This window comes from Ruegeria sp. AD2(2025), from assembly GCF_056542385.1.
This window is the reverse complement of sequence record NZ_JBQFZS010000003.1, coordinates 113,914-227,603: the sequence shown is the minus strand read 5'-3', so window position 1 is coordinate 227,603 and position 113,690 is coordinate 113,914. Positions and strand designations below refer to the sequence as shown.

The following is a 113,690-nucleotide window of genomic DNA, read 5'->3' as shown; positions in this document are numbered from 1 at the left end:
GTGACGCGCTGACCCAAACGCAGGGTGATGTCGTTCTCGGCATAAAAGCTTTCGGGCCGCAGGAACAGGCGGTCCAGCTCCATCTCGCCCAGCAGATAGGCCTTGGACAGCGGCGGGCGCTGATAGGGCAGATGCGGCTCGGCCCCGATCAGGGTGATGTCACCCGCGAACCCGTCCTTGCGCAGCCGCGCCACCAGCGAGGCCCCGGCCTGTCCGGCCCCGATCACGACAATATGGCTCATGTTTCACCCGCTCTGCAGAATTCACGTGGTCACTTTGTTTCGACCACCTATATTGCGGCCAAGCCCCAATCTGCAAATCCAATCGACAGGAGCATAAAAATGATTTCAACAGGTGACACTCTGCCCGACGCCACGCTGATCCAGATGGGTGCAGAAGGCCCCGAGGAGGTTCGGGTTTCGGACAAGACCAAAGGGCGCAAGGTGGTGATCTTTGCTGTACCCGGTGCGTTTACCGGAACCTGCACAACCGCTCATGTTCCAAGCTTCATGCGCACCAAGGACCAGTTCGATGCCAAGGGTGTAGAGGAGATCATCTGTATCTCGGTCAATGATCCGTTCGTAATGGGAGCGTGGGGGGAAAGCACCGGTGCAACAGCCGCCGGGTTGACCATGCTGGCCGATGCCGCGTCTGAATTCACCAAGGCCGTCGGCATGGATTTCGACGCCCCGCCCGTAGGGCTGATCGCGCGGTCCAAACGCTATGCGATGCTGGTCGAGGACGGCAAGGTCGTGGCGCTCAACCTCGAAGACAACCCCGGCGCCTGCGAGATTTCGGCGGGCGAAGGGCTGCTGGACGTGATCTGAGCCGCCTTGGCGGACAACCCGAGGCGCATTTAACTTGATGCCCTGCCCCGATGGGCCAATACTTGGCCCGTCCAACCCCGGGAGGTCACCGATGCGCCTGACACTGCTTACCTTGCTACTTGGCAGCGCGGGGGCGCTAGCCGCCTGCGGCCCTGCCCCCACCCCGCAGCAGCAGGCCGCGCGCCAGCACGAGATCGCCTGCCTCAGCGGCACATTGGGCGGGGCGCTGATCGGCGGGGCCATCGGCAACCAGTTCGGCGGCGGATCGGGCAAGACCATCCTGACCGCAGCGGGCGCGGCGGCCGGCGGTGTCTCGGGCCAGCGCTACGCGTGCTGAGGAGGGGGTAAGATGAAGACAGCATGTATCGCAATCGCAGCCGTCGCCTTTGCCGGGATCGCCTGTGCCGAAAGTGTCTCGGAACTGCACGAGGCCGAGTTGAAGAATATCGACAGCAACAATGACGGGTTCCTGTCGAAAGACGAGTTCAATGCCTTCTCGGATTACGCCTTTCAGGCGATGGATGAGGACAAGAACGGCACTCTGGGCCTGAACGAGGCCAAGCCGTTTTTGGACATCAGGCAGTTTCAGGCGGTTGACCGGAACGGCGACAGCCTTATTTCAAAGGCAGAATATGCCGCCCAGATGCAGAAAGATTTTGAAGCGGCAGATCAGGATGGCAATGGCCGGTTAGATTAGCACCCGGCCCGAACATGCAGGAGGCATCATGCGGATTTGGATCGGTTTGGGGGCGTTGGCGGTACTGGCGGCCTGTGATGTGCCGCAATCACCGGTGGTGACGGGCCCCGACGGGCAGGCACGCATTCAGATCAACACCAGCGGGCTGACCTGTTACGAGACGCGCTGTCTGGACATCAACCCGGCCAGGCGCAGCGTCCGGTCCATCGGCAACCGCACGATCCGCATCCCGGGCAATATCGACGTCAGCAGCGGCACCGTCACGGTGGCCGAGTTCAAACAGCTTGGGACTGCGGCCCTGCTGGCCGGTGGCGTGGGATCACAAAGCGACCGGGGCTAGATCAGACTGTCCATCTTTCGCGCCAGCTTCGCGTCCAGCGCCGACAGGCCGCCCACGTCATGGGTCGACAGCGTCACTTGAACCGTGCGGTAGACGTTGGACCATTCCGGGTGGTGGTTCCATTTCTCGGCAAAGATCGCCACCTGGGTCATCCAGCCGAAGGCCTGTACGAAATCCTCGAAGATGAAGGTCTTGGTGATCGCGTCGCGGTCCTCGACCATGGTCCAGCCATTTCTGAACAGCGGGTCCAGCAGCGGGCCGCGGGTCTCGGTCGACAGAAGTTCGGTCATTGCTGTTCCTCCGGGTTCGATTTCCTGAACGGGCCGTAATCCGTCAGGATTTCAATCTCTTCTCCCACCGCGTGGGCCTCGGCGTCCAGAAATTTCTGGACCGCGTCAGCAAAACCCGGATCACCGACCCAATGCAAGCTATGCGTGCGCGTCGGCAGATAGCCGCGCGCCAGCTTGTGTTCGCCCTGCGCCCCGGCCTCGACCCGGGCCAGCCCTTCGGCAATGGCAAAATCGATCGCCCGATAATAGCACAGTTCGAAATGCAGGCAGGGATGGTGTTCGACGCAGCCCCAATAACGACCATAGAGCGCCTCGCGCCCGATGAAGTTCAGCGCCCCGGCAATGGCATATCCGTTGCGCTCGGCCAGTACCAATGCCATGTCGTCGGCCATAGTTTCCTGAGCGATATCAAAGAATTGCCGCGTCAGGTACGGCGCCCCCCATTTGCGAGCGCCGGTGTCTTGATAGAAGCGCCAGAACGCATCCCAGTGCTCGGGGCGCAGATCGTCGCCGGTGATGGTGCGAATCTGGCCGCCGAAATCGCAGGCCTGCGCGCGTTCCTTGCGGATATTCTTGCGTTTGCGCGAGGACAGAGCGGCCAGAAACCCGTCAAAATCCGCATAACCGTCGTTAAGCCAGTGGAATTGCTGTGAATGCCGCACCATCAGGCCCATCTGCTCGCCGGCCAGCGCCTCGGCCTCGGTGCAGAAGGTGGCGTGCAGGGACGAGATGCGGTTTTCAGCGGCCAGTTGCACCGCCCCCTGCACCAGCGCCGACAGGCCCGTCACGTCGTACCCGGGCCGGACCAGAAACCGCCGCCCCGTCGCCGGCGTAAACGGCACGGCGATCTGCAGCTTTGGGTAATATCGCCCGCCCGCGTTCTCATAGGCATGGGCCCAGCTGTGATCGAAGATGTATTCGCCCTGCGAATGCGATTTCGCATACATCGGGGCCGCGGCAATCAGCATCCCGTCCAGATAGGCGGTCAGATATTGCGGCTGCCAGCCGGTGCCGCGCCCGACCGAGCCGCTTTCCTCCAGCGCCCACAGGAACCGATGCGTGGTGAAGGGATCCAGCGGCCGCCCGCCATCCGCGGCCTCGGGGCAGGCGCAGCTGTCCCAGTCGCTCGCCGGGATTTGCGAGAGCGATGTCAGAACCCGAACCTCGATCTGTGACTGATCCATGTGCCCTCCGCGCCTGACCTTTATCTGTGATCAGGCGCGCCGGGATCAAGCGGGATGTGCGGCCATGTAGCCTTCGAAGGTCACATTGTCGGCAACCTTGCGCGCCTGCGCCTCTTGTTCGGGCGAACGGATGGTCCAGCACAGGATCGGTGCGCCCTGCGCCTTGATCTCGGACACACGGGGGCGGGTCAGATCGGCGGCCTCATGGCTGATGAAACTGGCCTTGGCGCGGTCGAAATCGGGGATGGTGCGCAGGTGATCGCAAATCTCGGTGGGCAGCAGTTCCACCTTTGGATCATAAGAACAGGTGACAAGCCCGCGCGGCAGGTCCGGCGCGATCCGCGCCAGTTCAACCACCGAGTTGGGATTGAACGACATCAGCGCCACCGGACCGTCATAGCCCTGCAAGGCACGCACAGTATCCGCTTCGAGTACGCCGACATTGAGACCCATCGCGCCGTCCTGATCCTTGAGTTCGATCAGCAGGGGCACGCGGCCGGCGACAAGGTCCAGCACCTCGTCCAGAGTCGGGATGCCTTCGCCGTCGGATTGCAGCAAAGTCAGCGCCTGCGCCTGTGCGGCGGTGATCTGCTGGATCGGGCCGGGCTGGTCGGTCAGACGTCGCAGGTCATAGTCGTGAAACACCATCGCACGACCGTCCGAGGTGAGCTGCAGGTCGATCTCGATCCCGTAACCGGCGTCGATGGCGGCGCGAATGGCGGCCCGGCTGTTCTCGGGTCGCTGATCGGTAATATCGTGCAGCGCCCGATGGGCTATCGGGCGCTGCAGGAATTCAGAAGGCAGGGGCGGCGTCATTGAACCTCGAAGATACCTTCGATTTCGACCGCAACACCCAGAGGCAGCGAGGCCGCGCTGACGGCGGAACGCGAATGACGACCGGCGTCGCCCAGTGCTTCGACAAGGAAATCGGATGCGCCGTTGATCACCTGCGGCTGCGCGGTGAAATCGGCGGTCGAGTTCACGAATCCGGTCAACTTGATCACGCGCACCAGCTTATCGATATCGCCGCCACAGGCCGCTTTGACCTGCGCCAGCAAGTTGATGGCGCAGACCTTGGCCGCCGCAGCGCCAGCCTCCACATCCATGTCATCGCCCAGCTTGCCGGTGATCAGTTCACCGGCCATGGAAATCTGACCCGAGACATAGACGATGTTGCCGATCCGCACGAAGGGCACGTAGTTCGCCGCAGGGGCGGGCGCGTCCGGCAGGGTGATGCCGAGGCTGTCGAGTTTTGCTGCAAAGCTCATGAATAAGGTCTCCCACTTTTTGACTTTGCGCGGACGCTAACCGGGAACGGCGGGTTCGGAAAGCAGGAAAGCGGTATTTTTCCGATTGCCCGCGATCTGGGCACCTCTCCTCTTATTCAGGATGTGTTGATATCGTGTCACTTTACCCGGCCCTATCGGCTGGGGTAGATGCGAGTTGTTGTTTCAAATCGCGCGCGAACGGTCTATGTCGGACCAATTGCAGCGCAAAGACCGCAAAGGCCCGTATTGATTGAAGGCCCGGCCCCACCACCGGGTAGTTTTTTGGAGTACCGAAGACCGTGCCACGCCCCATTCGCCTGACGCATCTGATTATTCTGGCCGCCATGACGGTCCTGTCCGCCTGCGCCTCGCAGCCGCAGGACGCCGCCGCGCGGGGTGAGATTTTCGACCCCTACGAGAATGCCAACCGCGGTGTTCACAAGTTCAATCTGGGCGTCGACCGGTTCCTGTTCCGCCCGGCCTCGAAAGGCTATGTGAAGATCGTGCCCGATCCGATGGTCACCAGCTTCAGCACCTTTGCCGAGAATATTTCCCTGCCCGGTCAGGCCGTTGACTATCTGCTGCAGGGCAATCCCAAGCAGATGGGCAACGCGCTGCTGCGTTTTGTCGTCAACATGACCGTGGGCGGTTTTGGCCTGTCGGCCCCGGCGGATGAGCTGAACCTGCCGCCCGTCGATACCGATTTCGGCGAAACCCTGCATGTCTGGGGTTTTGGCGAAGGAGCCTATGTCGAACTGCCCTTCTATGGCCCCTCGACCACTCGCGATGCGGTCGGCGTGATCGTGAATCTGTTCTCGAACCCGATCAATTTCAGCCCCACCCGGCCTGCGGACAATCTGGGTGTTTATGCCGAGGTGGTGCGACGCATGGGCGACCGGGGTCGGTTCTCGGATACGGTCGACTCGATTCTCTATGAAAGCGCAGACAGTTACGCTCAGGCGCGCACGATCTACCTGCAAAACCGCCGCTTTGAACTGGCACGGGACGATGAGGATGCTTATCTGGGACTGTATGACGACCCCTATGCCAATACCGGGACCGACCCTGTCAGGGACCCTTTCCTAGACCCCTACGAGGACCCCTATGCCGAGTAATCTGATGCACCGCCGCCAGTTTGTCACCGCCGCCCTGACCGGGCTGACCGCAGCGGCCCTGCCCCTGCCCGCCTTTGCGCTGACCGAAGCGGGGGCGACGCAGCTGGTCAATTCCGTGGTGTCGGATATCACCCGGGTGATCGAATCCGGCAAATCCGAAAAGGCCATGCTGCGCGATTTTCAAAAGATCTTTGTGCAATATGGCGACGTGCCGATCATGGCGCGCTATGCGCTGGGTGTCGAAGCCCGCAGCGCATCACCCGCCCAGATGCGCCAGTTCACCAAGGCCTTCGAGGGCTATATCTCGCGCAAATACGGCCGCCGCTTCCGCGAGTTCATCGGCGGCGAGGTCACGGTACGCACCGCCCGCAAGATCAAGGCAGGCTACGAGGTGCGCACCTCGGTCAAACTGCGCGGCTCGTCGCCCTTCGAGGTGACGTTCCTGGTGTCGGACAAATCCGGCAAGGGCAAGTTCTTCAATATGTTCATCGAGGGCGTGAACCTGCTGCTGACCGAACGCACCGAGATCGGCGCAATGCTGGACGCCCGCGGCGGCGATCTGAACCGTCTGATCAAGGATCTGGACAAGGTCGGCTAAAGCAGCCACCATCCCGCCTATGCGCCGCCGCCCGACCCGTTCGTGCGGCGGTGTTTCGTCTGGCCGCCGGGCTTGCGCGCAATCTGGCTGACATAGGACATATAGCCAAAAAACCTGCTGGCTGCGACGCGCGCCCGGGCTTCGGCTTTCAATGCCTCAGCCGTTTCACGTTGCAAAAGCCCGGTTTCAGCCATGTGATCTGCACCCCGGTCGATGACGGTGCGAAAATACGCCGCTTCACCCTCCGCGACATAGCCATGCCCTCGACGGCGACCCAACTGAAATCCGGAGTGCGACAACATTCCGCCAATCTGACGCATGATCCAAAGGTTGGTTACATTCTGATTGATCATGAAACGGACAAGCTGATCCAGCGGGTCAAAATCCGCGATCTGCGTGGTCGCCGTATCATAATCCCCGTCACAGATCGCCAGCACTCCGCCCGGTTTCAATATGCGATACGCCTCGCCCACAACATCTTCGGGGCCCGGAACATGGCACAACAGGGTATGGGCCAGAACAAGGTCGACCGAATTGTCTGCAAGCCCGGTAGACTTGGCATCGCCGGTTTCAAAAGCAAGTCGACTGTCGCTGGCAAAGCTGTTCTTGGCGCGCTCTACCATGACCGGTGAAGGTTCCAGCCCGAGGGCACGTTCTGCACCCGCCAGCGTGAGCAACTCGTTTGTGACATGGCCGGTTCCTGATCCTAGCTCAACGGCAAAAGCACCATCTGGCAGGTTCAGATCGCCCAGATAACTGGCCCTGATTTCCACCTGTGCCGGTTCCAGACAGCGCGCTTCCATCGCATCTGCGATCCGCTCTTGAACAGCGACATCCTGAGCGGCCAGATCAGAGTATGGATCGGACATAGCGTGCCTCCCTCGCCTGTCACAAGCTAGCACACTCTTGCTTTTTCGGCCAGATTCGAGGGGTCACCGACGTGGCCCGCAGCACGTGATTTGGGGTGCGGGCCTGCCGGGTTTCAATTCAACCGCTCGCCCGTTTCCTTGGCGAAATACGACACCTTGCTCATGTCGAACGCCAGATTCAGCATCTGACCCGCCTGGGCGCTGGTTTCGGCGTGCAGACGCGCGGTGACCTGTTTGCCGCCCAGTTCCGAGACCACATAGGTATCCGCCCCGGCGGGTTCGACCATATCGACCATGCAGGCGGCCTCTTGCACGCCTGCGCCGGCGCGAAAGCCGGCCTCGGCGATATCTTCGGGGCGCAGGCCGAGGATGACGTCCTGCGGCAAGCTGGGCGCGCGGGTGTCGGTCAGCACGATGGTGTCACCGGTTTCGCGCGCGATCGAGATTTGCGTGCTTGACCCGTTGCTGGACGCCGTGGCCGGGATCAGGTTCATCGCCGGCGAGCCCATGAAATCGGCCACGAACAGGTTGGCTGGATTGTTGTAGATCTCGGCCGGGCTGCCGATCTGCTGCACGATCCCGCCTTTCAGCACGACGATCTTGGTGGCCAGCGTCATCGCCTCGATCTGGTCGTGGGTGACATAGACGATCGAGGCATCCAGCGTCTGATGCAGCTTCTTGATCTCGGTCCGCATCTCGACCCGCAGCTTGGCGTCGAGGTTCGACAGCGGCTCGTCAAACAGGAACAGCTTGGGGTCGCGCACCAGCGCCCGGCCCATCGCCACCCGCTGACGCTGACCGCCCGACAACTGGCTGGGGCGACGGTTCAGCAACTGTTCGATCTGCAGCAGCGAGGCGACCTCGTTCAGCTTGGCCTCTTGCGTGGCGGGATCGACGCCGCGCACTTTCATGCCGAAGGTGATGTTCTTGGCCACCGACATGGTCGGGTACAGGGCGTAGGACTGGAACACCATGGCGATGTCGCGATCCTTGGGGCTGATATGGGTCATGTCCTTGCCGCCGATGGCCAGCGTGCCGCCGGTGATCGGCTCCAGCCCCGCGATACAGTTCAGCAGGGTGGATTTACCGCAGCCCGAAGGGCCGACCAGAACCAGAAAGTCGCCCGGCTCGATCGAGATGTTGATGTCCTTCAGAATTTCGACATTGCCGTAATTCTTGTAAAGGTTGTTGATGTCGAGAATAGGAGCCATGGGTCTTATCCCTTCACTGAACCGGCGGTCAGGCCGCGGATGAAATACTTACCGGCGACGACATAGACGAGCAGCGTCGGCAGGCCCGCGATGATCGCGGCGGCCATGTCGACGTTGTATTCTTTGACGCCGGTGGTTGAGTTTACGATGTTGTTGAGCGCCACGGTCACGGGCTGCGTTCCGGCCTCGCTGAAGGACACGCCGAACAGGAAGTCGTTCCAGATCTGCGTGAACTGCCAGATCACGGTCACCACGATGATGGGCAGCGACAGCGGCAGGAAGATCGACCAGAAAATCCGCATGAACCCGGCCCCGTCGACGCGGGCGGCTTTGACCAGCTCGACCGGGATGGTCACGTAATAGTTGCGGAAAAACAGCGTGGTGAAGCCAAGGCCATAGACCACATGCACGAAGATCAGGCCCGGGATGGTGCCTGCAATCTCCATCAGGCCCAGCACGCGGGCCATGGGCAGCAGGACGACCTGAAACGGAATGAAGCAGCCAAACAGCATCAGCGAAAAGATGATGTTGGCCCCTTTGAACCGCCACTGAGCCACCACATAGCCGTTCAGCGCGCCCAGCAGGGTCGAGATGGCCACCGCAGGCACCGCGATCAGGACCGAGTTCCAGAAATAGGGCCGCAGACCCTCGCACTGGATACCGGTGCAAGCGCTGGACCATGCGGTTTTCCAGGCCTCGAAACTGACCTCTCGCGGCAGCGACATCAGCGATCCGGTGCGGATCTCTTCGAGGCTTTTGAGCGAGGTCGTGAGCATCACGAACAGCGGCATGAGGTAATACAGAGCAAACAGGCCCAGCATCACGTAAAGCAGCCAGCGCAGAGCGATTTTGCTTGTGGCGCTTTGGGTGCGGGTTTCGCTTTGGGGCATCGACAGATCAGTCATTTTTCGCCCTCAATTCTGAGTAGAGATAAGGAACCACGATGGCAAAGACGACCAGCATCATGATCATCGCGGACGAGGCCGCCTGACCGATATCGCCGCGCGAAAACGCCATGGCGTACATATACGTGGCAGGCAGATCGGTCGCGTAACCCGGACCGCCGCCTGTCAGGGCGATGACCAGATCGAAGCTTTTGATCGCCAGATGCGCCAGAACGATGAAGGCCGACAGGAAGATCGGGGCCATCGAGGGGATGATGATCGCCGTATAGATGCGCCATGTGGGGATCCCATCGACCTGGGCGGCCTTGATGATTTCTCCGTCCACCGACCGCAGACCGGCCAGAAACAGCGCCATCACGAAGCCCGAGCTTTGCCAGATCGCGGCAATCACGATGGTGTAGATCGCGTAGTCCGGGTTCACCAGCCAGTCGAATTCGAAATTCGGGAAGCCCCAGCCCTGCACCATGGCCTCGATCCCCAGACCGGGGTTCAGAATCCACTTCCACGCAGTACCGGTCACGATCATCGACAGCGCCATCGGATACAGGTAGATCGTGCGGATCGCCCCTTCGACGCGGATTTTCTGATCCAGCAGGATGGCCAGCAGCAAACCCAGCAGCATCGCGATCACGATGAACAGCGCGCCAAACAGGTACAGGTTGTTGATCGCCGTATCCCAGCGGGGCGAGTCAAACAGGCGTTCATATTGGATGAAGCCCTTGATCTCGTATTTCGGCAATAGTTTCGATCGGGTCAGCGACACCCATGCAGTCCATCCGATAAATCCGTAGACAAAGATCAATACGGCGATGAACGACGGCGCCAGCACCACCTTGGGCAGGTGGTTTTCCAGCCATTCAGACATTTCAGCCTCCGGGGAAAGATGCTCTGCCCCTTTTGCGGGGCAGAGCAGGTTGGATCAGTAGCTGTTGGCCACTGCGTCCGCCAGTTGCTGAACTGCGTCAGCCGAGGACATATCCGAGTTGAAATGCGCGGTCACAACATCGGTGATCGCACCGGCCTGCGCACCGCGCAGGGCCATGCCGTGGGCATAGGACGGCAGCAGCGAACCGGCCGCCGAGGTGGTTCCCATGTCTTCTGCCGAGACCTGCGCGCAGATGTCGAACTTGTCCAGTGCGACATCGGTCCGTGCCGGGATCGAGCCTTTGTTGAGGTTGAACACCTCTTGGAAGTTCGGGCCGACGATCAGCTTGGCCAGCAGTTCTTGACCGGCGCGGTTGTCGTCGCCTTCCACTTCGAACATGGCAAAGCTGTCGACGTTATAAAGATAGCCGTCACCGGGGGTCGAGGCGCACAGGAAGTCCTCGCCCGGCTTCTTGCCAGCAGCCAGGAACTCACCCTTGGCCCAGTCACCCATGATCTGGAACGCGGCTTCGCCGTTCATCACCATGGCGGTGGCAAGGTTCCAGTCACGGCCCGAGAAGTTTTCGTCCACATGACCCCGCAGGACCCGCATCTGGTCAAAGACCTGCACCATCGTGTCCGAGGTCAGCGCTTCGGGGTCGAGATCGACAAACGCCTTCTGATAGAACTCAGGTCCACCCAGACCCAGGGCAACTGCTTCGAACACGGTCGCGTCCTGCCACGCCTGACCGCCATGGGCCAGCGGGATCACACCGGCGGCCTGCAGCTTCTCGGCAGCGGCGTTGAACTCGTCCCATGTGGTTGGCATTTCGATGTCATTGGCGGCCAGAATGTCGGCATTGGCCCAGATCCAGTCAATGCGGTGGACGTTGACCGGGGCTGCGCACCATGTGCCTTCACATTTCATGTGACCGGCGATCGAAGCGGGAAGAACATCCGCCCAGCCTTCAGCCTCGGCCACGCCGGAGATATCTGCCAGAACGCCTTCTTCGTACCATTCCTGAATCGCAGGGCCTTTCAGCTGAACTGCGGTGGGTGCATTACCGGCCAGAACACGGGCGCGCAAAGCGGTCATCGCGGCATCACCGCCACCACCAGCAACCGGCATATCGGTCCATGTGCCACCGTTCGAGGCGAACTCTTCCTGCAGAACGCCAACCGCCTTGGCCTCGCCGCCGGATGTCCACCAGTGCAGAACCTCGGCCTGCGGCTCGGCCACAACGGACGACCCCGCCGCGACGGCCAGTGTCGAAACGGTGGCAAATGCAAAACGCTTCATAATCAGTCTCCTCCCTGAGAACTCAGATGCCGCCTTCGGGCAGCGATGCGGGTTATTCTGCGGCTCGAACGCCCGCTGGCAACGCGAAATCAGGGGCAAGGCGCGCACGGGGCGGAAATTTTCAACAGTTTTGTTACCGCGTGTTACGTTGGCCTTGAATCCGTTTCCATTCGTTACAAACGAGGACAACGGAGAGGGATGAGGAGGACAGGCAGAGTGGGCATTCCCCGGCTTCTGGTGGTGGACGACGATTCGGAGATGCGGTCGATGATGACCCAGTTCTTTCAACAGAACGGGTGCATCGCCTTGCCTGCCAGTTCGGAACACGAGATACGTTCTCACCTGACCTCGGGCCGGATCGACCTGATCCTGCTGGATGTGATGCTGGGGGATGAGAACGGCGTCGAAATCTGCGCCCGGCTGCGGCGGGAACAGGATGTGCCGATCATCTTGGTTTCGGCCCTGTCGGCGGATCACCAGCGCATGGCGGGCTATGAGGTCGGCGCGGATGATTACATCGCCAAGCCCTTCAACCCGCAGCTTCTGCTGGCCCGCGTCCGGGCGGTGATGCAGCGGGCACAGCGCACGCCCTCTCTGGCCTATCGCCGCCGCACCCGGACCTTTCGGTTCAACGGCTGGCTCTATGACGGCAAACGCGACGAGGTGCATTCGCCCGAGGGGTTTCAGGTGGCGCTGTCGCAACGGGAATCCGCGCTGTTGAAGGTGTTGCTGGCCAACCCCCATATCCCGCTGACCCGGGATGAGATCGCTGCCGCGCTGGACGTCACCGGCGCGACCGACAAACCCGAGGCGCAGGGCCGCGCCATCGACATGCTGGTCGGGCGGCTGCGGTCCAAGATCGAGGCCAACCCCAAAGACCCGCAGATGCTGCGCACCGAACGCGGGGTCGGCTATGTCTTTACCGCCGACGTCACGGTGGACGAAAACGAATGACCCTGCGCCTGCGTAGCCTTGGCTGGCTCTGGACCCTGTCCGCCTTTGCCGCCGGTCTGCTGTCTTCCGGGATGTGGTTTGCCTCGGCCGAAGCCTGGAACCGGTATCTGACGCAGTCTTTCGTGGCCGGGTTCGCGGTTTACGAAGAGTTGCGCACCGGCATGGCCCCGCCGCCCGGCCTTGTGATCACACCGCTGGACGCCGAGGCCGCCGCGCTGGCGGATACGGGCGCGTTTCAGCAGATGCCGGGCTTTGCGGGCCGCCGCTTTGTCACCAACCTGTCGATCCTGACCGATAGCTCCGCGCCGCTCGGCGGGCGCGAACTGACGCTGGCGGTGCTGTCGGATCGTCTGGTCTATCCGGTGTCGGACATCGTCTCGGGCAGCGATCAGACGGACCCCGAGAAGATGGGCAATCTGACCCGCCTGCTGGCCACCTATTGCAGCGAGCCGATCCTGATCGCGCGGTTCGGACGCGGTGCGTGGCAACAGGTCGACGGGACGCAGATCTGGGGCTGCGGCGCCGCACCGACCGACCTGCGGCTGCCGGCCATCCTGATGGGGATCGTGGCGCTGGCGGTGCTGCTAACCTCGGTCGGCAATGTCTCGGACAGTTTCACGCGGTTTGCCCACGCCCTGCGCGATCGCAAACGCCGGGGCGGGCCGCAAAGCTATGACGCGGACGGCCCGGAAGAGTTGCGCGATATCGTGTCTGCGGTGAACGACCACCTTGAGGCCGAGCGGGCGCAACTGGAAAAGCGCGCCATCGTTCTGTCGGGGGTCAGCCACGATCTGGGCACACCCGCCACCCGCGTCCGCCTGCGCGCGGCGCTGATCCCCGATGCCGAGCTGCGCGAAAAGCTTGAGGCCGACGTGGATCAGATGACCGGCATGATCGAAAGCGTGCTGACCTATACCCGATCCGAGCTGAGCGTCGAGGACCCGCGCCAGATTTCCCTGACCTCGTTGGTTGAATCGCTGGTGGCCGACTATCAGGATATGGACCGCCCGGTGACGCTGAAAGCCGTCGATCCGGTGGCGGTCGAGGGCGCGCCATCGCTGTTCATGTCGCGCCGGGGCCATGGTTCCCTGCCCGAGACGCGGCGCATTCTGGTGATGGGACGCCCGATCTCGCTGAGGCGGGCGCTGACCAACCTGGTCGACAACGCCCTGAAATACGGACGCCGCGCCGAGCTTGCTTTGGAAACCGATGCGCAAACCGCCACGATCATTGTCGAGGACAAAGGCACCGACCTGTCCGTCGCCGATATCGAGGCGCTGCTGGCCCCGTTTCAGCGCGGTTCGAACACCGGCTCATCAGACGGGTTCGGGCTGGGGCTGACCATCGCCAGCACCGTCGCCGAACAACATGGCGGCACGCTCAGCTTCGAGGCCGGGGATCAGGGTCTGCGCGCGCGGTTGCAGATCACCCGGCACTAACGTCAAGGCACATAGCTGCGCACCAGCGCGCTGGCAATCAGCGCCCAGCCATCCGCGATGACGAAGAAGGCCAGCTTGAACGGCAGCGACACCGTGGCGGGGGGTACCATCATCATCCCCATCGACATCAACACCGCCGCGACCACCAGATCGATGATCAGGAAGGGCAGGAAAATCAGAAACCCGATCTGAAACGCCCGCGCGATTTCCGACAACATGAACGAGGGCATCAGCACCGACAAAGGGGCCTCGGGTGACAATTGCATCCCTGCCCCGTCGGGGCGCAGCGCCGCCATGGCTTGAAACGTCTCGGCATCCAGACGGGCGGCCATGAAGCTGCGAAACGGCTCTAACGCACGCTCCAGCGCCGGTTCTACGTCCAGGGTTTCATTCACCATGGGCTGGATGCCGACCTCCCACGCTTGGGTAAAGACCGGTTCCATGATGAAATAGGTGAGAAACAGCGCCAGGCTGACGATCAGCATGTTGGGCGGCGATTGCTGTAACCCGATCCCTTGCCGCAGAATCGCCAGCACCGTGATCAGGAATGGAAAACAGGTGATCATGATCGCCAGCCCCGGCGCGAGGCTGAGCACGGTGATCAGCAGGATCAGTTGAATGGTCCGGGCCGAGATCGACCCGTCATCGCCCAGAGACAGCGACAAGTCCTGTGCCCCCGCGGCCGAGGGCAGCAGCAGGATCATCAGCCAAAGCGCCAGGCGCATCAGCCAATCCCGTTCTGCAGGTCCGAGATTTCGGTCAGCCGCACGGCCAGTTGCCCGGCCTGATCGCCCTCCATCTCTTCCAGCAGGCCGCGGGCGACCAGCTGGTCGCCGACATAAAGGTCCACCGGATCCTCGATCCGTTTATCCAGCGTCAGAACCGCGTTTTCACCCATGTTCAGCAAGTCCCGGATCAGGGGACGTGCGCGCCCGACCGAGACGGTTACTTCGATCGGAACAGCCTCGAACGGGTTGGATTTTTCGGGTTTGGGTTGGGAATCACTCATTTGACAAAGCCTCTCTTGCTTCAAACAGATATGCGTCGAAGGCCCCGGCGATGGCCGTCAGCAAAGCGGCGCAATCCACTTCGCGCCGGGAAATGCCGACCTGCAGCCGGGCCTGACCGGGGTTCAGCGCGGGATCTTCAATGACCTGCGGCGCCGGCGACAGGTCCCGCGGCAACAGCGCCTCGATCTGTTGCGCCGATCCGGCGGGCACCAGCAGTTGCATCGGCTGCCCGATCTGTTCGCGCGCCATTTCCGACAGCTGTTCGGTCAGCCGGGCGGCAAAGCTGCGTTCGACAACTTCGGGCAAAACGACATTGATCAGGCTCTGAAACAGGGGTTCCAGCGACAGGGTCATCCGGCCCAGCGCCTCTTGATAGGTAAACGATAGGTCGGACAGGGTGGCCGCCAGATCGGCACCCAGCTGGTCGCGCCCCTGTTCCTGCGCCTGAACCGCATCGTCCCAACCCGCGCCATAGCCCTTTTCGAACGCGGCCAGACGTTGTTCTTCCAATGCGTCCTCATCCAGCAGATGCACCGCGCCGCCGCCGGTATGGATGGCGAAATCTTCAAGGAGATGGGCAATCGACATCACACCTTCTCCTCGCTTTCTTCAAGCCAGCTGCGCAGGATCTCGACCGTTTCCTCCTGCTTGTCGCCAATCATGGCGCGCAGCCGGTCGACGGCCTCTTCCCCCGGCGCGCTGGCGATTGCCGGAACCGAGCCCTGCGATGGGTTGGCAAGCGGGGCAAAGTCAGGGGACTCCGCCGTCGCAATCTCGCCGGTCAGATAGGCCCCTTCCGCCTCGGGCGTGGCCGCAACAGGCAGCAGGGCCGGGGCGGTTGCCGCATTGGTCAGGATCGGTCGGATGACAAACAGGCCCAGCACCAGCGAGACCAGCGCCAGCACCGCCATCTGGATCAGCGACATCGCGTCCAGATGGATCTTCGACCAGATCGAGGCCGCCGCGGCCGTGCCCTGCGGCTCAACCACCGGCAAATCCAGCGATTTCAACGTGATCACATCCCCCCGGTCGGCATCAAACCCCACCGCCGAGGCCACCAGCTCCCCCAGCGCGTCCAGCTCGGGCTGCGGCATCGGCACAAATGTTTCGGTGCCATCCGCGCCAACCTCGCGCGCGCCATTAACCAGAACCGCAACGGTCAGGCGTTTGATCGCACCGGGCGCGCGGTGCACCTCCAACTCGGTCTCGGAGACCTCGTAGTTCACGCGCTCACGGGTCTGGGTCGCGTTCGAATTCGATTCGTCCCCGCCCGCGCCATCGCCATCGGGCAGGTTCGAGGCCACCGTCACATCCGCAGACTGATTGCGGGCACTGTCCGAGCGCTCCTCGATATCCGTACTGATCGCAACCCGGCCTTTTGGATCAAAGCGACGTTCGCGGATCGATTCGGTTTCGGTCACCGTATCCACACTGACCTCGACCACCGCATTGCCCGCGCCGACGCGCGCCTCGACCAGCCGCAGGACCCGGTCGCGCAGTTGGCGGGCCTTGTCATCGGCGGTATCGGCGGCTACGGCCGTTTCCTGCGCCCCGATCACGGTTCCGTTCGAATCGATCACCACGACATTTTCGGGTGCCAGCCCGCTGATCGCCGAGGCCACCAGAAACCGGATCGCCTTGGCCTGATCGCCGGTGATCTGCGCCCCTGACGGCACCAGATAAACCGAGGCCGTCGGCTCGACGCTGCGCTGAAACGGGTTGGACGCGCCGTTGGCGATATGCACCCGCGCCTGGCTGACATGCGGACTGCCGACGATGGTGCGGGCCAGTTCGCCCTCTTTCGCGCGCCAATAGGCGGCGTCGAACATCTGCGAGGTGGTGCCAAAGCCGCTGAGCGAATCCAGCAGCTCATAACCACGATTGCCGTTCGCGGGCAGCCCTTCGCTGGCCAGTGTCATGCGCAGCTCGTCCCGCTGCGCGCCGGGCACATAGATCGAGCCGCCGCGGATCTCATAGGCCACGCCGCGCTGATCCAGCGCCCGCACGATATCCCCCGCCGCGCCGCTTTCGAGCCCGGCATAGAGCAAGGTCATCGACGGTGCGGTCACAATCCGCGACATCGCAAGCACACCCAGAAACACCAGCGCCACGGCACCAGCCACGATGATTTGTTTACGCCTGTCCAAACTTCCCCAGACAGTTCCGATCTGCTGCACGCTCACCTCCGACTCACCGACATTCTGTTCGGCTCAGCCCCTGTTTGGACGATTGCCCTTAACAATCGGTTAGTCCCTGCGGGGTTATGACAGATGCAGAACGGATGGATGAGGACGTCATGACCGACGCAACTGCAGATGAAGCCGAAGTCCCTAAGAAATCAGGGAAAAAGGGCCTGATACTTGGGCTGATTCTGGCCACCGTCGGGGGCGCAGGCGGGTATTTCACAACCGCGTCCGGCCTGCTGCCCATCGGCGGGGGCGAGACGGTGAAAGAGCCAGAAGAGAAGGGCGATATGACCTCTGCCGGGGCATTGCCCGATGTCACCTTCGTCGATCTTCCGCCGGTGATCATCTCGGTCAATGCGGGCGATTCGCGGCATCTGAAATTCCACGCTCAGCTTGAGGTGAACGCAGGCTACGCTGCCGATGTCGAGAAGATGCAGCCGCGAATCATGGACGTGCTGAACAGTTATCTGCGGGCGGTCGAGCTGTCTGATCTTGAGGATTCACTGGCGCTGATGCGCATTCGCGGCCACCTGCTGCGGCGCATCGGGATCGTCACCGGCGAAGGCCGTGTGCGCGATGTTCTCGTGATGGAATTCGTACTGAACTAGGAGGCGAAGTTGGAGCTGATTGCCGATATTCTGCTGGTCGCCGGCGCGCTTGGGGCGGGGCTTTATTGCTTTGTCCTTGCCCGCAGGCTGAAGCGCTTTACCGATCTGGAAAAGGGCGTGGGCGGGGCCGTTTCGGTTCTGTCGGCGCAGGCGGATGAGTTGAAGAAATCCCTGGATACCGCGCGCGCGGCATCGGACGAGTCGGGCACGGCCCTGCAGAGCCTGACCGAACGGGCCGAGACGGTGGCCCAGCGGCTGGAGCTGATGATGGCCTCGATGCATGATGTCGTGCCGGAACCGCCGGTCGAACCCGAAGCCGCGGCCAAGGATTCTGAGGCCCTTGAGGCAGAGGTCAAAGATCAAAAGCCCAAGGACAAGGAACCGGTCGACAAAGACGAAACTCCGACCGCCGAGGCCCCAGCCGCGGCATCCGAGGCACCGGCCCCTAAACCCGAAGGGTTGATGTTCTTCCGCCATGCCCGCGCGTCGGGTGGAGCGGCATCATGAAGCGCGCACCGGTCAAAACCGGGGACGCGCGGGCGCGCAGCGGCGTACTGACCGTGATCTCTTTGCTGATGATCGGCTCTGCCGTCATTCGCATCGGGTTCGAGGCCGGGCCCGCGCTCGCGCGCGGCGCTGAACCTGCCGCCCCGCAGGACAAACCCGCCGAGACCGGCCCCCAAGCTGCAGATCTGCAGCTGGTGTTGAACGAATTATTGCGCCGCGAGGACGACCTGAACCGGCGCGAGGCCGCGATCGTGGACCGTGAACATGCCCTGAGAATCGCCGATCAGGCCATCGAGACCCGTCTGACCCTGCTGCAAGAGGCCGAGGAGTCGCTGCGCGAAACCGTAACGATTGCAGAGAAAGCCGCTGAAAACGATCTGACGCAGCTGACCGATGTCTACCAAAGCATGAAGCCCAAGGATGCCGCCGCCCTGTTCGAGACGATGGATGCGGTCTTTGCCGCTGGCTTCCTGTCGCGGATGCCGCCCGAGGCGGCAGCCAACGTGATGGCCGGGCTCAGCCCGGAGGCGGCCTATACCATCAGCGTCGTCATGGCCGGGCGCAACGCCCGCGCCCCGCAGGAGTAGCCATCATGCGCCCCACCCTTCACAACCTCGGAGATCGCTCATGATCGGGATCATTGGAATTGCTGTTATCTTTGTCATGGTGTTCGGCGGCTATCTGGCCGCGGGCGGAAAGATGGCGATCATCCTGAAATCGCTACCGTTCGAGATGATGATGATCGGCGGGGCCGCCGTCGGGGCTTTCCTGATCAGCAACGATATGGGGGGCGTCAAGCACACCGCCAAGGACATGGCCAAGGTGTTCAAGGGGCCGAAATGGAAGCCCGAGGACTATCGCGACCTGCTGTGCCTGCTGTTTTCTCTGATCCGGATCGCGCGCGCCAACCCGGTCGAGGTCGAGCAGCATATCGAAGAGCCCCAGAGCTCATCCCTGTTCTCTGCCTATCCCCGGATTCAGGCCGATAAAGAGGCGGTGGACCTGATCTGCGACACCATGCGGTCGGCGGCGATGAATTATGACGACCCGCATCAGGTCGAAGAGGTTCTGGAAAAGCGGATGGAGGCGAATTTCCATCATGCCATGCATTCCAGCCACGCCTTGCAAACCGTTGCGGATGGCCTGCCCGCGCTGGGGATCGTCGCGGCGGTTCTGGGGGTGATCAAGACCATGGGCTCGATCGATCAGCCGCCCGAGGTGCTGGGCAAGCTGATCGGCGGCGCTCTGGTCGGCACGTTTCTGGGCGTGTTCCTGGCCTATGGTCTGGTGGGCCCGTTCGCGGGCAAGCTGAAAGCGGTGGTCGAGGAAGACAACCATTTCTATCAGCTGATCAAAGAGGTGCTGGTCGCCAATCTGCACAACCACAACGCCGCCATGTGCATTGAGGTCGGGCGTCAGAACACGCCAACGCATAACCGCCCCGGGTTTTCCGAGCTGGAGGATGCGCTGAAACAGATCAAACAGGCGGCGGCATGATCCGGAGTCTGACAGCAGTTCTGCTTGTACTGGGCGCATCTGCCTCGGCGGAAACGCTGCGAGTGCGGTCGGGGGAACATGACGGGTATACGCGCCTAGTGGTGCAGGTCCCGCCGGGGACCGGCTGGACATTGGACCAGCGTCAGGGCGGCGCGCGGCTGAACGTTGCGCTGGATGATGTCACCTTTGATACCCGTTCGGTCTTTGACCGGTTGTCCGGCGACCGGTTGGCAGCGCTGGCGCAGCCCGCACCGGGGGCTCCGCTGGATCTGACATTCGGATGTGAATGCACCGCCACCGCTTTTCTGCACCGTCAGACGATGGTGGTTGTGGACATCGCGCCGGGCACATTCGTCCATCCTGACCGCCTCGCCGAAGACCTGCTGCCTACGCCCGTCCTGCCGGCGATCCCGGTCCCGGCCGATCTCCCTGCAACCGCGTTCGCGCTGCCGCTGCTGGAGTTGGACCGTCAGGGCTTCGAAGATCAGCTTCTCGCGCGCATCCTGCAGGGGGCGGACCGAGCGGTGATTGATCTTGAACTGGCCGGAGCGGGGCACAGGCCATCGGCGGGTTACGGGCCCCTGCGGATACCGCCGGACGGGGCGTCGAACCTGCGCTTGTCCTCGGTTCTCGACGATGTTCGAGGCCTGGACCAGCTTGCGTTGCCGCAGCTTGAAACCCGGCCCGCCTGTATCACAGATAGCGAGCTTGGGTTCGAAACATGGTCCGGGCCCGCGCCCATTTCCGCTCAGGTGGCGGACCTGCGAGCTGGGCTGTTTCAGGAATTCGACCGGATTGACCAACACCGAGCCCTGCGATTGGCGCGGCTTTATGCGTATCACGGGTTTGGGGCCGAAGCGCGTCAGGTTCTGGCGCTCTTGCCCCAACGCCCGGCCGAGGTGGACCGGCTTGCAGCCATCGCCTTTGCCACGGACGGGCTGCCCAACCCCGCATCCAACCCGTTCGAGGGGCAGCAGCGCTGCGACACAGCTGCCGCATTCTGGGCCGTTCTGACCGAGGGTGTGTTGCATGCCGATGCGCGGCTTGATGCGATTGAGCAGGGATTCACGCGGCTGCCTCGACATCTGAGGCGTCAGTTGGGGCCGGCTCTGTCCGATCTGCTGGTCGCGGCCAACCGGCTCGAGGCCTCTCGGCGTGTCTTGCGGGCCACCGAACGGGCACTGGACACACCGCCTGCGGACGTTACTTTGGCCAAGGCGGTCGTCGCGGCCGCAGCAGGTGATCCCGCAGCCGCCGAGGTCCTGCTGAACGAGGTTGCCGCAGACCCCGCCGCCACGATCGAAGCCCCGCTGGCACTGGCCCGTCTGGTCGAGAAACGCTGGGCAGATCGCGGTGCAATATCCCCGCGCAATCTCGACCTGGCCGCGGGTTATGCGCGAGAATTCCGTCGCTCTGAGCTGGGCCCGATGATGGCACAGACCCATGTGCTGGCGCTGGCTCTGTCGCAGGATTTCGAAGGCGCGCTGGACCGCATCGAAACGGCTGAGAGTTCCGCCGACTGGCTCAGGGCGCAGGATCAGGTTCTGCAGCTTCTGGCCGAACGGGCCAGTGACATAACTTTTTTGCGGCATGTCCTCGGTCTGCCGGGTGAGGTGCGTGACGCCGTAGCGGTCGACGCTGCAATCAAGATTGCAGACCGTCTGGCTGATCTGGGCTTTGCGGGCCATGCTCACGCGCTGGCGAACCGACTGCAGGATCAGACTCACCGTCGCGACCGGGCAAGGTTGCGCGCGCGCGCAGCGCTATTGGACCAACGCCCGAACCAGGCCTTGTTAGAGATCGCCGGGGACACGTCGCCATCGGCTCAGGATCTTCGAGCACAGGCTATGATGCGCCTATCGGATTTTGATGCGACCGCCCAGCTCTTACAGGCCATCGGCCAGACAGAGGCTGCAGATCGCCATTTCTGGCTGGCCGGGGCGAATGAGGGTGCGGCAGAGCCGGTGGGCGATTTTGGCCATCTGATCCGGATCACGGCTTCACTCGCAGGGCCGGTTGCGCGGCAGCCGGACAAACCGCTGGCAGACGCCGCCGCGTTGCTGCAGGACAGCGCGATTGCGCGGGACCAGATCGTCGACATGCTGGATATCGTCGGCGAGCCATAGCTTGGTCGGCCGCTGTAACGCTCGACTGGCAGCCCAATGTGGAGACTCACCCTGACAAGTCATCAGATTGTGACAGTTTGCGCCCGATGATGTGCCGGAGAACGCCAGACCGGCGCGGCCACTATCCGGCGGGCGGATCATATATCAGGGTGGCAAGAGTCCGGAAGCGCGTACCGGGGGTCTCCAATCCAAGGGTCGCATCGGCGATCCGGCTTGCGCGATCGGGACCCAGAACGGGGGTCGCAAAATCGATGAACTTGTCGATCACCTCTTGTCGGCTGAGCGGCAGGTCGGGACCGCCACGCGCGTTGAGGTCGCCGGAATGACAGCGCCATCCGTCCTGCGTCTCGATCTCGACATCGGCCCAGCGTCCTTCGGGAAACCGGGCCGAGTGGCGCGGGTCTTCCGAAACCTCGACCCGGGTCAAAACATCGGCGACGATAGGGTCGGCCAGGCCGGTCCCCGAGATATGTTCGACCCCGATCCGGCCATGGACGGCCTGTATCGCCACCGCAAAAGGCAGCGAATACTGCGCCTGCGAGGTCGTCTGGGGCAGGCCGGGGAAAAGACACGCCGCCTCGCGGAAGCTTTGGATGCGGATCGCTGTGATCTGGTGGTGCGACAGGTCGTGCCGCTGCATCAGCAACCGAACCCCGTCGATCGCCGCATGGGCCCAGCGGCAGATCGGGTAGGGTTTGATATATTGCTGTCCGGTCTGCCAGATATGGCCGAGGTCTGCCCAGAACTGCTGCGCCTCGGGGGCCTCGATGGTGATGGCGGGGGCTCCGGTGAAGCCGCGCTCGGCCAGAATGGCGGCCGAGAGTCCGACCAGAGCGCCCCAGCCCGACCCGTCATGCAACATTGTGGGGTTGGCGATTTCGCGCATCATCTGACTGCGCGGGCCGTGATATTCGGCAATCCCCAGCGCCTGCCTGAGCTGCGCGGGCGCATGATCCCGCAGGCGGCCAGCCATGGCCGCCACGCCGAGTGCGTTCCACGCGCCCGAGGTATGATAATCGCTGACCGTCGCATGCAGGGCGAGGCCCGCGCGGCCCGCGATCTCATACCCCGTGATCAGAGCGGCAAGGGCCTGAGGGCCGCTCAGATCCGGGAGCTGTTCGGCCAGCGCGGCTAGTGCGGGAACCACCGCGACGCCGATATGGCCCTTGACCGGGTTGAACCCGTCATGGGCATCAAGATTGTCGGTCTGCGTGGCCGTCGCATAGGCCGCCCCCGCAAGGCTGACGCGACGGCCATCGAATAACATGCGGGCGCTATATTCAGACTCTGAACTGGCATAAAGCAGCGCAGCGGTATCACAGGCGATCCGCCCGGCCTGCATCGGACCAGCAGCGATCAGAACGCCAAGCGTGTCCAGCAACAGCAGGGCAGCGGCGGAGTGTATGGCCCGGGGCATGTCCTCGGACCCGCGGTCCAGCGTGAAGGCGGCAACACGGTCGAATGTATCGGTCATCTGGCCGTCGAGGGGGACGTGCCGCGCAGGCGGATACCGGCTGGATCGAAAGGCGGCGCGGTTAGAATGCGGGCCTTGTGGGGGCGGCCCAGAATGAAGATATCGACCACGTCGCCGGGACCCGCGACATCGGGATCGGCAAAGCCCAGCGCCAGCGATTTGTCCACGGAATAGCCATAAGCGCCCGAGGTGACGCGACCGACGGGGCGGCCATCGGGGGCGAAGATCGGCTCGCCCCCGGCGGCGTCGGCGGTGTCGGCGTCGACCTCGAAGATCGACAGGACCTCTCGGGCGGGGCGGTTCTTGACCGCCAGATAGGCCTCTTTGTGCAGAAAATCCTTGTCGAGCTTGATCAGACGGTCCAGCCCCACCTCTTGCGGCCAGTATTCCTGCGAATACTCGCGCCCCCATGAGCCATAACCCTTTTCGATGCGCAGCGATCCCAGCGCGCGGCTGCCGACTGGGCCGCCATCAAACTGCTCGACAGCCCGAATTAGAGCCTGATATAAGGCGACCTGATCCCGTTCGTGACAGTAAACCTCCCATCCCAGATCGCCGGTATACGACACCCGTAGCGCAGCGCATTGTACGCCTGCGATCTCAAGCGGTTTGGCGTGCATGAACCGGGAATCTTCTGCCGCCAGCGAGGTATTGGTCAGCGATTGCAGGGCTTCACGGGATCGCGGGCCTGCGATGTTAAAGCCGCAGGTTGCGTTGGTGCGGCTTTCGAAAGTGGTGCCATCCGGCAGGGGGACCATACCGAAGAAGCGTTTGTGAAAGCGCTCTGCCATGCCCGAGCCGATGACCCAGAATTCATCGGGACCCATTCGGGTGACCGTAAAGTCCCCCGCGATGCCGCCGCGTTTGCTGATCATCGGGGTCAGGCAGGCCCGCCCGACCGCGGCTGGCATGGTGTTCGCAAACACGCGGTTCAACCAGTCCGCGGCGCCGGGGCCGCGGCAGACATATTTGGCGAAGTTCGAGATGTCGATCACGCCGACGGTTTCCCGCAGCATCCGCGCCTCGCGCCCCACCGGGTCCCACCAGTTCTGACGGGTGAAACCGGTGGTCTCAACCGCGCCGGGTTCATCGGCAAACCAGAGCGGATGCTCCCAGCCGCAGTTCAGGCCAAAGACCGCGCCCATGTCCTTTTGCATCTGATATGCGGGTCTAACACGGGCCGGACGGCCCGCGCTGCGTTCTTCGTTGGGGAAATGAATGGCAAAGCGGTGGGCATATTGATCCTGCACCCGCGCCTTGGTGAAGGCCTTGTCGGCCCAGTCGTCAAACCGCGCCAGATCCCAGGCGAACATATCGTATTGCGGCTCGCCCTCGATCATCCATTGGGCCGAGAGCAGACCAAGGCCGCCCGATTGCGAAAAGCCCGGAATGATGCCGGTGCAGCAGAAATAGTTCCGCAGTTCCGGCACCGGCCCCCAGAGCGCATTGGAATCCGGCGACCAGATCATCGGACCGTTGATCACCCGTTTGACACCCGCCGTCGCTGCAACCGGCACCCGTTCGGTGGCGCGGATGACGTTTTCCATGATCCGGTCCAGATCGTCGGGAAACAGGTCATGGGCGAAATCCAGCGGCGTGCCGTTTTCAGCCCAGAACCGCATGTCTTTCTCGTAGGCACCGATCAGCAGCCCGTTGCCTTCCTGCCGGAAGTAATACTCGCCATCGCGGTCAGCGATCGAGGGCAGACGACGGCCAAGGGCGGCAACCTCGTCGATGGCTTCGGTGACGAAATACTGATGCTCGGTCGGTTGCAGCGGCAGTTCGATCCCGGCCATCGCCGCGACTTCGCGCGCCCAGAGGCCGCCCGCGTTGACCACCCATTGCGTGTGAATATCGCCCTTTTCGGTGCGGACGACCCATGACCCGTCGGATTGCTGTTCAGTCCCTAATACAGGGCAAAACCGCTCAATCGTGGCCCCTAAGGCGCGGGCCCCTGCGGCATAGGCATGGGTCACGCCGGACGGGTCGACATTGCCGCCATCGGGTTCAAACATGATGCAGCGGATGTCGTCGAACTGCGCCAGCGGGTGCAGCGCCTTGGCCTCATCGCGGCTGATTTCATGGAAGTTCAAGCCGTAGAATCGGGCCTTGGCCTCTTGCAGGCGCAGCTGATGTTCGCGGTCCTCGGTCTGCGCCAGATAGAGCGAGCCGGGCTGGAATACGCCGCAGCCCTGCCCGGTCTCTTTCTCCAGCTCTTTGTACAGGTTCATGGTATAGTGCTGGATGCGGGTGATGTTGTTGTTGTCATGCAGCCCGTGGATGTTGGCCGCCGCGTGCCAGGTCGAGCCGCTGGTCAGCTCATCACGTTCCAGCAGAATCACATCGGTCCAGCCGAGCCGGGCCAGATGATAAAGGATCGAACAGCCGACCACGCCGCCTCCGATCACCACGGCTTGTGCATGGGTTTTCATGGCTTCGCTCTCCTCACGCAGATCATCGCCCTTTGGCAAAGTCAGCCACAGGACCGGAGCGGGGGATGCTCTGTTCCCGACGCGAAATGTCGGTAACGCACGTCAGAGCGGCGGAAATATACGCCGCGTCGGCGGATGATCGCCGCCCGGGACCCTGCGCGCGATGTCGTGAGCATCTGTGTATTGAATTGAGACCCACCGATTCTTTCATTGAGTCCAAGGCCCCAAAAACGGGTCAAACAGGTCGAAAAGCGACGGGACAGGCTGATCTGAAACGCGGAGCAATCCGCCCCGATCAGCGGAAATCTTGAAAAAGTTCCTAAAATGTTCTATATTTGTTCTGCAGAGAGTCTGACGCGGAACGGAGGTATTCGAGCCATGACCCACGCTGCCCGTCAAAGCTGGTATGACGCACCCAGCAACGATTATCACATGCTGCCTGTCACCGACCGGCAAATGCGCTATGCCCGCGCGATCGCCGAGAAATCCGCGCTGGAAATCCCGGTCGAGGCGCAGCGCGACCGCCGGTCCTTGTCGAACTGGATTTCGGCCAACAAACCGGATGATCCGTCGCCCTTTGCCAATTATCCCACCGGCAAGCAGGTGGCCTTTGCCGAGCGCATCTCGCGCAGCAAGCGCCGTCCGATCCCGGCGGAATGTTTCCGTGACAAGCAGATGATGTCGCGCTGGATTGATCAGAACAAATAGGGCGGCATCATTTGCTGTGGTTGCGCGCATAAAGCGCGACCGCGGCGGCGACGAACAGGCCCAACAGGATATAACCCGTGACCGCCTCGGCCACCGCCAGCGCGCGGCAAAGGCCGGCTGGGGACATATCGCCGTAGCCGACGGTGGTGAAGGTCACATACGAGAAATACAGGATGTCGGCCGGCCCTTTGGCCCCGATGACGCAATGATCGTTATATCCGAACGCGCCGTAGACCGCGGCGAACAGAAACGGCACCACCTGAATGAAGGACACCCCCATCAGGAACAGCAACCGGCGCGGGGATTTCACCTGGGTCATGTAGTACCATGCCTGCGACACGATCCAGATCAGCAGACCAACCGAAGCCATCGTGCCGATCGTGTCGCCCGCCGTCGCCTCGCTGAGACGCGACAGGCCGTACCACGCAAGAAAGCTGGCCAGAACAAGGCCCAGCGCGGCCAGCAGGGTCGATTTCCATTCGTCCAGCGTTCGGGGTTCGTGGGTCATGGGCGCTCCGTCAGGCTGACCTGTGCGTGATCATCCGAATTCCGGTGCGGCCTGCAAGCGGAATTCAGTCGGACCCCAGATGCGCCCCGCCCCGGGCGCGGGCCAGCTGGATCTGTTTCTGACGTTCACGAAAGCGGCGCTTATCCGCGTCAGAGGTCTGATCAATGCACTGATGGCAGGACACGCCATGTTCGTATTCCGGGCGTTTCATATCCTCGGGCAGGATCGGGCGGCGGCACCCATGGCAGAGCTTGTGCGGCCCCTCGACCAGCCCGTGCCCGACCGAGACGCGGTTGTCGAACACGAAACACTCACCCTGCCACGTGCTGTCTTCGGGCGGCATGTCTTCCAGATAGCGCAGGATGCCACCTTTCAGGTGATAGACATCCTCAACCCCCTGCCCCAGCAGGTAGTTGGTGGATTTCTCGCACCGGATGCCACCGGTACAGAACATGGCGACGCGTTTGTTGTGAAACCGGCCCTTGTTCTGTTCCCACCAGGCGGGGAAATCGCGGAAACTGGCCGTATCAGGGTCTATGGCGCCTTCGAACGTGCCGATTGCCACCTCGTAATCGTTGCGGGTGTCGATCACCACCACGTCGTCCGAGCGGATCAGGTCGTTCCAGTCCTCGGGCTCGACATAATGGCCGACGCTGGCGCGCGGATCGACATCGGGCTGGCCCATGGTGACGATCTCTTTCTTCAGCCGTACCTTCATCTTGCCAAAGGGTGGGTGATCCGACGTCGCCTCTTTCCAGTCCAGATCGGCGCAGCCCGGCAGCGCGCGGATATCGGCCAGCACCGCATCGATCCCGGCGCGGGGGCCGGCGATGGTGCCGTTGATCCCCTCGCCCGCCAGCAGCAGCGTGCCCTTGACGGACTGGGCCCGGCACAGGTCCAGCAAGGCGGGGCGCAGCGCGTCGGGGTCGGCAAAGCGCGTGAAATGATAGAGGGCAGCGATCGTATACATGGGCGCGATCTAATGCGACGGGCCGGAACTGGCAAGAGATCGCATTGACGGCCCCCGCCCCACGCCATACCGATAGGGCAACTGAAGGAGGCCCCATGTCCCACGCCCTGCTTGTCATCGATGTCCAGAACGATTTCTGCCCCGGCGGCGCGCTGGCCGTGCCCGGAGGGGACGAGATTGTGGCCCCGATCAACGCGCTGATGCAGGATTTCGACGCGGTGATCCTGACGCAAGACTGGCACCCGGCGGGGCATTCCTCGTTTGCCAGCGCCCATCCGGGCAAGGCCCCTTTCGAGATGACGCAGATGCCCTATGGCCCGCAGGTTCTGTGGCCCGATCATTGTGTTCAGGGCAGTCAGGGTGCCGCGTTCCATCCCGATCTGCGCACCGATGGCGATTTGATCATCCGCAAGGGCTTTCGCCCTGCCATCGACAGCTATTCGGCGTTTTTTGAGAATGATCAGACCACCCCGACCGGCCTGAAAGGCTATCTTCAGACGCGCGGAATCGAGCGACTGACGCTGGTCGGGCTGGCCACGGATTTCTGTGTGCATTTCTCGGCGGTGGATGCGGCGCGGCTGGGCTTTGATGTCAGCGTACGCACCGATCTGTGTCGCGCCATCGACATGGACGGATCGCTGGATGCCGCCAACGCGGCGATGCGCGCCGCTGGCGTTACGTTGGTTTAGGGCGCTGCCCCTCTTTCGGCCAGATATTTCAGGATCACGAACACGATCACCGCCAGACCCAGCGCAAACCCGATGCGCCCCGGGACCGAGCGGCGTTCGGGCGGCGCAGGTGCCGGACGCGGCGGCGGTGATGGCCGCGGCTGTTCCCGACGCAGCGCCGGCCCCGGTTTTGCCGACCGGACATGATTCAGGAACTGGTGGAAATCGAACTCACCGGCATATTCGCCCTGGACCCCCATGTTGCGGATGTTTGAAAACAGCCGTCTCAGGATCATGTTGCGATCCACCAGATCGTCCGGGGAAAAGACCCCCGGTCCGGCACTGGCGCGACCAGCGTCCAGGCTGAACCCGGATTCCAGAAAAATCCTGCGTATCTTCGGCGAGGCCGCCCGCAGCGCATCCGCGGTCTTCACATCCCGGAACAGCGCCCGCACCGGACGCCGCCCCGTCACCGCTGAATGGCCATGTTCCGGATCATGCTGATCCGGCGCAACCGCCACTATGTCAAAATCGTACTCGAGACCCATTCACTAAACTCAACCTTTACTTCCATCCCCACCCCCTCACTAAAACGTGAGGGATACTCATAATATGCCCGCAATGTGACTTGTCATGGGCATTGTTACCAATTCCGCGACTCTTGCCAATCAGCGCGTCGATTGATCTAACAACGGAAATCGCAGGAGGTCCCCATGGTCGACATCGCGACGCGGGTCTACAATCATAAATGGAAAATTGACCCGATTATCCGGTCACTTATCGATACAGACTTCTACAAACTGCTGATGTGTCAGTCAGTGTTTCGCAATAAGCCCCAAACAGACGTGGTTTTTTCGCTGATCAACCGGTCGAATCACGTGCCGTTGGCGAAATTGATCGACGAAGGCGAGCTGCGCGAGCAGTTGGATCACATCCGCTCACTCAGCCTCAGCCGGGGGGAAAGCACGTGGCTCAGGGGCAATACGTTCTATGGCAAACGGCAGATGTTCCGCCCCGATTTCATGGAATGGTTCGAGGATCTGCGCCTGCCGCCCTATCATCTGGAACGTAAGGGCGACCAGTATGAGCTAACCTTTGAAGGCAAGTGGCACGAGGTCATGCTGTGGGAAATTCCTGCGCTGGCCGTGCTGATGGAGCTGCGGTCACGTGCGGTTCTGAATGACATGCGCCGGTTCGAGCTGCAGGTGCTCTATGCCCGCGCGATGACCCGGGTGTGGGAGAAGATTGCTCAGCTGCGTTCAATCGACGGGCTGGGAATTGCGGATTTCGGCACAAGGCGGCGGCATTCATTCCTGTGGCAAGACTGGTGCGTGCAAGCGATGATCGAGGGGCTGGGCCTCGCCTTTACTGGTACCTCCAACTGCCTGATCGCCATGCGGCGCGAGGTTGAGGCCATCGGAACCAACGCGCATGAACTGCCCATGGTCTATTCCGCGCTGGCCGAAGACGACGACACGCTGGCGCAGGCCCCGTATGATGTTCTCAGCGACTGGCATGACGAACATGACGGCAATCTGCGCATCATCCTGCCTGACACATACGGCACGCAAGGTTTCCTGGACCGCGCGCCGGATTGGCTTGCGGGTTGGACCGGTATTCGCATCGACAGCGGCGATCCCGCCGCAGGGGCTGAGGTGGCGATTGACTGGTGGAACTCGCGCGGCGAGGACCCTGGGCAGAAGCGTATCATTTTCTCGGATGGGCTGGACGTCGACAAAATTCGCGAGTTGCACGCCCAGTTTGCGGGACGGGTCAATGTCTCGTTCGGTTGGGGCACGCTGCTGACCAATGACTTCCGCGGGTTGGTGCCGGATGAGGCGCTGGCCCCGTTTTCGCTGGTGTGCAAGGCGGTCTCGGCCAATGGGCGCCCGACGGTGAAGCTGTCGGACAACCCGGAAAAGGCGATGGGGCCGGCGGACCAGATCGCGCGTTACAAACGGGTGTTTGGCGTGGGCGCACAAGAGGCGATCGAAGTGATCGTCTAGCCGTGATAGGCGGCCACCGTTTTCAGTTGCGAAAAGCCATACAGCGCCTCGAAGCCTTTCTCGCGGCCATGGCCGGATTTGCCGACGCCGCCAAAGGGCAACTCAACTCCACCCCCCGCGCCATAGTTGTTGATGAACACCTGCCCCGCGTGCAACGCCTTGGCCAGCCGCATCTGCCGCGCGCCATCGCGGGTCCAGACGCTGGCCACAAGGCCATATTCGGTCGAATTGGCGATGGTTAGAGCCTGTTCTTCGATGTCAAACGGAATCAGGACCTGCACCGGGCCAAAAATCTCATCCCGCGCGAGGACGTGATCTGGCGGAACATCGGCAAACAAGGTGGGTTGCACATAGGCTCCGCTTTCGGGCGCATCTTCAACGATCTGTCCCTGCGCAGCGATGGTCAGGTCGCGGCCTTTGTCCAGAAAACCGCTGACGATCTGCCGCTGCCGATCCGAGATCAGCGGCCCCACGCGCAGATCCTGTATCGCCGGTCCAACGGTCAGTTGAGCATAGGCCTCGGCCATGCGGGATTTGACCTGCTCATAGACACCACGCTGCACCAGAATCCGGGATGAGGCTGAGCAGGTCTGGCCGGCATTCTGAATGCCCGCATTCACCAGAAACGGCAGCGCCGCGTCCAGATCGGCATCGTCAAACACCAGTTGCGGGGATTTCCCGCCCAGCTCCAGCGTCACCGGCACCACATTGCGCCCCGCCGCCTGCTGCACCAAAGCGCCCGTGGCGACCGAACCGGTGAAAGAGATATGGTTCACGCCCGGATGCCCCGATAGCGCCGCACCCGCCTCGGCCCCCAGACCGGGCACCACGTTCAGTGCACCCGCCGACAAACCGGCCTCGACCGCCAGATGGGCAAAGGCCAGCGCGGTCAGGCAGGCCTCTTCGGCGGGTTTCAGTACGCAAGCATTGCCCATCGCTAACGCGGCCCCGACTGAACGACCGATGATCTGCATCGGGTAATTCCATGGCACGATATGGCCCGTCACCCCATGCGGTTCGCGCAGGGTATAGACGGTGTAGCCCTCCAAATATGGGATCGTCTGCCCCATCACCTTGTCCGCCGCGCCGCCGTAAAACTCGCAATACCGCGCCAGTGCGACGGCATCGGCCCGCGCCTGCGTGAGCGGCTTGCCCACATCCATCGCCTCGAGCCGGGCCAGATCGTCAATCCGATCCGCCACCAGCTGCCCCAGCCGGGTCAGGATGCGCCCGCGTTCGGTCGCGGTCATGCGGCCCCAGGCTCCATCGCGGGCGGCCCGGGCGGCCTGAACGGCGGCGTCGATATCGGGGGATGTGCCGCGGGCGATGCGGCAAATTTCGGTTCCGTCCGAAGGGTCCGTCAGCGGCAAGGTCTCGCCCGAAACCGGTGCGGACCATGTGCCGCCGATCAGACATAGGCCGGGGTCAAACCAGATTTCGTCTCTCATGCGGGCTCCTGTTTAGGGTCTAATTCCGGGATTTATGCCGCTCCGATCCGGGGCAGGACCGGGGCGGCGGCGATCAGGTTTTGGGTATAGGGGTGCTGCGGGTCGGCAAAAACGGCCTCGGTCGCGCCCTGTTCGACGACCCGCCCGGCGCGCATCACCATGACGCGGTCGGTGATGGTGCGCACGACGCTCAGATCATGGCTGATGAACAGATAGGTCAGATCATAGGTGGCGCATAGCTCGGCCAGCAGGTCGAGGATCTGCGCCCGGACCGAGACATCCAGCGCCGAGACCGCCTCGTCAAACAGGATCAGTTCGGGGCGGATGATCAGAGCGCGGGCGATGGCGATGCGCTGCCGCTGCCCGCCCGAAAACTCGTGGATGTACTTGTCCGCATCATCGGGGCCAAGGCCCACGGCGGTCAGCATTTCGGCGATCCGGTCCTGCCGCTCGGACCCGGTGGGCGGGGTATCCAGCAGGTGAAACGGTTCGGTGATCAGGCGGGCGACGCGGTGGCGGGGATTGAAGCTGCCGAACGGGTCCTGAAACACCACCTGCATCTTGCGGCGCACCGCCAGATTGGGCGTGTGGCCCGAGAAAACCGGCCGACCATCCAGCAAGATCTGGCCAGCCTGCACCTCTTCCAATCCCAGAATCGCCCGTGTTAGGGTCGATTTACCACAGCCGGACTCTCCGACCAGACCCAGACGCTCGCCCTTGTTAAGGATAAAGCTGACCCCATCCACGGCGCGGTGGTGACCGGGTCGGGCGAACAGTCCGGTGCGGGGCAGACGGTATGCGCGCGTCACGTTTTCGACCTGCAGCAGCGCGCGCGGCTGCGTCGGGTCCGGCAGGGCGACCTGATGGTCCGACGCCTCGAACAGCATCCGGGTATAGGGGTGCTGCATGTGGCGCAGCAGATGGTCGGTTGCGCCGGTCTCGACCACTTCGCCGTGGCGCATCACGACGATCTGATCGGCCATATCCGCAACCACAGCCAGATCATGGGTGATCATCAGCAGGCCCATGCCGTATTCCGTCACCAGCCCCTTGAGCAAGTCAAGAATCTGCGCCTGCATGGTGACGTCCAGCGCGGTTGTCGGCTCGTCCGCGATCAGCAGGCGGGGGCGCAGGGCGATGGCCATGGCGATCACCACCCGCTGACGCTGCCCGCCCGACAGCTCGTGCGGATAGCGCGACAGGGGGAAACGGTCGGGGGGCAGACCGACGCGGCTCAGGATCTCTTGCGCGCGCTGACGCGCGGCGGGGGCGGGCATGGCCTTGTGGATCAGGATGGTCTCGGTCACTTGATCGCCAATGGTTTTGACCGGGTTCAGCGCCGTCATCGGTTCCTGAAACACCATGCCTACCGAGGCCCCACGCAGAGCGCACATCTGCGCCTCGGACGCGGTCAGCAGGTCCTGCCCGTTCAGCCGCACCGCGCCTTGTGTCTGCGCTCCGTTGGGCAGCAGCTGCATCACCGCCAGCGCGGTCATCGACTTGCCCGAGCCGCTTTCCCCCGTAACGGCAACGGTCTGACCTGGTGCGATAGACAGGCTGACCCGGTTCAGGATCGGCGCGCCGTGGATCGTCAGCGACAGGTTCTCGATCTGCAGCAAGCTCATGCGCGGGCCACCCGAATGCGGGGGTCCAGCCAGTCGCGCAGCCCGTCGCCCAGCAGGTTCAGGCCCAGCACCGTGACAATGATCGCAAACCCCGGAATCAGAGCCAAATGCGGGGCAAAACTGACCATCGTCTGCGCGTCGGCCAGCATTCGGCCCCAGCTGGGCGTAGGCGGCTGCGCGCCAAGACCGACATAGGACAAGCCAGCCTCGGCCAGTATGCCCAGCGAGAACTGGATGGTGCCCTGCACGATCAGCAGGTTGGCGACATTGGGCAGGATATGTTCTGCCGAGATCCGCGCCGCGCCCTTGCCCGCGACACGGGCGGCGAGGATGAACTCACGCTCCCACAGCGACAGCGCGGCACCTCGGGTGATGCGGGCGAAGACCGGGATGTTGAAGATGCCGATGGCGATGATGGCGTTGATCGCACCTGCCCCGAACACAGCGGTGATCAGGATGGCAATGACCAGCGAGGGGAAGGCAAAGACCAGATCGTTGCCGCGCATGATGACCTCGTCCAGCCACGATCCCTTGCGCGCCGCGGCGGTCAGGCCCAGCGGCACGCCGATGCCGATACCGATCCCCACCGCAACCAGCGCCACGGCGATAGACGTCCGTGCGCCGACCATGATCATCGAGAACATATCGCGCCCGAAATGATCCGTGCCGAACCAGTGCTGCGCATTGGGCGGCTGCAGCTTGGCGGGGATGTCCAGCGCCGCATGGTCGTAGGGCGTCCAGACAAAGGACACCAACGCCGCCAGCAGCACCAGCGACGACAGCGCCGCGCCCAGGATCAGGTTGCGGCTCATGTCCGGCCCCTCAGCCTTGGGTCGACAGCGGCATAGGCAAGATCGACGAGGAAATTCACCGTGATCACCGCAAAAACCAACAACATCACCACCGATTCCACCACGATCAGGTCACGGGCCGAGATGGCCTGAAACACCAGCCGCCCGAGACCGGGCAGGTAGAACACCTGCTCGATGATGATCGCCCCGGCCAGCAGGAAGGAAAACTGCAACCCGATGATGGTCAGCACCGGGATCAGCGCGTTTCGCACCCCATGCCGCCACAGCGCCTGACGGCGGGTCAGACCCTTGGCGCGGGCGGTGCGCATGAAATCCTCACCCAGAATGTCCAGCAGCGATGACCGCATCACCCGCGCCAGAATCGCCGCCTGCGGCAAGGCCAGCGCGATGGCGGGCAGGGTCAGGGAATGCAGGCCGGTCCACAGGCCATTGTCCCAGCCCGCGAACCCGCCGGCGTTGAACCAGCGCAGGTTGATGGCAAAGATCAACACCAGCATCATGGCGAACCAGAAATTCGGCACCGCAATGCCCAGCTGCGTGGCCCCCATCACCGCCACATCCCCCGGTTTGCCCCGGCGTGCGGCAGCATAAATCCCGGCGGGGAAGGCAATCAGCGTCGATAATGTCAGCGCATATAACGCCAGCGGCAGCGACACCCACAGCCGGTCGCCGATCATCTGCGCCACGGGCGTGCGATAGGTGTAGGAGGTGCCGAAATCGCCCACCATCATGCCCGAAACCCAGTTCAGGTAGCGCTGCGTTTTGGGCACATCCAACCCCAGCTCGGCCCGAAGCGCGGCCAGCGTGTCGGGCTGCGCATTCACCCCCAGCATGAACGAGGCCGGATCGCCGGGCGCAACCTCGATCACCGCGAAAATCACCACCGAGGCAACCGCAAGGCTGACAAACAATGATATCAGACGTTTGAGGGCGTAACGAAGCATCAAAGCCACGTTAGGGATGCGCGTCGGGCGGGTCCAGCGTTAAGACCCGCCCGATCGGGCCTATTCGCTCCAGCTGATCGCGCTCAGATCGATGGCGGCTGTGGGCGCGTTTTCCCACAGGCCCTGCACCCCGGCGCGGGCCACGCCCAGCTTGGCCAGCTGGAACAGGTAGCCGTTGACATAATCGTTCGAGATCAGCCGCTGCGCCTCGCCCAGCAGACGGGTGCGCTCGTCCGGGTCGGTGGTGGAATTCAGCGTGTCCATCAGCGCCTGAAAATCGGTGCTGTCATATTGGAAGTAATACTCGGGCCGGGCGTAGATGCCGATATCCATCGGCTCGGTATGGCTGACGATGGTCAGGCCGAACTCTTTGCCCTTGAACACCGATTCCAGCCATTGCGCCCATTCGACATTGATGATCTCGGCGGTGATGCCGACCTCGGCCAGTTGCGCGGCAATGATCTCGCCACCGCGGCGGGCGTAAGAGGGCGGCGGCAGGTGCAGCGTGGTCTCGAACCCGTCGGCGAACCCGGCCTCGGCCAGCAGCGCGCGGGCCTTGTCAGGGTCATAGGCGGATTGGCCGGTCAGATCGACATAGGCCGGGTTATGCGGTGCGAAATGCGTGCCGATGGGGGTGCCATAGCCGAACATCGCACCATCGACGATGGCCTGCCGGTCAATTGCGTGGGCCAGCGCTTGCCGCACGCGGATATCGTCGAACGGGGCCTGTTTGTTGTTGGTGGACAGGATCGTCTCGCCTTCGGTCGAGCCGACAAGCACCTGAAAACGCGGATCGGCCTCGAACTGGGGCAGGTTTTCGGGGGCGGGGAAATTGTCAAAGACATCCACATCCTCGGCCATCATGGCGGCAAAGGCCGCTGTCGGGTCCGAGATGAATTTGAACGTCGCAGTCTCTAAACTGGGCTGATCGCCCCAATAGTCGGGATTACGGTTCAGGGTGATGCTGTCGCCTTGCACCCAGTCGCCAAAGGTATAGGCCCCGGTGCCGACCGGGTTGGTCTTGATATTCTCGATGCTTTCGGGCGCGACGATCACCGCATCGCCCCAGGCCAGGTTGAACAGGAAATTGCCGTTGGGTTCCGCCAGCGTGACCTTGACGGTCAGCGGGTCCACGACCTCGACGCTTTCGATCCCGGCAAACAGCGCCTTTTGCGCGTTGGCGCTGTCCTCGGCGCGGGCGCGGTCGAGGCTGAACTTGACGTCCTCAGCATCCATGGTGCTGCCGTCGTGGAAGGTGACACCATCCTGCAACGTGAAGGTATAGACCTTGCCATCGTCCGAGATTTCCCAGCTTTCGGCCAGCGCGGGCACCACCGACCCGTCGCCCATGAAACGGGTCAGGCCCTCGAAGATGTTGGTGTAGACCACCGAATCAATCGCCTGCGCGGCGGCGCTGGTGGGATCCAGATGCGGCGGTTCAAGCTGCATGGCGATGGTGATGTCGGATTTGGCCAGCGCCGGGCCGCCGATCAGGCCCGCAACGACCGCCAGAACCGGCGCAAAGGACCGAAACGTCTGCTGTGTCATGTAAATCTCTCCCCGCTGATGATGCGTGGCCCGTTGTTTTTTGGGCCATTCGGGGACCAATGTCCCTTTAAACCCAAGGTCAATCAAGGAAATGTTCGCGCAACCGGGGTTTCTCAGACCGGTTTCGATCTGTTATGCCGCGCTGCAACATGACCCCCGCAAGGACCAAGCATGAGCGCCACAGCCCACAAAACAGCCCCCAACGCCCAGGACATCCGCGCCCGCAAAGGCGGTGCTCCGCTGGTTTCGCTGACCGCCTATACCACGCCGATGGCCCGGCTGATGGACGCCCATTGCGACTTTGTTCTGGTCGGGGACAGCGTCGGCATGGTGCTGCACGGGCTGACCTCGACGCTGGGCGTGACGATGGAGATGATGATCCTGCACGGTCAGGCCGTCGCCCGGGGGTTGGAGCGTGCGATGATGGTCATCGACATGCCCTTCGCCAGCTATGAACACGACAAGGCGCAGGCCTTCCGCAACGCCGCCCGGCTGATGTCGGAAACCGGCGCAGGCGCGGTCAAGCTGGAAGGCGGCGTTGAAATGGCCGAGACCATCCGCTTTTTGGTCAATCGCGGCATCCCGGTGATGGCGCATATCGGGCTGACCCCGCAATCGGTGAACACGCTGGGTGGCTACAAGGTGCAGGGCCGCGATGAACAAGCCGAGACCGTGCTGTCCGACGCCCGCGCGGCGGCCGATGCGGGTGCATTTTCGGTCGTGTTAGAGAAGGTTCCGCAAGGCTTGGCGGACCGGATCACGCGTGAGGTTTCGATCCCAACCATCGGTATCGGTGCATCGGCAGGATGCGACGGTCAGATTCTGGTGGTGGATGACATGCTGGGCTTTTTCACCGCGTTCAAACCGAAATTCGTCAAGCGATACGCCGATCTCGGGTCGCAGGCCGAAGCAGCCATCGCGGAATACGCCGCCGAGGTCCGTGCCCGCAGCTTCCCGGCTGATGAGCATGTTTTTGCAGATCAGGCCCCTGCCAAAGGCAATAAATCATGAGCGCGCCGATCCTGCGCGCGCTGACTGGTCTGCGCGCGCTGACCCGCACATGGCGTCACGACGGAGAGACCATCGGCGTGGTCCCGACCATGGGGGCCCTGCATCAGGGGCACCTGTCGCTGGTTGAGGCCGCCAAGGCAGGCGCGGATCGGGTCATCGTCACGATCTTTGTGAACCCCAAGCAGTTCAACAACCCCGAAGATCTGGCCAATTACCCTCGCACCGAACATGAAGATGCCGAAAAGCTGGCCTCCTATCAGGTCGATGCGATCTATGTTCCTGACCCGGATGAGATCTACCCGCAGGGCTTTGCCACCACCGTCTCGGTCGCCGGGCTGACCGACGTGATGGAGGGCGAATTCCGCCCCGGCCATTTCGACGGCGTGGCCACGGTGGTGGCCAAGCTGTTCCTGCAGACGCAGGCAGATCGAGCCTATTTCGGAGAAAAAGACTATCAACAGCTGATGGTCGTGCGGCGCATGGCGCGTGATCTGGACATTCCCATCGAGGTGATCGGCTGTCCCACGGTGCGCGAACCTTCGGGGCTGGCGATGTCGTCGCGCAACCAGAGGCTCTCGGTCGAGGGGTTGCGGATTGCCGCCGAAAAGCACCGCATCATGCGCGCGCTGGCCGACACTCTGCCAAATGGGGCCGGTTTTGATGCGCCGGCCGCACAGGCGCGCATCGATCTGCTGGCCGCCGGTTTCACGGATGTGGAATACATCCAGCTGCGCTGCGCCAACACGTTAGAGCCACTGAGCCATGCAGACCGCCCCGCGCGGCTATTCGTGGCGGCCTGGGCTGACGGGGTCCGACTGATCGACAACATTCCGGCCTGAACACTCTGGCCCCGGCGGCGCTGTTTGCGCTAAAGTCCTGCAAAGCCAATGCAGGAGCAGCGCGGGCATGACCTATATTCTGGCCATTGATCAGGGCACGACCTCGTCGCGTGCCATTCTGTTTGACGCGCAGATGCAGCGCGTCGGCACAGCGCAGCAAGAGTTTCCGCAGCATTTCCCGCAGGAAGGCTGGGTTGAACACGACCCCGAGGATATCTGGAACAGCGTTCTGCATGTCTGCCGCGAGGTGATCGAGACAACCGGTGAGTCTGCTGATCAGATCGCCGGGATCGGCATCACCAATCAGCGTGAAACCACCGTCATCTGGGACCGCATCACCGGCCAGCCCATTCACAACGCCATCGTCTGGCAGGACCGCCGCACCGCCGAGATTTGCGCCCGCTACAAACAGGCGGGCTGCGAGGATGACGTGACCGCCCAGACCGGCCTGCTGCTGGACCCGTATTTCTCGGGCACCAAGGTGAAATGGCTGCTGGATACCATCCCCGGGGCCCGCGACCGCGCCGCCGCCGGAGAGCTGCTGTTTGGCACCATCGACACGTTCCTGATCTGGCGTCTGACCGAGGGTCGTGTCCACGCCACCGACGCCACCAACGCCGCCCGCACCCTGCTGTTCGACATCCACAAGGGCGCATGGAGCACCGAGATCTGCGACCTGATGGACGTGCCCATGGCCCTGCTGCCCAAGGTGCAGGATTGCGCGTCAGACTTTGGAAATACGACCCTGTTCGGGGGAAATATCCCCATTCTGGGTGTTGCGGGTGATCAGCAGGCGGCCACCATCGGGCAGGCTTGTTTCAAGCCGGGGATGATGAAGTCGACCTATGGGACCGGCTGTTTTGCCCTGCTGAACACCGGGGCGCAGCCTGTGACCTCGCAAAACCGTCTGCTGACCACGATTGCCTATCAGCTGGACGGGCAGCGCAGCTATGCGCTTGAAGGCTCGATCTTCATCGCCGGGGCTGCGGTGCAGTGGCTGCGGGACGCGCTGCAGATCATCGCATCAGCCCCCGAAAGCGGAGAGTTGGCGCAACAAGCCGATCCGAACCAGCATGTCGTGCTGGTGCCCGCCTTCACCGGCCTCGGCGCGCCTTATTGGCAACCCGATTGCCGGGGGGCGGTGTTTGGTCTGACGCGCAACTCGGGCCGGGCGGAATTTGCCAAGGCAACGCTGGAAAGCATCGCCTTCCAGACCCGCGACCTGTGGCACGCCATGCAGGGCGACTGGGGCGCGGAAACCGATGTCACCCTGCGCGTGGATGGCGGGGCCAGCGCGTCGGATTGGGCGATGCAGGGCCTGGCCGATTATCTGGGCGCGGCGGTCGATCGCCCGGTGATGCAAGAAACCACGGCTTTGGGGGCCGCATGGCTGGCCGGGATGAAAGCCGGCATCTACCCCGATCAGGCCGGATTCGCCGCGACATGGGATCTGGACCGCCGGTTCGAGCCCGAGATGACCCAGACCGAGCGCGATGCCGCCTATGCCCGCTGGCAGCGGGCGGTTCAGGCGGCGATGGCGTTCTGAGTCAGGAGAAGGATCAGCTGTGATCTTTCATCAGGCGCTGCTTTTGACGTGACCAGTCGCGCTTGGCCTGCGTCTCGCGCTTATCATGCAGCTTCTTGCCCTTGGCGATGCCGATCTTCAGCTTGGCCCGGCCCTTGTGGTTGAAATACAAAACCAGCGGCACCAGCGTCATACCCTTGCGCTGGGTCGCGTTCCAAAGGGTCGACAATTCCTTGCGCGACACCAGCAGCTTACGGCGGCGGCGTTCGTCATGTTTGAACACCTTCGCCTGTTCATAGGGCGCGATATAGCTGTTGATCAGCCACAGCTCTCCGTCATCGACCGAGGCATAGCTTTCGGCAATGTTCGACCCGCCCGCTCGCAGAGACTTGACCTCGGACCCTTCCAGCACGATGCCGCATTCGATATCGTCCTCGATCGCGTAATCGAAGCGCGCGCGCCGGTTTTCGGCGATCACCTTGTAATTCGGGTCTGTCTTCTGCTTGGCCATGGGGCGTTGATTTAGGCCGCTTCAGCGCCCCTTGCAAGACGGGGTCAGGACTTGGCCGAAATAATCAGGTCCGGGCCAAAGATCGTATCGGCGTGATTGTGCAGGTAAATCTTCAGCCACGGGGTAAAGCGCGCGGGATGGCGCTGCACCTCGGCCAGCAGATCGTGGTAGTCGATCCAGCGAATCTCCATCACTTCGTCCGGATTAGGCTCGATTTTCAATGACCCGCGCACATGGGCAAGGAAGACGTCGACCACCTCATTCTCGACCAGCCCGTTGCCGACATCGGCGTGATATTCCAGCCGGTGGCGGTATTCGGGATAAAGACCGGTAATTCCCAGTTCTTCGCGCAGACGCCGCACCGCGCAGGCCGACGCGCTTTCCTTCCACTCGGGATGGGTGCAGCAGGTATTCGCCCACAGGCCCGGCGTGTGATATTTGCCCAGCGCCCTGCGCTGCAGCAAGATCTCGGTACCGCGCACAAGAAAGACCGAAACCGCCTTGTGTTTCAGACCTTTTTCATGCGCCTCCAGCTTGTCGACCGGGGCCAGTTCGCCCTCGACCCAGGCGGGGATCATGATGCCCATTTGTCGTCTCCTGTTGTCGCAGGACCGTCCGGGGTCCGCACCTTGCTGCCGTGATCCCAAAGTGGCGCTGATGCAGGTTCGGATCAATCGCACGAAAGGCCGCAGGGACTGCGGCCTTTTGCACCTGACAACAGGGTTTGCCTGCGGGTGTTATTCGCCCGAGACGCTTACGATGTAGGCATAGACGTCTTCGCCACCATTCTTCAGCTTGAAGGTCATCTTGGATTTGGCGGCGGTGTCATCCAGATAGGTTTTCAGGAAGGCCTTGGGGTCCTGCGCATATTCGACGAATGTGGTTTCGTCCCAGACCAGACCGTTTTCACCGGCTGCCACGATGCTGTCGCCGTATTTAAACCCTTCGACGGTTCCGGCGGTACGGCCAGCGATACCATAAAGGTTCGGACCGGTCTTGCCACCCTTGACGATGACCTCACCGGCGGGATCGGCAATCATGTGGCAGGACTTGCATTTGTTGAAGGCTTTCTTGCCCGCTTCGGCGTCACCTTCGGCATAGGCAGGAAGGGCCAGCAGGCCGGCAATTGCGGTGGCGAGGATACGATTCATAGCTTTTTGCTCCGATACGAATTGGCTGCACCGAATGGACCGTTGGCGCAGCAGAGAGTCAACGCGCAGATTGCCGCGCGAGGGCACTGTGTCACAGACCTGTCCCGGTCGTCCTTAACTTATGTCATGGACCTGCGACCAGCAGGGCAACAGGTCGCCGGGTGCCGGGGTGGCCAGAAAGATAGCGCGGGCGATCGCCCGAGCAAGACAGATCGACGCGGCATGACCGATCATGGCCATAGCGCCGGGATCGGCGGTGCGCACGCCTGCGCTGACCCCGAAGACGAGATCTCCGTCCCCTGGCGTGTGGGCGGGAACGATGGCCCGGGCGATGCCGTCATGGGCCGCCATAGCCAGACGCTGACATTGCGGTTTCGACAGGGCGGCGTCGGTTGCGACTATGGCGATGGTAGTGTTGGTCCGGTCGGGCGCGACCGGATGCATGGCCTGCGCCTTGCGGCTGGGCTGCACGTCGCCAAGGCCCGACGCTGGGTCGGGGCCAAGACCGCCGAACTCGGCATCAATCTCGAACGGAGCCGCCCAGAAATGGCGGTCGCCCGGGGTGGTCACGCTGCCCAGAGGGTTGGCCGCGACCAGAGCGCCCACAGTGATGCCATCGTCCAGCACCAGTGAGGCCGAGCCCAAACCGCCCTTGTGCATCGCCGCCAAGGCTCCGGTTCCCGCCCCGGCGGTGCCCAGTTCAAACTGCTGCGCAGCCGCCAGATAGGCCGCCTTGCCCAGCGCGCGATAGGGGTTTTCGGCCCAAGACTTGTCGCCGCCATTGAGAAGGTCGAACAGGATCGCACCCGGCACGATGGGAACGACGGCCGGGCCCACCTGAAACCCGCGCCCGGCAGCTCGCAGCGCATCCGAGACGCCGGAACAGGCGTCGAGCCCAAAGGCCGAGCCGCCCGAGAGGGCAATCGCATCCACCCGGTCGACCGATTTATCGGGGGCCAGCAGGTCGGTTTCGCGCGTTCCGGGCGCACCGCCCATCACGTGCACCGAGGCGGTAAAGGGTTGGTCTGCGGTCAGGACGGTGGTGCCGGATTTCAGCCCATCATCCTGCGCGTTGCCAACCTTCAGGCCGGGGATATCGGTGATCAGGTTGCGCGGTCCGGGGGTCATGTCGGTCTTTGACGTTGGCGGGGGAGCGCGCTTGCGCGCGCTGCCTCCGGCGGGGATATTTTTGGCCAGATGAAGGATGGATCAGATACAGCGGCCACCGTCCACCTCCAGGGCTGTGCCGGTAATCATGCTGGCCTCGTCCGAGCAGAGGAACAGGGCGGCGTTGGCCATGTCTTCGGGGGTGGAGAAACGGCCCAGCGGGATGGTCGACAGGAATTTGGCTCGGATTTCGGGGGTGTCCTGGCCCATGAAGGATTTGAGCAGCGGGGTTTCGCCCGCCACCGGGCAGATGGCGTTGACGCGGACGCCTGCCGGGGCGAGTTCGACGGCCATGGTTTTTGTCGCGGTGATCATCCAGCCTTTGGAGGCGTTGTACCAGTTCAGGTTCGGGCGCGGGGACAGGCCCGCGGTGGAGGCCACGTTCAGGATCGCGCCGGTACCGCGCGCTTTCATGTGGGGGACAAAGACGCGGGCGGTCAGGTAGACGGATTTCATGTTCACGGTGAAAACGCGATCGAAGTCGTCTTCGCTGACGTCTTCCAGCGGGGTCGGCAGATGGGTGACGCCTGCGTTGTTGACCAGAATGTCGAGCGGACCATAGGCGGCATGGGCCGCGTCGGCCATCGCCTGAACCGAGGCCCTGTTGCCCACATCCACCTGCTGCGCGATGGCGTTCGGGCCCAGTTGAGCGGCCATGTCTTGCGCGGCGTCGCCGTTGATGTCGGCGATCATCACGCGGGCCCCTTCGGTCAGGAATTTCTGCACGATGCCTGCGCCAAAGCCGGACGCGCCGCCGGTGACGATTGCGGTTTTGCCCTCTAACCTCATGGCCTTGCCCTCCGCTGCCCGGGCCAGACTAGCAAGGCCGCGCAAAGTTACCAGATTATTCTTCCGAGACTTTGCCCCGCAGCGCCTTGACGTCCCCGCGCGCCTTTTTGGCCGCAAGCCGCCGTTTGACCGAGCCATAGGTCGGCTTGGTCGCGATCCTGCGTTTGGGTTTGACCAATGCGCGTGTAATCAGCTCGGCCAGACGGGCGCGGGCGATTTCGCGGTTGCGGGCCTGGCTGCGGGTTTCCTCACATTGGATGATGATCGCGCCATCTTTGGTCCAACGGCGACCGGCCAGACGTTTCAGCCGGTTCTTGACTGGATCGGGCAGCGACGGTGAGCGCGCGGCCTCGAACCGCAACTCAACCGCCGTGGAGACCTTGTTGACGTTCTGCCCGCCGGGGCCGGACGACCGCACAAAGCTTTCGGTCATTTCCCAGTCTTGCAGGGCGATATCATCGGTGATGCGCAACATGAGGCGGACCTTAACCGGCGCGGCGGGAAACAAAAAGGGCCGCCCCGGCGGGACGGCCCTTCGAAAGTTCAGGAGGTCGGGTCGGTTAGATCAATCGACCAGCCGGGGCGAACGCCCCACCAAGGGCTGCCCTAGCAGGCGATCCCCCCGGTTGTTCCGACACCTCTCTCCAATCTCTTTCTCGACACTGGATCACCTCCTTTTCTATCTGTTGCGGTTGAAAAGGATGGTGACACAAGATGCGCCATTCTCAAAGAACTTTTTTATGCGGGCTGTGCGGCGGTCAGGCGGGCAACGATCACCTTGAAGGGGATCAGGGCGATCAGCGCCAGCGACAGTTTCACCAGCCAGTCAGCAAAGGCCAGCGTTACCCACAGCGGAGCCATCGGGCCGGACAGCATAAACGGCACCGGCTCCCACGCCCAGTTGATCGCGGCGTCGGCATTGGCACCGAAGAAGGTGACCGAGGCCGAGAAGGCCAGCGTAAAGAAGATCGCGGTATCCAGCGCCGAGCCGACAAGGGTCGAGACCAGCGGCGCGCGCCACCAGCGGCCCCCGCGCAGGGAATTGAACACGGTGACGTCGGTCAGTTGCGCGATCAGGAAGGCTGTCCCCGATGCCACGGCGATGCGCAGCGGCACGGCGGCATAGGTGAAGCCGTCGCCCTGCAGCATGATCTGGCTGCCGATCAGCGAGCAGATGATGCCGGTGATGAAGCCTGCGAACACCACTTTGCGGGCGGTGGCCACGCCATAGACGCGGTTCATGATGTCGGTGACCAGAAAGGCCAGCGGATAGGTGAAGGCACCCCAGGTCAGAAGCCCGTCAAAGATCAGGAACTGGACCAGGATGTTCGAGGCCACGACGATGGCGGCCATGGCAAGAATGCCGGGAATAAAGCTGCGTTGCATGTTTTGATGCCCGTTTTGACAAGGTAGCGGCGACTTGGCCAAGGGATCATCCCAAGGCAGGCCGTGCGTTTAGACCTTTGGCCGCGCCCTGTCAATCGGGCAGCAGATACTCCACCAGTTCGGTGCGCTGCAGGGTCAGGAAGTTGTCGTCCGAGATCATGGTGGCCCGCATGCGGCCCTGATCGTCGCGCCAGACCGACAGGCCTTCGAGGTTGTCATGGGTGCCGGTTGTGGTCTCGAATAGGACCTCTTGGGCGTGGGGGGTATCGTCGGTGATCTGCCAGCGGCGCAGGCGGGATCGGAAACCGGTCACCGAAACGGTGCGCTCCAGCAGATAAAATCGTCCGTCGGGGCCGAAATCAGCCGAAACAGGCCGGAAACTGCCGCGTGACGGCAGCACGAAAGGGGTCGACCAGCGGGTGCCGTCCCAGCGATAGACCGGAATTGCGCCCTGTCTGGTCCGGTTTTCCTCGGGCAGCGTATAGACGCGCCCTGCGGCATCAATGGCCAGTGCTTCTAGGGATCCGTTACCCTCAAGCTGACGGAATTCGCTGGGCCGTGGCAGAACGCGCGCCGGGCCCCCGGGGGTGGCGTAACGTGCAACCCGATGGACGCCCTCGAACGAAATGTAATAGCTGCCATCCGGGGTCACCGCGATCCCTTCGGAATCGCCCACGTAGCCCGGTAGCCGACGACCTTCGCTGGATAAGACAGGCCAATGCCCCTGCACCTGCACGCCCGAGACGTGATCATCGCGATCAATGCGGGCCTGAACAAGCACTGCGCGGTCGCTCAGCACGATCATCTGCCGGCCATTCTCCGAGATATGGAGGGCTGAAAAGCCGCCAAACCAGTCAGCGGGGTGGTGCCAGGTGAAACTGCTCAGATGTGTCGCGGGTCTGCCATCGACCGCGCCCGCAGAACCGGCCAGCAGCAGCGCCGCAATCAGTTGGATTGCAAAACCGAGGCGCATTGCTGGGGCAGGTCAGCCAAACGGTATTCCCGCCGTTTCTTCGGTGGAGGCGCGTTCGGGTCTGGCGGCGGCGGGTTGAGTATATTCTGCACCCATTGCTGCGCCTCGGCGCAGCCATCGCCCTTGGGTGGCGGGTCCTGATTGACGCAGCCGCGCGACCCTTTCGGGCAATTCAGTCGCACATGAAAATGATAGTGATGCCCCCACCACGGCCTGATCTTGCGCAGGTAAGCACGGTTACCGGTCTCATCATTGCACATCTGCACCTTGGCACCCGGGAACACGAAAATCCGCGCCACGCGCTTGTCCTTGGCCGCCTCTCGCAACACCGCATGGTGTTGCTTTGTCCAGTTGCCGTTCACGTAAGCTCCGTTGGCGCGACGCAGGGAAATGGACGAGATATTCTCGCGCGCCTTACGGGAAAGACGCATATTGTCGCCCGGCAGCATCCAGATATCGATATCCAGCCCCAGTTGATGCGAGCGGTGCCCTGAGGTCATCGGCCCGCCCCGCGGCTGGCTGATATCCCCGATATAGAGACCATTCCACCCCGGCTGTTTCGCGGCAAAGCGGCTAAGGTCCTGCACATAATCGATCGCCTGCGGATGCCCCCAGTTGCGGTTGCGCGACAGGCGCATGGCCTGCCATGTGAGACCCGTCTCGGGCAGTTGCACCGACCCGGCGGCGCAACCGCGCGAATAACTGCCGAACGCAGCTGATTTTTGCTGCGACCCTGCCTTTTGCGCCCCAAACAATTGCTTGGCCAAGGGCTGTGCCGTGGCCGTACCAGCCAGCGTCAATGCGGCCAGAACGGCCAGAAAACGTAATAAAATCATCTGCTCTGATCCCCTTCCGGTTTCACCCAGCGCATCAGGAATAGGCCCAGAATAAACAACCCGATGATCGGTGACACCCCCAGTCTTGCGCTGCCGGTGGCAACGGTCGCGATACCGATCAGCATCGGCGCGGCAAAAGCGGTGGCCCGGCCCGACAGGCCGTACAGACCAAAGCTTTCCACCGGGGTCGCAGGGTCCGTATGGCGCACCATCATCGAGCGGCTGCAGGATTGCAGGATACCGCCCATCCCGCCGATCAGAACGCCGCAGCCGAAGAACACCAAATCCGGCAGACCCGACCCCGCCGGCAACGACAGGCCAAAGACCTGCGTGCGGTCCATCGACACCACCGTGAGGCACACGAAGATCAGCACCCAGATCGACACCAGAATGACTGGTTTAGGGCCGAATTTCCGGTCCAGCTTGCCTCCGACCCATGCAAAGACGGCCGAGGCCAGAACGCTGACAATCCCGAACACGCCGATCTTGATCAGATCCCATTCCAGCACCAGCCGCGCATAGACGCCGCCGAAACTGTAAAGTCCGTTCAACGCGTCGCGGTAGAACATAGACGAGCCAAGATAGCTGGCCAGACTGACCCGATGGCGCAGCGCGGCCACGGATTTGCCCAGCAGGCGCAGCGCCTCTGCCACGCTGCCCTGTTTCTGCGTGTCGGGATCATCGCGCACCCAAAGGAAATAAGGCACCATGAACAGGATGAACCAGCCCGCCGTGAACGGCCCGACAAAGCGCGTGCCTTCTTGCGCGGTCGCATCCAGCCCAAAGATCGGCGCGATCCCGATCAGCGTCTTGCCATTGGGCTGTTCAACAAACAGCGTCAACATGATCGCCAGTGAAATCAGCCCGCCGAAGTAGCCAAAGGCAAAACCCGAGCCTGAAATCTCACCCACTTCGCTGTCATCTCCCAGATCGGGCAGTTGTGAGTTGATGAAGATCAGCGCATATTCCGCGCCCACAAAGCCCAGCCCGAAGGCCGACAGCATCAGCCACATATTCGAACCATCGGGCAGCGTGTACCACAGCGCGGCTGAGCCCACCGCGTACATGACAGAGAAGCCAAAAATCCACGGAATGCGCCGCCCCGAGACATCCGCCATCGCCCCCAGAAACGGCGCGCCAAAGGCGATGATCAGCCCGGTGATGGTCAGGCAGTTCGCCCAGACCGTCTGCGCCTGCGCGGCAGCGGTTTCAGTGTCTAAACCGGTCGTCGCATAGTATTGCGCGGCGACCCCGGCGAAATAGGGGCCAAAGACAAATGTCACCAGCAATGTATGGAACGGCTGACTGGCCCAGTCGAAAAACCACCAGCCCCAAATGCGCTTGCGCCGGGAAATCTCTGCCATTTCTGCCCCTGTTCTTGTTGGGTTCATAAGACGGGGCTTTAACCTGATACGCAAGCGCTGAGTGCGCGGGCTTGCTCTTTGCCGCCCCGGCGCTTAGGTCTCAGCCAACAAAAGATACGGAGTGCCCATGCTGTCGCTGATCCAAATCCTTCTGCTGATCCTGGACATTGTCTGGTTCATCATTCTGGCCCATGTGATCATGAGCTGGCTGATCAACTTTCAGGTGCTGAACCTGCACCAGCAACTGGTGGCGCAAATCTGGTACGGGCTGAACCGGATATTAGAGCCTATTTATGGCCCGATCCGCCGCATCCTGCCCAATATGGGCGGGCTGGATCTGACGCCTCTGGTGGTGCTGATCGGGGTCTATGCGCTGCGGATCATCCTGATCAACAATGCGGTCTATTTCTACTGACCTCTTGTTCACCGAATCTTAGTATGTGATGGTCCTGTCTTAAGAGCAGATAAACCTTAATACAGGGCCTTCCGACGCATGTTCGACTCCGCACCCTTGTTGCGAGACGTCTTTGGATTCGACGCCTTCCGCCCCGGGCAGGAGGAGATTGTCGATGCCGTGACGGTGGGTGAAAACGTGCTGGCGATCATGCCTACGGGTGGCGGTAAATCCCTTTGTTTTCAATTGCCCGCGCTGCTGCGCGACGGGGTGACAGTGGTCATTTCACCTCTGATCGCCCTGATGCGCGATCAGGTGCGCGGATTGCAGGAAGCCGGGGTTGAGGCTGGCGCGCTGACCTCGGGCAACACCCCCGAAGAAACCGACGCGGTGTGGGAGGCGCTGGAGGCGGGACGGCTGAAACTGCTTTACATGGCCCCGGAACGGCTGGCCGTCGGATCGGCGCTGGGGATGCTGCGGCGGATCAATGTCAGCCTGATCGCCGTCGATGAGGCGCATTGCGTCAGCCAATGGGGCCATGATTTCCGCCCCGATTACCTGCGGATCGGAGAGCTGCGGCGCGCGCTGAACGTGCCTCTGGCGGCGTTTACGGCGACGGCAGATGCGGAAACGCAGGATGAAATCGTTGAAAAGCTGTTCGACGGCACCGCGCCGCGCAAGTTCCTGCGCGGGTTCGACCGGCCCAATATCCATCTGGCCTTTGGTGCAAAGGACGGGCCGCGCAAACAGATCCTCGATTTCGCCGCCGCCCGCAAAGGGCAATCCGGCATCGTCTATTGCGGCACCCGCAACAAGACCGAGGTGCTGGCACAAGCCCTGCGCGCCGAAGGGCATTCCGCCTGCCACTATCACGGCGGCATGGACCCCGAAGACCGGCGCATTGTTGAGACCCGCTTTGCGCGCGAGGACGGGTTGATCGTGGTCGCCACCGTGGCCTTTGGCATGGGCATCGACAAACCCGATATCCGCTGGGTCGCCCATGCGGACCTGCCGAAATCTATCGAAGCGTATTATCAGGAAATCGGGCGCGCGGGTCGCGATGGCGGCCCTGCCGAAACGCTGACGCTGTTCGGCCCCGATGATATCCGCCTGCGCCGGTCGCAGATCGACGAAGGCCTTGCCCCGCCCGAACGGCGCATGGCCGATCATGCGCGCCTGAACGCGCTGTTGGGGCTGGCCGAGGCGTTGGTGTGTCGTCGGCAAACGCTGCTGGGATATTTCGGTGAACAGGCCGCGCCTTGCGGCAAATGCGATCTGTGCGATACGCCGCCCGAGGTGTTCGACGGCACCACCCCGGTTCGCATGGCCCTGTCCGCGATCCTGCGCACCGAGGAATGGTTCGGCGCGGGGCACCTGATCGACATCCTGTTGGCGAACGAAACCGACAAAATCCGCGCACGGCGTCATGACGCCCTGCCCACCTATGGCATCGGCAAGGACTGGTCGCGCCCGCAATGGCAGGCGATTTTCCGGCAGATGATGGGTCACGATCTTGTCCGCCCCGACCCCGACCGCCACGGCGCGCTGCGCATGACCGAGGCCGCCAAGCCGATCCTAAAGGGTGAGGCGCAGATCGACTTGCGCAAAGATACGATCCGCAAGGCCACCCGCCGCCCGGCAGTCAAGGCGATGGTCGCCGAGGAAGACGCACCGCTGCTTTCGGCGCTCAAGGCTAAACGCCGTGCCTTAGCGGAAACGCAGCGGGTCCCGGCCTACGTCATCTTCCCCGACCGTACCCTGATTGAAATGGCCGAAAAACGCCCGATGACATTGGATGACATGGCTCGGATCGGCGGTGTGGGAGCCAAAAAACTGGAACGCCATGGCGATACGTTCCTTGAGGTGATCGCCGGAGAAGCTGAGGCCCTGCACCCAGCCCGTCGCAAACTGGCCGGTCGGGACCAGGGCGAGATCTATGATCAGTTGCTGGCGGTGCAGAACGATCTGGCGCGTGGACCGGATGGGATCGACAAGCCGCTCACCTGCTCAGCTTCGCAACTTGCCAAGGTGGCGCAGCTGCGCGCAGATGATCCGCGCGGGTTGGAGCAGGTTCTAGGCGATCGTCGTCACGAAAGGTTTGGCGCCGCCTTTCTGGACGTGCTGCGACAAGCGGGCTAGATACCGCCTATCAGGCAAGGAACGAGGGCGGATATGCTGGTAGTGATTTCCCCGGCCAAGCGGCTGGACTGGGCCGAGCGCGATGTTGAACTCACCCAACCCGGCTTTCAGGATGACGCGATCCGGCTGTCGAAAACCGCCCGCAATCTCACATTGGGCGAGCTGAAGAAGCTGATGGACCTGAGCGACGATCTGGCGCGCCTGAACCGCGACCGGTATCGCGCTTTTGTCGAAGCGCCCGACGCAGAGGCGACCCGCCCAGCCGCTCTGGCGTTTGCGGGCGACACCTATCAGGGGCTCGAAGCGGCCTCGCTGGATGCTGACGAAATGACTTGGGCGCAGGATCATCTGCGCATTCTGTCAGGGCTTTATGGGGTGTTGCGGCCGCTGGATGCGATCCAGCCCTATCGGCTTGAGATGGGCAGCCGGTTGAAAACCCGCCGCGGCAAGAACCTGTATGAATACTGGCGTGATCAGCTGAGCAAGGCGCTGAATGCGCAGGCCGAAGAGGTCGGTTCGGATATACTGATCAACTGCGCCAGCCAGGAGTATTTCGGCGCGGTTGACCTCAAAGCGCTAAAGTTGCGGGTGATCACGCCTGTGTTTATGGAGGACAAAGGCGGTACCCCTAAAATTGTCAGCTTCTTCGCCAAGAAAGCGCGCGGTGCGATGGCGCGGCATGTGATCCAGCGCCGGTTGACCGATCCTGCGGGTTTGCTGGAGTTCGACACGGGGGGGTACGCCTATCGGCCAGACCTGTCCGAGGATGACAAGCCCGTATTTGTGCGTCCTTACAGCACTTAGAAGCAGTCGACCTTTTTCAGTTTGGCGGAGGCAGGAACGAGGGGCCAGCCCCTCGCGCTCCCCGGGATATTTTTGGCCAGATGAAGCAGGGGACACCAAATAGTCCTTCGGGCTTTGGGTTAGCTGGTGGTTTCCGTGGATTCGGTGATCGGGTGGGTGCCATCCGGGTGGTGGTCTTGGATCATCTGATGGATCAGGGTTTTGTGCAGCGGTTTGGTCAGGTAGTGATCAAGGCCCGCGGCCAGGATGCTCTGGTCGTCTCCAGCCATGGCATGTGCCGTCAGCGCCACGATGGGAACGTGGCGGTCGGTTCCGATTTCGCGGCGGCGGATTTCGGTAGTTGCCTCTTTCCCGTCCATCTTGGGCATTGAGATGTCCATGAAGATCAGATCGGGGTCGAATTCGGCGCTGAGTTCGACCGCTTCGAGCCCGTTAGAGACGAATCTGAGGTCTATGTTCAGGTCCTTTGTCATCTTCTTCAGGATCAGTTGGTTGGTCCGGTTATCCTCGGCGGCGAGAACGCGCATCAGCCTTAGATCCTGCTGGGCCTGTTGCGGTTGCTCTATGCCGGGTTCCGGAGGGGTTTCGCGCGTGGGTTTGAAACCCGGGGCCCCCAGGGCGGTCAGGCGCGAGTAAAGCTCGGCCCTTGGGATGGGTTTTTGCAGCACACCTTCGATCAGATGTTGGGCCGGATCGGCGTGGATGACACCGGGATTGGCGGACATCACCACGATCGGCACATCGCCCCAGCCCTTGTCGCGCAGGGCGGTGGCCAGTTCCAGCCCGTCCATGTCCGGCAGGTCGTGATCGCAGAGGATGAGGTCGACGGTCTGATCCACCAGCGGCAAGGCCTCGGCCCCCGTGGCGCAGACCGAGACGCGCGCGCCGAGACGCCCCAGTTGCTTGGTCAGGATGGCACGATTCACCGCCAGATCCTCAACCACCAGAACATGGCGCAACTGCCCGTCCAGATCGGGCGGGGCGGGTTGCGGGCCTTCGGCCGTGGGCAGAGTGATGCGAAACCCGAAGCACGAGCCTTTCCCGGCCTCGCTTTCGACCCAGACACTCCCGCCCATGATGGTGATCAGACGTCTCGTGATGGCCAGCCCCAGACCAGTGCCTTCGAACTGGCGGTTCTGGGCGTCCTCGACCTGATTGAACTCCCCAAAGATATGGGCAACCTTGTCGGCTTCGATGCCGATGCCGGTGTCTTCGATGGCCACATGGATATCGCAGATTTGCGTGGTTGCGTCCGGTACACCGGTGACGCGGATCAACACGTGGCCTTGTGCGGTAAATTTGACCGCGTTGCCCACCAGATTGGTCAGAATCTGTCGGATACGCCCCGGATCGCCGACAAACAGCGTGGGCAGGAACAGGTCGTAATCCACCAGCAGGGTCAGCCCCTTGTCGCGTACGCTGGGTTGCAGCAGCATCGCCACCTCGAGGATGCAGCGTTCCAGATCGAATTGCTCGGGGTGCAGGGTCAGCTTGTCGGCCTCGATCTTGGAATAGTCCAGCACGTCGTTGATGATGACCAGCAGCGCCTCGCCCGAATTGCGGATCGTGTTGACGTAGAGCCGTTGTTCCTCGTTCATCGGGGTTTCGGTCAACAATTCGGTCATGCCGACGATGCCATTCATGGGCGTGCGAATCTCGTGGCTCATGTTGGCGAGGAAGGCGGATTTGGCACGGTTGGCGGCCTCGGCCCGTTCGCGGGCGGCGTTCAGTTCAGCCTCGTGCCGGACCGAGGCGGTGATGTTCAGCGCAAGGCTCAGGACATCGCCGCCATGGCCGCGCTGGTCGATCAGGCGGATATACTGGCCGTTCCACAGCTGGATCACTTCAGGTTCAGGGTGGGGTTGCGCCCATCGGTGCAGCATACGGGCCTGCCAGTCGGCCATCGCCTCAGCGCCGATATCGACGATCCCTTCATGGGTGAGAATCTCGAGGATGCGGCCATAGGCGATGCCGGGCGCCACCTCTTCCATACCGTCAAACACGCTCAGATACGCGGCATTGGCACCGATCAGCGTGCTGCTGCCGTCGAAAAAGGCGAACCCGTCGGGGATGGTCTGGATGGAATGCCACAGGCGGCGTTCGGCAACCTCGACCTTGGCGTTGGCGACGGTCAGGTCGGATTTGACCTTTTCGTTTTCGTCGCGGACCGTCGCCACCTCGGCCTGAGTTTCGCCGATCTGACGGGTCAGGGCGATGGCGTGGCGGCCCAGTTTGCGATTGGCGGCGGACAATTCGGCCTGCTTGAGATGCAGCAGCCGTTCGGCCGCCAGACGCGCGCGCCGCTCCTGTGCCAGTTTTTGCGCAAGACTCATGGTGGGTTTCCCGCGTTGCTTTGGGCACAGCATCGCGGCAGAGCATGAAAAAGTGCTTAAACGCGGCTAGTGCCGCCCCTCGCGCAGCCAACCACCCAGCAGGAACCCTCCGGCCAGCAGCAGCACCAGCCAGGGTGGCAGCAATCCGGCCTGCGTGACATCGCGGGTCTCATAGGCGTTGCGCGGGGTCAGTCCGATCCAGCCGCGCCCGGCTGCGGGACGTCCGGCACGGACATTGCGGATCGCAGGCAGACCGTCTTCGACGCGGATGGTGCCGCCACGCAGGGCGGCCAGCGTCGGGCTCAGAATCTCGTCCGTGGCGATGGTGCGTTCGAATTCTTTCGGGGCTGCCGGACCTAGGCCGATGACGGCCGAATGCTCACCCTCCTGCAGGCGATAGAGGCCGATTTCGGGGCCGAAATACTGCGCTTCGAACCGACCGGGGGACACCTCGTCCAACGTGATCTCAAGCGTGTCGCCATTGGGGCGGGTTATAGTGACCGGTCCAACCTCATCCGAGAGGGTCTGGCGGATGATTCGCATCGACTGGCCGTTGGCCTCGGCCCACAGCGCTTCTTCCTCAAGTTCGGGCTCTTTCATCATCCAGTGGGCCAACCGGCGCAGCAGTTCCAGCTGCGGGCCGCCTCCTTCAAAGCCGCGGCTCCAGAGCCAGGCGTGATCCGAGGCAATCAGCGCCACGCGTCCCTCGCCTACGCGGTCCAGCACCAGCAGGGGGCGATCCTCGACGCCGGTCATCAGCATCTCGCCAGAGCGCTGCCGCACATCGACCTGCCGCAGCCACGCACCCCACTGTTCGGCATCGCCCAGATCGGTAGTGACCGGATGACGCTGGCCCAGATCGGTGACCATCGGCACATAGCGTTCCTCGATCACGCGAGCGGTGGGTTGCGCGGGGATCATCGGACCCAGCGGGGACCGGAAGATACTGTCGGCGGTTGCGAAGTCCGGCCCGGCATTGATCAGCACCGCGCCACCGCCTTCGATGTAGTTGGTGACATTGTCCAAATAGATCGCAGGCAGGATGCCGCGCCGCTTGTAGCGGTCAAAGATGATCAGGTCGAAATCATTGATCTTTTCCAGAAACAGCTCACGCGTGGGAAAGGCGATCAATGAAAGCTCGTCGACCGGTACGCCGTCCTGTTTCTCGGGCGGGCGCAGGATGGTGAAATGGACCAGATCGACCGAGCTGTCGGATTTCAGCAGGTTGCGCCAGGTGCGCCCGCCGGGATGCGGTTCACCCGAGACGAGCAACACGCGCAGACGGTCCCGGACGCCGTTCATCTGGATCAGGGCGGTGTTGTTGCGGTCGGTCAGTTCGCCCTCTGCCTCAGGTACGGTGAACTGAATGACGTTGCGCCCGCCATGGGGTAATGTGATCGGCAATTCCACGTCCAGACCGATGGGAATGGTGAATTGTTCGGGCGCAGCGCCGTCGACCGAGATCTCAAGCGGCGCGGTTGTGGTGCCTGCGGGAGCGGCCCCGGTATCTTCGACGCGCAGGGTCAGGGTTACAGGCTCGCCAATGATGGCGAAGGCGGGGGCGTTGCGGACGATCAGGCGGCGGTCCCAATCGGCGGATCGCCCGGTTTGCAGCAGATGCATCGGGGCGGGCAGATCAGGGGCCTGCTCGGCGTCGTGCACGATCCCGTCCGAGACCACAAGGATGCCCGCGATACGGGCACGGGGTTCCTCGGCCAGCGCGGCGTTCAGCGCCGCCATGACCTGCGTGCCTTCATCCCCGTCCCCATCGCCGACCTTGATCCGGCGCAGTTCGGTGTTGTCGCGGGATTCGATTTCAGCCGCCAGCGCATCAGCCGTCTGCACTGTCTGCTCGGCCCGGTCCGAGAGCGTCTGACTGGCGCTTTCATCCTCGATCATTAGCACGATGTCTGTCAGCGGGGCGCGATCTTCGACCTGATAAACAGGACCGCTGAGCGCCCCAAGGACCACCAGAGCCGCCAACCCGCGCAGGGCCCAGCCCGACAGGCCGCGCCACAGCGCCAGCACGACGCCCGCAAGCGCAATTGCGGCCACGGCGATCAGCACGGGCCATGGAATCAGCGGATCAAAGATGACGGTTCCGGTCATTGTCCGAGCCTGTCCAGAAGGGCGGGCACGTGGACCTGATCGGATTTGTAGTTCCCCGTCAGCACATGCATCACCAGATTGACGCCAAAACGATTGGCCAGTTCGCGCTGCCGCTCGCCCGCATAGCCACGCCCCACGGGCAACAAAGATTGACCATTGCGATCCACAGCCCAAGCCCCGGCCCAGTCATTGCCGCCGATGACCACCGGGGTCACGTTGTCATTGAGGTTGCGGAACGGCATCCCCTCGATCTGCTCGGCATCGGGCGGCGCGGCCTCGACCCAGACCTCGGTACCGGAATAGCGACCGGGGAAATCCTGCAGCAGATAAAAGGCGCGGGTCAGCACGTGATCACGCGGAACAGGCTCTAACGAAGGGATATTCAGCGGCCCGGCCAGTTGCTGCAACTTGCGCCCGTTAGGGCTGGACGCGCCGAAACCGGCGATATCGGCGTCGCGCGTGTCAAACAGAATCATCCCGCCCGAGCGCAGATAAGCGTTGAGCTTGGCATAAGCTTCAACCGAGGGCTGCGGCTGATCAGGCGTTATGGGCCAGTAGAGCAGCGGGAAGAAAGCAAGCTCATCGCGTTCCAGATCGACGCCGATGGGATCGGCGGGCTCGACCGAGGTGCGGAAATGCAGCGTTTGCACCAACCCACGCAGCCCGGCCAACGCGATATCATCGACCTGAGAATCTCCGGTCAAAACATGCGCCAGCACCAGTTCCTGCGTTGCACTCAGCGCGAAATCGGTATCGTCAGGCGTCTGTGCTTGAGCATCCGGGGCGATCAGCAGCGCGCCCAGCGCTACGGCTGTTGCGCGCGCCAAGCCCAACCGCCCGGACAGCGCCAGCGACGCGATGACATCGATCGTCAGCAGCACCAGCGCAAGGCTCAGCAACAGGCCCGCCAGCGGAGTTTCTGTGGTGATCTCCTGCCCCCGGATCGGAACATCGGCGGGCCAGACCGCAGGCGTCAGAACCGCATCCTCGGCCAGCACATTCCGCGCCAGCTTCTGCTTGCCGCTTTCATACAGCCCCGGACGCAAGTCTGGCCCAATCTGGCCCGAGACCAGATCAACCCCATCGACCCCGGCCAGCGTTCCCGCGTCGGTCAGGGTGCCGAAGCCGTCCAGTATCTGAACAGGTTCCCACACGGTGCCCTGCATCTGCGCCTCTTGCCGCGATTTGGCCGCCGAGGCCACAGCCAGCCGGTCCAACATTTCGACAAACAACCCGGACAACGGCAGGCTGGACCATTCCGCGTCTGCGGTCACATGGAACAGCACCACCTGCCCCAGACCCAGCGGTTTGCGGGTTACCAGCGGCGTACCATCGGAGAGCGACGCAATCACCCGATCGGCCAGATTAGGGTCTGGTTGCGCCATCACCTGCGTGGTCACGGCCACATCTGTAGGGATCTCCAACCCATAGAAGGGTGAGTTTTCGGGGAACGGCGCCAACCCCTTGGCCTCGCCCCAACTCATGGCGCCACCGACCGAGCGGCCACCGCTGCGCAGACGAACCGGCAGCAGCGTGTCTTCCTCATCGCGACCCAGATCGCTGGCCGCCATGCGCGGACCGGCGAAGCGCAGCAGCAACCCGCCCTGTTCGACCCATTCGATCACCCCCGCCTGCTCCGAGTCAGACAGTTTGGCCACATCGGCCAGCGCAATGACATCGGGGTTGGCGGGTAAGACCTCGGCCAGACCGCCTTCGACAAAGTCAGCGGTCGGGATCAGCACCTGTGTCAGGTAATGCAGCGGCGACAGCAGCTCCAGCCCCTCGCGGTTCAGGCTGCCTGCAATCAGGGCCACTTCGCGCCGGCGCAGGCTGTCATCGGTCAAGGTCACGGCCCCTGCGGAACGCTGCCCCTGCAGCTCGAACCGGGTGATCCGCGCGCGCAGTTCCGAGGGCAGCGCAAGATCAATTTGCGCCTGTGTAGAGCCGTTTTCGAACTCCAGCGGCGTGGATTGCAGCACCCGCATCGCGCCCGCCGGATCACGCCCCTGCGCCAGAACGGTGACGGTTTCTGCGGGGCCGGGATTGGCGCGCAGAAAACGAAGCTGGATCGCGCCATCCTGATAGCTGGCCGGCAGGATCGCGGTGACGGGACCGGAGGATTGGTAGACGATCACATCCCCGCGTTCTTTCAGCGCGGCGGTCAGACGATCATGCGCGTCATAGTCCAGCCGGTCGCTAAACCAATGGGTGTCAAAGCCGCCCTCAACCTGCGCAAGCGCTGTGAGGGTCTGGTCGATCTGCATCGCGGTGGGCTGCCACGGCATCGGCGTCAGGCCCGGCAAACGCCCGCGCCATGCCTCGGCAGCTTGAAATACCGGGGCTTCGGGCTCGGTCAGGCGCAGGATCGAGACGGGGCGACCGGCCCGACCCGCCTCGGTCAGTTGCGCGTCGATCTGATCCAGCGTCGAGGACCAGCGCGTCGCCCCCGCCCAGCTGGCATCCAGCACCAACAAGAGCGGACCTGATCCGGTTTCATCGCGCGAAGGGTTCAGCACTGGACCCGCCAGCCCGATTATGATCGCCGCTGCCGCCAGCATCCGCAGCAACAGCAGCCACCATGGAGTCCGGTCCGAGACGCTTTCATCATCCTTCAGACCCAGCAGCAGGGTCACGGCAGGGAACAGACGGCGGATAGGCGCGGGCGGAACCGCGCGCAGGATCAGCCACAGGATCGGCAGGGTCAGCAGACCCAGCAGCACCCATGGTGCGGTAAAGCCGATGCCCGCCAGAACCGTCATTGCGCCCCCCCGTCCAAGGCGCGATAGAGCCACAACAGAGCCGATTGCGCGCTGTCGCCCGTATGGTGCAGGCCCATCTGCCAGCCGGTCGCGCGACACAGCTGCGTCAGCGCATCCTTGCGCGCGGCGAGACGATCCAGGTAGCGATCACGCAGGTCGGCGGCTTTCAAGGTCTCATGGCGGGCGGTGCCGCCGACGCTTTCGAAGATCGTGCGCCCGGCATAGGGAAAGGATTCCTCGCTGGGATCCAGAACCTGCAGCAGCACCCCGCGAACGCCTCGGTCGGCGGCTTTGGTCAGGGCCAGTTCGACCTCGTCCAGCGGGCCGAGAAAATCGGAGATGAACACGGCGCGGGCATGCGGGATCATCGCGCGGTGTTCGGGCGGGGCGTAATCCGTCTGTGAGTCCTCGGACCACGCCTGCGCCAAACGGATGATCTGCGCATTGCCGCGTCGGGGCGGCAGAGTGGTGCCAGTTAGCCCCACACGTTCCCCGCCCCGCACCAGCAGGATCGCTGTTGCCAGCCCGAGCAGACGCGCGCGATCCGCCTTGGTCGGCAGGCTCTTATCCGAGGCAAACCGCATCGATGCACCCTGATCGACCCACAGCATGATCGACTGGGCAATCTGCCATTCGCGTTCGCGCACAAACTGCTGATCGCCACGGGCCGAACGCCTGTGATCGATCAGGCGGCGACTGTCACCGATCTGCGCCGGGCGGTATTGCCAGAAATCATCCCCCAGACCCGAGCGCCGCCGTCCGTGGTCACCCAGCAGCACAGTTCCGGCCAGATGCTCGGCGCGCGCCAACAGGGGCGGCAGCCGGGACGCCTCGGCCTCGGAACGTTCGCGTAGGGTCTGGGCGGCGTTCACGCCGCAGCCTCGGTGCGGATCAGGCCCATGGCGGTCGAGTCGATCAGATCCGCCAGACTGTCACCGCGTGCCCGTGCCGCAAAGTTCAGCGCCATCCGGTGGCTGAGTACGGGGCGGGCCATCGCCAGCACATCCTCGGCATTGGGGGCCAGGCGCCCCTGCAGCATTGCGCTGGCGCGAACGGTCATCATCAGGGCCTGCGCCGCACGCGGGCCGGGACCCCAGGCGACGGTTTCCTTCACCCGCTCGGACACGCCCGCCTCTTCGGGCCGGAAAGCGCGGACCAGATCGAGGATCAGTTCCACCACCGACTCGCCCACCGGCATCCGGCGCAGCAGCACCTGCGCGGCCAGCAGCTCTTCTTTGGTGAAGATCTGATGCGCCTCGTCTTCCTCGACGCCCGTGGTTGCCAACAGAATATCGCGCTCGGTGTCGCGGTTGGGATAGTTCACATCGACCTGCACCAAAAAACGGTCCAGCTGCGCCTCGGGCAGCGGATAGGTGCCCTCTTGCTCGATCGGGTTCTGCGTCGCCAGCACGTGGAATGGAATGCCCAGCGTGCGGTCTTCACCTGCCACGGTCACGGTGCGTTCCTGCATCGCCTGCAGCAGCGCCGATTGGGTCCTAGGGCTGGCCCGGTTGATTTCGTCCGCCATCAGCAATTCGCAGAAGATCGGGCCGGGAATGAAACGGAAATGACGGCTGCCATCCTCGGCGGTGTCCAGAACCTCCGAGCCCAGAATATCGGCAGGCATCAGGTCCGGCGTGAACTGGATGCGGTTGCCATGCAGGCCCATGACAGTCGACAGAGTCTCGACCAGTCGCGTCTTGCCCAGACCGGGCAGACCGATCAACAACGCGTGACCGCCGCACAAAAGCGCGGTCAGGGTCAGGTCCACCACCCTTTCCTGCCCAATGAACCGGCGGGTGATCGAGGATTTGGCCTCTTGCAGCTTGTCTTCCAGCGCTTCGATCTCGGCGACGAGGTCGGCGGGTTCGGTCATGACTTTCCCTTCCGTGGACTATTATGGTTGAAGTGTATCGCGCTGAGAGGAAATGGCAAAAGCAATGAGCGGACAAAAACCTGTGAAACCTTCTGCCGACGATCTGGCAGCCTCGGTCCGGGCGGCCAAAACGCGGGGCTTGCCGCCCGTTCACCTGTGGACTCCTCCGTTTTGCGGCGATCTGGACATGCGGATCGCCAAAGATGGCACATGGTTCTATATGGGGTCGCCAATCCGGCGGGTCGAGCTGGTAAAGCTATTTTCCTCAATTCTTAAGAAAGAAGAGGGCCGCTATTACCTTGTGACCCCGGTCGAGAAGGTGGGAATCACCGTCGACGACGCCCCGTTCGTGGCCGTCGATTTCGATATCGCAGGCGAAGGCGCGGCGCAGGTGCTGAGTTTCACGACTCATGTGGGCGATACCGCCATCGCAGGCCCCGATCATCCGATCCGCATTGTCACCGATCCGGAAACAGAAGAACCTTCACCCTATATACTGGTGCGCGCGAACCTCGAGGCGCGGATCGACCGCAAGAGCTTTTATCGCCTTGTCGATATCGGCACCCATCACGAGGGTTGGTTCGGCGTCTGGTCGGGTGGGCAGTTTTTCGGGCTGATCCGATCAGAGGCACTGGGCTGAACCACCCGGCGGTCCTGCGCCAGCAGCACTGCCAGCGCCACGATCCCGGCGCCCAGCGCGCGGGTCCAGTTCCAGTCATCCCCCAGCACCACCATGATGACCATCACGTAAAAAGGCGCGACGTTGATGTGAAACGACGCCAGCGCCACGCCCAACCGTCCGACCGAAGCGATGAACAGAAACTGGCTGAGGCCGAACGACACCAGCGCATAGATCATCAACATCCCCAGCTGCGGCGCATCCACCGGGCGCGTGGGCCGGATGTCCAGCCCCGCCAGCGCCGCGCCCGAGACCAGGACGACTGCGGTCACCAGCCCTCCGGCCAGGGTGATCGTGCTGCGGCCCATCGGGCTGAGCTCGGGGAAATCCCGCGCCGTCGCCATGCTGGCCCAACAGAACAACGCCGTCGACACCACGGCGCAAAGCGCACCCAGCCCCAGTTGCGCCGGGGCCACCGCGCTGGTGGCAATCAACCCGCCAAGGATCGAAACCCCCACGCCCAGTGCAAACCGCCACCGCAGCCGCCGGGTGCCCGCCATCAGTTCCAGCAATGTTGCAATCAGCGGCGCGCAGGATGCGATGATGGCCACCGTCACCGGATCGGTGAATTTCTGCGCCAGAATGATCAGGAACATGCCCGTCCCCAGCACGCCGCCCACAAACAGCGCATGGCCCCACCGCGCCCGCAGCACCCGCGCGGGTCCGTCCAGCCACAGCCACAGCGGCACCATCACCGCCACCGCCAGCGCCAGCCGCGCGGCAAACAGCGCAATCGGCGGCCAGCTTTGCAACAACACCTCGGCCGCCGGAAAACCAGCGGCCCATGTCAGCATCGATCCCACCGCCAGACCATTGCCCGACAGCGCCGAGGACCGTCCGGCAGGCGCAGCAAGGGCGTGCCCGCGCGCGGGTTCAGGGCTCATCGCCATAATGTTCAACCTTCTCGTGGGCGCGACACCGGCGAAATAACCTGCCGCGATAGCCAGAGCCTGACTGATTCGACCCGCCCGATCTGGCCGATTTTCGACAATCTGTCGTTTTCAGTCCCTTTCGTCGCCAACCCCCAGCAGCTAGACTTGCTGCACCAACCGGGACCACTCATGCCCAGATTTGCCGCCAATCTCTCGCTGCTCTTTACCGAGTTGCCCCATCTCGACCGGTTCGCCGCCGCCGCCCAAGCGGGATTCGAGGCGGTCGAAATCCTGTTCCCCTATGATCTGGCCGCCAAGGAAACCCGCCGCGCCCTGCTGGCCAACGGGCTGGATCTGGTGCTGATCAACGCGCCGCCCCCCAACTATACCGGAGGCGAGCCGGGTTATGCCGCCGTTCCAGGCGGCGAGGACCGGTTCAGGTCCGATATCAAACGCGTCCTGCGCTATGCCGAGGTGTTGCGGCCCGGCCTGATCCACATCATGTCGGGCTACGCCTCAGGCCCCGAGGCGCTGGAGTGTTTCGTGCAAAACCTGCAATGGACCGCTGATGCCGCACCGCATCAGCAGTTCACGATCGAGCCGCTCAACCCCGTCTCGCAGCCCGGCTATTTCCTGAACGATTACGATCTGGCCGCGCAGGTGCTGGACCGGGTGAACCGCCCCAATCTGGGTCTGCAATATGACAGCTTCCATGCCCAGATGATCCACGGCGATGCGCTGGCGGTCTGGAACCGCTTTCACGACCGCGCCGTCCACGTCCAGATCGGGGCTGCCCCTGACCGCGCGGAGCCCGGCACCGGCCCGACCGATTTCCCGGCCCTCTTCGCCGCCATCGACGCCAGCGGCTATTCCGGCTGGGTCAGCGCCGAATACACGCCATCGACCCCGCGCACCGAGGCCTCACTGGGCTGGATGCGACACTGAGGCCCGACGTCACGCTGGCCATCACATATCTCATGCCGCATATGTAAAGAGCACCGACCGAAGGAGATGCCCATGATTCCCGCGCGCTTTGCGACCGCCCTGTTCGGTTTCATCATGTCCGGGCTCATGTCCTGCATCGTCACCGGCATCGCCACGGTCAAGGCCATCGGGTTCGGCCCCTCGACCTTTGGCGACTGGATGGCGTCCTGGGCGTTCTGCTGGCCCATCGCCTTCACCGTAATCCTGACGCTGGGCCCTGCGGTGAAACGTCTGGTCGCCCGCCTTGTCAGGCCTAAGGCCTGACCGCTGCGAAGAGGGCCCGCCGGGCCTGATGAGCAGCGCCCCTAATGCGCCTCGGCCCAGTTCGCGCCCTGCCCTGCATCCGCGACCAGCTTGATATCCAGCTTCACCGCCGGGTCCGCCGCGCCTTCCATCACATCCCGCGCTACCGCGATGGTCTGATCCACCGCATCCTCGGCCACTTCGAACAGCAATTCGTCATGCACCTGTAGCAACATCTTTGCGGGCAGGCCCTCAATTGCCCCCGGGATCCGCACCATCGCGCGCCGGATCACGTCCGCAGCAGTTCCCTGTATCGGCGCATTGATCGCCGCCCGGCGCGAGAATCCGGCATGCGGCCCCTTGGCGTTGATCTCCGGCGTGTGGATTTTCCGTCCGAACAGGGTCTGGACGTAACCGTTCTCTTTGGCAAAGGCGACCGTGTCGTCCATATAGCGCCGGATACCCGGGAACCGTTCAAAATAACGGTCGATAAAGCCCTGCGCCTCGGCCCGCGGAATGCGCAGGTTGCGCGCCAGACCAAAGCCCGAGATGCCGTAGATCACACCAAAGTTGATCGCCTTGGCCTGCCGCCTGATTTCTGGCGTCATCTCATCCAGCGGCACATCGAACATCTCCGATGCCGTCATGGCGTGAATGTCCAACCCGTCGGAAAAGGCCTGTTTCAGGGTCGAAATATCGGCAATATGCGCCAGAATCCGCAATTCGATCTGGCTATAGTCGAGGCTGACCATCACATTGCCCGGCTCGGCAATAAACGCCTCGCGGATGCGCCGCCCCTCTTCAGTCCGAACCGGAATGTTCTGTAGGTTCGGATCGGTCGATGCGAGACGGCCTGTGTTGGCCCCCGTGATCGAATAAGACGTGTGTACCCGCCCCGTGTCAGGGTTGATATGGGTCTGCAGCGCGTCCGTATAGGTCGATTTCAGCTTGGACAATTGCCGCCAGTCCAGCACCCGGCGGGGCAGTTCATGCTCGGTGGCGAGGTCTTCCAGAATATCCGCGCCGGTCGAATACTTGCCGGTCTTGCCCTTCTTGCCGCCCTCAAGCCCCATCTTGTCGAACAGAATCTCGCCCAATTGCGCGGGCGAGCCGACATTGAAATTCTCGCCGGCCAGTTCGTGGATTTCAGCCTCTAACCCGGCCATTTTCTGGGCAAATGCGTTGGACATTCGAGACAGGACATCGCGGTCAACCTTGATGCCGTGCATCTCCATTTCCTTGAGAACCGGCACCAGAGGACGTTCCAGTGTCTCATAAACGGTCGTCACCTGCACCTGATGCAGCTGCGGTTTGAACAGCTTCCACAGACGCAGCGTAATATCCGCATCCTCGGCGGCATAGGCGGTCGCCTCGTCAATCGGCACCTTGTCGAAAGTGATCGCCGACTTGCCCGAGCCCAGCAGCGGCTTGATCGGGATCGGCGTGTGGCTGAGGTAGCGTTCGGACAGAGTGTCCATCCCATGCCCATGCTCGCCGCCATGCATCGCATAAGACATCAGCATCGTGTCATCGATGGGGGCCACGTCGATGCCATAACGCGCGAAAATCTTGGCATCGTATTTCATGTTCTGCCCGATTTTCAGGATCGACGGGTCCTCGAACATTGGTTTCAGCAGGTTTAGAGCCTGATCCAGCGGCATCTGCCCCTCGGCCAGCGCGTCGGTTCCAAACAAATCATCTGTCGCGCTTTCGCGGTGGATCAGCGGGATGTAACAGGCCTCACCCGCCTCAACGCAGAGCGAAATGCCCACCAGTTCAGCGATCATTTCATTCAGACCAGTGGTCTCGGTGTCCACCGCGACCCAGCCCCGTTCATAAGCCTGATCGATCCATTTCTGCAGCGCACCCGCATCCCGCACGCATTCGTATTTCGAGGCATCGAAAGGAATCTCTTCGGCCTCGGACACCACCTCGGGCGCGGGGGCATCGGCGATGACCGGAGCCTCAGCCCCCAGCTTGTCGGCGATGCGCTTGGTAAGGGTGCGGAATTCCATCTCGGCCAGAAACGCCAGCAGGGTATCGGGCTCGGGATCGCGCACCTCAAGATCGTCCAGCGTGAAATCCAGCGGCGTTTGTTCGTCCAGTTGCACCAGCTTCTTCGACAGCTCAATCTGGTCGCGCTTTTCGATCAGGGTCTGGCGACGCTTGGGCTGTTTGATCTCTTCGGCGCGGTCCAGCAGCGTTTCCAGATCACCATATTCGTTGATCAGCAAGGCCGCCGTCTTGACCCCGATCCCAGGAGCGCCCGGAACGTTATCCACCGAATCCCCAGCCAGAGCCTGCACATCAACCACACGTTCGGGACCGACCCCAAACTTCTCGAACACCCCGTCGCGGTCGATGCGCTTGTTCTTCATCGCGTCCAGCATTTCAACGCCATCACCCACCAACTGCATCAGGTCTTTATCGGAACTGACGATGGTGACACGCCCCCCGGCCTCGCGGGCCTGAACGGCGAGCGTGGCGATAATGTCGTCGGCCTCGTACCCCTCCAGCTCTTTGCAGGCGATGTTGAACGCCTTCGTCGCCTCGCGGGTCAGCGGCATCTGCGGACGCAGATCCTCGGGCATCGCCTCGCGGTTGGCTTTGTAAAGGTCGTAAAGATCGTTGCGGAAGGTATGAGAGCCCTTGTCGAAGATCACCGCCACATGGGTCGGCGCATCCGGCCCCGCGTTATCCTCGACATATTTCTGCAGCATGTTGCAGAAGCCCGACACCGCCCCAATCGGCAATCCATCCGACTTCCGCGTCAGGGGCGGCAGCGCGTGATAGGCGCGGAAGATAAAGGCCGATCCGTCAATCAGATGCAGATGGCAGCCTTTTCCGAATTGGGTCGTGGTCATATGAGGGCTCCTGCGCTGGGTTGCGCCAAGTTGTACCGAATGCGTTGGCAAAAGACGAGGCCGCTCGGCGGCCCATCAACGGTTCAAGAATTTGCGCTGCGACGGGTCCCAGACCAGCCCGGATTTCTGGGCGATGACCGCGAACTGTTTGCTGAGCGAGCGATCGTTCAGACGTTTGGACATGCTGCGCAGGGGGACAAGGTTGCGCTCTCCGTAGCCGTCGATCAGGAAAAAGGCCGGGGCACCGCCGCGGGTGCCATAGACGATATTCGATCGCTTGACGTCGCGGGCAACGATCTGCAGATCGAACATCCGGGCGACAAAGGCATTCAGATCCTGCAGAAGCGCATCTGTCAGCCGGTCCGGCGCCAGCAAAGGGCCAAGCTTTTCGGCCAGTCCGCCATCCGGCCCGCTGATCCGTTCCACCGCAACGCCGGGGCCGCGACTGGTCTGCACCACACCCAGCATCCGCGACAGCGGAGACTGGTTGATCCGATCCCCCAGCCTGAGCGCGACGCGCAGCTCGCACTCGACCTCTTTCAATATGCTGCGATAGCGCGCGCTTGGCACCAGTTTCCACGCCAGACGCTTGCCCCAGCGATGCGAAACGCGGTCCTCGGCGCGGGTAAACACCTTGATCAGCAGATCGGGATGGCCGGGAAAGTCATAAACGCTGCGGACGGTGCCGTTTGCGATGGGCTGCTGATCGGAAAGGTCGATGGTCGTGGCTGCAAACAGCATCCTCTGTCCTTTCCGGTCACACGCGGCCCGATCAGCTTTCGTGCCCCTTCAGAACGTATTTGCAGTCGCAATACGGGCATTCGACCCATCCGGTATCCTCGGGGATTTGCAGCCAGACGCGCGGATGGCCCAATGCCCCTTCGCCACCGTCACAGGCGACGCGAGAGGTTTCCACGATCTTGGTTTCCGGCGCTTCGATGGTCACGGCTGGCGGTCCTTCTTCGGTTGTCGGCCTCGCGGGCATGTATTAGGTGCGTTTATGAGCGATGAGCAAACCGGGGGCAAGAGCCACATGGCCGATGCGGCAATCAGGATCGAGGGGCTGCGTAAGACCTATCGCGGCGGCAAGGGCCAGCCCGAGAAACAGGCGCTGAAGGGGATTGACCTGACGGTGCCGCGCGGTTCGGTCTTCGGGCTTCTGGGGCCGAACGGGGCCGGGAAATCGACGCTGATCAACATTCTGGCGGGGCTTGTGGTCAAGACCTCGGGGCATGTCTCGATCTGCGGCTATGATCAGGACCGCAACCCGCGCCAGTCGCGCGCCGCCATCGGCGTGATGCCGCAGGAACTGAACCTAGATCCCTTCTTCACCCCGCGCGGCGCGTTGGAGGTTCAGGCCGGCCTCTATGGCGTACCCAAGGTCGAACGCCGCAGCGACGAGATTCTCGAACTGGTGGGCCTCAGCGACAAGGCCGAGGCTTATGCGCGCGCGCTGTCGGGCGGGATGCGGCGGCGGTTGCTGCTGGCCAAGGCGCTGGTGCATCACCCGCAGATTCTGGTGCTAGATGAACCCACGGCGGGCGTCGACATCGAGTTGCGGCAGATGCTGTGGGCCAACGTGCGCAAGCTGAACGAACAGGGCATGACCATCATCCTGACCACACACTACCTGGAAGAAGCGCAGGAGATGTGCGACGAGATCGCCATCATCAACCAGGGCGAGAAGGTCGCGCAGGACAGCACCGCCAACCTGCTTGGACGTATGGACAGCCGCACCATGGTGATCATCCCCGACGCGCCCATTCAGACTTTGCCCGATGCCGAAGATGTGACCGCCGCGCTGCGCGACGATGGCGATCTTGTGCTGCAGTACCACAGCAACCAGACCAGCGCCGAACAGGTGCTCGAGGCGGTGCGGCAAGCCGGTATCCGCATCCGCGACGTGCGCACCGAAGAGGCCGATCTTGAGGATGTCTTCCTCGCGCTGACCTCAAGCCGGTCCGACGATCTGCCTGCGGACGACCCCGATCAGCCGCACCGGGGAATGCACCGCGTCAAGCTTTAGCCGCGGTCTATCCGCGCGTGATAGCAGTTGTTCAGAGCTGACCGGATGTGGATATACGCCACCTCAGCCCGGGCAAAGATCGCCTCGGCGGCCTCTTGCAGTTGCGCCTGCGGTGTGATGATGCCGGTGCCGTAAACGATCCGATCATCCGACCCATATCCCTTGATCAGGTAATTGGGTGAATCGGTCAGCACCTCGGGCAGATCCATCGAGGCATCATAGCGCGCGCACGGCTCTGCACAGAGGTAAATCGGCCCTGTTTCGGCAAAAGGCTGCGTTTTGGGAAAGGGCCTGTGGGCCAGCACCAGCATCTCTTTGCCTTCGGGAATATAGGTCAGACAGTGGCGGCAGGGATTGCCTGCGCCGTTGGAAACAGCCCGTTCGGGCGGGTTGCCATAGCCGTCCGGCGCGCCGCGCCGGTAGGCCTGAACCTGATCGGTGGGAAGGGCGGAAATCTTTTGCATGATACGTCTCCTTGCTTTGGGATGATCATGACCGCGGCGCATCTGCGCCTCGACCCGTTTCCTGCGCAAAGCGCGGGTTCAAATGGCTGTACGCGCACAGCGCCCTAGTATAGCACTGGGGCTCAGACACGCAGCGGGCACCCATGATTCAGAATATCTGGCTCCATATCGGCACGGCCAAAAGCGGCACCACGGCGCTGCAGCATTTCTGCGCCGATAACCGCGCACAGCTTGAAGCTGCGGGCCTTGGCTATGTCACGGTCGATGGCCACACTTCGGTGAACAAGCTGGCGATCGCGATCAACAAGGGGCGCGCGGCGCAGCTGGCGCAGTTTCAGGATCAGATCACCCGGCAGATTGAAAACAACCGGGCGCGAACAGTGCTGATTTCATCCGAAATGCTGTTCGGGATGGCCCCCGAAAAGATCCTGACGGCATTGCCGGTGCTGCAGGATCATCCCCTGAACCTGCTGGTCTATCTGCGCCGTCAGGACCGCTATATCGAGAGCAAATATCTGCAAAAGCTCAAGAATGGCCGGTTCCGCGGCACCATCTGGGACTATATCGACAAGTTCGACGGATCGGGGTCGGACTATCATGCCGAGTTGCGCCCGTGGTTCAATCTGGACTGCGACGTGCACCCCCGTATCTGCGAACGCAGCGCACTGATCGGCGGATCGACCGTCACCGACGCGATGGCGGTGATGGGATTTGATGAGCTCGCGCAGGTAGTGCCGGAAACCCGGGTCGAAAATGTCTCACCCTCGCTGGGGCGCATTCAACTGTTACAAGCGCTAAGCGATGCGGGCCATCCGAAGACCCGACGCATCCAGCGCGCGCTGCCGCCGGACCCGAACGGCAAGGCGCGGTTTCTGACGCAGGCGCAGCGGCAGGCCTATGTCGCCAAATACAAACGCAGCAACGAGGCGCTGCGGCAGTCGTTCTTTCCCGCGCTGCCACAGCTTTTCGCCACCGACGATCTGGAGGCCCCGGACGATGCGCCGCCCGCCGGATATACGCCGGAACAGATCGCCGAGATCACAGAACTGTTCAAGCTGGTCCTGCAAACTCCGAGATGACCGCGCACCCTGCCGGCGCATTGCGGTTCGGCCATCCGATATGTTAGCGGTAAAATTTCCTCTATCCGTGCCGGAGATTTGGGTCTAAGCAGGCCGCAACACCCAAAACTCACCGAGGCCTCTGCCATGCGCACTCAGGACAGCACCCTTCGCGGGCTAGGTTTTGCATTTCTGGGATTCGCCGTCTTTGCCACCCATGATGTGCTGATCAAAGTTCTGGGTGGCACCTATTCGGTGCTGCAGATCATCTTTTTCGCGACGCTGTTTTCCTTCGTCCCGATGGCGGTCACGATTCTTGCCGACCGCACCACCGCCAATTTCCTGCCGCGCCATCCATGGCTGATCCTGCTGCGTTCGGCGCTGATGATCACCGCCATGTCCTGCGCCTTTTACGCCTTCTCGGCCCTGCCACTGGCCGAGGTCTATTCGCTGCTCTTTTCCTTCCCGCTGATCGTAACGGTCCTGTCGATCCCGGTATTGGGCGAGGTCGTCCGCGCCCAGCGCTGGGCCGCGGTCGGCGTCGGCCTGATCGGTGTTCTGATCGTTCTGCGCCCCGGCGCGACCGACATCACGCTGGGCCATCTCGCGGCACTGACGGCGGCGTTCTGCAGCGCCTTCGCCTCGGTTCTGGTGCGCAAGATCGGGAATGAGGAACGCTCGGCCGTGCTGATCCTTTATCCCATGCTGCTGGCCATCGTGGTCATGAGCATCGCGCAGCCGGCGATCTATCAGCCGCCCTCGCTGCTGCATCTGGCGATGATGGCGCTGGTCGGCGTATTTTCCGTCATCGCGCAACACCTGATCATCCTCGCCTATCGCGCCGCGCCCGCCGGGGTTGTTGCGCCCAGCCAGTACAGCCAGATCATCTGGGCCACGATCTTTGGCGTCCTCTTCTTTGACGAACACCCCGATATCTGGGTCGCGGTCGGGGCCAGCATCATCATCGCCTCGGGCGTCTTCGTGGTCTGGCGCGAGAGCCGGGCGAACACATCGGCCAACACACCGGTACTGCGTGTACGATCTCCGCGCTCGGATACCGGCGCAACGCGGCCCGGAGAATGACAAACGGCGCGCCAAGCAGCGCGCCGTAATAGCAATTTCAGCCGGTTTAGAGCCTTAATACACAACCACAGAGCGGATGCTTTCGCCCTTATGCATCAGGTCGAAGCCTTGGTTGATGTCGTCCAGACCCATGGTGTGGGTGATCATCGGGTCGATCTCGATCTTCCCTTCCATGTACCAATCCACGATCTTGGGCACATCCGTCCGGCCCCGAGCGCCGCCAAATGCGGTGCCGCGCCACGACCGTCCGGTGACCAGTTGGAACGGGCGGGTCGCAATTTCAGCGCCCGCAGGTGCCACGCCGATGATGATCGATTCACCCCAGCCCTTATGTGCCGATTCAAGCGCATCGCGCATCACGCCCACATTGCCGGTGGCGTCAAAGGTGTAATCCGCACCGCCCTTGGTCAGATCAACCAGATAAGGGACCAGATCGCCCTCGACCTCTTTGGGATTCACAAAATCGGTCATGCCGAACTTGGTGGCCATCTCGACCTTGGCGGGGTTCAGGTCAACGCCGACGATCTGATCCGCCCCGGCCAGACGCAGGCCCTGAATGACGTTCAGACCGATACCACCCAGACCAAACACGATGGCGCGGCTGCCGATTTCGACCTTGGCGGTGTTGATGACGGCTCCGATACCGGTGGTCACGCCGCAGCCGATATAGCAAATCTTGTCGAACGGCGCGTCCTCACGCACTTTCGCCAGCGCAATTTCCGGCAAAACCGTATGGTTCGAGAAGGTCGAGCAGCCCATGTAGTGCAGGATCGGATCACCATCCAAGGTCGAGAAACGGGACGTTCCGTCGGGCATCAGCCCTTGCCCCTGCGTCGAGCGGATCGCCTGACACAGGTTGGTCTTGGGATGCAGACAATATTCACACTCACGACATTCCGGAGTGTAAAGCGGGATCACGTGATCGCCCGGTTTCAGGCTGGTCACACCGGGGCCAACCTCAACCACCACGCCTGCGCCTTCGTGGCCCAGAATAGCGGGAAACAGCCCCTCGGGGTCCGCGCCCGACAGGGTGAACTCATCGGTGTGGCAGATGCCGGTGGCCTTGATTTCCACTAGAACCTCGCCCGCCTTGGGGCCTTCGAGGTTTACATCCATCACTTCCAAAGGTTTGCCCGCCTGAACGGCGACGGCGGCACGGGTACGCATGATGCTGATCTCCCTGTCTGTTTTGCCCCGACCCTGCGCCAAATACAGGGTGTTTTCAACAACGCTTTCGTGACAGGTTGTCTAAAGCTTTGATATTTCAGAAACGACATTGCCGCGAAAAGGAACGCCAATGCGCCGAACAATTCCAATCCTGTGCCTGCTGGCCGCCTGCGCCGACACCACCGAGAGCCAGGATTTCGCCCCCACGCCCGAACCCTCGCCCGTTGATCTTGCCTTCTGTCAGGGAGAGGCCTTTGCCGATGCCATTGGCCAACCCGTCTCGGACATTCAGGCACAACTGCCCGAGCGGTCGCGCATTCTGGGGCCCGACGGCATTGCGACGCAGGATTACCGTATTGATCGGTTGAATGTGTATGTGAATGGCGCGGGCGTGATCCAGAGGCTGACCTGCGGCTGACATCACTTGCCGCGATAGACCAGAATGTCCGGCAAATAATCGATCAGCCTTATCACCCATGAAAACGGGGCCGGGAAATCGGTGCGAAAGCGGCGGCGGGACATGGCGCGCAGGACGCGGTCGGCGGCGTCCTCGGGCGTCATCAGCATCGGCATCTTGAAACTGTTCTTTTCAGTCAGACGGGTCTTGATAAAACCCGGATTGACGATGCGCACCGTCACGCCGGTGCCTGCCAGATCATGCCGCATGGTTTCAGCCAGTGAAATCAGTGCCGCCTTGCTGGCCCCGTAAGAGATCGCGTTGGGCAGGCCATGATACCCCGCCAGCGACCCAATCAGGGTGATATCGCCTCGGCCTTCGCGCACAAACCCGGGCACCGTTTCGCCCAGCACCCGCAGCGCGCCGGAATAGTTTACGTCGCTGATCGCCAAGGCGGCCTCGGTATTCCATTCCGAGGTTCGGATCGGGTCATAAGCGCCCGCGTTGTAGACCAGCCCGTCGATCTCGCCGGTTTCGGCTACGGCACGGCGGACGCTATCCAGATCAGTCACATCAAAGGGCACAGCGCGGGCATTCGGCAGAGTCTGGCACATCTCGGACATCCGGTCAGCGTTGCGCGCGGACAGGATCAGATGCGCGCCCTTGCGGCTCAGCGTCTCGGCCAAGGCGCGGCCAAGGCCCTCGCTTGCTCCTATGATCCAATAGGTTTTGCCGTCAAAACTGCTCATATCCGGGCCATTTTCGTTCCGCTGTGTGGGTTACGACCCGGGGGCAGGGTTGGATCACGCGGACTGGCTGCGTGTAACCAGACTTCACAACATAGTGCGCCTGCGAAAAACTTCTACGCCGATTGATCCGGTGCCTCATATCCTACGTATCCCATTGTAAAATGCCGATTAACGAGGATGGAATGTTCGACGAAACCCGGGGCGTACGCAAGAAAATCGCAGTAGTTGGCGCAGGCATTTCAGGTCTCTCCGCAGCTTATTACCTTTCTGAGAACCACGACATAACCGTGTTCGAGGCCGAGCCCCGACTGGGCGGCCACGCCCGCACGGTCATGGCAGGCCGCAATGGTGATCAGCCGGTCGATACCGGGTTCATCGTGTTCAACTATGCCACTTATCCCTACCTGACACGGCTGTTCGATGAGCTGAACGTCCCCGTTACCAAAAGCGAAATGAGCTTTGGCGCGACCATAGACAATGGCCGCATCGAATACGGGCTGAACAACCTGCGCACCCTGACGGCGCAGAAACGCAACCTTGCGCGGCCCGCCTATTACAAGATGATCGCCGACATTCTGCGCTTTGGCAAAGAGGCCCCGGACGCCGCCCAGGACGATGACACCACGATCGGAGAGCTGGTGGATCAGCTGCGCCTCGGCCATTGGTTCCGGCACAATTACCTGATGCCCATGTGCGGCGCGATCTGGTCAACCCCGGTCGAGTTCGTCGATCAGTTCCCGGCCCGCTCGCTGGTGCAGTTCTTCCGCAACCATGCGCTGTTGGCTTCGGGACGTGCCAATCAGCACCAGTGGTACACGGTCAAATGCGGCAGCATCGAATACGTGCGCCGGATCGAGGCCGCGTTGCGCGCGCGGGGGGCTGACATCCGTCTCGCCGCGCCCGTTCAGAGCATCGAGCGGCACGATCTGGGCGTGACAGTGCACGCGGGCGGCGAAGCCGACCTGTTTGACGAGATCATTCTGGCCACCCATTCCGATCAGTCCCTCGCCATTCTTGGCGATACGGCGACCGAAGATGAGAAAGCCGCGCTTGGCGCGATCAAATATCAACCGAACACGGCGATCCTTCATCGCGATCCCAACCAGATGCCCCGGCGTCGCGCCTGTTGGTCCAGTTGGACCTACCGGTCGCAAAAAGGCAACGTTGGGGTCACATATTGGATGAACCGGCTTCAGAACATTCCAGACAGCGACCCGCTGTTTGTGACGCTGAACGCCGCCTCAGAGATTCCCGCGGATAAAATCTATGATCAGGTCGAGTTCGCCCATCCGGTGTTCGACAAAGCCGCCCTGCGTGCACAAGGGCAAATCCGCGAGATGCAGGGACAGAACCGAACCTGGTTTGCCGGTGCCTATAACAGGCACGGCTTTCACGAAGACGGGATTGCCAGCGCGATGCATGTTGTCGAGCGCATCACCGGCACCCCGCACATCATCGGAGCTGACAATGGCATTTCTGAAGAAGAACCTGCTGTCCCTGCCTCGGCCTGACCTTGGCGCAGCTTTGCTGTCGCTTGCGCTGCTGATCCCGGGCGGATTAGCGGCCTCACCCGTGTTTGGCGTTCTCAATGATGCTGAACTGCGCGGCACCGCCACCTATCGCTATCTGGGCTTTCCGCTGTACGATGCGCAACTGTTCACCCAAAGCGGCGCGCCGCTGAATTGGAGCGACGATTTCGGGCTGGAACTGCGCTATCGCCGCAACGTGACCAAAAAGGCGCTGATCAACTCGACCCTGGATGAGATGAAGCGCATCGGACGCGCCGCCCCTGTGCGCGATCAGCTTGAGGTCTGCTTCAACGCGGTCCGCAAGGGCGACCGCTATCTGGCGATCTCGCAAGGACCTGACAAGGTTGAATTCTGGCTGAACGGGCAAAAGCTGTGCACGATGTCCTATCCGGGCATCAAACGCAGCTTCATGTCGATCTTTCTGGGCGAAAACACCCGGTCCGCAGCCTTTACGCAGGCGTTGCGAGGGAACTGATGCTGTATCCGCGGGTCAGCCTGTATGCGCTGATGCTGGCTGCGGCGGGCATCCCGCTTTACATCCACCTGCCGCGCTTTGCGACTGTGAACCTTGGCATCAGTCTGGGCGTGATCGGCACTGTGCTGCTGGTCATCCGGCTGATCGATCTGGTGCAGGATCCGCTGATCGGCTGGGCAATTGACCGCTGGCCCGGGGCGCAGGTCCTGTTTGCCGCCGCCGCTGCGCTGGGTTTGGCCATCGGGTTTCCCTTGCTCTTTGGACTGCCAGAAGGGGCCAATATTACCGCATTAGTGTCTGTTTTGATCCTTCTGTTCTCTGCCTACAGCCTTGGAACCATCCTGCTTTACGGCCGCAGCGCGACGCTGGCCAAACAGTCCACCCCAAAAGAGCTGATGCGGCTGGCCGCCTTCCGCGAGGGCGGGCAACTGACCGGCGTCGTCATCGCCGCCGCCGCACCCGCCTTGTTCGTGGCGCTGGGTGCCGGCGCGCAGGGATACCCGGCCTTCGGCCTTTTCCTTGGCATTTTGGCCGTGGTGACCTTGGTCGTGACCCTGCCGATGTGGAGGCGCAGTCCAGTCACCGGACAAGCGTTGTCGTTTTCAGGGCTGGGACAAGCCGGGGCATTGCGACTGCTCGTTCTGGCACTGGTGAACAGCCTGCCCGTGGCGATCACCTCGACCCTGTTTCTGTTCTTTGTCGAGGACCGGCTGCAATTGCCCGGAAAAGCCGGACCGCTTCTGATCCTGTTCTTCCTCAGCGCGGGGCTAAGCGTGCCGTTCTGGGCCAGGCTCAGCAACCGGATTGGCCCGAAACAGACTCTGATTATTGCGATGCCGCTGGCCATACTGGGCTTTGTCGGGGCGGCGCTTCTGGCCCCCGGAAACCTGGTGGGTTTCGCCCTTATCTGCCTCGCCTCGGGGGCGGCGTTGGGCGCGGATATGGTGGTTCTGCCCGCCATGTTCTCGGTCGTTCTAACCCGCGCCGGGCTGAACGCATCCGCTGCCTTCGGCATCTGGTCCTTCGCAGGCAAGCTGGGGCTTGCGCTGGCCGCCTTTTTCACTCTGCCGCTGCTGGAACACAGCGGTTTCACACCGGGACAGACCAATTCGGCCGAGGCGTTGAACACGCTCACCCTCGCCTATGCCGTGCTGCCCTGCATTCTCAAACTCGGCGCGTTCGGGATGGTTCTAACGCTGCCGACGGAGGTCACCGCCAAATGAAACTTCTTCTGATCTGCCTGTTGGCCATCTTTGCGCTGTTCGCCGCCAAGGGTCGCTTTCTCAGCTTTCGGTCACAATCTCCCACCGATTACACCGGGACGGGGCCCGCGTTTTCGCTGAAAGACAACCTGAGCGGAGAGATCCTGTCCGAAGGGCTGATCTATGGCCCCAACGGCAAGATGTCGAACAGCTTTGTCGCCCGCATGGTCGGCGAATGGGACGGCAATACCGGGACGCTGTCCGAGTATTTTACCTATTCCAACGGCAAGCAGATGACCCGCAAATGGTACCTGACAATGGGCACCGGCAACACATTTACCGCGACGGCGGATGATATCGTGGGCGAGGGCAAAGGCGTGATCTCGGGCGCGACCGTGAAGCTGACCTATCGCATCATCCTGCCCGAGGATGCGGGAGGGCACACGCTGGACGTTACCGACTGGATGTACCTGACCGAAAACGGCGCCATCATGAACCGGTCCGAAATGCGCAAATTCGGAATCAAGGTCGCCGAGCTGGTCGCCACGATGCGCCCCACGCCCGAGACAAAACCGGCCCATCTGAACGGTGCGAATGGCCATGATACAGAGTCTGAACTGAGGGTTTTGCAATGATTCCGCGCCGCACGCTGATCGCGGTCATCGTTGTCGCAGGTCTGGCGATGCTCGCCGCCTGCTCGGCCAAACCGCGGGTGCCAAAGACGTTCTTGTCAGACAGGCAGTTGAACCTAGAGGAATTCTTTGAAGGCAAGACTGTCGCTTATGGTCAGTTTCAGGATGTGCTGGGCAACGTCCCACGCCGCTTTATGGTCGACATAGACGGCACATGGGATGGAGAAACGCTGACGCTGGTCGAGGATTTCGTCTATGACGATGGCACCACCGAGCAGCGCATCTGGACCCTGACCAAGACCGGCGAAGACAGCTGGACCGGCACCGCCCCCGGTGTGCTGGGCACCGCCAGCGGTATCGAGCGGGGCGATACGTTCAACTGGAAGTACAAGATCGACCTGCCCGTCAAAGACGGCACCATGCGGGTCGATTTCGATGACTGGATGTGGCTGTTGTCCGATGATCGACTGTTGAACAGAGCCTATGTCTCGCGTTTTGGCGTGCGCCTGGGCGAGGTTATTCTGTTCTTCGAGAAGAAATAGCCACCCCGCCTAAGCAGCCGGCGGGGTGTGATAGGATCAGACGGTGCCGCCAAGGCTGCCCTCCAGTTCGACCATTTCTTGACCACCGGCCATCAGGTCCTGCAGCTCTTCGGGGGTGATCTGGCCACGCTGTGCCGTGCCCAGCGTCTGACCACGGTTGAGAACGGTGAAGCGATCCCCCACCGCCAGCGCATGGCGAACGTTATGAGTGATGAAGACGACCGCGATGCCCTGCTTGCGCACCTTGTCGATGGTGGCCAGCACGTTGGCCGTCTGACGTACACCAAGGGCCGAGGTCGGTTCGTCCAGGATCAGAACCTTGGCCCCGAAATGCACCGCCCGCGCGATGGCGACGGTCTGGCGTTCACCGCCCGAGAGCGTACCAACGGCCTGATCGGGACCGCGCAGGTTGATCCCCATCTTCTTCATTTCTTCCATCGTGACGGTGTTGGCATAATCATGATCGAAGAAATTGATCGGACCGATTTTCTTCACAGGCTCATTTCCCATGAAGAAATTGCGCGACACAGACATCAAAGGGATCATTGCCAGATGCTGGTGCACCGTGGCAATCCCGGCCTCGATCGCATCGCGCGGATCGGTGAAGTGCATGGGTTTGCCTTCAAACAGGATCTCTCCATGCGTGGGTTGATGCACGCCCGACATGGTTTTGATGAATGTCGACTTGCCCGCGCCGTTGTCACCCAAAAGACAGTGACATTCGCCGGGGAACACGTCCACCGAGACCCCCGCCAGCGCGATCACGCTGCCGAAATGCTTTTCGATGTTCTTCATTTGAATGATCGGAGCATGTTCGGGATTCATATCAACGCTCCCCTGTGATGATGCGGCGGATATAGGTGTTGAGGATCACCGCCCCCAGCAAGATCACGCCAAGAAAGACCCTAAACAAGGAGCTTTCGACACCTGCAAAGAACAGTCCCTGCTGCACCACGCCAAAGATCAGCGCGCCCAGCGCCGCCCCCAGAACCGAGCCGTAGCCTCCGGTCAGAAGCGCACCTCCGATAACCACGGCAATGATCGCCTCGAATTCTTTCAGCAGGCCCCGGTCGGCACCGGCCGAGCCGAACTCCATCACCTGACAGACGGCGAAGACGGTGGCGCAGAAGGCGGTGAACATGAACATCAGAATCTTGACCCGGTTCACAGGTACACCTGAGTTGCGCGCTGCCTCGGCATCCCCGCCCGAGGCAAAAATCCAGTTACCGAACCGTGTCTTGGTCAGCAGCACATGACCAAAGATGATCAACCCGATGGCCCAGACGATCAGCATGGGTACACCGTCCACAACCGGCTGACCGGCGCGGGTGCCGCGTTCGAACACAGCGATGATCCCGGCGTCGCCCAGCCATTGGAACAGGCCTTGCAGGATTTTGCCGCCGAAGATCGGAGCCAGCCAATCACCTTCGGCTGCGTCTTTCACACCGCCAATGATGGTTTTGCGCTCGATCACCTGCGGCAGGAAGATGGTGAAGCCGCGCAGGATGAACAGGAAGGCCAGCGTCACGATGAAACTGGGCAGCCCGGTCCGGACCACGATCCAGCCATTCAGCGCTCCGATGGCGACGGCCATGGCGAAGGTGACGATGATTGCCATCCAAACCGGCCAACTGAGCGTGACCGAGAAGATTGCGATCATCATGCCGGAAAAGCCGATCATTGATCCGACGGACAGGTCGAACTCACCTGCGATCATCAGAAGGCACGCGCCGACCGCGATGATCATGAACTGCGCCGAGACAACCGACCAGTTCATCATCCCCTGGGCGTTGAACATGCCGCTGTCAAAGGCGAATAGCAGGAAGAAGGTGAAGACCGCAACGGTGCCGACCATCCCACCAAGTTCGGGCCGGATCAGGGCCTTGCGCAGGGGCGAGATCTCTTTGATCCGTTCGTCGGTTAACGTCGTGTTTTGAGCAGACTCGCCCATGAGAGCGCTCCTCCGGTAAAAACAGTGATTTGCGTCAGAAAACTGTCAGCGGGCGCCCCGGTTCCAGGGCGCCCGCGTCACAAGAATTAGCGGTACTCGCCAGCGAATTCTTCGATCTTGGTCAGGCCGTCTGCGGTCACGAAGCCGGGCCCCGAGTTGATGTTGTTGCCGGGCAGAACGCCGTAACGGTGGTAATTCGCCATCACAACAACCGGCAGGTAAGCCTGCAGGAAGGGCTGCTGGTCGATACCCCACTGGATTACGCCGGATTTGATGCCTTTTACGATCTCGCCACCCAGATCGAAGGTGCCGAAATAGATGTCACCGGCCATGCCGTTTTCTTCCAGCGCCAGAATGGTCGGATCAGCCGAGGTCGGGCCAAGCGTCAGAACCGCTTCGGTGTCCGGGTTGGCCGACAGATAGGCCAGCACGCGGTTCTTGATCTCAGCCGGGTCCTGACCGGCATCGATCATCTGATCACCCAGTTCGATGCCCAGACCATCCGCGAAGCCCTGGCAACGTTCCTGGCTGGACGGCTGCACGATATAGTGGTTCACGCACAGGAACGAGCCGATGCCGTCACCCTTGGCCCGCTGACCCGCCGCGAAACCGGCGTCATATTCGGGCTGACCCACATACATCAGCGCGCCAACTTCACGGGCCTGATCCGGGGTGCCGGTGTTCATGATGATCACATCCACACCCGCGTCGACAGCCGATTTGATCGGGCCGCTCAGCACATCGTAATCCGCCAGCGTGGTGATGATCCCGTTGGGTCCCGAAGCTGCGGCCTGATCGATGATCCGCGCCATGTCGGCAAGGTCACCGGTGGGCGGGTTGCGATATTCAACCTCGACACCCATCTGCTCGCCCGCAAGCGCGATACCGTTCTTGATCGTGTTCCACCAGCTGTCGCTATCGGGTGCGTGGCTGACCAGAATGTACTTCTCGCCCTCCGCCGCAACGCTTGTGGCTGCGATCAGCGGCGTCGCAGCGACCACCGCCGCCAGCGCCAGCTTCTTCGTCAGTGATGTCATGATGTCCTCCCAAAAACTCATGTTATCGCGGATTGAGGCTGTCCTTCGCACCTCTCCGAGTCGTGTTAGAGCACATCCGTCACAATTTTGCAACCGGTTGCAAAAGATATTGAACCTGTTTCATACTGTAACTGCCCGAGATTAAGGGTAAGAGGGCTATCACCAAACGCGGGAAGGTCAGACGGAACATGGCTGTCACATTGAAAGAGGTTGCAGAACGCGCGGGTGTATCCCGGTCAGCTGTGTCGCGCACTTTCACCGACGGGGCCTCGGTGTCCGACAAGATGCGCCGCAAGGTCGAGAAGGCCGCGCAGGAGTTGGGATACAGCCCCAACGCGCTGGCCTCGTCGCTGACGACAGGGCGCACCAAGCTGATCGGACTGGTGTCGAACAACTTTCACAATCCGATCTTTCTGCAGGTCTTCGATCTGTTCACCCGGGGGCTGCAGGATCGCGGCTTGCGCCCTTTGCTGGTGAACCTCACCGATGAGGTTGAGCCCGAAAACTCGGTTCGGATGCTGCGTCAGTATTCGGTTGATGGCGTTGTCGTGGCATCCTCAACCCTCCCGCCGGGCTTTGCCAAGGCGTTCCGCGATGCGGGTGTGCCGGTGGTGCACAGCTTTGGCCGGTCATCATCGTCACCGCAGGTGCATGTGGTTGGAATCGACAACGTGGAATGCGGGCGCATGGCCGCTCGTGAACTGGTCGCGCGCGACTATAGCAAAGTGGCCTTTCTGGGCGGGCCCGAAGCCGCAACATCGACGCAGGATCGCCATGCGGGCTTCATGTCGGAAATGGCGCTGCACCCTGAGGTCACCGTGACCTGCTCTTTCGCCGAGGCTTACTCGTTCGACGCAGGCCGTCAGGAGATGCTGCGACTGCTGAAATCTGAACGGGCCGAGGCCTATTTCTGCGGCGACGACGTGTTGTCCATCGGTGTCTTGTCGGCGGTCTTGGACAGCGGCCTGAACGTGCCTGATGATATCGGCATCATCGGCCTGAACGATATGGAGATGGCCCGGTGGGAAAACATCGACCTCACCACCATTCATCAGCCGATCCGGCAGATCGTCAGTTCGTCGATTGAGCTGATGGTGGCGACCCTGCAGGAACCGGACAGATACCCCGAGGCGCGCATTTTCCCCTGCTCGGTGGTAGAACGGGGCACATTGCGCCCCGTGCCTGAAGGTTAACGGAACATCGGTGGACGGGCATCCATCCACGCGCTGCCCTGCTTGGCCGACGCCACCGCTGTGTGCACCGCAGCCATCGACCGCACACCGTCTGCCGCATTGGGCAACCCGTCGCGGAGCTCTCCGGCAATCGCATCCGCCAGATCGCAATAGATATTCGCAACCGCCAGCGGGAAGCCCTCGGGATGTGCAATCGCAACGCGGCTGAGGCGTTGTGCGTCCTCGTGCAGTCCGCCCTCGCCCTTTTCGATGATCTGCAAGCGTCCACCAACGGGCGTATAGATCAACTGGTTCGGCTGCTCGGACGCCCAGCGCAGGCCGCCGGTTTCCCCGAACACCTGAATGTCGAACCCGTGCTGGCGACCGATGGCCACCGAAGACGTCCATAGCCTTCCAACCGCACCCTTTGCCGTGCGGAAGTTAACCATGGCGTCATCTTCAAGCTCGCGACTGCCAATGGTCGATGCGAAATCGGCAGACAGGGTTTCGACCTCATCATCCGCAATGAACCCCGCCATGTGCATCGCATGGATACCGCAATCGGCGAACTGGCCGGACACGCCCGCCATCGCCGGATCATAACGCCAGCGGACGCGCGGATTATCGGCATCGGTGGCGTCGCCGTGATGGCCGTGGCTGAAATTGGTGACGACCAGACGGACCTTGCCGATCTCACCTGCGCGCACCATCGCACGGGCCTGCCGTACCATGGGATAGGCGGAATAGCAGTAGTTGACCGCGCAGATCTTGCCGGATTTCTCGGCGACTTTGACGATCTCTTCGCCCTCCTCCACCGTCATGGTCATCGGCTTTTCACACAGTACATTGAACCCGGCCTCAAGGAAGGCTTTGGTGATCTCGAAATGTGTCGCATTCGGCGTGGCCACGGTGACCAGATCAATGCAGTCGTCGCGCCCGCGCTCGCCGGCCAACATCTCGGTCCAGTCGCCATAGGCCCGGTCTGCCGCAATGCCCAACCGTTGCGCATATTCCCGACCGACATCGGGCCGGTGATCCAGCGCTCCAGCCGTGAGTTCGAAATGCCCGTCTGCCAACGCGCCCAGCCGGTGCGCCGGTCCGATCTGACTGCCTTCTCCACCACCGATCATGCCCCATCTTAGCTTGGTCATGGTCCGGGCCTCCTTAGCTGAAACCAATGGATTCAAGGTATTCGCGGTTCTTCCGCGCATCGCCGACCGGGTCGGGATCCAGCGTCGGGTCGCAGTCCTGTTCCACCGTGCACCAGCCGGTGAAACCTGCGTCCAGCAGCACCTGACGTACGGTCGGAAAGTCCACGTCGCCCTCACCCAGATTGCAGAAAATTCCCTGCCCGCAAGCATCGTAAAAGCCTGTCCGGTTGGCGATCACATCCGCCTTTACGGTCGGTGAGATATCCTTGAAGTGCATGTAAGAAATCCGATCAACGTAGCGCTGCATAAAGCTCACCGGATCAAACCCCGCATAAGAGTGGTGCCCGGTGTCAAAGCAGATTTTCAGCAGGTTTTCGTCCACCTCATCCAGCAGCCGTTCCAACTCGGGCTCAAAGTCCATGAAACCTGCCGCATGGGCGTGCATGCCCACCGTCAGCCCATATTCCTCAGCCCCAATGCGCGCGCTTTCGGCAAGGCGATCCCGAAAGGCTGTCCATTCGGCCTTGTCCATCTGCTCGGCCTCATTCGCACGGCCAGCGGTCGGCGCGCGACGGGGTGAGATCGCGTCGATCAGCACCAGATGCTGCGCCCCATGCGCCTTCAGCGCGCGGGCAGTGCGGTGGGTGGCGTCCAGCACGTCCTCCCAAGCGTCGGGGTCGTGATAGTTGCGGAACACCACCCCGCCGATCAGTTCAAGATCATGCTCGGCCAGCGCATCGGCCAGGATCGCAGGGTCTTCGGGCATGAAACCGACCGGGCCCAGCTCGATGCCCTTATACCCCGCCTCGGCACATTCGCTGAGAACGGTTTTCCAATGCGGGTTGCGCGGGTCCTGCGCAAATTCCACGCCCCAGGAACAGGGCGCATTGCCAATTCTGATGCTCATCTTGTCTTGTCTCCGATGCTCAGAAATCTTCGATGTTTTTCCAGCTTTCATCCGTCGACGACGCCAGCGCCGCAGCGACGATCCGGTTGACCTCATGCCCGTCGCGGAAGGTTGGCCAGACCGGCTTGCCTGTCTCGATCGCGTGCAGGAAGTCGCGCGCCTCGATGATGATCTGGTCCTGATAGCCGGTGCCGTGGCCAGGGCCCTGACAGAACGGCTCATAATCCGGGTGCGCGGGGCCGGTCAGGATTTTTCGGAACCCGCGCTCGGCCTCGGGGCCGTCCATGCGATAGAGCCACAAGGCATTCTGATCCTCCTGATCAAAGCGGATCGCGCCTTTGGTGCCGCTGATCTCATAGGCGTAGCCCATCTTGCGCCCGGTCGCGATGCGGCTGAAATACATCGACCCCATCGCTCCATTGGCAAAGCGCACCATCATCTGGGCATGATCGTCGTTGTCGACCTCACCGCCCGGACGGGTTTTGTGCACGGTCTCGACCTCGGCCATCACGCGGTTGATCGGTCCGATCAATGCCAGCGCGGCGTTGATCATATGCGGGGCAAGATCACCCATCGTGCCGTTGGACATTCCCGAAGTGCGCCATGTGGCGGGGGCCTGCGGGTCGGCGTAGAAGTCCTCGGTGTGCTCACCCCGGAACCATGTGACGTCACCGATTTCTCCGTCTGCAATCAGCCTGCGCGCATGTTGGCTGGCGGGCGTACGGATGTAGTTGAAGCCCACCATGTTGGCGACACCCGAGGCCTCGGCTGCCTTCACCATCTCAGCGCCATCTTCCATTGACGCGCCCAGAGGTTTCTCGCACAGAACCGGCTTGCCCAGCGCAAACGCGGCCAGCGCGATCTGGCGGTGCGTTTCCTGAGGGGTCGCGATCACGATGGCCTCGACCTTCGGGTCATTCACCAGCACCTGCCAATCGTCGGTTGCGCGCGCGAATCCGTAGGCCTGACGATACCGCTCGGCGCTTTCGGGCGAGGACGCGCACACCATCTCCAACCGCGGGCGCAGACCCGTGTTGAACACGGCACCAACCGAGGACATGGCAACCGCATGGGCCTTGCCCATATATCCGCCGCCCAGAATGCCAATGCCGATCTCTGCCATTCCGACGCCCTCCCTCGCTTTTTCTTGAAAACCATTTGCAACCGGTTGCAAAACTTGTATCGTGAGAATAGGACTCTCGCAAGCTGCATTCGGCACAGCACCCATAATTTTCCTGAAGGAGCCCGCAGACATGTCCGCGCAACACGACACTGTTTACCTGACAACGGCGCAGGCGATCATTCGCTGGCTGTCGAACCAGTTCATCGAGATCGACGGGCAGGAATATCGCCTATGCGGCGGAGGTTTCGGGATTTTCGGCCATGGCAATGTGACCTGCCTTGGAGAGGCGCTGAATACGGTGCGGGACGAACTGCCGCTGTATCGCGGACAGAACGAACAAAGCATGGGGTTCGCCGCTGCGGGCTATGCCAAACAGTGGCTGCGTCAGCGGTTCATGTTCTGCACCGCCAGCGCAGGGCCCGGCACAGCGAATCTGCTGACCGCCGCCGGACTGGCCCATGCCAACCGCCTGCCGATGCTGATGTTGTGCGGAGACACCTTCATCACCCGTCTGCCGGACCCGGTTCTGCAACAGATGGAGAATTTCAACGATCCGACCTTTGGCCTGAATGACGCGTTCAAACCGGTCAGTCGGTACTGGGATCGCATCACCCATCCGGCGCAGGTTATTCAATCGCTACCCGCTGCCATCGCGACGATGCTGGACCCGGGTGATTGCGGGCCCGCGTTCCTTGGGCTGCCGCAGGATGTGCAGGGTTGGACCTATGACTATCCGGTGAAATTCTTTGAGAAGAAGGTGCATCGTATTCGCCGCCAAGCGCCCGATGCGGGTGAGGTTGCCGATGCAGTCGCCGCTCTGGCCGGAGCGAAACGCCCGATGATCATCGCAGGTGGCGGCGTGCAGTACTCGCAAGCCGTGGCCGAGTTGACCGAGTTTGCCGAGAAGCACCAGATTCCGGTCGTCGAAACCATCGCAGGCCGCGCCAATATGCTGGCGACCCATCCGTTGAATATCGGCCCGATCGGCGTCACTGGATCGGACAGTGCCAACGCGATTGCTGAGCAGGCCGATGTGATCGTCGCCATCGGAACCCGCCTGCAGGATTTCACGACCGGGTCGTGGACGGCGTTTGCCAAGGATGCTCAGTTCATCTCGATCAACGCCGCACGGCATGATGCGGGCAAGCACATGTCGCTCCCGGTTGTTGGCGATGCCAAGCTATCGATTCAGGCTCTGACAAAAGCTGTAGACTACACAGCACCGCAGGATTGGGTTTCGCAGGCGCAAGACGAGCGGCGCAAGTGGGATGCCTATGTGGCCGAGAATGTCTCGTACGGAAACCGCCCGAATTCCTACGCGCAGGCCATCGGTGTCGTGAACGGGCTTTGCGATACCCGCGACCGTGTGGTCGCCGCTGCCGGAGGGCTGCCTGCAGAAGTCACCGCCAACTGGCGCACATTGGATATCGGCACAGTCGATGTCGAATTCGGCTTCTCCTGCATGGGGTACGAGATCGCAGGCGCATGGGGCGCGCGCATTGCCCAGTCCGAGCGCGAGCCCGACAAGGACACCATCACCTTCTGCGGTGACGGGTCTTACCTGATGCTGAATTCAGACATCTATTCCTCGGTTCTGAGTCGGAAGAAGATGATCGTTCTGGTGTTAGACAATGGCGGCTTTGCGGTCATCAACAAGCTGCAGAACAACACGGGCAATGAAAGCTTCAACAACCTGCTGGAGGATTGTCCCACCATCCCCGAAACCTTTGGCGTCGATTTCGCGGCCCATGCAGCCTCGATGGGGGCGACCAGCGAAAAGGTCGCGAACCCGGCAGAGCTGGCCGAGGCGTTCAAGCGCGCCAAGGCCAGCGACAAGACCTATGTGATCGTCATGGATGTGGACGCCTATGAGGGTTGGACAACCGAAGGCCACGCCTGGTGGGAGGTCGGAACCCCCCACACCTCGGCGGATGAGAAGGTCCGCGATGCGCATGTCGAATGGGAATCCACGCGTGAAAAGCAGCGTAAGGGGGTGTGATGAAACGGTTCACAGCAGAAACAGCCGATCCTGACATCATCGTCGATGAATTGCTGAACGGCGGTGGCGCGGTTGCCATATCGGGCCTGTTCACACCCGAGGAGGTCGCCGAGGCGCGCGCCATCATCATGGCCGAATCCGAGACAGCCGCCGAGAAAGTGACCCATTTTCAGGGCGCTGCAGAAGAAGACGGCAAGCTGAATCTGCAACGCCGGGTGTGGAACCTGTTGGCCAAGGGCGACGTGTTCGCGCGCATGGCAGCGCATCCGGTGCTGATGAAGATCCTGCGCAAGTTTCTGGGCACCGAATTCATCATGGGCTCGATCGCCGCAAATCGCATCCTGCCCGGCGGGCCGGGGCAGGAACCGCATGTGGACTATCCCTATTGGGATTTTCACAGCCCCGAAACGCATCCTGTTGGTCTGAATGGGTCGTTTCCGATGAACGCGCAGGTCTCGGTCCTGCTGGACCCGTTCACCGAAGAAAGCGGCGCGACCGGCTATGTGCCCGGTTCGCAGAAAGAGCTGCGCTATCCGACGCCTGAAGACAGGTTCTATGATAGATGCGACCGCATGACCGGAGAGCCGGGCGATGTAGCTCTGTTTTATGGTGTCACATGGCATTGCGCGATGCCGAACAATGCAGATCACGACCGCAGCGCGATCCTGATCCAGTACCTGCCAAAATGGGTCAAGCCGATGGAGGATATGCCCGCCGCCCTGCCGCAGGATTTCATTGATCAGGCCAGCCCTGACATGCGGCAATTGCTGGGTCTGAACTATCCCTACCCCGAGGTGCTGGACACCGCGCGGGCTGGCAATACCGAGGGGCGCAAGTGACTCTGATCGAAGGCATAAAAGGCAATCGCTTTGCCGTGTTTGGCCGGGCCGGGATGGACATGTTCGCCGACCCGGTCGGCACCAAAAGCGAAGACGCACAGGTGTTTCGTGCCGATCTCGGTGGTTCCAGCGCCAATATCTGCGCGGGGCTGGTCAAGCTGGGGTCGCAAGCGGCGCTGATCACCTCGGTCTCGGACGACGCCGTTGGGCGGTTCTGCGTGAACCGGCTGCAGGATTACGGTGTGGATACCCGTTTCATCCGTGCCGTGGGGGGGGAGGCGCGCACCTCCCTTGCCGTTTATGAAAGCTGTATCGAGGATTTCCAGAACGTCATCTATCGCAACGGGGCCGCTGATTTTCAGGTGACCGAGGCGGATATGGACGCGGTCGACTACAGCGCATTCTCGGCCCTGATCACGGCAGGCACGGTGTTTGCGGCCGAGCCTTCCCGCTCGGCCACGTTCCGCGCGTTCGAAAACGCTCGTGCTGCAGGCCTGCCGGTGATCTTCGACATCGATTACCGCCCCTATAGCTGGCCGTCGCCGGACGTCGCCTCGGATGTTCTGACCCGGGCGGGCAACGAAAGCGATCTGATCGTCGGCAATGATGAAGAGTTCGGCTTTATGGCCGGCGGCATCGAAAAGGGCTTGGACAAGGCCCGCGAACTGGCGGCCAACGGCAAAATGGTGATCTACAAGATGGGCCACGAAGGGGCCATTACGCTGGCGGACGGGCAAGAGGTCCGGACCGGCATCTACCCCGTTACCGCCGTAAAGCCCAACGGCGCGGGCGACAGTTTTCTGGCCGGCCTTCTCGCCTCGATCGCCGCCGGGCACGGCTTGCGCAACGCGGTTCTGCGCGGCTCGGCCTGTGCCTCCATCGTCGTGTCGAAACCCGGTTGTGCCGGGGCCATGCCGACCACGCCCGAACTGGATGAATTTCTGGCCCGGCACCCGGGCCCCACGGATACCTGAAAGGAGACGCAGATGCATATCGCGCCCCATGACAACCAGAACAAACCCATCGTTGATGCCGACCATGATCTGGTGCCGCTGAACTATTTCAACATCGTCAAACTGAAAAAGGGCGAGGTGTTCGAATATGCTGTGCCGGGCTATGAGACCTGTATCGTGCCCGCCACCGGTACCGTGGATGTCGATGTGGACGGCGCGATCTATACCAACCTCGGCAACCGCACCATCGACGTCTGGGACGGCGAACCCGAAGGCGTTTATGTCCCCGTCGGAGCCAAGGTGCGTATCAGCTGCGTGACGGATGAAACCGAAACCTTCATCGCTGGCGCAAAATTCGACCGCGTGCTGGAGCCTTTTGACGTCCGCGTGCCCGAGCTGGATCTGGTGCAATATGGCTCGGACGACACCAAAACCCACCGCAAGATCAAACACATTCTGGGTGCAAACCACCACGACAAGGTGGGTCGCTTGCTGGTGTCCGAGCTTTATACCGTGGGTCAGGGCGGCTGGTCCGGCTTTCCCAGCCACAAACATGACACCGACCGCAAAGGCGACGATGGCGAGATGATCGAAACCCGCCATGACGAGACCTACAATTTCCGCTTCCGACCCAACCATGGCTCGGGCGTTCAGATGCTGCAGCGCGAGGACAACAAGCCGGGCGATGCCTATCACATCATGGACGGCTCAACGATCCTGCTGGATAAGGGTTATCATCCCTGCGCGGTTCTGCCTGGGTACGAGATGTATTATTTCACCATCCTTGGTGGCCTCAGCCAACGCTCGCTCAAGCAGTATTTCCAGCCGACCCATGCGGATCAGCTGCACACGATCCCCGGCATCATGGACATGGTGGCCAAGTTCAAATGAGCCTTGTGACATTATCGGACGTCCTCCAACCCGCGCTGCGTGACGGCTATGCCGTGGCCGGGCTGGTGACGCTGGGCTGGGAAGACATGCGCGCCTATGTGGCCGCAGCTGAGGCCGAAGACGTGCCGATCATCCTGCAAGCCGGCCCGTCCTGCCGCGAGCACACACCGCTGCCGGTCTTGGGCAAAATGTTCCGGCATCTAGCCGAAGGGGCCAGCGTGCCGGTCGTGGCCCATCTGGATCACGGGTATACCCATGAGGACTGCCGCATTGCCATCGACAGCGGATTTACGTCGGTTATGTTCGACGGCTCGCGCAAACCTCTGGCCCAAAATATCTCTGAGACCGCTGCGATTGTCAAAATGGCCCATTCTGCCGGGGTTTCCTGCGAGGGAGAGATTGGCTTTGTCGGCTATTCCGGGGGCGAAGGCTCGGATGGCACCGACCCTGAGGAGGCCGCGCAATTTGCCCGTGAGACGGGCGTGGATGCAATGGCGATCTCGGTCGGCAATGTGCATCTGCAGCAGAACAAGGAAGGCGGGCTGGACGAGGCCCGCATTCGCGCCATCGAAGCCGTCACCGAGGTGCCTTTGGTGATCCATGGCGGATCGGGCGTGCCGGTGGCGCAGCGCACGGCGCTGGCGCGCGGATCGAAGATCTGCAAGTTCAACATCGGAACCGAGTTGCGAATGGCCTTTGGCCACGCCCTGCGCGCGTCGGTGAATACTGATCCGGACCGGTTCGACCGCGTTCTTATCCTGAAAGACACACATGAACCGGTGGTCGAAGCAACCCGCCGCGTTCTACAGGCCTTCAAAGGGGCATGACATGCTGAATATTGGATTGCTGGGATGTGGACGGATCGGGCAGGTGCATGCCCGCTCGGTCACGCAGATTGATGGTGCACGGATCACAGCCGTGGCAGACGCCTTCTCGGAACCAGCTGAGGAGCTGGCTGACAAAACCGGTGCTCAGATCCTGTCGGCGGAAAGCCTGATCGAAAGCGCGGATGTCGATGCCGTCGTTATCGGAACCCCAACCGACACCCATTACGACCTGATTCACCGAGCGGCCCGTGCGGGCAAGGCGATCTTCTGCGAAAAACCCGTTGATATGTCCGCTGATCGCATCCGCGACTGCATCAAAGTGGTCGAGGCGGCGGGCGTCCCCTTCATGACCGCCTTCAACCGCCGCTTTGACCCCAGCTTTGCCAACATCCAATCCCGCATCGCCGCCGGAGAAATCGGCGAGGTCGAGATCGTCACCATCCTGTCCCGCGATCCCTCACCACCGCCGATCAGCTATATCGAAAGCTCGGGTGGGTTGTTCCGCGATATGATGATCCACGATCTGGACATGGCGCGTTTCCTGCTGGGTGAAGAGCCTGTAACGGTTTACGCCGTCGGCTCTTCTCTGGTCGACCCCGCAATCGGCAAGGCCGGAGACGTCGATACTGCGGCCGTTACGTTAACAACGGCCAGCGGCAAGATCTGCCAAATCTCGAACTCGCGCCGGGCCAGCTATGGCTATGATCAACGGATCGAGGTGCATGGGGAAAAAGGCCTGTTGCGGGCTGAAAACATGCTGGAAAACGCGGTCGAAGTCGCAACCTCCGACGGCTTTCGCAGAGCCCCTGCCCAGCATTTCTTTCTGGAACGCTATGAGGCGGCCTATCGCGCCGAGATGACCCATTTCGTTGAGGCGATTGGCACGTCCGGAGATGTTTCGCCCGGGATCGTGGACGGGTTGCGCGCGCAGGTTCTTGCGGATGCCGCGGACCGCTCCTTGAAGCAAGGAAGCGTGGTTGACCTCGGCTGAAGTCGTCCTGTGGGTCTAGGCCCGCAGGGTGCGACGCACCAAACTCGTACCCCCTCAAGAAATCGTCAGACATCTTCCAGGCGCGCCGCCCTTGCGTGGTATCCATCCGAGATGTCGGGAATGTGTCTGACAGATTAATTTTGCGCCCTACGGGGAACCCCCAATATTCACCGACCCGGGAATGCGGTAGCTTAACCATAACGGACCACTTACACCGATCCGTTGATCCCCTTGAGAGGGGCTGGCCCGACCCCCTCGCCAGCCCCTCAACAAGGCGCAGAGGCAAGCGAGGCATGATTGTCCGCTCCGATTCCTTTCAGAATAATGGTGAGTTGTGCAGGAACTTAACCGCATTGAAATCAAACGGTTTTTTTGCGAATTCCCTAGAATAGCGCATTGATCTCCGTATACGTTTTCGACGCTTGGCAAACGCTTCCCCAGCATAGCGTATGTTAGCTGTCGGTATTGATCTGGGGACGACCCACTCGCTGATCTCGGTGCTGCGTGAGGACGGTAGTGTCGATCTCTTGACTGGTGCAGATCTAAGTGTTTAGACGCCTTCAGTCGTGGGTGTGTCTGATGACCAGACGCTGCTTATCGGCTCATCGGCTCAAGCGCGGCTCGTTAGCCGTCCGGAAAAGGCAATCGCCGCGTTCAAACGTACAATTGGAACTTCAAAGTCATATAGTTTGGGGAAGCAATCGTGCGGCTCAAGTGAACTGTCAGCTTTTGTCCTGCGAAAGCTCAAGGAAGATCTTGAAAGTGGCTACCCTCAAACCTGCAACAGACCCAGAAATACGCAAGGCATGCCAAGCGGCCCACCGCTGATGACGCCAGGGAAATCCTCAATCCAAACGTAACCAAAAAAAAATTTGATGGCCTCGAATTTGGCCTCTTTGTGGAGTTACCACACATCCAAAGGATGTCGCTCAGATCGTAAAGTTTGTTTTTGTGAGAAAGTGGTGAACAGCGCAGGGTTCGAACCTGCGTCCCGCGGATCAAAAATTAGTTCAACGGTTCTCGTGGCTTTCTACACAGCACCATTTTTATGTGTAATCAATTGAATAAAAGTAATTTTATTGAAACTTATTCTCACTATCCTATTACTCTATGTCACAAAGTGCTACGCTCGACGGTTGTAGGGTAATTGCCGTAGCTGTTTTGAGGAACCACAGCGTGTGAAGCTGACTAAACGACAAATCGACAGCGCTAAGTGTGGCGAAGACACAGCCAGTTTTCTGTGAGACGGCAATTTTTCCGGATTGGCGTCGAACTGTTGCCATCAGACGTAAGGCGATACGTGTTCAAGTTTCGCTCATACGGTCGCGGGCGCGGCGCTACAAAACGTTCGGGATGATCGGCACTCAAGGGCAAATCCCATCTGATCAAACAAAAAGGACATGCGCGGCAGTTTTTTGCGACTGTGTAGACGAAGGCGCAATTTGGCAGTACGTGGCCGATCAAGTCAGTTTGCTAACGCTAACTGCGAATGGGATTGGATAATGAGGATCGGAGCAGCCATCTAGGTTCAGGACCCATTGATTTCCGCTTTTCGGCATGATTCATCGTTCGAAAACCGAGTGGTGACATGTCTGACCTTTTCTGGCTGAGCGATGCGCAGATGGCGCGTCTAGAGCCCTATTTCCCCAAGTCCCACGGCAAGCCTCGGTCGATGACCGGCGTGTGTTGAGTGGGATTATCTTCATCAACCGCAATGGTTTACGGTGGCGGGATGCGCCCAAGGAGTACGGGCCGCACAAGACCCTATACAACCGTTGGAAACGATGGAGTGACAAAGGCATCTTTGCCCAGATGATGGTCGGTCTGGCCGCTGAGCATGGCGAAGAGAAGACGATCATGATCGACGCCACCTATCTGAAAGCCCACCGCACAGCGTCCAGTTTGGGCATCAAAAAGGGGGACGCGGTCGCCTGATTGGCAAAACCAAAGGCGGTATGAATACCAAGTTGCACGCCATCTGTGACAGCAAAGGGCGACCTTTGAACCTCTTTGTTACCGCCGGGCATGTGAGTGATTATATCGGGGCAAAGGCCCTTTTGAGCAGTCTGCCCAATGTCGACTGGCTGCTCGGAGATCGAGGTTACGACGCCGATTGGTTCAGAGAAGCCCTGAAAGACAGGGGATACGCGCATGTATCCCTGGTGGGAAGCAACGCAAGGCCACCGTCAAATATGACAAACGCCGCTACAAACGGCGCAATCGGATCGAGATTATGTTCGGCAGGCTCAAGGATTGGCGGCGTGTGGCAACCCGCTATGACAGGTGCCCAAAGGTATTCCTCGCCGCCATCGCTCTCGCCGCCACTGTCATATTCTGGCTATGAAACAACAACGAGTCCTGACCTTAGGGCATTTTGTCAGCTACTACCTTCGCGCCGGTATCGCGCAAGACGTGGCGGCTCCAATTCGAATTCAACCGCCAAGCCGCTCAACAAAAGCGCCTCAAGGCCGAAATTGTCCCGCATTCGAACAAAATGAAGCCATATTTTGGTGGTGAGTTCCACGAAGTTGGACACTTACCGGAGTGATATCATGCAGTCGGGCGAGGTAATTGCCGATAAATTGGCGACCCTTTGGAATTTGACGATTGGTATCCTGTTCGACCCGGGGCATTTCCTGAGCATTCTGCCTCTCTTTGTCGCCTTCGCAATCGCGTTTGCTATTGTCGTGTATCGGCGTTGGCGGAAGACCGGTGTCACAAAAATCCGCTTCCGCCGAACCATGATACTTCTATTCCCACGTCGCATCTTTCTGCACGACTCGGCGAAACTGGACTACTTCGTTTTCGCCATCAATCAAATCGTACTTTTTGCGATTGCCTTCTCGACGTTCCTAAGCCCCGCTGTCGTGTCCAACGCCATCGTAGGAACCGGAGCGGCACTTGGCCTAAAAATAGAAAGCGCCGAAGTTTCCTTGGGACTGCGTGTCCTTTATACGGTCTACATTATTCTCCTGTGGGACTTCGCTTCGACATACACCCACTACCTAAAGCACAAGGTCCCCGTACTGTGGGAACTGCATAAAGTTCACCACTCCGCTGAAGTTATGACACCTGCGACCGCTCTGCGACGCCATCCGGTCGAGGCGCTATTCGGTGCTATGGTAGCGGCGTTTGTGATCGGCGGAGGTATTGGCATTTGGGCTTTGGTTTTGGGGCAAAACGTGATGCCACTATATGTATTTGGCACACTCGTCGGCATCTGGATTTGGCGCTTGTTAGGTTACAATCTGCGCCATAGCCATATCTGGATTTCCTACGGTGATTTCTGGAACCGCATTTTCATCTCGCCTGCGCAGCATCAAGTACATCACAGCAAAGCCAAAGTCCACTACGACAAAAACTTTGGCCACATATTCTCATTCTGGGACATGCTGCTTGGCACACTCTATTGTCCTCGGCACGAAGAGCGCATGGAATTCGGGCTCGAAGATGACGAAATACCCGAGTACCGAACGCTATTTGGACTATACATTACACCCATAGTCAAAATTTGGCGGCACTTCGTGGGCACTCCTGCGCACAGACCGCTACAGTCCGATATCGGCGAGCCTTAGTGCTTTTCTCATCGCTTCCTTTCCTCATCGGATTTTTGCCGATTGCAATTGCCGGTGCAATGCTGACGGCACGCATTTGGGGGGCCCGGGCGGTCGTTGCCTATCTCGCGGTTGGATCCTTTGTGTTCTACGGGTGGTATTACCCACCATACCTTGGCTTGCTGGCTGCAACAATCGGCTTCAATTTTGCGATTGGATCCTTCATCTCGCATACGCGCAGCCGAGCCATGGCGACATTAGGGATAGCTATCAATCTAGCACTGCTGGGATGGTTCAAATACGCTGGATTTCTCGCGGAACTAGTCGTCGCTGTGACGGGCACTGATACCGGAATTACGGCGGTTCTCTTGCCTCTTGGCATCTCCTTTTTTACCTTCCAGCAGATCGCTTATCTAGTTGACATTTATCAGGGAAAGACACGTAGTGGCTCACTGCTAGATTATGTGTTCTTGATCAGCTTTTTCCCGCAGTTGATTGCGGGTCCCATCGTTCACCACAAAGAGTTGATCCCGCAGCTTAGCTATTCCCGTTTTGCTAAATTTGACGCAGAAGATGTGACAGCGGGCGTAATCCTGTTTTCTATGGGCTTGGCCAAGAAAACTCTTCTCGCGGATAATCTGGCTATCCACGTCGACACGCTCTTTCTGGCGCAGTCCATGGGAGTCGCCATAAGCTTGGCGGAAGCTTGGCTCGGCATGCTGTGTTACACCTTCCAGATTTACTTTGACTTTTCGGGTTACTCCGACATGGCCCTAGGGCTTAGTTTGATCTTCGGCCTCAAGCTGCCAGTGAACTTCTGGTCTCCGTACAAATCACGTAGTATCGTGGAGTTCTGGAAGCGCTGGAACATCACCCTTTCCTCATTCCTTCGCGATTATCTTTACTTTCCGCTGGGAGGGAACCGCGTGGGCCCGGCACGGCGATATGCCAACCTTTGGATTGTCATGTTGTTGGGTGGGTTATGGCATGGCGCGGGATGGCAATTTGTATTCTGGGGGGCGTTGCATGGGCTTTATCTGACCGTCGCCCACCTCTTCGCGCGGCACGGCACCCTGCGTCTACCCGCTTTGCCAAGCACCATTCTGACATTCCTATGCGTGATTTTTGCTTGGGTGTTTTTCCGCGCTCAGAGTTTTGATCAGGCGGGGTCGATCGTGCGGGCCATGCTCGGCATTACAACTCCTGCTGCGTGGGATTTGCAGATATTCGCATCCGCGGATGCGGCTGTGGTACTCGTCGCGCTCAGCGGCTTGCTGGTTTGGTTCATGCCGAATGCAATGGAAATCACCAAGCGCCTGCAAACGGCAACTTCCGGCGCTCCGTCATCCATAAATTTTGCGCGTATCGCTGGCTTACTTGCCGCGGTTTCTCTCTTCAAAACCTATCTGAGTGGCAGCAATGCGTTCATCTACTTCCAGTTCTGAAGCAGGACGCTCTCGCAACGCGGCACCCGCCTTAGTTGCGTTTTTCGCCAGTTGCGCAACTGCACTTGTAGGTCTGGTGGGATTGACGGAATGGTTGATCCGAACAGAAGTAATACCTCATGACACCCGCGCGGCACATATCCAGCTTTTGAGGAATGCGAACGCCCCAGATGCGGCATTTGGTGACAGTCATGTAGCACGGGGGTTCCACGCGACAGATGGATTTGTAAATCTTGCCTTTCCTTCAGAAAATATCGAGGACATGTCAGCCAAGGTCAAATCCTACTTCGACGCGCATACTCCAGAACGCGTTATCCTACAAGCAGACCCACATTTGCTTGCCCCTTACCGCGTCTATGCGGGTCGCAACCTTCAGAGCGATCAAGCCAACTTCTATCTTCTATTAGAGCGCCACCGGGTCCGCGCGCTTGCGTATTGGGCAGCCTTCTTGCGAGGAGGCGGGCGTCTCACCTCAAAAGTCACAATTACGGCCTCTGGTTCGTTGTTATCGGAAGGTGATCTTTCGGCTGTTCCAGAACGTAAGCGCATGTTCGATGCTCAACTTAGACGCGTGCGTCATCGTGTGGTCGAATCCGCCGCAGTGGAAAGGACACTCGTGGAGTATGGGGCGTTACTGGATTGGCTTGCTGCGCAAGGCGCGAAACTATGTCTGGTCAGCTATCCTGTTTCGAACGACTATTCAGATGCAATGGGCGCCACAGGTCACGAGACCGAGGTCGAATTCTTCGCAGCGCAAGCAGCGCGGGTTGGCGCACGTTTCGTGGACGCCCGACGGGCCATAACAGAACGCCGGTTGTTTAGAGATGTCGACCATCTCAATTCCTTGGGTGCTTTGGCGTTTTCACCGCGCCTTCTAAACGCGTGTTTCGGAGTGGGTGCTGTCGGACAAACTCCAGTTCACCTCCCGTCACCTGCGGGCTCAGGTCAGAGAGTCAAAAACTGAAGTCAACAACGAGTTCTGCACCACGAGCGCGAAACTTAAGAATGGCGGATCAGGTCTCTCTGCTGACCTCGATCGCTTGAAAGTTCAGATTTTCTGCGTCACTCGCCACGCTACACATCGTCTGTGTAGCGAAAATATCCAAAAAAATATCAATACATAGTAGATCTACTAAAAGGGGAAATCTATACGTTCAATGAAAAGGTTTTCTGCAAGTCCATAGGCAGATTGGGCTTGCTTACCCCTGCTGTAGCGCGGTGAGTCAAGACAGCGTCACCCTGATGGGCCAAGTCTTGAGCAATCATAGTTGGGGCACATCGACCGCCTTATGCTGATGTCTGCCTTGCTGGCGATGTGGGTCAAAGTCCCAGACTTTACTCAAAACTCTCATCCGTCAGGGCAAAAGGTCCTATCAGCAATAAGGCCAGCATAAGAGATCCTGTATGAAATTATCATCTATCACCATGACCAGATTATTCAGCTCGGAGAATTCGGATCCCTCTAGAATGTTAACGTCATAGCTGACCCAGTCACCATCCGCTTTGGGCTGTTTAATTTCGGCGATCAGGACAATCTGCTTTCCGTCAATACTACCTGTAATCGCTGCATTAGGTGGATCCGACTCAAAGCTGTCCTGTCCCTTGCTCCACGCGTCTAACAAGTCAGCGCGGCTGATCTGCCCCGCATTACGGTAGGGCCGATCCGCAAAAATGGGAACATCGGAATTTACTCCGTGCAAAGTCATGGTGCCGTCCGTTAGCGTGGCGCGATCAGCGGTTTCAATGAACAGATAACTCTCGGCTTCTGATGCATTGTTGGTGGCTTGTGCGGCTGCAGTGACTGCGTGAGCACTCAATATTGCTGCTGCTCCGAAAAGCTTGGCCGAAACACTCATAATTACCTCCAGAGTTGGAATCGTTGTTATGCATGAAGTTGTATCTAGATGCCGACCCGCGCAGATGCTGCCAGATACCTGAAGTGGAAACATCGCGCTGTTTAGCTTTCTTCTCGCCCCAACTTCCCTGGCAAGTATGTAACTCAAAAAAAATACGCTGTTTCCTTTTGGGATCCTTTAAGCTGGGAAACAAAACGACACGGATTGCTTACCGGTTAACAATCTAAGACGCGTGGCTCACGTGCCTGACGTCTCAAGTTTGGTGGCTTGGAATTCCACAGACCGATCTGGTGGTAGCAATGCACCGCACTCACGTGGCGCGGCGAATTTGCCAGAGCCAACCCACATGTTTGCGCACCAATGCGGACGATTACGATGGCAGTTATCGCTGGTCCGCCAAGCTTTGCTTTGCGGCAGACTACCGACGCGAAGAGGAAGTAAATTGACGCTGTTTGGCGGACTGTATCAGATATTCCCTAAGCGACTGGAACACCGCGTAGAGGACCGGGATCATCAAAAGACCCAAGGTGCTATCGACAATCATGCCAAAGAGGACAGGGTAGCCGATAGATACACGCGCCGCAGCTCCAGCGCCGCTGGACAATACAAGGGGCAATACACCGATTATGAAACACAGACCCGTCATGGTGACCGGGCGAAACCGGATTTCTGCCGCTTTCAGCGCGGCTTCGCGGATGCTTGCTCCGGACAACCTTTCCTGATTTGCGAATTCGACGACCATGATGGCTTTCTTGGCGGCCAGTCCGATTAGCAACACCATTCCAATCTGTGCAAAGATATTGCTGGTGAGAAATGGAAAATAGGCAATGGGTAGAAGCGCGCCCAACAATGCAAAGACAGTCGAAGTAACAATCGAAAGTGGCAGAATCCAGCTTTCATATAAAACGGCCAGAAACAGGTAAGCCAAGACCAAAGCCGACAGCATAATCAAGGGCACCATTCCCTGAGAATTGACCTCTTGGTGGGTCACGCCCGACCATTCGATCCGAAAGCCGTCCGGCAGCGTTTTGTCAGCGATCTCATGCATGACCTTGATGCCCACGCCCGAGCTGACGCCGTCTGCCAACTGCGCGCTGACAGAGGCTGCTGTGAACAGGTTGTATCGCGGGATCGCATCTGGTGCGAGAACCGGTTCGCTGCTCACGAAATTTCGTAAGGGCAGAGACTCACCAGCGCTGTTTTTGACGTAGATATTGTCAACATCATCCAGCGTTTGCCGAAATTGCGCATCAGCGGAGATGATGACCCAATAGACCCGCTCAGACAGGATGAAATTGTCGACGAAATAGGTACTGAGATTGGCTTGCAATGCGGTGAAGATGTCCGAGACACTTACGCCCAGCGTTTCGGCGCGATCCCGGTCGACAGACAATCGGTATTGCGGGGTCTGACCGGAAAAGCTGCCATGTGCGCGAACGAATTCTGGCGCGGCGTTCAGGGCTGTGACGAAGGCATTCATGACGGAATCAAGCTGCGCGCCATCGCCCTTTTCAAGATCCAGAAGCTCGACCGAGATACCACCTGTCGAACCAAGCCCGTGGATGGTTGGGAAGGGAAACACGTAGCTTTCGGCCTCGGGTAGCGTGGCCAATTGTTGGTCCAGATCCTGCATGATCGCATCCCAATGCAAATCCGGACTGGTGCGTTCGCCCCACGGCTTGAGCGTGATGATCGCCATTCCGGTATTGGAGCGGACACCCGCCAGCATGCTGGCGCCGGACACCGTTGTCACGGTGTCCACGCCGGGCGCTTTTTCGATCACCTCGCCAGCTTTGGCCATAAAGGCCTGGGTCCGTTGAAGGGAAGCCCCATCTGGCAACGCCATGGCGGCCAGCAAAACGCCGTTGTCCTCTTGCGGGATCAATCCGGTTGGAACGGTTTTGAAGAGGTAAATGGTAGCCCCGACACAAGCAGCAAAGACAAGCAGCGAGACCGCGATGTAACGTAACATCAGCGAGACAAGCCGCATGTATTGCCGCCTGACCCAAAACACTGCCGCAGGCACAAACTGCAAGGGGCCAATTGGTTTCACTCCTGCTTTTAGCACCATGGCACAAAGCACTGGGGCCAGGGTCAGTGCGTTCACGGCAGATAGCACAAAGGCGAAGATGATCGTCGCGGCGAACTGATAATAGATCGTTCCCGTCACTCCGGGAAAGAAACACACTGGAACAAATACGGCCGCCAGCACAAAAGTGGTTGCGATGATCGGGCGATTGACCTGTGACATCGCCTTGAGCGTGGCGTCGCGCGGCTCAAGCCCCTCATCGGTCATGATCCGTTCGGCGTTTTCAATGATGATAATGGCGTCATCAACCACCAAAGTGATGGCTAGAACCAAAGCAAACAGCGTGATCATGTTCGCGCTGAACCCAATCGCGTAGATCAGCGCAACGGCGCCCAACAGAGAGACAGGAATCGCAATTGCGGGAACGATGGTTGATCGGAAACTGGCCAGAAAGAAAAAAGTGACTGCGATCACCAATCCTGCTGTCAGCGCCAGAGTTTTCAGAATGTCTTCGATCGAAACACGGACGGCATCTGTCACATCATACGTGATCTCATATGAGACACCTTCGGGAAACTTCTTCGAAAGCTCACCCATCAAGTTGTGGATACTGTCCGAAATCTCAAGCGCGTTGGCCGTGCTTTCCTGATGCACCGCAATCGCTGCCGTATCCTTGCCGTTCAGTTGCGAAGACCCGGCATAGGTGGCTGAACCAAGCTCGATCCGCGCCACATCCTCCAGCCGGGTGACTGATCCGTTATCACCTGTTGCAATGACGATCCGACCAAACTCTTCTGCGTCCCGCAGCAAACCTTCGGCCCTAAGCTTGAACTGAAAGTCTGTGCGGGCATCGCCAAATGGCGGGGCTCCAACCTGTCCGGCGGCTGCTACAACATTTTGGCTTTCAATCGCATCAGCAATCTCTGACGCGGTGATATTCAGCGCAGCCATGCGAACCGGGTTGATCCAGACCCGCATGCTGTATTCAAGCTGGCCGAATTGCGAGACCCCACCCACCCCTTGTAGACGCTGCAAGGGATCGTGCAAGAAATCAGCCGCGTAGTTGCTGAGATACAGCTCATCCCGTGACCCGTCTGGAGAGGTCAGGTTGATCACCAGGATCATGTTTCCGGATTGTTTGGTAACCTCGATCCCCTGCTGTTGCACAATCGACGGCAGTTCAGCGCTTGCTAAAGCGATACGATTTTGCACCTCGACTGCCGCAACATTGGGGTCCGTCCCCAAGTCGAAAGAAACACTCAGGTCATAGCTGCCATCATTCGCGCTTTTGGACTGCATGTACAACATGCCGTCGATCCCGTTCACGCGTTCCTCAATGGGCGTGGCCACGGATTCCTGAATGACCTGCGCATCCGCCCCCGGGTATGTCGCTGTTACATATATCTGCGGAGGTGTAATGTTCGGATATTCCGAGATAGGCATGAGCCGGACACAGACTGCCCCAAAAAGAACCATCAAAATCGCGATGACGGCAGCGAAATGCGGGCGATTGATGAAGTAGTGAGAGATCAAACCAAGACCTAACTCTGACTATCGACCGGGCGCACGACCAATCCGTCGTGAATTTTCTGTAGCCCCTGCACGACGACCCGATCACCGTTTTCAAGGCCAGAATTCACTTGAGTTCTGGTTGCGGTCTGAGTTCCGATTTCAATATCTGTCCGGTGAACGGTGTTTTTGTCATCCACGGAGAATACAAAATATCCTTGCTTGTCGAACTGAACCGCATTGCGCGGGACGGTCAGAACTTTGGTGTCGTCCGAGCCACTGAGCGTGACGATGACAAACTGACCGGGAATGAGTAGCCCTTCGGGATTGGGGAATGTGGCCCTTAGCTCGATTGTATCGGTATCCTGGCTGACGCTGTCGCCCACATAGGTCACCTTGCCTTCGGTATCGTAAGTCTGACTGTCGGCGAGTGTGATCTGCGCCGCCAGTTTGATGCCCTGAGGCGAAATAGATCCATTGCGACGTTCACGCAGCAGTACGGGCTCGCTGACAAAAAAGCTCACCAGCATGGGGTCAACGCTTGTGACCGTCGCCAGAACACCACTATCGGAATCCACGATGTTGCCCGCATCGACTGCTGACAACCCGATGCGCCCGTCCAGATGGCTGACGATCTCAGTATAGTCCAGATCGATCTGCGCGATTTTAAGTTTGGCCTGCGCCTCATCCACCGAGGCCTGGGCCTCGTCAAACGTCGCCTTGGCTGTGTCCAGAACCGATTGGGGGACGTCACCTTTGTCGAATAATGTCTGTTGCCGGTCGAGTTCCGTTTTGGCGCTGAGCGCAGAAGCCTGAGCGCTTTTCAAAGCAGCCTGAGCGGCATCAACACTTGCCGTATATTTCCTTTTCTCGATGCGGAACAGCACGTCGCCCTTTTTTACAAACCCACCTTCGGTGAAGTTGACCTCTTGCAGGACACCGTCCACCCTAGCTTGAAGGTCGACGCTTTGATCAGCGACGACACGACCCACAAATTCATCGTGCTTCTGCAAATCCTGTAGTGTTGCGGGCTCCACGACTACACTGGGTGCCGGTGGGCCAGACTGGGCAGTTGCGGAACCCACCAAACCGATGGCGAACAAAGTGCAGAGTAGCTGGTTTGTTATCATCATCCGATGCTCGCCTATTCGCAATTGTACGGCTGCAAGATTACTATTTATGGCCCTGCATATCGGCACGACGCAAATTTAATCTGTACGATTGATCTAATTGAGAGGATTTTACTGCATGTGTCACTTATGGCAGGTCACCGTCCGGCCCGGTATAGCGAGGGTGCCAAGACAAGCTGTCGATGAACATTACTACGTCGTCCAAAGACTGAATGGCTGCGCCCCGGACCAAATTGTAACTGTAGGTGATTTTTGGGCCGTCGACGTCCGGAGACGAGATTTCGACGATTAGAACATGAGATTTTCCATCAATCTCACTCGACAAGACTGCATTTGGCGGGTCAACGGAAAAGCTGTTTTCGCCGAGGTTCCAGATATCAAAAAAGTGCTCTCGCGCGATGACACCAGCACTGCGGTAGGGGCGGTCTGAGAAAACCGAAATCTCGTTGTCAACGCCATAAAGAACGAGTCTCCCGTCTTGAAGCTCAGCCTTCGCGGCAGTCTCAACGAACCAATATGTCTTGCTGTTTGTCTCTTCGGCGAGCGCAAGCGGCGCAGTCAATGCGCATATTCCAGCCAATGCGATTAGCATTCTTTTCATTGTCCTGCTCCTTGGCTCAACGTGACAGCGTGGCGTAGGCGGTGCCAGACATCACGAGGCCCAGCTGGCAAGTAAGACGTCCAATTGGAGAGGTATGCTGTTTTACTCTCGAAACTTCTGCAGTTGGGATCGCAGCCTTCGGGCCAACAGCGGGTTTGACCGGCGTTGGCCAGATTGATTGATTTTCTCAATCTGATTGTGTGCCCAACACCCCGGAATCTGCATCCAACTTAATTGTATTGCCACCCCCGGTGAGAGCGTCTGCCGCAAGATCCCACCCGCCTTCGATATCTGCCCACGGGCTCTCATCAATCACGAGATAGCTTTGCTCAAGGACAGGTACCGCGGAGCCTTGCAGGATTGTGTAAGAAAACGTCAGTGCGCCATCGGATTGCCGGGGGTTCGATAGTTCGACGACCAGCGCAACCGGTTTGCCGTCTGCCTGGCCCATCAGCGCCGCGTTTGGTGGGTCATCTGCAAAACTGTCCTGTCCTTCACTCCAGACTTTAAGAAGTTCTGAACTTGGTACGACGCCAGCGGCGCGATGCGGTCGATCTGCAAAAATGATCATGTTCGCATCCGGGCTTTCAAGTGTCAGTGTCCCGTTGTCCAGCGTTGCCACGCTGGCGTGCTGAACAAACAGAAAGCTGGCTTGGTCTTTCGTTTGTTCAGCAGATGCAGAAGCCGCAATGACCCCCGCTGCCAGAGTGGTGGCAATGCCTGTGCTCATGATGCCTGCCTTATACATGCCTGTTACCCTTTTCGACGCGCAAAGTGCTTCAAACGCTAAGTGAGGTGTCTTCGGCACCCTCTGCGAAGGGTGCCGCGAAAGGTAAGCGCGCTCAAGTACCTCAGTTCGACGAAACCCCCTGCGACAGAATACCCATACCCACATCGCCGTTCAGCTGTGCCGATTGTCCCGCGTCCCCGGTGGAAACGGCCGCCAGATCGGCCATCGTTTTGTAAAACTCCGCGAACGGGTTGTCGTCGATGACCAAATAGCTCTGTTCTATGGATTGGACCTCGGCCCCTTCCAAGACTGTGTAACCGAAGACCAGGTTTCCATCTTCCCGCTTTGGGTTGGTCAGTTCAACGATTATCGAAACAGGTTGGCCTGCGGATTGCCCGACAAGCGCTGCATTTGGTGGATCCTCGGCAAAGCTGTTTTGCCCTTTACCCCAGATCTTGATCAATTCCGAGCTTGGTACCGCAACTGCAAGGCGGTGCGGTCGATCCGCAAAAACGATCATATTTGCGTCTGCGTCATGAAGCGTCAACGTGCCGTTATCAAGAGTTGCAGAGGGCGCATGTTGAACAAAAAAGAAGGTTTCCTGATCAGGTTTTTCCTCTGCAGCCGCAATCGCAGGTACCAGTCCGACAACAAATGCAGCAAGCGAACTCCGGAGCGCCTTCAGTGCCTGTTTCATAGGGTTTCCATCCAATTCATGTTTTTTTGTTGGTTTGTTTGCAGTCCGCTTGACCTTCGCCAGAGGTTGCTCAGCCAAACACAATTCCTGACGTCGCACCAAGCTTTGCATCTCCGAGAAGAGAGGAACCATTTCCCCTTGGCGACCCTTCAAGCTTGCAAACAACACAACGCCGATTGGTTATGCGCTATCAGCATGAACCTTTTGACTCACGTGCATGAGGTCTCAAGTTTGCTGGCTGAGAGTGCCACTGACCGGACCGAGGATCGCTGTCGTCTGCTGCGGCAATGTCCCGAGGCGACCAAGCTACCTTCGCCACAACGCTCTTGGATGTGGTCGCAAACACGGCACCTTGCCCATATCGTCAGTCTTAAGAACGGACAGAACGTCAGCGGGTGCAAATTGCAGGACGACTTAGTGCAGATGACGCGCGCTGGACGTTTAGTTCGGAAGCTCCAGCGTACTACATCGCATGTTTGTTGGGTGTGTGTGCTATGTCGAAGGTCCCACTTGTTTTGGCCAACGCACCAAGGTTCTCAAAGAAGCCTTTGTTTGGTTTGATTGAGCTTCCACTGCTCAGTGTTCGATGCAGGTGGGGCGAATGGTGATAAGCATCCACTTCGTGCGGTTCGTTGTATTCGGAGCCCAGGATATCGCCCGGTTTACAGTTATACCGGCGCCGGAAACTTCGAACAAAGCTTGACGTGTCGAGAAAGCCCAAACGAGTTGCGACAGATGTGACCGCCCCTCGTGTTGGCTGACTGCTGGCAAGCGTGTCACGTGCGTATTCCAGGCGGAGGTTAGCCAAATAGGCCTGCAATCCGCCTTCAGCGCGAAACAGGCGATATAGCGTCGACCGCGACATACCGACGGCGACGCACATCTCATCAACGTTCAAAGGCAGCGAGAGCGGCCGCGAGAAGATGTATTGTTCTGCGCGAATACGCTTGGCTCTTTCGGTATGCAGGTCTTCAGAATTGAGTTCTTCGCGATCTGTAATCGCGGCGACGAGCAGAGACGCGAACAGGTTGATCGCTGAAGTATCGCCGGTTTCCGGTTTGTGCGATATTTCGTTCGCCAGATGCAGGAAATTGGCGATCATCAACCGTCCGACTGATGTGCTATTATCAAAATGCGTCATCGGCCGCAGAGGATGGCGCGAGACTTGAAGGGCCGATTTCCTGAGGGCAAGATACGTGACCTTAGAGCGGTCGCAGTAGCAATATCGGGTCGCAGACAAGTCCATTACAGTGAGAGAGCCAGGTACCACCCGGGTGGTTTCTCCATTCACTCTGGCAACCGTGTGCCCTTCGTTCTGGTAACGGACCACAATACAATCGAAATCGTGATTGTTGCCTACGAGTTCCGCCGGAGACATGGCCAATTGGCAGAACACGGCATCCTCCAACTGACGAGACGACACGCTGAGTTCCAGATTCCGACGAGAAACCAGGGGCCTACCCAGGCGCCAAAAGTCCGCCATGAAATCGTCCCATGCATCGCGCCGTGCTTTTTCTGGGAGCATCGAGATATTCAGGTCTGGTTCGAGGCCATTCATCGTCGATCTCGTTTCGGTTTATTTTCAGCTAACAATCTTCTCCGCACTATAGTTCATATAGGTTGAGTCGATCAAAGTTAACTCACTCAATATTCTACTATCGTATCTACGCCCAAACTTCCATCTTACAAGCTGTGTGGCGAGTAAGTGCTAAAAGCTCGCGGTGTCCGCCCGGTTCCCAAGCTTCCACGATACTATTTCCATTGACAGAAGATCCCTATTTTAAGCTCTTACCAAACCAAGCAAAGTTGTTGTTGCAGCGAATTTCCGGTTTCACAGGCCGCGCGGCAGCATCAGGCTGCTATGAAATCGGTGGTTTCGATCTAAATCCGTTAGTTCTGCCAAACCAAGTTCTCGCTTCCGCAAAGAAGGGCAGAAATACGGGCAGCAATCGTAGTGTATTTGGTTGGTGATGAATTTCTCTTATGGGCGGTCCGCTCGACTTTGCAGCTTCCTCTTGCTTCGCATTATTGGCATTTTCAGATCGGAATGCCGCGCGGCAGCAATTCGGAGCTTTGTCCAGCTCACCCGCCAATTGCCACCAAGTTCTGAATGTCTGGAAAAAGCGGTTCGCGGCCCGCAACAAGAGCGAAAGTCCAAAGCTCGGTCGACGGCAGCTCAGGGCTCTTATGTCCACTTGAGATGACGAGAGCGCGGCGCTGACGCACAAACTTAATGGCAATGCTGCAATGCTATGCGAAATTGCTGATCGGCCACGCTCTGGGCTTTAGAATGCCGCTCAGCACTTACTCCCTGCTAACAATGGCTTAGCATCTTTACTGCCGTGTATTTGTGCAAACGGTTTTGAGGCTGCGCGGGGCGTCAAAACAACAGTTCTTGAAACTCCAGCCATGCTTGCCCGTCGTTGTATGACTTCGAGTATTCGACCCGGCTGTTGTGGTTGGTCGTCCAAGTAGCCCGACCAATGCAAGTGACTTCTCGGGATGACTGAGATTCCGTCGATATGTTCACGAGGTCGCGCATGGCAACGCCATTATTTTGCGCGGCCTGATCTTTTGACAATGCTATGATATCGTCTTGGATGCTCTCGCAGTCCAGATTGCCGACCTCAATATCCATTTGCCTCAAGAGATTGGTCACCATTTCCACTGGATTTGGCGGTTCACCTTGAGACAGCCAGTTCAGCCCATAGGTTAAAACAAAGCTAGTCGCCACGAAACCGACCACCACTTTCACAAACCCAAAGGCGCTGCTTGAGGTGGGTTCGTGATCATCCTCAAACTGCAACGGGGCTCCACAATGAGGGCAAGATGCAGCGCGGTCTGAAATTTCAGCTTCGCATTCGTAACAGGTTGTTAAGGCCATTTTTCACTACTCGTTTTGTATGTCGGAAATGTTTGTTGGTTCGAGCCAAAGGTCTCTGCGGCAATCTTGGGACGCACTGTGAGCGGAGCGCTGCGCTTGAATGTGGATCTACCTCGACCACCATGCAGGCGCGTGCTCGACCTTCTCACTCGTCGGTCAATGGCTACTTGGCGGACAAAATCATCGCCATGCCGATCAGTGGGACAAGCATGAATTGGATTGAGCAGATTATGCGAAACCATCCGCTGATCTTGTAACCATTGGTCTGCAGGCGCATTCCACTGCGGAACATCCATTGGCCAAGATAGAAACAGACCGACATTGCGATCGCACCGATCAAGAATTTCATTCTAACCTCTAGTTTTAGTTGTCTAAGACATGGCGTGGCCGGGAGCGTCGCCGCCAACATCGGTCGCGTTTTGTCACTCAGGTCTATGAATCGCTTTCGTGCCCGGATTCCGAACCAATACGTGACGGCTTGTCCTGCGAACCTCATTGCAGCATGAATGCGCAGGAGTGCGATATGTCGGGGTAGAGCGAGCTTGACCCACTTTTTTGCCCAGTCTGCAATCCAAAGTTGACCATTTGATCCATACACGGAACAAGCTGCTCCGCTATTAGCCTAAGCTGGCCAGATTGCAGCATCGATGTCAGCTGGGCATCTGAATGGACGAGTGCGGAATAGTAATTTCCTGCCGTCGACAGCTTGGTCTTGTATGTTGCGCTTTGCCAATCGGAAAACCGTGCTTCGAAAGGAAGCGGGTTCAGAACCCAGCTTGTGAAATCATCACAGTCGGCACACTCATTGGCTTCCCCAAAGATTAACCCTTGCGCCGACCCAGCAATGAGGAAGTCGAGAAAGTGCCGTGCATCAGCTTCTGTTTCTATCGATAGCCCGGTGCCAATTTCGTTCAGCATAAAGAACGCGGCCAATAGTGCTTGCTCGGTTCCAGCACCCCAAAGACCGTCAATTTGCTGTAGGTACAAATTTTCCTGTTGAAGCTCGGCTTGCGCCTGTTGGCGTGAAGTATCATCGAGCCCACGGAATGCAGTTTCAAGGTTGTGACGCTCGGTCGCTGTCTGAGCACAAGCAATGCCGCCAGAAGCAAACAAAAAGAACGTAAGTATTATTCTCAACAAGTTAGCCAGCCTTATTCCAAAATGGGATTATTCTAACTTGGGATTATCAAGTTGCCAACGACTGATCAATACGGCACCTGACATTGAAATCCCTCAGAACCAAAGAGCATCAAATTTTGATAGCTGGCCTTAGAGAAGCCAGGCTCCAAGCAGGAATGACTCAAGCTGCACTTGCTGAACGTTTAGGCACGGTTCAGTCGTTCGTCGCCAAGACCGAAACGGGTGAAAGACGGATGGATGTGGTTGAATTTGCGAGGTGGGCAGACGCAACTACCGGCATTGAGGCATTCTGCAAAATTCTCGCAGCGATGGTAGAATCATAGTGTGCTTCTCGGGCAAACTCTCTGTCGACATAGGAACGAAAAATAGCACTTTTTCTGAAACTGGCGTCCAAGTCCAAAGACTAAAGAAGTCTGCGCGGCAAAGAAGCGGACGATCGCAATGAAGGGCGTAAATGTCCAAGTTAGCGGACCAAGCCGGCCTTAGAACAACGAGACCTTACGTCTGCTTTCCTAAGTACTTGCCCACGTAAGCCGATATTCTGGAGGCTGTTCTCTGCCATAGTGTGAACCATAGAGCAGGCCTACCTGCATTCACCAGGAACAAAACATTCAAGCAAGTCGGCCACCTGAACTAAATAAATTTGTTCACCGGGCGGACAAACTGAAGTCGTTACTTCGTATGTTTTTTCACCGTTAGCCGAAATCGCTTAGAGTGTCATTTCGTCCCGTCCCGCAAAGGTCCCCAGTGTGCATAGTCTGATTTTTTTGTCTGCTAATCATGGTGGCCGTCCGACACTGTGAGCCGAACGGCCACGCTGAGTGTCATATGAACAGAAACTGATCTTCGGTCAGAGACGCCAGGGCAATGTCCTCCAACTCGACGGAGCCGTTGGCCCACTCAACACGTGTCCCGGAGCCGGTATCAATAAAGCTTAGGTCTGAATAGGCCACATCCGCCATTTCGAGCGTATCCGTATTCAGCTCGAAATCCGTGATGACATCTGCACCCTCGGAAACCAACGTGTTGAAGACAAATACATCTGCCCCGGAACTACCCGTCAGCGTATCGTCACCCTCCAATCCGGTGATGCGGTCGTTGCCAGCGCCACCGTCAATCACATTGCCAGCAGTGGACCCGGTAAGTGTGTTGTTGCCCGAACCACCAATAATGTTCTCAAAGTTAAGGACCTGCTCGGAAAAGCCACTCTCGAAGATCGCGTTCGACGCCGTGAGGCTGAGACTAAAATTGTTACTGGAGTAGGAGAAGTCGATAGTATCGACCCCCTCTCCCCCATCGAAGAAATCGGCCCCACCGTTACCAAAAATCAGATCGTCACCCGCTCCACCATAGTGATTGTCATCACCGACTCCGCCATCGAGTGTGTCGTTTCCTTCGCCGCCATAGAGAGTGTCGTTTCCAGCGGCTCCATCAATCACATTGGCCACGTCTGAGCCGGTCAGGATATTGTTGCCAGAGCCGCCGATAATATTCTCGAAATTGAGGACCTGCTCGGTAAAGCCGCTTGAAAAAACTGCGGTTGACGCAACGAGATTGAGGTTGAAGTTGTTACCCGAATAGGAGAAGTCGATGGTGTCGATACCTTCTCCACCGTCGAAGAAGTCGGCTCCCACATTCCCCTGCACAAAGTCATTGCCGACACCACCGTAGTGGGAATCGTCACCGGCACCACCGTCCAGAATGTCATCCCCGGCGTCGCCGTAAAGCGTATCAGCACCCCCTTTGCTGCGCAGCGTATCGTTGCCATCGCCGCCATAGAGAGTGTTGTTACCATACGCGTCAGTCAGGATATCGTCCCCAGCACCGCCGCGAAGGACATCGTTTCCACCAACCCCGTCGAGATGATTGTTTCCATCATCGCCGATAAGGATGTCTTCTCCGCTGGACCCGTAGACATTTTCGATACTGAGGAGGCGTTCCAACCCGTTTTGGTAATCCAGCCATTGGACGACACCTGCATTGAGATCGACGCGAGCTCCGGGGCCGTTTATGGACTCAAAGTCATCCTGCAAGTCGACAGTGTCTACGCCAACTCCACCATCGTAGGTATCCTGGCCGAACCCGCCTCTGAAATAGTCGTCGCCATCGCCACCTACGAGAATGTCGTTTCCATTCCCACCGTACAGGTCGTCGTTTCCTGTGCCTCCACACAGTTCATCATGCCCGTTGCCGCCAAACAGATCGTCAACGCCTTGGCCGCCAAGCAAGTAATCGTCGCCTTCGTTGCCGGTGAGCCTGTCGTTTCCACCCCCACCGATGAGAACATCAGCGCCAGACGTGCCCGTGAAGTTATCGTTCCCCGCCGTCGGCAGATAGGGATTTGAGGCAGCGTGTTTCCAGGCTTCGAGGGAGATGTCTTCCAGTACGATAGCATCATCGCCCCCAAACATGACAAAGGTATCGCCATTGATCTCTTCGATGGTCACCCCCGCCGGAGGGTTGTTGGGATCGACATAAAGCTCATCGACTACGATCAAGGATTTCGCGATATTGAAGTTCGCGATTGCGGTCCTTGCCGCCTTGTCCTGATCGGTAGTGGTCACAAACACATTGCGTTCAAGGTGCAGTGCATCCGGGTTACTTGCGATACCATCAACGACCAGGGTTACGGAGCCAGTTTTTTCGACACCGGTGGAGTCGGTCGCGGTATATGTCACGGTCTCGGTTGCAGTCTGACCAGGCTCCAGCCATGCATAGGCACCACCCTGATCGAATTCCAGAGTGCCATCCGCCAACAGTGTCAGAGTTGCTCCGGAGTTCAGCCGGAGCACCTGATCGACCGCCATTGTGGTGCCGTTGACTGTTACAACCGATATGGAGCCGCCGCCCGCTTCGATATCATTGTCGGTCAGGTCAATGACCGAAGAGCCGCCTTCATCAGCCCGGAAATAATCGTCGATCACCTCGAATTCGGTGAGAAGCGGGCCCGCAATGCCAGCGTAGCTCAGGGTCACGTCATTGAATTCAATGAACTCAACATCATCGAATATGATGAACGTTCCCTCATCCATCGGGAAAACATAGTCAGGGTGGGACGTGTCAATCGTGACGCGAATACCGCCATCAACGACATCGTAGGTGGCGGTTGTACTCACGCCATTGATCCTGGCGGTGTCGATGCCGCTTCCGCCGAACAGGCGGTTATCACCTTCACCGCCGATCAGAATGTCGTTGCCGCCGCCACCATAAATCGTATCGTCACCATCTCCCCCGTTCAGGACATTGGCAACGTCGTTTCCATAGATCGTGTCGTTGCCATCAGACGCCTCGACGTTCTCTATGGAGACAAGTCTGATGGTATCACCGGTCTCGGCCCACACCGCCTGCCCGGCAGTTAGATCGATCTCGGCATCCAACGGTGACAGCGTTTGAAATGTATCAACCCCATCCCCGCCATCGTAGATGCCGTTGCCGACAGCATAGGTTGTGACCCAACCTTGCCCGGAAACATATTCAAATGAAGCATGGCCGCGATTGATCAGAAGATCGTCCCCATCGCCGCCATAGACTTGATCGTATCCGGTCCAGGTTTCGATGGTGTCGTCGCCGGCACCGCCATCAAGAATGTTGTTGCCAAAACTGGATGTCAGCTGATCATTGCCGCCTCCGCCGTACAACTCGTTGTCACCCGAACTCCCCAGAAGCTCATCATTTCCCAGACCGCCGCGAAGGACATTGTTCCCATCATCCCCGGAAAGGACATCATCAAAGTCGGAGCCGGTCAGGTTCTCAATGGACACAAATACATCACCCGCGTCCTCACCTGATAGGCTGGTGGAGCCTTCAGACACATCCACCCGAACACCTGATGTCGCATTTGCGTAGGACGCAGTGTCAATCCCGGAACCACCATCCAAGTGATCTGCACCCAATCCTCCGATAAGGATGTCATTGGCTCCGCCACCGAACAAATTGTCATCCAGATCGCCGCCGATCAGAAGTTCGGTCTCGATTGAGCCATAGAGATCGTTGCTGACATCCACAGCGCCTGTGATAGTTTCTGCAACCACAGAGCGTTCAGCTTCCAGTGCCCCCAAAGCCGCAAAAGCTGTGCTGCTCAAGGCGCTGCTCTTGAGGGTCAGGTTCCCATTGCTGGGGTCAGAAACTGCGGTCGTCCAGTCAAGTAGTCCATTATCAAATTCCAGTTCAAAGGGGATGGAAAGAGATGGGGCGAGCGAAGTCGCATGTCCATCGCCATCTTTTGTGTGAAACCCGATAACGTTTTCGATGGTCAGGCTGGCATTGGCACCCGCGATAATCTCAATTGTTCCAACGGTTGCATAGTGGTGCAAGGTCACGGGTTCCGGATCGTAGAACCAACCGAAGATTGGATCAAAATCAACCACCTCGGTGGCAAGTGGAACCTCCGTGAAGTTGTATTTG

At 60.4% G+C, this 113,690-nt stretch carries 108 protein-coding genes and 2 pseudogenes (2 of these 110 only partly in view); 46 read left to right on the top strand and 64 right to left on the bottom strand.

Annotation, left to right across the window (positions count from 1 at the left end):
* On the bottom strand, positions 1-242 hold the 5' portion of the coding sequence (locus ACR1XV_RS08555) for an NAD(P)/FAD-dependent oxidoreductase (RefSeq protein WP_480530258.1). The gene continues 970 nt to the left of window position 1, outside the view; 242 of the gene's 1,212 nt are visible here — the first part of the coding sequence; the start codon lies at positions 240-242; its stop codon lies off the left edge, out of view.
* A 99-nt stretch (positions 243-341) separates the two neighbouring features.
* Here ACR1XV_RS08555 and ACR1XV_RS08550 point away from each other — a divergent pair, with 99 nt between their 5' ends.
* The 4 genes from ACR1XV_RS08550 to ACR1XV_RS08535 all read left to right on the top strand — a co-directional run bounded on the left by ACR1XV_RS08550 (position 342) and on the right by ACR1XV_RS08535 (position 1,864).
* Positions 342-827 (top strand): redoxin family protein, encoded by a 486-nt coding sequence (locus tag ACR1XV_RS08550; RefSeq protein ID WP_480530256.1) that lies wholly within the window; start codon positions 342-344, stop codon positions 825-827.
* A 112-nt stretch (positions 828-939) separates the two neighbouring features.
* Entirely contained in the window at positions 940-1,164 is a 225-nt protein-coding gene (locus tag ACR1XV_RS08545) for a glycine zipper 2TM domain-containing protein (RefSeq protein WP_480530254.1), read from the top strand.
* A 12-nt stretch (positions 1,165-1,176) separates the two neighbouring features.
* Positions 1,177-1,524: an EF-hand domain-containing protein gene (locus tag ACR1XV_RS08540; RefSeq protein ID WP_480530252.1), complete on the top strand. Its 348-nt coding sequence runs from the start codon at positions 1,177-1,179 to the stop codon at positions 1,522-1,524.
* 28 nt (positions 1,525-1,552) lie between these two features.
* On the top strand, positions 1,553-1,864 hold the full coding sequence (locus ACR1XV_RS08535) for a hypothetical protein (protein WP_480530250.1): 312 nt from the start codon (positions 1,553-1,555) through the stop codon (positions 1,862-1,864).
* Here ACR1XV_RS08535 and ACR1XV_RS08530 read toward each other — a convergent pair.
* The 4 genes from ACR1XV_RS08530 to ACR1XV_RS08515 are packed head-to-tail and all read right to left on the bottom strand — an operon-like array spanning position 1,861 to position 4,606.
* Positions 1,861-2,154: a 4a-hydroxytetrahydrobiopterin dehydratase gene (locus tag ACR1XV_RS08530; RefSeq protein WP_480530249.1), complete on the bottom strand. Its 294-nt coding sequence runs from the start codon at positions 2,152-2,154 to the stop codon at positions 1,861-1,863. The two genes, ACR1XV_RS08535 and ACR1XV_RS08530, sit on opposite strands and share 4 nt — an antisense overlap.
* On the bottom strand, positions 2,151-3,338 hold the full coding sequence (locus tag ACR1XV_RS08525; RefSeq protein ID WP_480530247.1) for a GNAT family N-acetyltransferase: 1,188 nt from the start codon (positions 3,336-3,338) through the stop codon (positions 2,151-2,153). The genes ACR1XV_RS08530 and ACR1XV_RS08525 overlap by 4 nt, the downstream gene beginning before the upstream one ends.
* 45 nt (positions 3,339-3,383) lie before the next feature.
* Entirely contained in the window at positions 3,384-4,154 is a 771-nt protein-coding gene (locus tag ACR1XV_RS08520) for a glycerophosphodiester phosphodiesterase family protein (protein ID WP_480530245.1), read from the bottom strand.
* Complete coding sequence (locus tag ACR1XV_RS08515; RefSeq protein WP_480530243.1) at positions 4,151-4,606, bottom strand: RidA family protein; 456 nt, start codon at positions 4,604-4,606, stop codon at positions 4,151-4,153. Before ACR1XV_RS08515 ends, ACR1XV_RS08520 begins: the two co-directional genes overlap by 4 nt.
* A gap of 299 nt (positions 4,607-4,905) precedes the next feature.
* On the opposite strand from ACR1XV_RS08515, the gene ACR1XV_RS08510 reads away from it, so the two are divergent.
* Both ACR1XV_RS08510 and ACR1XV_RS08505 read left to right on the top strand, forming a co-directional pair.
* Complete coding sequence (locus ACR1XV_RS08510) at positions 4,906-5,721, top strand: MlaA family lipoprotein (protein WP_480530241.1); 816 nt, start codon at positions 4,906-4,908, stop codon at positions 5,719-5,721.
* Positions 5,711-6,319, top strand: coding sequence for an MlaC/ttg2D family ABC transporter substrate-binding protein (locus ACR1XV_RS08505; RefSeq protein ID WP_480530239.1), 609 nt, complete (start codon positions 5,711-5,713; stop codon positions 6,317-6,319). Before ACR1XV_RS08510 ends, ACR1XV_RS08505 begins: the two co-directional genes overlap by 11 nt.
* Before the next feature lie 17 nt (positions 6,320-6,336).
* On the opposite strand, the gene ACR1XV_RS08500 is transcribed toward ACR1XV_RS08505, so the two are convergent.
* From ACR1XV_RS08500 to ACR1XV_RS08480, 5 genes are all read right to left on the bottom strand, one after another.
* Complete coding sequence (locus ACR1XV_RS08500; RefSeq protein ID WP_480530237.1) at positions 6,337-7,188, bottom strand: methyltransferase domain-containing protein; 852 nt, start codon at positions 7,186-7,188, stop codon at positions 6,337-6,339.
* Positions 7,189-7,301: 113 nt separating this feature from the next.
* On the bottom strand, positions 7,302-8,399 hold the full coding sequence (locus ACR1XV_RS08495) for an ABC transporter ATP-binding protein (RefSeq protein WP_480530235.1): 1,098 nt from the start codon (positions 8,397-8,399) through the stop codon (positions 7,302-7,304).
* 5 nt (positions 8,400-8,404) lie between these two features.
* Positions 8,405-9,304 carry a carbohydrate ABC transporter permease gene (locus ACR1XV_RS08490; protein WP_480530233.1) on the bottom strand — a complete coding sequence of 300 codons (900 nt, stop codon included), beginning with the start codon at positions 9,302-9,304 and terminating at the stop codon, positions 8,405-8,407.
* Positions 9,297-10,169: a carbohydrate ABC transporter permease gene (locus ACR1XV_RS08485; protein ID WP_480530231.1), complete on the bottom strand. Its 873-nt coding sequence runs from the start codon at positions 10,167-10,169 to the stop codon at positions 9,297-9,299. Before ACR1XV_RS08485 ends, ACR1XV_RS08490 begins: the two co-directional genes overlap by 8 nt.
* Positions 10,170-10,223: 54 nt before the next feature.
* Positions 10,224-11,468: an ABC transporter substrate-binding protein gene (locus ACR1XV_RS08480; RefSeq protein WP_480530229.1), complete on the bottom strand. Its 1,245-nt coding sequence runs from the start codon at positions 11,466-11,468 to the stop codon at positions 10,224-10,226.
* A 216-nt stretch (positions 11,469-11,684) separates the two neighbouring features.
* On the opposite strand from ACR1XV_RS08480, the gene ACR1XV_RS08475 reads away from it, so the two are divergent.
* Entirely contained in the window at positions 11,685-12,422 is a 738-nt protein-coding gene (locus ACR1XV_RS08475; RefSeq protein ID WP_480530227.1) for a response regulator transcription factor, read from the top strand.
* Positions 12,419-13,861 carry a sensor histidine kinase gene (locus ACR1XV_RS08470; protein WP_480530225.1) on the top strand — a complete coding sequence of 481 codons (1,443 nt, stop codon included), beginning with the start codon at positions 12,419-12,421 and terminating at the stop codon, positions 13,859-13,861. The genes ACR1XV_RS08475 and ACR1XV_RS08470 overlap by 4 nt, the downstream gene beginning before the upstream one ends.
* A gap of 2 nt (positions 13,862-13,863) precedes the next feature.
* Here ACR1XV_RS08470 and fliP read toward each other — a convergent pair whose 3' ends face one another.
* Genes fliP through fliF form a run of 4 tightly spaced genes read right to left on the bottom strand, consistent with a single transcriptional unit; the run spans position 13,864 to position 17,048 of the window.
* Complete coding sequence (gene fliP, locus ACR1XV_RS08465; protein ID WP_480530223.1) at positions 13,864-14,586, bottom strand: flagellar type III secretion system pore protein FliP; 723 nt, start codon at positions 14,584-14,586, stop codon at positions 13,864-13,866.
* On the bottom strand, positions 14,586-14,870 hold the full coding sequence (locus ACR1XV_RS08460; protein ID WP_480530221.1) for a FliM/FliN family flagellar motor switch protein: 285 nt from the start codon (positions 14,868-14,870) through the stop codon (positions 14,586-14,588). The genes fliP and ACR1XV_RS08460 overlap by 1 nt, the downstream gene beginning before the upstream one ends.
* A complete protein-coding gene (locus ACR1XV_RS08455) occupies positions 14,863-15,459 on the bottom strand; it encodes a FliH/SctL family protein (protein WP_480530219.1) in 597 nt (198 codons plus the stop codon). The genes ACR1XV_RS08460 and ACR1XV_RS08455 overlap by 8 nt, the downstream gene beginning before the upstream one ends.
* Positions 15,459-17,048 carry a flagellar basal-body MS-ring/collar protein FliF gene (gene fliF, locus ACR1XV_RS08450; RefSeq protein WP_480530217.1) on the bottom strand — a complete coding sequence of 530 codons (1,590 nt, stop codon included), beginning with the start codon at positions 17,046-17,048 and terminating at the stop codon, positions 15,459-15,461. Before fliF ends, ACR1XV_RS08455 begins: the two co-directional genes overlap by 1 nt.
* Positions 17,049-17,167: 119 nt before the next feature.
* Here fliF and ACR1XV_RS08445 point away from each other — a divergent pair, with 119 nt between their 5' ends.
* Genes ACR1XV_RS08445 through ACR1XV_RS08425 form a run of 5 tightly spaced genes read left to right on the top strand, consistent with a single transcriptional unit; the run spans position 17,168 to position 21,795 of the window.
* Positions 17,168-17,665, top strand: a complete 498-nt coding sequence (locus ACR1XV_RS08445) for a flagellar basal body-associated FliL family protein (RefSeq protein ID WP_480530215.1) — start codon at positions 17,168-17,170, stop codon at positions 17,663-17,665.
* Between the two features lie 9 nt (positions 17,666-17,674).
* Entirely contained in the window at positions 17,675-18,172 is a 498-nt protein-coding gene (locus ACR1XV_RS08440; RefSeq protein ID WP_480530213.1) for a DUF6468 domain-containing protein, read from the top strand.
* Positions 18,169-18,759, top strand: coding sequence for a MotE family protein (locus ACR1XV_RS08435; RefSeq protein WP_480530211.1), 591 nt, complete (start codon positions 18,169-18,171; stop codon positions 18,757-18,759). Before ACR1XV_RS08440 ends, ACR1XV_RS08435 begins: the two co-directional genes overlap by 4 nt.
* Before the next feature lie 40 nt (positions 18,760-18,799).
* Positions 18,800-19,669 carry a flagellar motor stator protein MotA gene (gene motA, locus ACR1XV_RS08430; protein ID WP_480530209.1) on the top strand — a complete coding sequence of 290 codons (870 nt, stop codon included), beginning with the start codon at positions 18,800-18,802 and terminating at the stop codon, positions 19,667-19,669.
* Entirely contained in the window at positions 19,666-21,795 is a 2,130-nt protein-coding gene (locus tag ACR1XV_RS08425; RefSeq protein ID WP_480530207.1) for a hypothetical protein, read from the top strand. The genes motA and ACR1XV_RS08425 overlap by 4 nt, the downstream gene beginning before the upstream one ends.
* Positions 21,796-21,916: 121 nt before the next feature.
* On the opposite strand, the gene ACR1XV_RS08420 is transcribed toward ACR1XV_RS08425, so the two are convergent.
* Both ACR1XV_RS08420 and ACR1XV_RS08415 read right to left on the bottom strand, forming a co-directional pair.
* Positions 21,917-23,269, bottom strand: a complete 1,353-nt coding sequence (locus tag ACR1XV_RS08420; protein WP_480530205.1) for an MmgE/PrpD family protein — start codon at positions 23,267-23,269, stop codon at positions 21,917-21,919.
* Positions 23,266-25,701: a GcvT family protein gene (locus tag ACR1XV_RS08415; protein ID WP_480530203.1), complete on the bottom strand. Its 2,436-nt coding sequence runs from the start codon at positions 25,699-25,701 to the stop codon at positions 23,266-23,268. The genes ACR1XV_RS08420 and ACR1XV_RS08415 overlap by 4 nt, the downstream gene beginning before the upstream one ends.
* Positions 25,702-26,079: 378 nt before the next feature.
* Here ACR1XV_RS08415 and ACR1XV_RS08410 point away from each other — a divergent pair, with 378 nt between their 5' ends.
* Positions 26,080-26,409, top strand: coding sequence for a hypothetical protein (locus ACR1XV_RS08410; RefSeq protein ID WP_480530201.1), 330 nt, complete (start codon positions 26,080-26,082; stop codon positions 26,407-26,409).
* A gap of 7 nt (positions 26,410-26,416) precedes the next feature.
* Here ACR1XV_RS08410 and ACR1XV_RS08405 read toward each other — a convergent pair whose 3' ends face one another.
* Entirely contained in the window at positions 26,417-26,917 is a 501-nt protein-coding gene (locus ACR1XV_RS08405) for a potassium channel family protein (RefSeq protein WP_480530199.1), read from the bottom strand.
* Between the two features lie 64 nt (positions 26,918-26,981).
* Positions 26,982-27,887: an oxygen-dependent tRNA uridine(34) hydroxylase TrhO gene (gene trhO / locus ACR1XV_RS08400; protein WP_480530197.1), complete on the bottom strand. Its 906-nt coding sequence runs from the start codon at positions 27,885-27,887 to the stop codon at positions 26,982-26,984.
* A gap of 95 nt (positions 27,888-27,982) precedes the next feature.
* Between trhO and pncA the strand changes: the two genes are divergently transcribed.
* Positions 27,983-28,576, top strand: coding sequence for a bifunctional nicotinamidase/pyrazinamidase (gene pncA / locus ACR1XV_RS08395; protein WP_480530195.1), 594 nt, complete (start codon positions 27,983-27,985; stop codon positions 28,574-28,576).
* Here the strand turns inward: pncA and ACR1XV_RS08390 are convergent.
* On the bottom strand, positions 28,573-29,103 hold the full coding sequence (locus ACR1XV_RS08390; RefSeq protein ID WP_480530193.1) for a hypothetical protein: 531 nt from the start codon (positions 29,101-29,103) through the stop codon (positions 28,573-28,575). The two genes, pncA and ACR1XV_RS08390, sit on opposite strands and share 4 nt — an antisense overlap.
* 165 nt (positions 29,104-29,268) lie before the next feature.
* On the opposite strand from ACR1XV_RS08390, the gene pncB reads away from it, so the two are divergent.
* Positions 29,269-30,561, top strand: a complete 1,293-nt coding sequence (pncB, locus tag ACR1XV_RS08385; protein ID WP_480530191.1) for a nicotinate phosphoribosyltransferase — start codon at positions 29,269-29,271, stop codon at positions 30,559-30,561.
* Here pncB and ACR1XV_RS08380 read toward each other — a convergent pair.
* From ACR1XV_RS08380 to ACR1XV_RS08360, 5 genes are read right to left on the bottom strand one after another with little or no spacing between them, the layout of a single operon-like run.
* Positions 30,558-32,009, bottom strand: a complete 1,452-nt coding sequence (locus ACR1XV_RS08380) for an aldehyde dehydrogenase family protein (RefSeq protein WP_480530190.1) — start codon at positions 32,007-32,009, stop codon at positions 30,558-30,560. The genes pncB and ACR1XV_RS08380 overlap by 4 nt on opposite strands.
* A gap of 32 nt (positions 32,010-32,041) precedes the next feature.
* Positions 32,042-33,634 carry an ABC transporter ATP-binding protein gene (locus ACR1XV_RS08375; protein ID WP_480530188.1) on the bottom strand — a complete coding sequence of 531 codons (1,593 nt, stop codon included), beginning with the start codon at positions 33,632-33,634 and terminating at the stop codon, positions 32,042-32,044.
* Positions 33,631-34,446, bottom strand: coding sequence for an ABC transporter permease (locus ACR1XV_RS08370; protein WP_480530186.1), 816 nt, complete (start codon positions 34,444-34,446; stop codon positions 33,631-33,633). The genes ACR1XV_RS08375 and ACR1XV_RS08370 overlap by 4 nt, the downstream gene beginning before the upstream one ends.
* Complete coding sequence (locus ACR1XV_RS08365; protein WP_480530184.1) at positions 34,443-35,390, bottom strand: ABC transporter permease; 948 nt, start codon at positions 35,388-35,390, stop codon at positions 34,443-34,445. Before ACR1XV_RS08365 ends, ACR1XV_RS08370 begins: the two co-directional genes overlap by 4 nt.
* A gap of 60 nt (positions 35,391-35,450) precedes the next feature.
* Positions 35,451-36,938: an ABC transporter substrate-binding protein gene (locus tag ACR1XV_RS08360; RefSeq protein ID WP_480530182.1), complete on the bottom strand. Its 1,488-nt coding sequence runs from the start codon at positions 36,936-36,938 to the stop codon at positions 35,451-35,453.
* 171 nt (positions 36,939-37,109) lie between these two features.
* Between ACR1XV_RS08360 and panB the strand changes: the two genes are divergently transcribed.
* The 3 genes from panB to glpK all read left to right on the top strand — a co-directional run bounded on the left by panB (position 37,110) and on the right by glpK (position 40,334).
* Positions 37,110-37,949 (top strand): 3-methyl-2-oxobutanoate hydroxymethyltransferase, encoded by an 840-nt coding sequence (gene panB / locus ACR1XV_RS08355; protein ID WP_480530180.1) that lies wholly within the window; start codon positions 37,110-37,112, stop codon positions 37,947-37,949.
* Complete coding sequence (panC, locus tag ACR1XV_RS08350; RefSeq protein ID WP_480530178.1) at positions 37,946-38,788, top strand: pantoate--beta-alanine ligase; 843 nt, start codon at positions 37,946-37,948, stop codon at positions 38,786-38,788. The genes panB and panC overlap by 4 nt, the downstream gene beginning before the upstream one ends.
* Positions 38,789-38,855: 67 nt before the next feature.
* Positions 38,856-40,334, top strand: a complete 1,479-nt coding sequence (gene glpK / locus ACR1XV_RS08345) for a glycerol kinase GlpK (protein ID WP_480530176.1) — start codon at positions 38,856-38,858, stop codon at positions 40,332-40,334.
* Positions 40,335-40,347: 13 nt separating this feature from the next.
* Here the strand turns inward: glpK and smpB are convergent, their stop codons facing one another.
* From smpB to ACR1XV_RS08295, 10 genes are all read right to left on the bottom strand, one after another.
* The gene (gene smpB, locus ACR1XV_RS08340) at positions 40,348-40,824 is read right to left on the bottom strand and encodes an SsrA-binding protein SmpB (protein ID WP_480530174.1); all 477 of its coding nucleotides are present in this window, start codon (positions 40,822-40,824) and stop codon (positions 40,348-40,350) included.
* 44 nt (positions 40,825-40,868) lie between these two features.
* Complete coding sequence (idi, locus tag ACR1XV_RS08335; protein WP_480530172.1) at positions 40,869-41,411, bottom strand: isopentenyl-diphosphate Delta-isomerase; 543 nt, start codon at positions 41,409-41,411, stop codon at positions 40,869-40,871.
* Between the two features lie 150 nt (positions 41,412-41,561).
* Positions 41,562-41,975, bottom strand: coding sequence for a c-type cytochrome (locus ACR1XV_RS08330; RefSeq protein WP_480530170.1), 414 nt, complete (start codon positions 41,973-41,975; stop codon positions 41,562-41,564).
* A 114-nt stretch (positions 41,976-42,089) separates the two neighbouring features.
* Complete coding sequence (locus ACR1XV_RS08325; RefSeq protein WP_480530168.1) at positions 42,090-43,103, bottom strand: P1 family peptidase; 1,014 nt, start codon at positions 43,101-43,103, stop codon at positions 42,090-42,092.
* An 81-nt stretch (positions 43,104-43,184) separates the two neighbouring features.
* Positions 43,185-43,931 (bottom strand): SDR family oxidoreductase, encoded by a 747-nt coding sequence (locus tag ACR1XV_RS08320; protein ID WP_480530166.1) that lies wholly within the window; start codon positions 43,929-43,931, stop codon positions 43,185-43,187.
* Between the two features lie 55 nt (positions 43,932-43,986).
* Positions 43,987-44,406: an alternative ribosome rescue aminoacyl-tRNA hydrolase ArfB gene (arfB, locus tag ACR1XV_RS08315; RefSeq protein ID WP_480519166.1), complete on the bottom strand. Its 420-nt coding sequence runs from the start codon at positions 44,404-44,406 to the stop codon at positions 43,987-43,989.
* Between the two features lie 263 nt (positions 44,407-44,669).
* Positions 44,670-45,317, bottom strand: a complete 648-nt coding sequence (locus ACR1XV_RS08310; protein ID WP_480530164.1) for a queuosine precursor transporter — start codon at positions 45,315-45,317, stop codon at positions 44,670-44,672.
* Positions 45,318-45,408: 91 nt separating this feature from the next.
* Positions 45,409-46,290, bottom strand: a complete 882-nt coding sequence (locus tag ACR1XV_RS08305; RefSeq protein WP_480530162.1) for an esterase-like activity of phytase family protein — start codon at positions 46,288-46,290, stop codon at positions 45,409-45,411.
* On the bottom strand, positions 46,263-47,126 hold the full coding sequence (mepA, locus tag ACR1XV_RS08300; RefSeq protein ID WP_480530160.1) for a penicillin-insensitive murein endopeptidase: 864 nt from the start codon (positions 47,124-47,126) through the stop codon (positions 46,263-46,265). The genes ACR1XV_RS08305 and mepA overlap by 28 nt, the downstream gene beginning before the upstream one ends.
* Positions 47,123-48,490 (bottom strand): MFS transporter, encoded by a 1,368-nt coding sequence (locus ACR1XV_RS08295; RefSeq protein WP_480530159.1) that lies wholly within the window; start codon positions 48,488-48,490, stop codon positions 47,123-47,125. The genes mepA and ACR1XV_RS08295 overlap by 4 nt, the downstream gene beginning before the upstream one ends.
* 127 nt (positions 48,491-48,617) lie before the next feature.
* Here ACR1XV_RS08295 and ACR1XV_RS08290 point away from each other — a divergent pair, with 127 nt between their 5' ends.
* The 3 genes from ACR1XV_RS08290 (at position 48,618) to yaaA (ending at position 51,827) form a co-directional block, all read left to right on the top strand.
* A complete protein-coding gene (locus ACR1XV_RS08290) occupies positions 48,618-48,905 on the top strand; it encodes a YggT family protein (RefSeq protein WP_117871642.1) in 288 nt (95 codons plus the stop codon).
* 78 nt (positions 48,906-48,983) lie between these two features.
* Positions 48,984-51,023, top strand: a complete 2,040-nt coding sequence (gene recQ, locus ACR1XV_RS08285; protein WP_480530156.1) for a DNA helicase RecQ — start codon at positions 48,984-48,986, stop codon at positions 51,021-51,023.
* Between the two features lie 33 nt (positions 51,024-51,056).
* Positions 51,057-51,827 carry a peroxide stress protein YaaA gene (gene yaaA / locus ACR1XV_RS08280; RefSeq protein WP_480530154.1) on the top strand — a complete coding sequence of 257 codons (771 nt, stop codon included), beginning with the start codon at positions 51,057-51,059 and terminating at the stop codon, positions 51,825-51,827.
* Positions 51,828-51,946: 119 nt separating this feature from the next.
* On the opposite strand, the gene ACR1XV_RS08275 is transcribed toward yaaA, so the two are convergent.
* The 5 genes from ACR1XV_RS08275 to ACR1XV_RS08255 form a co-directional block, all read right to left on the bottom strand.
* The gene (locus ACR1XV_RS08275) at positions 51,947-54,160 is read right to left on the bottom strand and encodes a response regulator (RefSeq protein WP_480530152.1); all 2,214 of its coding nucleotides are present in this window, start codon (positions 54,158-54,160) and stop codon (positions 51,947-51,949) included.
* A gap of 66 nt (positions 54,161-54,226) precedes the next feature.
* The gene (locus tag ACR1XV_RS08270; protein ID WP_480530150.1) at positions 54,227-56,269 is read right to left on the bottom strand and encodes a hypothetical protein; all 2,043 of its coding nucleotides are present in this window, start codon (positions 56,267-56,269) and stop codon (positions 54,227-54,229) included.
* Positions 56,266-59,028, bottom strand: a complete 2,763-nt coding sequence (locus ACR1XV_RS08265; RefSeq protein WP_480530148.1) for a DUF4159 domain-containing protein — start codon at positions 59,026-59,028, stop codon at positions 56,266-56,268. Before ACR1XV_RS08265 ends, ACR1XV_RS08270 begins: the two co-directional genes overlap by 4 nt.
* Positions 59,025-59,900, bottom strand: coding sequence for a DUF58 domain-containing protein (locus ACR1XV_RS08260; RefSeq protein WP_480530146.1), 876 nt, complete (start codon positions 59,898-59,900; stop codon positions 59,025-59,027). The genes ACR1XV_RS08265 and ACR1XV_RS08260 overlap by 4 nt, the downstream gene beginning before the upstream one ends.
* Complete coding sequence (locus tag ACR1XV_RS08255; RefSeq protein WP_480530144.1) at positions 59,897-60,904, bottom strand: AAA family ATPase; 1,008 nt, start codon at positions 60,902-60,904, stop codon at positions 59,897-59,899. The genes ACR1XV_RS08260 and ACR1XV_RS08255 overlap by 4 nt, the downstream gene beginning before the upstream one ends.
* Positions 60,905-60,968: 64 nt before the next feature.
* On the opposite strand from ACR1XV_RS08255, the gene ACR1XV_RS08250 reads away from it, so the two are divergent.
* On the top strand, positions 60,969-61,544 hold the full coding sequence (locus ACR1XV_RS08250) for a DUF1285 domain-containing protein (protein WP_480530142.1): 576 nt from the start codon (positions 60,969-60,971) through the stop codon (positions 61,542-61,544).
* Here ACR1XV_RS08250 and ACR1XV_RS08245 read toward each other — a convergent pair.
* On the bottom strand, positions 61,472-62,473 hold the full coding sequence (locus tag ACR1XV_RS08245) for a DMT family transporter (protein WP_480530140.1): 1,002 nt from the start codon (positions 62,471-62,473) through the stop codon (positions 61,472-61,474). The two genes, ACR1XV_RS08250 and ACR1XV_RS08245, sit on opposite strands and share 73 nt — an antisense overlap.
* Positions 62,474-62,644: 171 nt before the next feature.
* Here ACR1XV_RS08245 and ACR1XV_RS08240 point away from each other — a divergent pair, with 171 nt between their 5' ends.
* Both ACR1XV_RS08240 and ACR1XV_RS08235 read left to right on the top strand, forming a co-directional pair.
* Entirely contained in the window at positions 62,645-63,400 is a 756-nt protein-coding gene (locus ACR1XV_RS08240; protein ID WP_480530138.1) for a hydroxypyruvate isomerase family protein, read from the top strand.
* 72 nt (positions 63,401-63,472) lie between these two features.
* Positions 63,473-63,703: a DUF2798 domain-containing protein gene (locus ACR1XV_RS08235; RefSeq protein WP_480530136.1), complete on the top strand. Its 231-nt coding sequence runs from the start codon at positions 63,473-63,475 to the stop codon at positions 63,701-63,703.
* Positions 63,704-63,744: 41 nt separating this feature from the next.
* Here the strand turns inward: ACR1XV_RS08235 and polA are convergent, their stop codons facing one another.
* The 3 genes from polA to ACR1XV_RS08220 all read right to left on the bottom strand — a co-directional run bounded on the left by polA (position 63,745) and on the right by ACR1XV_RS08220 (position 67,492).
* Complete coding sequence (gene polA / locus ACR1XV_RS08230) at positions 63,745-66,546, bottom strand: DNA polymerase I (protein WP_480530134.1); 2,802 nt, start codon at positions 66,544-66,546, stop codon at positions 63,745-63,747.
* A 75-nt stretch (positions 66,547-66,621) separates the two neighbouring features.
* Positions 66,622-67,287: a YrbL family protein gene (locus tag ACR1XV_RS08225; RefSeq protein WP_480530132.1), complete on the bottom strand. Its 666-nt coding sequence runs from the start codon at positions 67,285-67,287 to the stop codon at positions 66,622-66,624.
* 31 nt (positions 67,288-67,318) lie between these two features.
* Positions 67,319-67,492, bottom strand: coding sequence for a zinc-finger domain-containing protein (locus ACR1XV_RS08220; protein ID WP_480530130.1), 174 nt, complete (start codon positions 67,490-67,492; stop codon positions 67,319-67,321).
* Positions 67,493-67,579: 87 nt separating this feature from the next.
* Between ACR1XV_RS08220 and ACR1XV_RS08215 the strand changes: the two genes are divergently transcribed.
* Positions 67,580-68,572, top strand: a complete 993-nt coding sequence (locus ACR1XV_RS08215; protein ID WP_480530682.1) for an ABC transporter ATP-binding protein — start codon at positions 67,580-67,582, stop codon at positions 68,570-68,572.
* Here ACR1XV_RS08215 and ACR1XV_RS08210 read toward each other — a convergent pair.
* A complete protein-coding gene (locus tag ACR1XV_RS08210) occupies positions 68,569-69,036 on the bottom strand; it encodes a DUF1203 domain-containing protein (RefSeq protein WP_480530128.1) in 468 nt (155 codons plus the stop codon). The genes ACR1XV_RS08215 and ACR1XV_RS08210 overlap by 4 nt on opposite strands.
* A gap of 143 nt (positions 69,037-69,179) precedes the next feature.
* Between ACR1XV_RS08210 and ACR1XV_RS08205 the strand changes: the two genes are divergently transcribed.
* Both ACR1XV_RS08205 and ACR1XV_RS08200 read left to right on the top strand, forming a co-directional pair.
* Positions 69,180-70,115, top strand: coding sequence for a hypothetical protein (locus ACR1XV_RS08205; RefSeq protein ID WP_480530126.1), 936 nt, complete (start codon positions 69,180-69,182; stop codon positions 70,113-70,115).
* A 126-nt stretch (positions 70,116-70,241) separates the two neighbouring features.
* On the top strand, positions 70,242-71,177 hold the full coding sequence (locus ACR1XV_RS08200; RefSeq protein WP_480530124.1) for a DMT family transporter: 936 nt from the start codon (positions 70,242-70,244) through the stop codon (positions 71,175-71,177).
* 54 nt (positions 71,178-71,231) lie between these two features.
* Here ACR1XV_RS08200 and ACR1XV_RS08195 read toward each other — a convergent pair whose 3' ends face one another.
* Positions 71,232-72,344 (bottom strand): S-(hydroxymethyl)glutathione dehydrogenase/class III alcohol dehydrogenase, encoded by a 1,113-nt coding sequence (locus ACR1XV_RS08195; RefSeq protein ID WP_480530122.1) that lies wholly within the window; start codon positions 72,342-72,344, stop codon positions 71,232-71,234.
* Between the two features lie 130 nt (positions 72,345-72,474).
* On the opposite strand from ACR1XV_RS08195, the gene ACR1XV_RS08190 reads away from it, so the two are divergent.
* Complete coding sequence (locus ACR1XV_RS08190; RefSeq protein ID WP_480530120.1) at positions 72,475-72,762, top strand: I78 family peptidase inhibitor; 288 nt, start codon at positions 72,475-72,477, stop codon at positions 72,760-72,762.
* Positions 72,763-72,764: 2 nt separating this feature from the next.
* Here ACR1XV_RS08190 and ACR1XV_RS08185 read toward each other — a convergent pair whose 3' ends face one another.
* Positions 72,765-73,490: an SDR family NAD(P)-dependent oxidoreductase gene (locus ACR1XV_RS08185; protein WP_480530118.1), complete on the bottom strand. Its 726-nt coding sequence runs from the start codon at positions 73,488-73,490 to the stop codon at positions 72,765-72,767.
* A gap of 182 nt (positions 73,491-73,672) precedes the next feature.
* On the opposite strand from ACR1XV_RS08185, the gene ACR1XV_RS08180 reads away from it, so the two are divergent.
* The 5 genes from ACR1XV_RS08180 to ACR1XV_RS08160 are packed head-to-tail and all read left to right on the top strand — an operon-like array spanning position 73,673 to position 77,870.
* Positions 73,673-75,001 carry an NAD(P)/FAD-dependent oxidoreductase gene (locus tag ACR1XV_RS08180; protein ID WP_480530116.1) on the top strand — a complete coding sequence of 443 codons (1,329 nt, stop codon included), beginning with the start codon at positions 73,673-73,675 and terminating at the stop codon, positions 74,999-75,001.
* The gene (locus ACR1XV_RS08175) at positions 74,958-75,494 is read left to right on the top strand and encodes a hypothetical protein (RefSeq protein WP_480530114.1); all 537 of its coding nucleotides are present in this window, start codon (positions 74,958-74,960) and stop codon (positions 75,492-75,494) included. Before ACR1XV_RS08180 ends, ACR1XV_RS08175 begins: the two co-directional genes overlap by 44 nt.
* Positions 75,494-76,717: an MFS transporter gene (locus ACR1XV_RS08170; RefSeq protein ID WP_480530112.1), complete on the top strand. Its 1,224-nt coding sequence runs from the start codon at positions 75,494-75,496 to the stop codon at positions 76,715-76,717. Before ACR1XV_RS08175 ends, ACR1XV_RS08170 begins: the two co-directional genes overlap by 1 nt.
* A complete protein-coding gene (locus ACR1XV_RS08165; protein WP_480530110.1) occupies positions 76,714-77,331 on the top strand; it encodes a DUF3833 domain-containing protein in 618 nt (205 codons plus the stop codon). Before ACR1XV_RS08170 ends, ACR1XV_RS08165 begins: the two co-directional genes overlap by 4 nt.
* A complete protein-coding gene (locus tag ACR1XV_RS08160) occupies positions 77,328-77,870 on the top strand; it encodes a DUF3833 domain-containing protein (RefSeq protein WP_480530108.1) in 543 nt (180 codons plus the stop codon). The genes ACR1XV_RS08165 and ACR1XV_RS08160 overlap by 4 nt, the downstream gene beginning before the upstream one ends.
* Positions 77,871-77,906: 36 nt before the next feature.
* Here the strand turns inward: ACR1XV_RS08160 and ACR1XV_RS08155 are convergent, their stop codons facing one another.
* The 3 genes from ACR1XV_RS08155 to ACR1XV_RS08145 form a co-directional block, all read right to left on the bottom strand.
* The gene (locus ACR1XV_RS08155; RefSeq protein ID WP_480522169.1) at positions 77,907-78,695 is read right to left on the bottom strand and encodes an ATP-binding cassette domain-containing protein; all 789 of its coding nucleotides are present in this window, start codon (positions 78,693-78,695) and stop codon (positions 77,907-77,909) included.
* A 1-nt stretch (position 78,696) separates the two neighbouring features.
* Positions 78,697-79,821, bottom strand: a complete 1,125-nt coding sequence (locus ACR1XV_RS08150; RefSeq protein ID WP_480522168.1) for an ABC transporter permease — start codon at positions 79,819-79,821, stop codon at positions 78,697-78,699.
* Positions 79,822-79,907: 86 nt separating this feature from the next.
* Complete coding sequence (locus ACR1XV_RS08145) at positions 79,908-80,858, bottom strand: sugar ABC transporter substrate-binding protein (protein ID WP_480530105.1); 951 nt, start codon at positions 80,856-80,858, stop codon at positions 79,908-79,910.
* A gap of 188 nt (positions 80,859-81,046) precedes the next feature.
* Here ACR1XV_RS08145 and ACR1XV_RS08140 point away from each other — a divergent pair, with 188 nt between their 5' ends.
* A complete protein-coding gene (locus ACR1XV_RS08140) occupies positions 81,047-82,051 on the top strand; it encodes a LacI family DNA-binding transcriptional regulator (RefSeq protein WP_480530103.1) in 1,005 nt (334 codons plus the stop codon).
* Here ACR1XV_RS08140 and ACR1XV_RS08135 read toward each other — a convergent pair.
* The 3 genes from ACR1XV_RS08135 to ACR1XV_RS08125 are packed head-to-tail and all read right to left on the bottom strand — an operon-like array spanning position 82,048 to position 85,211.
* Positions 82,048-83,181 (bottom strand): Gfo/Idh/MocA family protein, encoded by a 1,134-nt coding sequence (locus ACR1XV_RS08135; RefSeq protein WP_480530101.1) that lies wholly within the window; start codon positions 83,179-83,181, stop codon positions 82,048-82,050. The two genes, ACR1XV_RS08140 and ACR1XV_RS08135, sit on opposite strands and share 4 nt — an antisense overlap.
* Before the next feature lie 13 nt (positions 83,182-83,194).
* Positions 83,195-84,088 (bottom strand): TIM barrel protein, encoded by an 894-nt coding sequence (locus ACR1XV_RS08130; protein WP_480530099.1) that lies wholly within the window; start codon positions 84,086-84,088, stop codon positions 83,195-83,197.
* 19 nt (positions 84,089-84,107) lie between these two features.
* Complete coding sequence (locus ACR1XV_RS08125; RefSeq protein ID WP_480530097.1) at positions 84,108-85,211, bottom strand: Gfo/Idh/MocA family protein; 1,104 nt, start codon at positions 85,209-85,211, stop codon at positions 84,108-84,110.
* Between the two features lie 130 nt (positions 85,212-85,341).
* Here ACR1XV_RS08125 and iolD point away from each other — a divergent pair, with 130 nt between their 5' ends.
* The 10 genes and pseudogenes from iolD to ACR1XV_RS08075 all read left to right on the top strand — a co-directional run bounded on the left by iolD (position 85,342) and on the right by ACR1XV_RS08075 (position 97,674).
* A complete protein-coding gene (iolD, locus tag ACR1XV_RS08120) occupies positions 85,342-87,210 on the top strand; it encodes a 3D-(3,5/4)-trihydroxycyclohexane-1,2-dione acylhydrolase (decyclizing) (protein WP_480530095.1) in 1,869 nt (622 codons plus the stop codon).
* Entirely contained in the window at positions 87,210-88,049 is an 840-nt protein-coding gene (locus ACR1XV_RS08115) for a phytanoyl-CoA dioxygenase family protein (RefSeq protein WP_480530093.1), read from the top strand. Before iolD ends, ACR1XV_RS08115 begins: the two co-directional genes overlap by 1 nt.
* The gene (gene iolC, locus ACR1XV_RS08110; protein WP_480530091.1) at positions 88,046-89,023 is read left to right on the top strand and encodes a 5-dehydro-2-deoxygluconokinase; all 978 of its coding nucleotides are present in this window, start codon (positions 88,046-88,048) and stop codon (positions 89,021-89,023) included. The genes ACR1XV_RS08115 and iolC overlap by 4 nt, the downstream gene beginning before the upstream one ends.
* 12 nt (positions 89,024-89,035) lie before the next feature.
* Positions 89,036-89,893 carry a 5-deoxy-glucuronate isomerase gene (locus tag ACR1XV_RS08105; RefSeq protein ID WP_480522159.1) on the top strand — a complete coding sequence of 286 codons (858 nt, stop codon included), beginning with the start codon at positions 89,036-89,038 and terminating at the stop codon, positions 89,891-89,893.
* Positions 89,890-90,720, top strand: coding sequence for a class II fructose-bisphosphate aldolase (locus ACR1XV_RS08100; protein WP_480530089.1), 831 nt, complete (start codon positions 89,890-89,892; stop codon positions 90,718-90,720). Before ACR1XV_RS08105 ends, ACR1XV_RS08100 begins: the two co-directional genes overlap by 4 nt.
* 1 nt (position 90,721) lies before the next feature.
* A complete protein-coding gene (gene iolG / locus ACR1XV_RS08095; protein ID WP_480530087.1) occupies positions 90,722-91,711 on the top strand; it encodes an inositol 2-dehydrogenase in 990 nt (329 codons plus the stop codon).
* A gap of 1,588 nt (positions 91,712-93,299) precedes the next feature.
* Positions 93,300-94,055: pseudogene (locus ACR1XV_RS08090) on the top strand (IS5 family transposase).
* A gap of 208 nt (positions 94,056-94,263) precedes the next feature.
* Positions 94,264-95,286 (top strand): sterol desaturase family protein, encoded by a 1,023-nt coding sequence (locus ACR1XV_RS08085; protein WP_480530085.1) that lies wholly within the window; start codon positions 94,264-94,266, stop codon positions 95,284-95,286.
* Positions 95,286-96,710, top strand: coding sequence for an MBOAT family O-acyltransferase (locus ACR1XV_RS08080; RefSeq protein WP_480530083.1), 1,425 nt, complete (start codon positions 95,286-95,288; stop codon positions 96,708-96,710). The genes ACR1XV_RS08085 and ACR1XV_RS08080 overlap by 1 nt, the downstream gene beginning before the upstream one ends.
* A complete protein-coding gene (locus ACR1XV_RS08075) occupies positions 96,685-97,674 on the top strand; it encodes a hypothetical protein (protein WP_480530081.1) in 990 nt (329 codons plus the stop codon). Before ACR1XV_RS08080 ends, ACR1XV_RS08075 begins: the two co-directional genes overlap by 26 nt.
* A gap of 409 nt (positions 97,675-98,083) precedes the next feature.
* On the opposite strand, the gene ACR1XV_RS08070 is transcribed toward ACR1XV_RS08075, so the two are convergent.
* From ACR1XV_RS08070 to ACR1XV_RS08025, 10 genes are all read right to left on the bottom strand, one after another.
* Complete coding sequence (locus ACR1XV_RS08070) at positions 98,084-98,566, bottom strand: hypothetical protein (RefSeq protein WP_480530079.1); 483 nt, start codon at positions 98,564-98,566, stop codon at positions 98,084-98,086.
* Between the two features lie 418 nt (positions 98,567-98,984).
* Complete coding sequence (locus tag ACR1XV_RS08065) at positions 98,985-102,128, bottom strand: efflux RND transporter permease subunit (RefSeq protein WP_480530077.1); 3,144 nt, start codon at positions 102,126-102,128, stop codon at positions 98,985-98,987.
* Positions 102,129-102,136: 8 nt separating this feature from the next.
* Entirely contained in the window at positions 102,137-103,207 is a 1,071-nt protein-coding gene (locus tag ACR1XV_RS08060; protein ID WP_480530075.1) for an efflux RND transporter periplasmic adaptor subunit, read from the bottom strand.
* Positions 103,208-103,361: 154 nt separating this feature from the next.
* Complete coding sequence (locus tag ACR1XV_RS08055; protein ID WP_480530073.1) at positions 103,362-103,835, bottom strand: hypothetical protein; 474 nt, start codon at positions 103,833-103,835, stop codon at positions 103,362-103,364.
* Positions 103,836-104,022: 187 nt separating this feature from the next.
* Positions 104,023-104,583 (bottom strand): hypothetical protein, encoded by a 561-nt coding sequence (locus ACR1XV_RS08050; protein WP_480530071.1) that lies wholly within the window; start codon positions 104,581-104,583, stop codon positions 104,023-104,025.
* A gap of 103 nt (positions 104,584-104,686) precedes the next feature.
* Positions 104,687-105,394 (bottom strand): hypothetical protein, encoded by a 708-nt coding sequence (locus tag ACR1XV_RS08045; protein WP_480530069.1) that lies wholly within the window; start codon positions 105,392-105,394, stop codon positions 104,687-104,689.
* Between the two features lie 331 nt (positions 105,395-105,725).
* Positions 105,726-106,820: a helix-turn-helix transcriptional regulator gene (locus ACR1XV_RS08040; protein ID WP_480530067.1), complete on the bottom strand. Its 1,095-nt coding sequence runs from the start codon at positions 106,818-106,820 to the stop codon at positions 105,726-105,728.
* A gap of 822 nt (positions 106,821-107,642) precedes the next feature.
* Positions 107,643-108,146 (bottom strand): hypothetical protein, encoded by a 504-nt coding sequence (locus tag ACR1XV_RS08035; protein WP_480530065.1) that lies wholly within the window; start codon positions 108,144-108,146, stop codon positions 107,643-107,645.
* A 163-nt stretch (positions 108,147-108,309) separates the two neighbouring features.
* On the bottom strand, positions 108,310-108,495 hold the full coding sequence (locus tag ACR1XV_RS08030; protein WP_480530063.1) for a hypothetical protein: 186 nt from the start codon (positions 108,493-108,495) through the stop codon (positions 108,310-108,312).
* 143 nt (positions 108,496-108,638) lie between these two features.
* Positions 108,639-109,286: a hypothetical protein gene (locus ACR1XV_RS08025; protein ID WP_480530061.1), complete on the bottom strand. Its 648-nt coding sequence runs from the start codon at positions 109,284-109,286 to the stop codon at positions 108,639-108,641.
* An 83-nt stretch (positions 109,287-109,369) separates the two neighbouring features.
* Between ACR1XV_RS08025 and ACR1XV_RS08020 the strand changes: the two genes are divergently transcribed.
* The gene (locus ACR1XV_RS08020; protein WP_480530059.1) at positions 109,370-109,609 is read left to right on the top strand and encodes a helix-turn-helix domain-containing protein; all 240 of its coding nucleotides are present in this window, start codon (positions 109,370-109,372) and stop codon (positions 109,607-109,609) included.
* A 372-nt stretch (positions 109,610-109,981) separates the two neighbouring features.
* Here the strand turns inward: ACR1XV_RS08020 and ACR1XV_RS08015 are convergent.
* Positions 109,982-110,080: pseudogene (locus ACR1XV_RS08015) on the bottom strand (hypothetical protein); the annotation flags it as partial.
* Between the two features lie 30 nt (positions 110,081-110,110).
* Positions 110,111-113,690 carry the 3' portion of an Ig-like domain-containing protein gene (locus ACR1XV_RS08010; protein WP_480530057.1) on the bottom strand. Its footprint extends 2,183 nt past the window's final position, so only the last 3,580 of its 5,763 coding nucleotides appear in the window; the start codon falls outside the window, past its right edge; its stop codon occupies positions 110,111-110,113.

Bases quoted from the DNA above. Each gene is read 5' to 3' on its own strand.
- ACR1XV_RS08370 (WP_480530186.1), bottom strand. From the start codon at position 34,446: ATGAGCCGCAACCTGATCCTGGGCGCGGCGCTGTCGTCGCTGGTGCTG.
- ACR1XV_RS08365 (WP_480530184.1), bottom strand. From the start codon at position 35,390: ATGCTTCGTTACGCCCTCAAACGTCTGATATCATTGTTTGTCAGCCTT.
- ACR1XV_RS08140 (WP_480530103.1), top strand. From the start codon at position 81,047: ATGGCTGTCACATTGAAAGAGGTTGCAGAACGCGCGGGTGTATCCCGG.
- ACR1XV_RS08445 (WP_480530215.1), top strand. From the start codon at position 17,168: ATGACCGACGCAACTGCAGATGAAGCCGAAGTCCCTAAGAAATCAGGG.
- pncB (WP_480530191.1), top strand. From the start codon at position 29,269: ATGGTCGACATCGCGACGCGGGTCTACAATCATAAATGGAAAATTGAC.
- polA (WP_480530134.1), bottom strand. From the start codon at position 66,546: ATGACCACGACCCAATTCGGAAAAGGCTGCCATCTGCATCTGATTGAC.
- ACR1XV_RS08425 (WP_480530207.1), top strand. From the start codon at position 19,666: ATGATCCGGAGTCTGACAGCAGTTCTGCTTGTACTGGGCGCATCTGCC.
- recQ (WP_480530156.1), top strand. From the start codon at position 48,984: ATGTTCGACTCCGCACCCTTGTTGCGAGACGTCTTTGGATTCGACGCC.
- ACR1XV_RS08540 (WP_480530252.1), top strand. From the start codon at position 1,177: ATGAAGACAGCATGTATCGCAATCGCAGCCGTCGCCTTTGCCGGGATC.
- ACR1XV_RS08455 (WP_480530219.1), bottom strand. From the start codon at position 15,459: ATGTCGATTGCCCATCTCCTTGAAGATTTCGCCATCCATACCGGCGGC.
- fliP (WP_480530223.1), bottom strand. From the start codon at position 14,586: ATGCGCCTGGCGCTTTGGCTGATGATCCTGCTGCTGCCCTCGGCCGCG.
- ACR1XV_RS08405 (WP_480530199.1), bottom strand. From the start codon at position 26,917: ATGACCCACGAACCCCGAACGCTGGACGAATGGAAATCGACCCTGCTG.
- iolD (WP_480530095.1), top strand. From the start codon at position 85,342: ATGTCCGCGCAACACGACACTGTTTACCTGACAACGGCGCAGGCGATC.
- ACR1XV_RS08170 (WP_480530112.1), top strand. From the start codon at position 75,494: ATGCTGTATCCGCGGGTCAGCCTGTATGCGCTGATGCTGGCTGCGGCG.
- ACR1XV_RS08030 (WP_480530063.1), bottom strand. From the start codon at position 108,495: ATGAAATTCTTGATCGGTGCGATCGCAATGTCGGTCTGTTTCTATCTT.
- ACR1XV_RS08185 (WP_480530118.1), bottom strand. From the start codon at position 73,490: ATGAGCAGTTTTGACGGCAAAACCTATTGGATCATAGGAGCAAGCGAG.
- yaaA (WP_480530154.1), top strand. From the start codon at position 51,057: ATGCTGGTAGTGATTTCCCCGGCCAAGCGGCTGGACTGGGCCGAGCGC.
- ACR1XV_RS08270 (WP_480530150.1), bottom strand. From the start codon at position 56,269: ATGACCGGAACCGTCATCTTTGATCCGCTGATTCCATGGCCCGTGCTG.
- ACR1XV_RS08105 (WP_480522159.1), top strand. From the start codon at position 89,036: ATGCATATCGCGCCCCATGACAACCAGAACAAACCCATCGTTGATGCC.
- ACR1XV_RS08480 (WP_480530229.1), bottom strand. From the start codon at position 11,468: ATGAAGCGTTTTGCATTTGCCACCGTTTCGACACTGGCCGTCGCGGCG.
- ACR1XV_RS08055 (WP_480530073.1), bottom strand. From the start codon at position 103,835: ATGAAAAGAATGCTAATCGCATTGGCTGGAATATGCGCATTGACTGCG.
- ACR1XV_RS08415 (WP_480530203.1), bottom strand. From the start codon at position 25,701: ATGAAAACCCATGCACAAGCCGTGGTGATCGGAGGCGGCGTGGTCGGC.
- panC (WP_480530178.1), top strand. From the start codon at position 37,946: ATGAGCGCGCCGATCCTGCGCGCGCTGACTGGTCTGCGCGCGCTGACC.
- ACR1XV_RS08115 (WP_480530093.1), top strand. From the start codon at position 87,210: ATGAAACGGTTCACAGCAGAAACAGCCGATCCTGACATCATCGTCGAT.
- ACR1XV_RS08390 (WP_480530193.1), bottom strand. From the start codon at position 29,103: ATGGGTCTCGAGTACGATTTTGACATAGTGGCGGTTGCGCCGGATCAG.
- ACR1XV_RS08420 (WP_480530205.1), bottom strand. From the start codon at position 23,269: ATGACCGATACATTCGACCGTGTTGCCGCCTTCACGCTGGACCGCGGG.
- ACR1XV_RS08240 (WP_480530138.1), top strand. From the start codon at position 62,645: ATGCCCAGATTTGCCGCCAATCTCTCGCTGCTCTTTACCGAGTTGCCC.
- ACR1XV_RS08235 (WP_480530136.1), top strand. From the start codon at position 63,473: ATGATTCCCGCGCGCTTTGCGACCGCCCTGTTCGGTTTCATCATGTCC.
- ACR1XV_RS08210 (WP_480530128.1), bottom strand. From the start codon at position 69,036: ATGCAAAAGATTTCCGCCCTTCCCACCGATCAGGTTCAGGCCTACCGG.
- ACR1XV_RS08085 (WP_480530085.1), top strand. From the start codon at position 94,264: ATGCAGTCGGGCGAGGTAATTGCCGATAAATTGGCGACCCTTTGGAAT.
- ACR1XV_RS08505 (WP_480530239.1), top strand. From the start codon at position 5,711: ATGCCGAGTAATCTGATGCACCGCCGCCAGTTTGTCACCGCCGCCCTG.
- ACR1XV_RS08275 (WP_480530152.1), bottom strand. From the start codon at position 54,160: ATGAGTCTTGCGCAAAAACTGGCACAGGAGCGGCGCGCGCGTCTGGCG.
- ACR1XV_RS08485 (WP_480530231.1), bottom strand. From the start codon at position 10,169: ATGTCTGAATGGCTGGAAAACCACCTGCCCAAGGTGGTGCTGGCGCCG.
- arfB (WP_480519166.1), bottom strand. From the start codon at position 44,406: ATGTTGCGCATCACCGATGATATCGCCCTGCAAGACTGGGAAATGACC.
- ACR1XV_RS08255 (WP_480530144.1), bottom strand. From the start codon at position 60,904: ATGACCGAACCCGCCGACCTCGTCGCCGAGATCGAAGCGCTGGAAGAC.
- ACR1XV_RS08045 (WP_480530069.1), bottom strand. From the start codon at position 105,394: ATGGTTCCTCTCTTCTCGGAGATGCAAAGCTTGGTGCGACGTCAGGAA.
- ACR1XV_RS08100 (WP_480530089.1), top strand. From the start codon at position 89,890: ATGAGCCTTGTGACATTATCGGACGTCCTCCAACCCGCGCTGCGTGAC.
- ACR1XV_RS08265 (WP_480530148.1), bottom strand. From the start codon at position 59,028: ATGACGGTTCTGGCGGGCATCGGCTTTACCGCACCATGGGTGCTGCTG.
- ACR1XV_RS08470 (WP_480530225.1), top strand. From the start codon at position 12,419: ATGACCCTGCGCCTGCGTAGCCTTGGCTGGCTCTGGACCCTGTCCGCC.
- ACR1XV_RS08495 (WP_480530235.1), bottom strand. From the start codon at position 8,399: ATGGCTCCTATTCTCGACATCAACAACCTTTACAAGAATTACGGCAAT.
- ACR1XV_RS08535 (WP_480530250.1), top strand. From the start codon at position 1,553: ATGCGGATTTGGATCGGTTTGGGGGCGTTGGCGGTACTGGCGGCCTGT.
- ACR1XV_RS08150 (WP_480522168.1), bottom strand. From the start codon at position 79,821: ATGGGCGAGTCTGCTCAAAACACGACGTTAACCGACGAACGGATCAAA.
- ACR1XV_RS08320 (WP_480530166.1), bottom strand. From the start codon at position 43,931: ATGAGGTTAGAGGGCAAAACCGCAATCGTCACCGGCGGCGCGTCCGGC.
- ACR1XV_RS08035 (WP_480530065.1), bottom strand. From the start codon at position 108,146: ATGGCCTTAACAACCTGTTACGAATGCGAAGCTGAAATTTCAGACCGC.
- ACR1XV_RS08460 (WP_480530221.1), bottom strand. From the start codon at position 14,870: ATGAGTGATTCCCAACCCAAACCCGAAAAATCCAACCCGTTCGAGGCT.
- ACR1XV_RS08145 (WP_480530105.1), bottom strand. From the start codon at position 80,858: ATGACATCACTGACGAAGAAGCTGGCGCTGGCGGCGGTGGTCGCTGCG.
- ACR1XV_RS08530 (WP_480530249.1), bottom strand. From the start codon at position 2,154: ATGACCGAACTTCTGTCGACCGAGACCCGCGGCCCGCTGCTGGACCCG.
- ACR1XV_RS08040 (WP_480530067.1), bottom strand. From the start codon at position 106,820: ATGAATGGCCTCGAACCAGACCTGAATATCTCGATGCTCCCAGAAAAA.
- mepA (WP_480530160.1), bottom strand. From the start codon at position 47,126: ATGATTTTATTACGTTTTCTGGCCGTTCTGGCCGCATTGACGCTGGCT.
- ACR1XV_RS08410 (WP_480530201.1), top strand. From the start codon at position 26,080: ATGACCCACGCTGCCCGTCAAAGCTGGTATGACGCACCCAGCAACGAT.
- ACR1XV_RS08225 (WP_480530132.1), bottom strand. From the start codon at position 67,287: ATGCTGTTTGCAGCCACGACCATCGACCTTTCCGATCAGCAGCCCATC.
- ACR1XV_RS08515 (WP_480530243.1), bottom strand. From the start codon at position 4,606: ATGAGCTTTGCAGCAAAACTCGACAGCCTCGGCATCACCCTGCCGGAC.
- ACR1XV_RS08200 (WP_480530124.1), top strand. From the start codon at position 70,242: ATGCGCACTCAGGACAGCACCCTTCGCGGGCTAGGTTTTGCATTTCTG.
- ACR1XV_RS08330 (WP_480530170.1), bottom strand. From the start codon at position 41,975: ATGAATCGTATCCTCGCCACCGCAATTGCCGGCCTGCTGGCCCTTCCT.
- ACR1XV_RS08360 (WP_480530182.1), bottom strand. From the start codon at position 36,938: ATGACACAGCAGACGTTTCGGTCCTTTGCGCCGGTTCTGGCGGTCGTT.
- ACR1XV_RS08375 (WP_480530188.1), bottom strand. From the start codon at position 33,634: ATGAGCTTGCTGCAGATCGAGAACCTGTCGCTGACGATCCACGGCGCG.
- ACR1XV_RS08550 (WP_480530256.1), top strand. From the start codon at position 342: ATGATTTCAACAGGTGACACTCTGCCCGACGCCACGCTGATCCAGATG.
- ACR1XV_RS08500 (WP_480530237.1), bottom strand. From the start codon at position 7,188: ATGTCCGATCCATACTCTGATCTGGCCGCTCAGGATGTCGCTGTTCAA.
- ACR1XV_RS08250 (WP_480530142.1), top strand. From the start codon at position 60,969: ATGAGCGGACAAAAACCTGTGAAACCTTCTGCCGACGATCTGGCAGCC.
- ACR1XV_RS08195 (WP_480530122.1), bottom strand. From the start codon at position 72,344: ATGCGTACCCGTGCCGCCGTCGCCGTTCAGGCGGGCAAACCTTTGGAA.
- ACR1XV_RS08160 (WP_480530108.1), top strand. From the start codon at position 77,328: ATGATTCCGCGCCGCACGCTGATCGCGGTCATCGTTGTCGCAGGTCTG.
- ACR1XV_RS08520 (WP_480530245.1), bottom strand. From the start codon at position 4,154: ATGACGCCGCCCCTGCCTTCTGAATTCCTGCAGCGCCCGATAGCCCAT.
- ACR1XV_RS08525 (WP_480530247.1), bottom strand. From the start codon at position 3,338: ATGGATCAGTCACAGATCGAGGTTCGGGTTCTGACATCGCTCTCGCAA.
- ACR1XV_RS08075 (WP_480530081.1), top strand. From the start codon at position 96,685: ATGCGTTCATCTACTTCCAGTTCTGAAGCAGGACGCTCTCGCAACGCG.
- smpB (WP_480530174.1), bottom strand. From the start codon at position 40,824: ATGGCCAAGCAGAAGACAGACCCGAATTACAAGGTGATCGCCGAAAAC.
- ACR1XV_RS08050 (WP_480530071.1), bottom strand. From the start codon at position 104,583: ATGTATAAGGCAGGCATCATGAGCACAGGCATTGCCACCACTCTGGCA.
- ACR1XV_RS08205 (WP_480530126.1), top strand. From the start codon at position 69,180: ATGATTCAGAATATCTGGCTCCATATCGGCACGGCCAAAAGCGGCACC.
- pncA (WP_480530195.1), top strand. From the start codon at position 27,983: ATGTCCCACGCCCTGCTTGTCATCGATGTCCAGAACGATTTCTGCCCC.
- ACR1XV_RS08290 (WP_117871642.1), top strand. From the start codon at position 48,618: ATGCTGTCGCTGATCCAAATCCTTCTGCTGATCCTGGACATTGTCTGG.
- ACR1XV_RS08325 (WP_480530168.1), bottom strand. From the start codon at position 43,103: ATGACCCCCGGACCGCGCAACCTGATCACCGATATCCCCGGCCTGAAG.
- motA (WP_480530209.1), top strand. From the start codon at position 18,800: ATGATCGGGATCATTGGAATTGCTGTTATCTTTGTCATGGTGTTCGGC.
- ACR1XV_RS08180 (WP_480530116.1), top strand. From the start codon at position 73,673: ATGTTCGACGAAACCCGGGGCGTACGCAAGAAAATCGCAGTAGTTGGC.
- idi (WP_480530172.1), bottom strand. From the start codon at position 41,411: ATGGGCATCATGATCCCCGCCTGGGTCGAGGGCGAACTGGCCCCGGTC.
- panB (WP_480530180.1), top strand. From the start codon at position 37,110: ATGAGCGCCACAGCCCACAAAACAGCCCCCAACGCCCAGGACATCCGC.
- ACR1XV_RS08380 (WP_480530190.1), bottom strand. From the start codon at position 32,009: ATGAGAGACGAAATCTGGTTTGACCCCGGCCTATGTCTGATCGGCGGC.
- ACR1XV_RS08245 (WP_480530140.1), bottom strand. From the start codon at position 62,473: ATGGCGATGAGCCCTGAACCCGCGCGCGGGCACGCCCTTGCTGCGCCT.
- ACR1XV_RS08305 (WP_480530162.1), bottom strand. From the start codon at position 46,290: ATGCGCCTCGGTTTTGCAATCCAACTGATTGCGGCGCTGCTGCTGGCC.
- ACR1XV_RS08155 (WP_480522169.1), bottom strand. From the start codon at position 78,695: ATGAATCCCGAACATGCTCCGATCATTCAAATGAAGAACATCGAAAAG.
- ACR1XV_RS08130 (WP_480530099.1), bottom strand. From the start codon at position 84,088: ATGAGCATCAGAATTGGCAATGCGCCCTGTTCCTGGGGCGTGGAATTT.
- ACR1XV_RS08190 (WP_480530120.1), top strand. From the start codon at position 72,475: ATGCGCCGAACAATTCCAATCCTGTGCCTGCTGGCCGCCTGCGCCGAC.
- ACR1XV_RS08490 (WP_480530233.1), bottom strand. From the start codon at position 9,304: ATGACTGATCTGTCGATGCCCCAAAGCGAAACCCGCACCCAAAGCGCC.
- ACR1XV_RS08165 (WP_480530110.1), top strand. From the start codon at position 76,714: ATGAAACTTCTTCTGATCTGCCTGTTGGCCATCTTTGCGCTGTTCGCC.
- ACR1XV_RS08070 (WP_480530079.1), bottom strand. From the start codon at position 98,566: ATGAGTGTTTCGGCCAAGCTTTTCGGAGCAGCAGCAATATTGAGTGCT.
- glpK (WP_480530176.1), top strand. From the start codon at position 38,856: ATGACCTATATTCTGGCCATTGATCAGGGCACGACCTCGTCGCGTGCC.
- ACR1XV_RS08295 (WP_480530159.1), bottom strand. From the start codon at position 48,490: ATGGCAGAGATTTCCCGGCGCAAGCGCATTTGGGGCTGGTGGTTTTTC.
- ACR1XV_RS08175 (WP_480530114.1), top strand. From the start codon at position 74,958: ATGGCATTTCTGAAGAAGAACCTGCTGTCCCTGCCTCGGCCTGACCTT.
- ACR1XV_RS08435 (WP_480530211.1), top strand. From the start codon at position 18,169: ATGAAGCGCGCACCGGTCAAAACCGGGGACGCGCGGGCGCGCAGCGGC.
- ACR1XV_RS08125 (WP_480530097.1), bottom strand. From the start codon at position 85,211: ATGGCAGAGATCGGCATTGGCATTCTGGGCGGCGGATATATGGGCAAG.
- trhO (WP_480530197.1), bottom strand. From the start codon at position 27,887: ATGTATACGATCGCTGCCCTCTATCATTTCACGCGCTTTGCCGACCCC.
- ACR1XV_RS08310 (WP_480530164.1), bottom strand. From the start codon at position 45,317: ATGCAACGCAGCTTTATTCCCGGCATTCTTGCCATGGCCGCCATCGTC.
- iolG (WP_480530087.1), top strand. From the start codon at position 90,722: ATGCTGAATATTGGATTGCTGGGATGTGGACGGATCGGGCAGGTGCAT.
- ACR1XV_RS08135 (WP_480530101.1), bottom strand. From the start codon at position 83,181: ATGACCAAGCTAAGATGGGGCATGATCGGTGGTGGAGAAGGCAGTCAG.
- ACR1XV_RS08215 (WP_480530682.1), top strand. From the start codon at position 67,580: ATGGCCGATGCGGCAATCAGGATCGAGGGGCTGCGTAAGACCTATCGC.